This window comes from Pseudomonas sp. 6D_7.1_Bac1 (genome assembly GCF_025465945.1).
Taxonomy (GTDB): Bacteria; Pseudomonadota; Gammaproteobacteria; order Pseudomonadales; family Pseudomonadaceae; genus Aquipseudomonas.
This window is the reverse complement of sequence record NZ_JANLNW010000052.1, coordinates 1-114,070: the sequence shown is the minus strand read 5'-3', so window position 1 is coordinate 114,070 and position 114,070 is coordinate 1. Positions and strand designations below refer to the sequence as shown.

The window sequence follows — 114,070 nt, the reverse complement described above, 5'->3', positions numbered from 1 at the left end:
GCTGTGCACGACTGATCTTCAGTTCCAGGCTTTGCTCGCTGGGGACGATAGCGATCCGCGCCTCACGCCCCAGGCGCAACTCGCCAACGCTCAGTTCGGTCACATTGGAGGGGATCAGCAGCGTGCCATAGTCGGCGACTTCCAGGCGCTCCAGCTGCAAGGTGCTGGCGGTATTGGGCAAACGCAGCAATGAGTTGGTCTCGACGGTGACCACCTGAGCCATCGCCAAAGGGCTGATCAAGACCGCGAGCAGGCAGAGCTTACGCATGGCGGACCTCCGCAGCTGAAGGGGTCGCAATGGATTGCAAATGGAAGATACCGACGACGAGGATCTGCAAGCGATCACGCCACGGATGAGCCCGCTCGTTGAGGTTGCGGTTATAGAGCACCAGTTCCACAAAATGGGTCATCAGCAGCAGGCAACCGAGCAGATTGACCATCAGATGAAACGGACTGATCAACGGGCTGATCAGATTGACCAGCATTACCAGCCAGAACAACAGGGTCAAACACTTCCCCAAGCCCCAAAGCACCTTCATGTACGCCCCCGCAGATCATTGTTCTTTGCGCGCACAGTACCGACTTCTGCAAGGAATAAGCCAGAGGCCGGCGAAAATTCTTCTGAACTTCACGGAGGGATCCGGACCTCTGACGCAAAACGGCTCTAGGCCCTGACGCCGGGGCAGGCTAGTCTTCGCCTATCTGATTGAGGATCTTCGATGACCGCAGGTATTTCTTCGCGCACGCCCCAGCAAGCACTCGCTGCCTTGCTCGATCGTTATGCGCCACAACGTCTGTTGCTGATCGGCGCCAGCGACTTCCCGGCGCTGGAAACCTTCAAGCTCGCGCACCCGGACACCTCTGTCGCGCAAGTCGCACCCGGTCCGCTACCGGCCGAGTTCGCGGCCCAGCGCTTTGACCTGGCGCTGGCACTCGATTGCCTTGAGCATCTGCCCAAGCGCGATGGCCTGAACCTGCTCGGCGGGATTCGCAACCTCAACGCCAGCCGCATTGCCGTGCTTGCGGATCTGAAAGCCTGCGGCTGGCAGGAAACCGACTTCTTTTCCCTGGCACTGCAAGCCAGCGAACGCTTTCAGCGTGATGAACAGGTCCTGACACTGTTCACCTACGATCTGCTTGACTATAAACAAGTCCCTGACTGGCTCAATTCACGGTTCTGGGCCAATCCGGAAAACTTCGGAAAATACTGGTGGTAACACGATGAGTACGTCCATTTGCCCGTGCGGCAGTGGTACCCCGCTGGATGCCTGCTGCGGTCACTATCACGCCGGTCACCCCGTGCCTTGCGCCGAAGCCTTGATGCGTTCGCGCTACAGCGCCTATGTGCTGGGCCTGATCGACTATCTGGTGGCCACCACCCTGCCCGCCCAACAGGCGGGTCTGGATCGCCAGTCGATCAGCGACTGGAGCGCGCAAAGCACCTGGCTTGGCCTTGAGGTGGAAAGTTCCGAGGTATTCGGCGGCCAGCCCGAACATGCGTTCGTCACCTTCACCGCACGCTGGCACGACAGCACCGGCGAACACAGCCACCGCGAACGTTCGTCCTTTGTGCAGAACGCCGGTCGCTGGTACTTCATCGACCCGACTGTGCAGCTCAAGGCCGGCCGCAATGATGCATGCCCCTGTGCCAGCGGGCAGAAATTCAAGAAGTGCTGTTCGGGGTATTTCGGTTAGGAACTGCCGACACCTACGATCTTCCAGCGTGTAAAGGGGTCACACCATGCTCAGCGAGTGGCGCGCACTAAGGACATTCAGCCTGCTCATGGCCCTGGGGCTCAGTGGCTGCGCGTCCTGGTTCGCTGACAACACCCTCGACCCGCAAGTCCATCTGCTCAAAGTCGAAGTGGTGCGCGCCAGACTCCTTGAACAAAGATTCATGCTGTATTTTCGCGTCAACAACCCCAACGACTCCGACCTTACCGTTCGCGGCCTGGTGTACCGGATTCATTTAAGCGAGTTTCTGCTGGCCGAAGGCGAGTCCAGCAAATGGTTCACCGTCGACCCGAAAAGCAGCGGCTATTTCCAGGTGCCGATACGTACCAACCTCTGGCAACACCTGCGCGAGGTGGTGAAATTGTTGAAGAAACCCGACCAACCGATCCCCTATTACCTGGAAGGCACGCTTGAAACCGGGATATTCATCGGCAATGACGTGCACCTGGCCCATTATGGCGAGATAATTCCCGGCGATTTAATTCCGGAGTAACCTCGATGACCCAACAACCCCATGTCCATGGCCCTGACTGCAACCACGATCATGACCATCACGACCACCATGATCACGACCATGGCCATGTTCACGGTCCGAACTGCGGCCACGCTCACCAGGAACCGGTGCGCAACGCGTTGAAAGACGTCGGCCGCAACGACCCTTGCCCATGCGGCAATGGCAAGAAATTCAAGAAGTGCCACGGCGCTTGATGCGTTAGCCCAACGCATCCCCCTGTAGGCGCCCCGTGCGCCTACAGAATTTGTGCGGTGCGGATCACCGTTGCATATTCCCCGTGCAGATTACCCAGCGACATGGCATGCACCTCTTGCGCCGAATGCATCTTGCCGAAGAAGTCGACCTTGTCGAAGGTGTAGCAGGCGTCCTCCACGACCCAGGTTTCAAACCCCAGATTGCCCGCCGTACGCGCCGTGGACTCGACCGAGTTGTGGGTCGCCACGCCGACAATGATCAGTTGTTCGATCCCCGCCTCACGCAAATTTGCCGCAAGCGTCGTCCCACAGAATGCATCGGGGACCTGTTTCTGGATCACGCACTCACCCGATAACGGTTCGAACCGTTCCTGAAACTCGACTCCCGACTGCTGCGGCCAGAACACGGATTCCGGCGAGCGGGACAAGTGCTGCACATGAATCACTGGTCGCGCCATTCGCCTCCATTCGCTCAGCAGCTCAGCTATGCGCTCCTCGGCGCCTGGATTGTTGCGTGGTCCGAGTTTGGGGTGGTGAATGCCTTTTTGCTGATCGATAAGGATAAGCGCTGCGTTAGCCTGAAGTTCCATGGCGAGTTTTCTCTTGCACAGGTCATTGAATTTTCCACACTTGAGCATCAGTTCTTGCTCCAGGCAAGTCATCGTGAACGCCAATCCCCTGAAAACAGTGCAGTCCCCTGTGGCGAGGGAGCTTGCTCCCGCTGGACTGCGTAGCAGTCCCATTTTCAGGGCCGCTTCGCGCCCCAGCGGGAGCAAGCTCCCTCGCCACAGGTTCAGTATTTGGCTTAACTGATCCGCATTAGGGCAAGCCCCCTCGCCACAAGCGTCAATTTCTGTGATTTATCGGACATACCTTGAAATAAGATTGCCCCCCGCTTGCGCGGCCTTCTCCTGCTCTCTAACGTAGCGCCTTTATCGGTACGACCCCCGCAGGAGCTTTGCCATGGCCTCGCCAGCCCTTACATCTTTTCTTCCCCGGTTAGGCGTTGCCGCAGCAGTGGCCAGTGTGCTCAGCCTCACCGGTTGCCAGACCTGGAATGCCCAGGACAGCCTGCCACCGACCTCCGGCGTGCAGCCGCTCAAAGGGTTGGCGCAGAACGTTTCGGTGCGTCGCAATGCCATGGGCATGCCGTTGATCGAAAGCAGCACGTTCCACGATGCGCTGTTCGCCCTCGGCTACGTACACGCCAGTGATCGCATCAGCCAGATGGTCACTCTGCGCCTGCTGGCCCAGGGTCGCCTGTCGGAGATGTCCGGCGCAGAGATGCTGGATGCTGACCGCTACATGCGTGCGGTCAACCTGAAGAAAAGCGCCGACGAACTCTACAAAGCCTCCTCACCACGCCTGAAACGCTTCTTTGAAGTCTATGCACGCGGGGTCAACGCCTACCTGTTCCGCTATCGCGACAAGTTACCGTCAGACCTGGCCGCCACTGGCTACAACCCGGAATACTGGAAACCGGAAGACTCGGCGCTGATTTTCTGCCTGTTGAACTTCAGCCAGTCGGCCAACCTGCCGCAGGAAATATCCTCACTGGTGATGGCACAGACCGTCAGCACTGACAAACTCGCATGGTTGTCACCCGCCTATCCCGATGAAAAACTGCCACTGGCCGAAGCCGAAAAGCTTAAAGGCGTGAAGCTCAACGGTACGATCCCGGGCCTGACCGAACTCACCAAAGCCAGCGACCAGTTGTCTACGTTAAATTTGCTGGGCGCCACGGCCTCAAGCAACTGGGCGATTGCCCCGCAACGCAGCCGCAGCGGCAAAAGCCTGTTGGCCAGCGACAGCCAATTCCCGATTGGCGTGCCGTCGCTATGGAACTACGTGCAGATCCGTTCGCCGAAGTACCAGGCTGCCGGGGTTTCCATCGCGGGTATTCCGATGGTCCTTGCCGGTTTCAACGGCAAGGTGGCGTGGAGCATGACCGCCGTCATGGGCGACAACCAGGACCTGTTCCTTGAAAAGCTCAAGCGTCAAGACAATGGCCTTAGCTACGAAGTCGCTGGCAAATGGCAACCGGTGATAGTTCGCAACGAAACCTATTTCGTCAAAGGTCAGCGGCCGATTCGCGAAGCTGTGTACGAAACCCGCCACGGCCCGCTGCTCAACAGCGCCCAAGGCAATGCACTGGGCAATGGTTTCGGCCTGGCATTGCAGATGCCGAGCTTTACGGACGACAAGAGCCTGGACGCCTTCTTCGACCTGTCCCGTGCGCAGACCGTAGAGAAAGCCTCGGACGCCAGCCGTGAGATCCGCGCTATTGCGCTGAACATGGTGTTCGCCGATGCCAGCCACATCGGCTGGCAAGTCACCGGGCGCTTCCCGAACCGCCGTGAAGGCGAAGGTTTGCTGCCATCGCCGGGGTGGGAAGGCCGTTACGACTGGGACGGCTATGCCGACCCGATGCTCCACCCCTACGACCAAGACCCGGCCCAGGGCTGGCTCGGTACTGCCAACCAACGGGTCATCCCCCACGGTTACGGCATGCAGTTGTCCAATTCCTGGGCGGCACCTGAACGCAGCGAGCGCATCGCCGAACTGGCGGGCGCCGGCAAGCACGACAGCCGCAGCATGATTGCCATGCAGTATGACCAGACCACGCTATTCGCCGCCAAACTGAAAAAGATGTTTGAAGCGCCGGGCATGTCCCAGCCGCTCAAACAGGCGATCAACGCACTGCCCGCCGCTGACGCCAGCAAAGCGCGTGAAGCGTTCAGCCGCTTGATGGCGTTTGACGGCAAGCTCAGCCCGACCTCGACCGACGCGGCGATTTACGAGCTGTTCCTGCAAGAAAGCATGAAGCAGATTTTCCTCGACGAACTCGGCCCCGAGTCCGGCCCGACGTGGAAAGCCTTCGTCGCCAACGGCAAACTGTCCTACTCGGCCCAGGCTGACCATTTGCTCGGCCGCGAAGACAGTCCGTTCTGGGATGACATCCGCACGCCACAAAAAGAAGACAAACCGACCATTCTTGCCCGCAGCCTGGCCGCCGCCATCACTGCCGGCGAGCGTCAGATGGGCGCCGATCACACAGCCTGGCAGTGGGGCAAACTGCACCACTACGAATGGAAAAACACCCGCGGCCAGACCGTGCGCGGTGCCATGTCTGCCGGAGGTGACCACACCACGTTGAACGCTGCCGCCTACACCTGGGGTCAGGATTTCAACGTGACACTGGTGCCGGCGATGCGCTTCATCGTCGACTTTGGCCAGGCCGAACCGCTGATGGGCCAGAACGGCACCGGCCAATCCGGCAACCCGGCCAGCCCGAACTATATCGACAGCATCGATCCGTGGCTCAAAGGCCAATACATGAGCTTGCCGATGCAACCGCAGAACTTCGACAAGGTGTATGGCAAAACGCGGCTGACGCTGGTGCCGGGCAAGTAATGCGATAGGGATCTGTGGCAATGGAGCTTGCTTCCTTGCCATGGATCGCTCTACTTTGGTGCGGCAAATTGCTCACGCCCGTTTTCGGGCACGATTCCTCTCCAGACGTGTCTTGAATCATCTTTTAAAACGCTTGTTCGGGACTCTGGTTCGGAAATTGCTACTTTCATAAGGTCTTACGCTTTCCAGTAACAATAATTCCGCGCCACAAGCGCTCAAATTGGTTCTTAGGGATTGAATAATGAAAAAAGCATTGCTGACCCTTTCTGCACTGGCGTTGTGCATGGCCGCAGGTGTAGCCACGGCCAAGGAATACAAAGAACTGCGTTTTGGTGTTGACCCTTCCTACGCTCCGTTCGAGTCCAAAGCGGCCGACGGCAGCCTGGTGGGCTTCGATATCGATCTGGGCAACGCGATCTGCGCCGAGCTGAAGGTCAAGTGCAAATGGGTCGAAAGCGATTTCGACGGCATGATTCCGGGCCTCAAGGCCAATAAATTCGACGGTGTGATCTCTTCCATGACCGTCACCGAAGCCCGCGAAAAAGTCATCGACTTCTCCAGCGAGCTGTTCTCCGGCCCTACCGCACTGGTCTACAAGAAAGGCTCCGGCGTTTCTGATGTAGCCTCGCTCAAGGGTAAAAAGGTCGGCTACGAGCAAGGCACCATCCAGGAAGCCTACGCCAAGGCCGTGCTGGACAAGGCTGGCGTGACCACTCAGGCCTACGCCAACCAGGACCAGGTCTACGCCGACCTGACTTCCGGTCGTCTGGACGCCTCGATCCAGGACATGCTGCAAGCCGAACTGGGCTTTTTGAAGTCGCCACAAGGCGCTGCTTACGAAGTCAGCAAGCCGGTCAACGATCCTTTGCTGCCAGCCAAAACGGCTGTCGGTATCTCGAAAGGTAACAAAGAGCTCAAAGCCCTTCTCGATAAAGGTATCAAAGCGTTACACGATGATGGCACCTACGCGACCATTCAAAAGAAACACTTTGGTGATCTGAATCTGTACAGCGGCAAATAATGCCCGGCGCCCATCCTCGTGATGGGCGCTTTTTTCACGTTATCAGGTCGCCGATTTTATGTTCGAAGAGTTATTACAAAACCTGGGGCTTTCTGCCTTCAGCTTGAAGGGCTTTGGCCCGCTGCTGATGCAAGGCACCTGGATGACCATCAAATTATCGGTATTGTCGCTACTGGTGGCCGTGTTGCTCGGCCTGCTCGGCGCCACTGCCAAACTTTCCAGCATCAAACTGCTGCGGGTTCCTGCCCAGGTCTACACCACACTGATTCGCGGCGTGCCGGACCTGGTGTTAATGCTGCTGATTTTCTACAGCCTGCAAACCTGGCTGACCTCCCTGACCGACTTGATGGAATGGGAGTACATCGAAATCAACCCGTTCAGCGCCGGGGTCATCACCTTGGGCTTCATTTATGGCGCGTACTTCACTGAAACCTTCCGCGGCGCGATCCTCGCCGTCCCACGGGGTCAGGTCGAAGCCGCCACTGCCTATGGCCTCAAACGCGGCCAGCGCTTTCGCTTCGTGGTGTTCCCGCAAATGATGCGTTTCGCCCTGCCGGGCATCGGTAACAACTGGATGGTGATGCTCAAGGCCACCGCGCTGGTATCGATCATCGGCCTCGCCGATCTGGTAAAGGCCGCTCAAGACGCCGGTAAAAGCTCCTATCAACTGTTCTATTTCCTGGTGTTGGCAGCGCTGATCTACCTGCTGATCACCAGCGCTTCGAACTATGTCCTGCGCAGGCTTGAACGCCGTTATGCCGCCGGTGCCCGGGAGGCCATACGATGATCGAACTTCTACAGGACTACTGGAAACCGTTCCTTTACACCGACGGCTACCACATCACCGGCCTGGCCATGACCATGTGGCTGCTCAGCGCCTCGATCTTCATCGGTTTTCTGGTGTCGATTCCGCTGTCCATTGCCCGGGTTTCATCCAAGCTCTACGTGCGTTTGCCGGTGCAGTTCTACACCTACCTGTTCCGTGGCACGCCGCTGTATATCCAGTTGCTGATCTGCTACACCGGGATCTACAGCCTGGCCGCGGTCCGCGCGCAGCCGGTGCTCGATGCGTTCTTTCGCGATGCGATGAACTGCACCATCCTCGCCTTTGCCCTGAACACCTGCGCCTACACCACGGAGATTTTCGCCGGGGCGATTCGCAACATGGCCCACGGCGAAGTCGAAGCGGCCAAGGCCTACGGGCTGACAGGCTGGAAGCTTTATGCCTACGTGATCATGCCGTCGGCGCTGCGCCGCTCGTTGCCGTACTACAGCAACGAAGTGATCCTGATGCTGCACTCGACCACCGTGGCCTTCACCGCCACCGTCCCGGATATTTTGAAAGTCGCTCGCGACGCCAACTCGGCGACCTTTTTGACCTTTCAATCATTCGGCATTGCCGCGCTGATCTACCTGACCGTCACCTTTGCGCTGGTCGGCCTGTTCCGACTGGCGGAACGCCGATGGCTGGCGTTCCTTGGGCCGACTCACTAGCTCTCCTGCTTCAGGACACAAAAGCAAATGCGCCACCAGATCCATGACCTGCTTGCCCCGCTGCCGGGCACTGCACGGCAAATCCACAGCTTCCACTTCGGCCCGCCCCAGGCCAAAGGCAAGATCTACATACAGTCCTCGCTGCACGCCGACGAAATGCCCGGCATGCTGGTGGCCTGGCACCTCAAGCTGCGCCTGGCGGAGCTCGAAGCCGCCGGCCGCCTGCGCAGCGAGATCGTACTGGTACCCGTGGCCAACCCGATTGGCCTGGAACAAGTGCTGATGGACGTGCCACTGGGCCGCTACGAGCTGGAAAGCGGACAGAACTTCAACCGCTGGTTCGTGGACCTCGGTGAAGAGATCGGCAACGAGATCGAAGGACAACTGAACGACGATCCGCAACACAACCTTGAGCTGATCCGCAGCAGCCTGCGCAACGCGCTGGCCCGGCAGACCGCCCGCACTCAACTGCAATCCCAGCGCCTGACCCTGCAAACACTAGCCTGCGACGCCGATATGGTGCTGGACCTGCATTGTGATTTCGAAGCCGTCGCGCACCTTTACACCACGCCCGAGGCCTGGCCGCAGGTCGAGCCACTGGCACGCTATATCGGTGCAGAAGCCAGCCTGCTGGCCACCGACTCCGGCGGTCATTCGTTCGACGAGTGCTTCACCCTGGTCTGGTGGCAAATGCAGGAACGCTTCGGTGAGCAGTTCGACATTCCGCCGGGCAGCTTCTCGGTAACAGTCGAGTTGCGTGGTCAAGGTGACGTCAATCATCCGCTGGCCAGCCTCGACTGCCAGGCGTTGATCGACTATCTGATTCATTTCGGCGCCATCGAAGGTGAGGCCGCGCCCTTGCCCGAGCTGCCCTACCCTGCCACTCCGCTGGCCGGGGTAGAACCGGTCGCGACCCCGGTCGGCGGTTTGCTGGTGTACAGCGTGCTGCCCGGCGAGTATCTGGAAGCAGGACAACTGATCGCCGAAATCATCGACCCGATCGGCGACCGCGTGACCCCGGTTCATTGCACCAACGCCGGCCTGCTCTACGCCCGCTCGACCCGCCGGATGGCCACCGCTGGCATGGTGATCGCCCATGTTGCAGGCCTCGAGGCCTATCGCACCGGCTACCTACTTTCGCCTTGAGGATGCATGCCCCATGTACAAACTGACCATCGAAGGCCTGCATAAATGCTACGGCACCCATGAAGTGCTCAAAGGTGTTTCGCTCAAGGCCAAGACCGGCGACGTGATCAGCCTGATCGGCGCCAGCGGCTCGGGCAAAAGCACCTTTTTGCGCTGCATCAACTTTCTCGAACAACCCAACGACGGCGCCATGAGCCTGGACGGTCAAGCGGTCCGCATGATCAAGGACCACCACGGCATGCGGGTGGCCGATGAAGCCGAACTGCAACGGATCCGTACCCGACTGGCGATGGTGTTCCAGCACTTCAACCTGTGGAGCCACATGACCGTGCTGGAAAACATCACCATGGCCCCGCGCCGGGTGTTGGGCGTCAGCAAAAAGGACGCGGAAGACCGCGCCCGACGTTATCTGGATAAGGTCGGCCTGGCAGCCCGTGTGGCGGATCAATACCCGGCGTTCCTGTCGGGCGGCCAGCAACAGCGTGTCGCCATCGCCCGCGCACTGGCGATGGAACCGGAAGTCATGCTGTTCGACGAACCGACCTCGGCGCTGGACCCGGAACTGGTGGGCGAAGTGCTCAAGGTGATTCAGGGCCTGGCCGAAGAAGGCCGGACCATGATCATGGTGACCCACGAAATGAGCTTTGCCCGCAAAGTGTCGAATCAGGTGCTGTTCCTGCATCAGGGACTGGTGGAGGAGGAAGGCGCGCCTGAAGACGTGCTGGGCAATCCGAAGAGCGAACGGCTGAAGCAGTTCCTTAGCGGCAACCTCAAGTAACCCACCACGCTGTGGGAGCGTGGCTTGCCCGCGATGGGGGCAACGCGGTTTATTTGTAAACCGCGTGATCGCTCATCGTGGGAAAATCAGGCGACCGGCGCGGGAGGCGGCTTATCCGGCAAGGTGGGTTCGCCAGGCTCGCCAGGTTCGGTCGGTTGTTCGTTCGGGGTATCAGGGTCGGGCTGACCAGGGATTCCGCCGGCCAGCGTGACAGGCGGATGCGCCAGCAATGACCAGGCCAGCAGGCCCACTTGATTGGGCTCAAGCCTTGCCAGTTCGGCACTTATTCGCGGATCGATCTTCATGAAGCACTCCTGAGCGATGGCCCGACCCGCCTTGCGCGAATCGGAGCAGTACACTCCATAGAGTGTACGCCCGCTCAGGAATTCCAACGGTTTGTCAGACGGCTGACTCAGGCACGCGGCAGGGTCACACCGAGCTGGCCCTGGTACTTGCCACCACGGTCCTTGTACGACACTTCACACTCCTCGTCAGACTCGAAGAACAGCATCTGTGCCACACCTTCGTTGGCGTAGATCTTCGCCGGCAACGTGGTGGTGTTCGAGAATTCCAGGGTCACGTGGCCTTCCCACTCCGGTTCCAGCGGCGTGACGTTAACGATGATGCCGCAGCGAGCGTAGGTGCTCTTGCCCAGGCAAATCGTCAGCACGTTGCGCGGAATACGGAAGAATTCGACGGTACGAGCCAGCGCGAACGAGTTCGGTGGAATGATGCACACATCGCTTTTGACATCGACGAAGCTCTTCTCATCGAAGTTCTTCGGATCGACCGTCGCCGAATTGATGTTGGTGAACACCTTGAATTCATCGGCGCAGCGCACGTCGTAGCCGTAGCTCGACACACCGAAGGAAATCAGCCGGTCGGCGCCTTCGCCACGCATCTGGCGCTCTACGAAGGGCTCGATCATGCCGTGCTCTTGCGCCATGCGGCGAATCCACTTGTCCGATTTGATGCTCATGGCGGGTGTCCTGAATAGCGAGGTGGAAAAATTCTGTCCGGCATCTTACCGGGGCGCGCCGCCGGTTCAAAGTCCGGGGCACAATTCTCGCCGATCCCCCACGACTTCCGGGCCTTCGCGGCAATACAGCGCACCGTCAGTCATGAAAACAGAGAAACCTTCGTAAAGACCATTGGCACGTTCAGGAAAAAGGGTTAAGGTGGCGTCACTGTGCTGCTTGTGTCACTGAGAATCTCTACACGATATGTTGAATTTCGATCCAACCATCTACAAGAATTTTTCCTGCTCTTTGCACTCAGTCTCGGCCAGGGTTCTTCCTGAGTCGCAGTTATCTTTGTTCAAGGAGTTACACCATGTCTAATCGCCAAACCGGTACCGTTAAGTGGTTCAACGATGAAAAAGGCTTCGGCTTCATCACTCCACAATCCGGTGACGACCTGTTCGTTCACTTCAAAGCTATCCAATCCGACGGCTTCAAAAGCCTGAAAGAAGGCCAACAGGTTTCTTTCATCGCTACCCGCGGTCAGAAAGGCATGCAAGCTGAAGAAGTTCAAGTTATCTAACTTGTCCTGATTTAGTAAAAAGCCCCGCCCTCAAAAGCGGGGCTTTTTTGTGCCTGTCTGTTTTACCAGGCCACACCGAAACCTGCGGTGTAACGGGTCTTGCTGAGGTCACTTTTTTCAGTGCCACTGATCACGTCTCGCTCGGCCTTCAGATTGAGCGATGCCCACTCCGTCACCTTGTAGCGCAACCCGAGCTCCGCATCGAGGGCGTAATTCGCCACACCCGATAACGGCTTCCCAGCCTCCCCCGTGGCGAACAACTCAACCGTCTTGCCAATCAGGTAACGGTTGTAATCCCACTTCATTGCCAAGGAATAGAAGCTGTCCGCACCGCCTTCCTTGTACTCATAGTCAGTACGATTGAGCAGCGAGCCCAGAGAGAAAGCACCCAGCTCATCATCCCAGAATTGATAGCCCGGGCCCGTACCGACCGTGCGCTGTCGGGACAGCTCTTCAACCTTGTCCCGCTTATAGGCCAAACGTCCCTCCCAGAACCACTTTTCGGTGATAAAGCGATCAAGGGCGTATTCAGCGCGCCAATTGTCAGTGGTGACCACATCATTCTGAAATTCGCGGTTGTACTCACCTTCGGCGGTATGGCGCCACTGACCATGACGGGCGGAGGTTTTGAAATCAATGTCGTAAGCATCGGTGTTCTTTTCCGCTCGCTGGTAATCCAGCGCCATATCGACATTGCCTTTCCACACCATGTCTTCGATGACCGGCTTAGGCGTGACAATCTGCTGAATGCTCGACAATTCGACGATTTTCGGCGCCTCACCATTGGTCAGGGTCACCTTGCCCGCTTCGGCAGCCTGCAGTGATTTGGCTTTTTCGCCGGTATAGGCATCCTGCTTGACCAGCAACTCCTGATCGCTTTCCAGCGTTTTGACCTGCTTCCAGTCAATTGCTATCACCCCGGCGTATTCGGTCTGAATCAACAGCTTCCCGCCATCGAAGACCTTGATCTTGCCACTCAGACGGTCACCATTTTTCAACCACACCGTATCGGCCAGCACGGGCGTAGAGGCACTGATAACGGCGAGGCACAACAGGGTTCTGGACAACATAAACAAAGACCGGGCTCGGGTTTACGAGAAAGGGGCGGCATTATCCCGACCATAAAAGCCTTGGCAAGGACTGATCCGAGTATTTGTGTTGAGCTCATTTCTCATTCGCTCATCGAAGATTTATTCTAGAGCACGCATCAACCCCTCATCAGGAAACGGCAACGTGACTGACGCCAACAGCGAGACCGAAACCCCGGCGCAGATGCGCCGAACCACGCTCTATCTGACCCTGGCACAGGTTCCTGAAGGCAAAGTGGTGAGTTACGGCCAGCTCGCCGAACTGGCAGGCCTGGGGCGGGCCGCGCGCTGGGTGGGACGAACACTGAGTCAGTTGCCTGGCGACACCAAGCTGCCCTGGCACCGCGTCTTGGGTGCCGGCGGTCGCCTCAGTTTGCCTCTGGGCAGCCCTTCAGGCGATGAACAGCGGGCACGCTTGCGCATGGAAGGCGTCAGCATCCTGAACAATCGTGTTGATATTCAGCGTCATGGCTGGCGTCCGGTAGAGCACAGCGGTTAGAGTGCGCGCTTTGTTTTCGCAATTTTGAGGCAGACTCCAGCCCATGCCCCGTAAAACCTGGCGCGCCGCGCTCGCCGCTTATGCCAGCCCTTCGACACTTGTATTGTTGTTGCTGGGTTTCGCCGCCGGCCTACCCTACATGTTGGTGTTTTCGACGCTCTCCGTCTGGCTGCGTGAGGCCGGCGTCGCCCGCGAAACCATTGGCTATGCAAGCCTGATCGGGCTGGCCTACGCATTCAAATGGGTCTGGTCGCCACTTCTCGACCAATGGCGCCTGCCATTGCTCGGCAAACTCGGCCGACGACGCTCCTGGCTGGTCCTGGCGCAGATACTGCTGATCTTCGGCCTGATCGCCATGGGTTTCTGCGACCCGCAAAAACACCTGTCCTGGCTGATTGCGATTGCCGTTCTGGTCGCATTCGCCTCCGCGACACAAGATATTGCCGTCGACGCCTACCGCCTGGAAATTGTCGACGACACCCGTCAGGCGGCACTGGCTGCCAGCTATATGTCCGGCTATCGGGTCGCCGCGCTGCTGGCAACGGCCGGCGCACTGTTCATTGCCGAAGGCTTCGGCTCCACAGGCTTCAATTACAAGCACTCCGCCTGGACCGGCACCTACGCGCTGTTCGGCCTGTTGATGATCCCGGCGCTACTGACCACCCTGTTCATGCGTGAGCCTCCCGTGCCGCTGCGTACCCAGCTGTCCGCTGGCCGCTACAGTTTTGTGCACCAACTGGCGTCGGTATTTGTACTCATCGTTTTGCTGGTGTCCGTGCCCGCGATGTTTACTCAGCTCTACAACACCGACTTCGCCAGCGTGATCTCGGGCGCCATGAGCCCATTGGATCTGCTGCTGGAAGATCGAGCCTTTCTGCGGGCGCTCCTCTACATCATCCTGACCAGCCTGTGCCTCTCTACCATGGGCCGCCGCGGCCTGGCCCCGGTACTGACACCGGTGAACGACTTCGTTGTACGCTACCGCTGGCAGGCCTTTCTGCTGCTGGGCCTGATCGCCACCTATCGAATGTCCGACACCGTCATGGGCGTAATGGCCAACGTGTTTTACATCGACCTGGGCTTCACCAAGGATCAGATTGCCGGCGTGAGCAAGATCTTCGGCCTGATCATGACCCTGATAGGCGCCGGCATGGGCGGCCTGCTGATCGTGCGTTTCGGAATCCTGCCGATTCTGTTCATCGGCGGGTTCGCTTCAGCCGCCACCAACCTGCTGTTCATGATGCTCGCCGACATGGGCGCCAACCTGGAGATGCTGATCGTCACCATCTCCCTGGACAATTTCAGTTCAGGCATGGCCACCTCGGCCTTCGTCGCTTACCTGTCGAGCCTGACCAACCTGAAGTTCTCCGCGACCCAGTACGCCCTGCTCAGCTCGATCATGCTCCTGCTACCACGCCTGATTGGCGGTTACTCGGGAGTCATGGTGGAGAAATACGGTTATCACAATTTCTTCATCATCACGACGCTGCTCGGTGTGCCAACCCTGCTGTTGATCGCCCTGCACTGGTACCAGGAAAATCGCCGCGAAGGTCCGACACCGACGCCCGAGCCATCCCAGGCCGCCACCGCCGTCGAAGAATCGTAAGACCCCAGGGCGCGGGGGTGTCCCCGCGCTCGAGCCACGCCGCCGGCCGCAATCCTGTACGCCAGCAAATCTCGCCCGTACAATGCTCCGTCATTTCTAGTTTTCAGCAACCGACAACGGCCTACCATGCGTACCAGTCAATATTTGCTCGCCACACAGAAAGAAACGCCTTCCGATGCCGTCGTCATCAGCCATCAGCTGATGCTGCGCGCCGGCATGATCCGCAAACTCGCCTCTGGCCTGTACACCTGGCTGCCGATGGGCTTGCGAGTGATGCGCAAGGTTGAAGCCGTCGTTCGCGAAGAAATGAACGCCGCCGGCTCTCTCGAAGTGTTGATGCCGAGCACTCAGCCGGCTGAACTGTGGCAGGAATCTGGCCGCTGGGAAGAGTACGGCCCGGAACTGCTGCGCTTCAAGGATCGCCATGGTCGCGACTTCTGCGCCGGCCCGACCCACGAAGAAGTAATCACTGATCTGATGCGTAACGAGTTGAGCAGCTACAAACAGCTGCCAATCAACCTGTACCAAATCCAGACCAAATTCCGTGATGAAATCCGCCCACGCTTCGGTTTGATGCGCGGCCGCGAGTTCATCATGAAGGACGCCTACTCCTTCCACGCTGATCAGGCATCGCTGCAGGTCACTTACGACCGCATGCATCAGGCCTACTGCAACGTGTTTACCCGCCTGGGCCTGAAATTCCGCCCGGTTGAAGCCGACAACGGTTCCATCGGTGGCGCCGGCTCCCACGAGTTCCACGTACTGGCCGAATCCGGTGAAGACGACATCGTCTTCAGCAACGGTTCCGACTACGCCGCGAACATCGAGAAAGCCGAAGCCGTACCACGGGAAACCTCGCGCGCGCTACCTTCTGAAGCGCTGCGTCTGGTCGACACCCCGAACGCGAAAACCATCGCGCAACTGGTGGAAGGCTTCAATCTGCCCATCGAAAAAACCATCAAGACCCTGGTGGTTCACGCCGAAGAAGCCGGCAAGCTGATCGCGTTGATCATTCGTGGTGACCACGAGCTCAACGAAATCAAGGCCTCCAACCAGCCTGGCGTTGCCAGCCCACTGGTCATGGCCTCCGAAGCCGAGCTGCGTGACGCCATCGGCGCGGGTGCCGGCTCCCTCGGCCCGCTGAACCTGCCGCTGCCAATCATCATCGACCGCTCGGTCGAGCTGATGAGCGACTTCGGTATCGGCGCCAACATCGACGACAAGCACTACTTCGGCGTCAACTGGGAGCGCGACCTGCCGGTTCCGACCGTGGCCGACCTGCGTAACGTCGTCAGCGGCGACCCAAGCCCGGATGGCAAGGGCACCCTGGAAATCAAGCGCGGCATTGAAGTCGGGCACATCTTCCAACTGGGTAACAAGTACAGCAAAGCGATGAAGTGCGAAGTGCTGGGCGAGAACGGCAAGCCGGTCACCCTGGAAATGGGCTGCTACGGCATCGGCGTTTCCCGCGTGGTGGCTGCCGCCATCGAGCAGAACAACGACGACAAAGGCATCATCTGGAGCGACAGCCTCGCGCCGTTCCAGATCGCCCTGGTGCCGCTGCGCTACGAGATCGACCTGGTTCGCGAAGCCACCGACAAGCTCTACGCAGAACTGACTGCGGCCGGCTTCGAAGTGCTGCTGGATGATCGCGACAAGAAAACCAGCCCGGGCATCAAGTTCGCGGACATGGAGCTGATCGGCATTCCTCACCGGATCGTGGTCAGCGACCGCGGCCTTGCCGACGGCAACCTGGAATACAAGAGCCGTACCGAGGCCGAGCCACAAGCCCTGCCGGTCGCTGACGTAGTGTCTTTCCTCCAGGCTCGTATCCGCCGCTGACACCAGATAGAGAAGTCATGTTCAAGCGAAACACCTTAAGCCTCGGTGGTGCCGCCCTGTGCGGCACCCTGTTGCTCAGCGGCTGCGCCAATCAGATGTCACAACGCAGCGAGCACGAGGAACGCATCGAGCGCAAACTGCTCGATCACAGCCTGCAGATCGATGTCGGTGAGCCTAAGGTGCTTGAGCTGCCGCAACGCCGGGTACGGATTCACGAGCAGAAGACCTTCGAAGTCACCGAGTACGACGTCACCCGCCGCTACGATCGCTACACGCCTTACCAACCCTGGCGCAAGATCTACGAGATCCCGCTGGGCGCGCTGGCGATCGTGGCGGGCGCTGGCGCCAACATCGCCAACGTCTTCGCCCTCGGCAACTTGCCGGACAGCATGACCAAGGACTGGATCAACTACGGCGTCGACGGGCTGAACCCGTTCATGAACGTGCAGTCCCACGGTCGCGCACAACAGAACCTGGCCGGTATCGATGAAGTCCAGCGTGATAAACGCATGGAGTATTCGAGCCTGCCATGGAACGAGCGCCCGGTAGAGGTCAAGGCCGGCAAGCAGACCTTCGAGCTCACCACCGACCGCAACGGCGTGTTGCGCTTGAACCTGCTCGACAGCCCGTTCGCGGAGCAGGACCTGAGTCATATCGGCAAGCTGCAGATCACTGTCGAAGATGCTCAGGACGACGTGCACACCGATTCGTCCCTGACGATCAGCAGCACCCTGCGCAGCAAGCTGCTGGAAGCTCACGCACTGATTTACGACGACCTCGAAGACGACGAAGTGAGCCAGTGGGTGCATCGGGTCAAACGCCTGTCGGAGTTGGGCCTGGAAGAAGAAGCCAGCGAGCTGGAACAAAGCCTCATCGAACTGACCCGCAATGATCCTGAATTGCAAAGCGAGTTTCTCAAGTCGCTGACCAAGGATGCCGGGCGATTAGTGGCGGATCCAGGCGCCAATTGATAGCTTGAAAAGATCGCAGCCTGCGGCAGCTACGTACTTCGCTTGCGTAGAGCTGCCGCAGGCTGCGATCTTTTGCTTTTAACGATCAACGCTCAAACAGATCCAACTGCTCAAAGCCGCCACGCAGATCCTGCAAGCGCACGCCAATCCCCAATAAACGCACGGGCTTCCCACCTCGGTTGAAGGCCTGAGTCAGCAACAGCTGATAGCTACCAAGGTCCCGCCCTGCCCCGGCCTGCTCCAGCGTGGTCTGGGTAAAATCATGGAACTTCACTTTGACGAACGGCTTGCCGGGACGGTAGCTGCTGTCGATCCGCGCCATACGCCCGTTCAGGGTTTCCAGCAGCTCCGGCAACTTATCCAGGCAACTGACCAGATCCGGCAGATCCACATCGTAGGTATTTTCAACACTCACCGATTGCCGGCGACTGTCGTTCTGCACCTGCCGATCATCAATCCCACGCGCCAGACTCCACAGACGCTCGCCAAAACTGCCAAACTCGCGCACCAGCGCCAACTTGCTCCAGTCGCGCAACTGAAGGCAATCGACAATACCGAGCTTCGCCAGCTTGTCCGCGGTGACCTTGCCGACGCCGTGCAGCTTGCTCACCGGCAACTGCGAGACAAAGTCCTCGACCTGATCCGGCGTGATCACAAACAACCCGTTGGGCTTTTTCCAGTCACTGGCGATCTTCGCGAGAAACTTGTTCGGCGCCACACCCGCCGAGACCGTGATGTGCAGTTGATTGGAGACCCGGCGCCGGATGTCCTGGGCAATTCGTGTGGCACTGCCGGCGAAATGCGTGCTTTCAGAGACGTCGAGGTACGCCTCATCCAGCGACAGTGGCTCGATCAGGTCGGTGTAATCGCGAAAAATCGTCTGAATTTCCTTCGATGCTTCTCTATAGGCATCCATTCGCGGCTTGACGATGACCAGGTCCGGACACAGCTTCAAGGCATGCCGCGATGACATGGCCGAACGCACCCCATAAGCCCGCGCTTCATAGTTGCAGGTCGCAATAACACCACGATGATCCGCCGAGCCACCGACCGCCAGCGGTTTGCTCGCCAGAGTCGGGTCGTCACGCATCTCGATGGCGGCATAGAAGCAGTCACAATCGACGTGGATGATTTTGCGCTGCGTCATATAAGGCGGTGTTCGATGAAGGAAAAGGGGTTAGCTGAAAACGAATCGCCAGTATCTCACCGACAACTGTATATAGCACCAGTGCTTTAATTCTTCTCTACTAGCGGTAGGAAACGCCTACACGGGATTTATTTTCTCAATCGAAACCAACCCGCCAATAGAGCTGAAAGCCTTGTGCAGCAAGCCCTCAAGCCCTACCAGACCTCCTGCCAGACACGCTAAGCGATTGAACAAGAACAGATTTTTCTGAATTAGCAATTGACACCCCAGCGATCCTCTGTAGAATGCCGACACACAGACGCGGGATGGAGCAGTCTGGTAGCTCGTCGGGCTCATAACCCGAAGGTCGTCGGTTCAAATCCGGCTCCCGCAACCAAACATCAAAAAAGGCTACTCGAAAGAGTGGCCTTTTTTGTGCGTGTCTGTTTTTCATCTTTTCTCCTTCCCTCTCGTCGCCAGAGCCGAGAAAAAACCCGTTGCGCTTCTTATACTTAACTTAAGACCTGCGACCGTTCGAGGCTAATTAACGTTAATTTGACCAAGCGGAGCATTAACGGTTGACACTCAAGCGATCGCCTGTAGAATGCCGCCACACAGACGCGGGATGGAGCAGTCTGGTAGCTCGTCGGGCTCATAACCCGAAGGTCGTCGGTTCAAATCCGGCTCCCGCAACCAAACATCAAAAAAGGCTGCTCGAAAGAGCGGCCTTTTTTGTATCTGTTGAAAAGTCCTTTCGCAACAATGATCTGGCAAGGTGCTAGAACCTTTGGCCTTCTTCAGGGTCCACCAGATCAGGCTATGCTGAGTCGCGGGCAAGCCCCACTATAGTTGAGTGTGCGTAATCCCCGATGCTCGGTGATACGCGTTAATATTTGTGATTATTTTTTTCTACAGGGATTGGTAACTTGGCTGGATACCCGCATCCTGTCGCGCACAATCCAAGAGGTTATTGATGCGCGCCAACTCGTCTGATTCACAAGACACCGTCACAGCGACACAACCGATCACCGCCACTCGTCTGCATTGGCTGGATCTGGTCAGCAAGTACCGTCAGCCCATTGGCCTGGCGGTCACGTTGCTATTGTTCGCTATCGCGTTGATTGCCTGTCGCCATCTATTAAGCGAACTCGATCTCTACGCCCTGCACGACTCGATTCTGGAAGTGCCGAAACCGGCCCTGCTCGGCGCATTGGGCGCGACTATTGCCGGCTTCATCATATTGCTCGGCTACGAATGGTCGGCCACTCGTTACGCTGGCGTGAGTTTGCCGCCGCGCACCATGATTCTGGGTGGCTTCACCGCGTTTGCAATCGGCAATGCCATTGGCCTATCGCTGCTATCCGGCGGCTCGGTACGCTACCGCCTGTATGCACGTCACGGCCTTGGGGCTTCGGAAGTCGCCCACATGACGCTGTTCGCCAGCTTGTCATTGGGCTGCGCCCTGCCGCCGCTCGCTGCCCTGGCGACGCTCAGCGACCTGCCGTCCGCCTCCAGCGCGCTGAATTTGTCACAGCCATTGCTGGGCGGGATCGCGATCGCCGTACTGCTGCTCTGCTCGGTACTGACCTTCGGCATCTACCGCCGGCGCCTGCCAGATCAACCGTACCCGGACAACCTGCTGGTTCGCGTCGGTCGACGCACGCTACGCCTGCCTGGTCGTCGCCTGACTTTCCTGCAATTGGTGATTACCGCACTGGACGTGGCAGCCGCCGCGACCGTGCTTTATCTGCTGCTACCGGAAGCGCCACCGTTCGGCGCCTTCCTGCTGGTCTATCTGCTGGCCCTGGCCGCTGGCGTGCTCAGCCATGTACCCGGCGGTGTCGGGGTATTCGAAGCGATTCTGCTGGCGGCCTTTGCCGACAAACTCGGTGCTGCGCCACTGGCTGCCGCCCTGCTGCTGTACCGTCTGATCTATGTGGTTCTGCCGCTATTGGTGGCCTGCGTCCTGCTGTTGATCAATGAAGCGCAACGTCTGTTCAACACCCGTCAATCGCTGCGCGCCGCCTCGGGCATGGCCGCGCCGGTGCTGGCGATACTGGTGTTCCTGTCTGGCGTCGTATTGCTGTTCTCCGGCGCCACACCGGAAATCGACACTCGCCTGGAGCATATCGGCTTCTTGATTCCCCATCGCCTGGTCGATGCCTCGCACTTCGGTGCCAGCCTGATCGGCGTGCTCTGCCTGCTGCTGGCTCAAGGCCTGCGCCGTCGCCTCTCGGCCGCGTGGATGCTGACCACCATTCTGCTGATGATCGGTGCCGTGCTCTCGCTGCTCAAAGGGTTCGACTGGGAAGAATCTTGCCTGATGATCCTGACCGCCAGCCTGCTGGCGATCTTCCGCCGCTCGTTCTACCGCCCAAGCCGTTTGACCGAAGTGCCATTCTCGCCGCTGTACCTGGTGGCCAGCCTGTGCGTGTTGGGCGCCTCGATCTGGTTGCTGCTGTTCGCCTATCAGGATGTGCCGTACAGCCATCAACTGTGGTGGCAGTTCACCCTGGACTCTGATGCCCCACGCGGCCTGCGCTCGCTGCTCGGCGCGGCGGTCTTGCTGGTGGTGGTGTCACTGACCTGGTTGCTGCGCACCGCGCGCCCGGTCATTCACCAGCCCGACACCGAAGAACTGGATAAGGCGCTGAAAATCCTGATGGCCTCGTCGCAACCAGACGGAGGCCTGGCCCTGACCGGTGATAAGGCGCTGCTGTTCCACCCTAACGACGAAGCGTTCTTGATGTATGCGCGTCGTGGCCGCAGCCTGGTAGCCCTGTACGACCCGATCGGCCCGACCCAGCAACGCGCGGAGATGATCTGGCAGTTCCGTGACCTCTGTGACCTTCATCATGCCCGTCCGGTGTTTTATCAGGTACGCGCCGAAAACCTGCCGTACTACATGGACATCGGCCTGACCGCGATCAAGCTGGGCGAAGAAGCCCGGGTCGACCTGCATCGCTTTGATCTCGAAGCCAAGGGCAAAGAGATGAAGGACCTGCGCTACACCTGGAACCGTGGCACCCGCGATGGCCTGTCGCTGGAAATCTACGAGCCGGGTCACGCCCCCATGGAGGAGCTGCGGGTCATTTCCGATGCCTGGCTGACTGGCAAGAATGTTCGCGAGAAAGGCTTCTCCCTCGGCCGTTTCAGCGACGATTACCTCAAGCACTTCCGGATTGCGATCATTCACTTTGAAGGTCGCCCGGTGGCGTTCGCCAACCTGCTCGAGACCTATAGCCATGACCTGGCCAGCCTCGACCTGATGCGTGCACACCCGGACGCCCCCAAGCTGACCATGGAGTTCATGATGGTCGGCCTGATTCAACATTATAAAAATCATGGATACACACGCTTCAGTCTGGGCATGGTACCGCTGTCGGGTCTGCAACCCCGTCGTGGCGCACCACTGACCCAACGCCTCGGCTCGATGGTGTTTCGCCGTGGCGAGCAGCTCTATAACTTCCAGGGGCTGCGCCGCTTCAAAGACAAATTCCAGCCCGACTGGGAACCTCGTTACATGGCCGTGCCCGCCGGACTCGATCCGCTGGTGGCGCTGGCCGATACCGCCGCCCTGATTGCGGGCGGCTTGACTGGATTGGTGAAACGCTGATGATTCAACGCTCCTGGCGGTATGTATTGGCCACTCTGGTGGTGCTGGCTGTGATCCTCGGTGGTGGTTACTGGTACTGGAACCGCCCGGCACCAGAGCCCACCCTCGAACTGCTGACGCCGACGGATGGCCCGGCGATGACCCGTGTCATTCCCGGCACCACGCCGCGCGCCCAGGTGGTGGTCGCGGTGAACGAAGAGAAGAAGCTCAGCGACAAGCAACTGATGACCCTGAGCCAGGGCGGTGCCGCGCAAATCGTTCAAGTGATCCTGCCCGCCGATTGCACGCAGCAAAATAACGCCCTGCAGTCGGCCCTTCAACAGCTCAAAGGCCCTGCGACCCTGGTCAGCGGTATCGGCCCTGGCGCCGTCCTGGCCTGGCGCTGGCTGGCCGAGCAGAAAGACGACAAGTCCCAGGCCGTTTCAGTGGACCTGGCCCTGGAAAAACCCGGCTGCACCCAGCAGCTGCCAAAAAGTGCAGCTCACGGCCATTGGCTGGTTGCGTGGAACGACAACCCGGACGATACCAGCGCCGGTTTCGTACGCGACCAACCCAATGCCGAAACCAGCATCAGCGACTACGACATCAACCTGCCACAGGTCCTCAACAACGAACTGCGCAAGATCCTCGTCGGCTCCGACAAGGGCAACGGCGGCCTGAACATCCCGGTGGTCGAAGTGCCTGCTGGCCAAGCCAAGGACACCGTCACCCTGTTCCTCTCCGGTGATGGTGGCTGGCGCGACCTGGACCGTGACGTGGCCGGTGAAATGGCGAAGATCGGCTACCCGGTGGTCGGCATCGACACCCTGCGCTACTACTGGCAGCACAAGAGCCCTGAGCAAAGCGCTATCGACCTGACCGAACTGATGCAGCACTACCGCCAGAAGTGGGGCACCAAACGCTTCATCCTGACGGGTTACTCGTTCGGCGCTGACGTCTTGCCGGCAATCTACAACCGCATGCCGGAAAGCGAACAACAGCGGGTCGATGCAATCATCCTGCTGGCCTTCGCCCGCACTGGCAACTTCGAAATTCAGGTCGACGGCTGGCTCGGCAATGCCGGTAAAGAAGCCGCCACCGGCCCGGAAATGGCCAAACTGCCAGCCGACAAGGTGCTGTGCATCTACGGCGCAGAGGAAATCGCCGAGAGCGGCTGCACTGACAAGACAGCGGTGGGCGAAGCCATCAAGCTGCCGGGCGGCCACCACTTCGATGAGAACTACCCGGCCCTGGCCCAGCGCCTGGTCGACGCCATCAAGCAGCGCCAGAGCAAGGACAAGGTCGCGGAACAGTGACCTGAGCCAAGCTCAAAAAAGCCCCCGTTATCGCAAGGTAACGGGGGCTTTTTTCATGTCGCGCGCCGCTCGACCGGACGGCACAGTTCACCTGTGGGAGCGAGCCTGCTCGCGATAGCATCACCTCGGGTTGCCTGACACATCGAGGCGCCTGCATCGCGAGCAGGCTCGCTCCCACATTGGATATCCATTGCCTTGGGGTTATGCATTCGCCCAAAGAAGCCGCGTTTACTTTCGTTTACTTAAGGTGTCGCAATATCGGATGACGGCCGCAGACCTTGTAGGCACACTCCGAATCTCGCGTTTGGGCACTTTGATGCCTTGTTGCGCTTTTCTTCGACGGGATACTCTCCGGACGTCGCTGACCATTCAGCGATCGGGTGTGGTAACCCGGCGAAACCAACGCAACAGCGCCTTCATCACGAACACAGGCATTTTTTGTCTGCGATCTCGAGTTATGGCGGCTGTGCGTGGGACGCCCTCGGGCGTGCCGGTTTCCTTGGTTCCCGGTTTACCACCCTGCGTACAGCTGCCACCCTTTCGTGTGGTAACGAAAAAGGCAGCTCCTCGAACCTAGGAGCAAGACCATGACCAAAACAGATACGTCTTCACCTTCAGAACTAAAAACCATCGGTCTCACCCCCCTCATCTACTGCTCGGATCAAGCGTTGTTCAACGTCCGCGGTGGCGTCCCCATAACGGATGCATTGACCCAGGCCTCCGATCTGCTGTTCCTCGCCCGATCCTTCGCCGAGGATGCCGCCTTCTCAAAAGACACCGACCGCCACGCCTGGGCCGCGCATTATCTGACGGCAATGAGTAAGGCAGTGATTGATGATGTGGTGAAGGTCCTGACCCCGCGACCTGCCCGGACAAAGACCAAATCTGAAGACCAGCAGCCTGAAAGCAACTAAAGGGGGAGCGTGCAGAATTCGGAAAAAATCGTACGCTAAGGTTTTCTGACCTACCGTAGCTGTAGCGGCTTGCAATCGAAAACTGCCATGCTCGTAATCAATGGGTTGGGGGAGCAACGGAACAGAAAGTGCACTTAAGCTTGTTAATGCTAAATCACTTTGCATCCCCTTGTGTTCCCTTGTGTTCCCTTGTGTTCCCTTGCATTACGACCTTCATTACGCGATACTTCGCTCAACAACTAATCCTCATGACCGGCGTGGCTTGACCATCTGGTTGGAGGGGGAAAAAGCCGGCGCTAGCCGGTTTTTTCGTTTCTGGAGTACGATAAATGCAGGGAACGCCTGAGCTAGAGCCTCTGCGCACTCGCATCTACATCGACGGATACAACTTCTACTACGGCTGCTTGCGTGGCACTCCCCACAAGTGGCTGGATCTGCTGCCCCTCTTTGAAAAACACATCCTGCCATCCGCGCTAGTCAAGGATGGCGATGGCCATATCCGGCAATCGACCCTGCTTACCTCCCCCTCGATCAAGTTCTTCACCGCAAAGATCATCGAGTCCGTTGCCCGAGCTCCCGAGTCTGTATCGTCTCAGGCGCGCTATCACACCGCGTTGCGCAAGCTGCATGACGGTCGAATCGAGCTGATCGAAGGCTACTACGCTGTCAACAAAATGAAGGTAAAGATCGTCGACGCCGAGCATCCCGACAGGGCTCCCCGCGAATGCCAGGAAATCCAAGCCTGGAAGGTCGAGGAGAAACAAAGCGACGTGAACCTAGCCCTGCAGGCATACCACGACGCAATCACAGGGCAGATTGATCATGCGATCATCGTCACTAACGACACGGACATTGCGCCGGCACTGGAGATGATGAGAGCTCACACCAATGTGTTGATCGGCGTGGTTGTACCGACCACCGACCACACACGACCGCCAAACACCGACTTGGTGAAACTGTCTCACTGGACTCGCCGGCATATCAACTCCAACGAGCTCGCAGCCTGCCAATTGCCCCGAGTCATCCAGGGCAAGCGTCCGACAACCAAACCTGAGTCCTGGTATGGGCAACCGGAACTGCTGCAGGAGATCCTGGAACTGGCGATCCCGGTACGAGGCAACAAGGCGGCAGTGTTCAAATGGATGGAGCAGCCCAATCCCTATCTGGATGGCAAGCGACCTATTGAGCTCGCTGAGACTGTCGAGGGTGCGAATCGCGTACTGGAGTACGTTCGGAAATGGATTGCGCAACATGCACCTGCACCGGATGAGCAGAACGGAAGCTGATTATGACCGCTGTGCATGCGCTGCATCCGTCCAGTTGAAGTACACCCCCTGCCGGACGTCAGGCGGGCCACCGGCGCCGCGTCAGAGTAGGGCCGCCTTCTGCATTTCCTGACGCCTCGGCGTCAACCTCTATGGCCTCAACCTGACAGGCCGCACGCTTAGCGTACGATTTTGTCCGTTTTCTCTATCGTCCCCTAAAGGCACAGAGACGAAAAAGCCCCCGTTACCCAACGGGCAACGGGGGCTTTTTTGATCGGACCTACATCTCTACCTGAGTACCCAGCTCAATCACCCGGTTCACCGGCAACTTGAAGAACCGCAGGTTGCCGTTGGCGTTTTTCAGCATGAAGGCGAACAACACTTCGCGCCAGCGGGCCATGCCTACGAGCTTGGAGGTGATGACCGTCTCACGGCTGAGGAAATACGTCGTACGCATCGGACTGAAGTTCAGCTCATCGAGAGGACACAGCTTCAGCGCTTGTGGCACGTCCGGCTCATCCGTAAAGCCGAAGTGCAGGATCACCCGATAGAAGCCCTCACCGTAGGAATCGACCTCAAACCGCCGCTGCTTCGGCACCCGCGGAATGTCCTCGTAAACCACGGTCAGCAGCACCACCTGCTCATGCAGCACCTGGTTGTGCAACAAGTTGTGCAACAACGCATGGGGAACCGCATCCGGCCGCGCAGTGAGGAACACCGCCGTGCCCTGGACCCGATGAGGTGGCTGCACGCGAATACTGTTGATAAAAATCGGCAGCGGCAGTCCGCCCTCATCCAGTCGATCCACCAGCAGCTCTTTACCACGCTTCCAGGTGGTCATCAGGATAAACAGCACAATCCCCGCCAATACCGGAAAGGCACCGCCCTGCACGATCTTGGGCACGTTGGCGGCGAAGTACAGCCCGTCCACCAGCAGGAAGCCGATCAGGATCGGCACCGTCAGGATCGGCGACCATTTCCACAGCAACAGCATCACCGCCGCCACCAGAATACTGGTGATCAGCATGGTCCCAGTCACCGCCACACCGTAAGCCGAGGCCAGAGCGTTGGAGGACCCGAAACCGATCACCAGCAAAATCACCCCGATCATCAGCGCCCAGTTCACCGCACCGATATAGATCTGACCTTGCTCGGCGCTTGAGGTGTGCTGAACATGCACGCGTGGAATGTAACCGAGCTGAATCGCCTGACGGGTCAGCGAGAACGCACCGGAGATCACCGCCTGGGAAGCGATCACCGTCGCCAGCGTCGACAACACCACCAATGGAATCAACGCCCAGCCCGGCGCCAACAGGTAGAACGGGTTACGCGCCGCTTCCGGGTTTTCCAGCAGCAAGGCACCCTGGCCGAAGTAATTGAGTACCAGCGCCGGCAGCACCAAGGCGAACCAGGCACGAGCAATCGGCTTGCGACCGAAGTGGCCCATGTCCGCGTACAGCGCCTCGGCACCGGTCAGCGCCAGCACCACAGCGCCGAGAATGGCGATGCCCATGCCGGGATGATCCGTGAAGAAGCGCACGCCCCAGATCGGGTTCAGCGCTTGCAGCACTTCCGGATGCTGAGAGATGCCATGAGCACCCAGTACACCCAGCACCACGAACCACAACACCATCACCGGACCGAACAACTTGCCGATGCGGTCGGTGCCGTGTTTCTGGATCAGGAACAACCCCACCAGCACGATCAGCGACAACGGCACGACCCAGCGCTCGAGGCCGTCGAAGGCCAGTTCCAGACCTTCCACCGCCGACAATACGGAAATCGCCGGGGTGATCATGCTGTCGCCATAGAACAACGCAGCGCCGATCAGGCCGAGGATCACCAGCACCGACTGCAGTCGCGGATACGATGCCGACGCTCGCCGCGCCAGCGCGGTCAAGGCCATGATCCCGCCTTCGCCCTGGTTGTCGGCACGCAGAATGAACAGCACGTACTTGATCGAGACCACCCAGATCAGCGACCAGAAAATCAGCGCCAGAATCCCGAATACCCCGTCATGGTTGACTTGTACCCCATAGCCGCCGGTAAACACCTCTTTGAGGGTGTACAGCGGGCTGGTACCGATATCGCCATAAACCACCCCGACCGCCGCTACCAACATTCCCAAGGGCTTTGCCCCGGAATGCCCTGAGCCTACTGCCTGACTACTTGCCTGACCCATCAACCACTCCTGCCACCAAGACCGGGGCTTCATATAAAAAGCATGACACCAGGGTCTACGCTTTGAAAACCTGTGCAGACTGCCGTGCAGCATGCGCTGTTTTACTTATTGATACAGACGAATTATTAACGGAAAAAATACGTCTGGGTATAACGGCGCGAAGCATAGCGCAGCACTCGTCGTATTTCCCTGCATAAAGCTGGTCAAGTGCGCTGACCGTCGCTAGAATTGCGCACTTTTTGATCAGAGGCGCGTAAAGTGCCCGTCTGCTGCCCTGCCCTTTCTGGCCGGAGGCGCAACTTATACCGAGGTTAGACATGTCCACCACCACGCCGGCCAACCCTAAAGTTGGCTTCGTATCCCTGGGTTGCCCGAAAGCACTGGTCGACTCCGAGCGCATCCTTACCCAACTGCGCATGGAAGGCTATGACGTCGTGTCCACCTATCAGGACGCCGATGTCGTGGTGGTCAACACCTGTGGCTTCATCGACTCGGCCAAGGCCGAATCCCTGGAAGTGATTGGCGAAGCCATCAAGGAAAACGGCAAGGTCATCGTGACCGGCTGCATGGGTGTCGAAGAAGGCACCATCCGCAACGTGCACCCGAGCGTGCTGGCCGTGACCGGTCCGCAGCAGTACGAGCAAGTGGTCAACGCCGTGCACGACGTCGTGCCGCCGCGCAAGGATCACAACCCGCTGATCGACCTGGTGCCGCCGCAAGGCATCAAGCTGACGCCGCGTCACTACGCCTACCTGAAGATTTCCGAAGGCTGCAACCATAGCTGCAGCTTCTGCATCATCCCGTCGATGCGCGGCAAACTGGTCAGCCGTCCGGTTGGCGATGTGCTCGACGAAGCCCAGCGCCTGGTCAAATCCGGTGTCAAAGAGCTGCTGGTGATCTCCCAGGACACCAGCGCCTACGGCGTCGACATCAAGTACCGCACCGGCTTCTGGAACGGCGCGCCGGTGAAAACCCGCATGACCGAACTCTGCGAAGCACTCAGCACCCTCGGCGTCTGGGTTCGTCTGCACTACGTTTACCCGTACCCACACGTCGACGAGCTGATCCCGCTGATGGCCGCCGGGAAAATCCTGCCGTACCTGGACATCCCGTTCCAGCACGCCAGCCCGAAAGTCCTCAAGGCGATGAAACGCCCGGCGTTCGAAGACAAGACCCTGGCGCGCATCAAGAACTGGCGCGAGATCTGCCCGGACCTGATCATCCGTTCGACCTTCATCGTCGGCTTCCCGGGCGAAACCGAAGAAGACTTCCAGTACCTGCTGAACTGGCTGACCGAAGCCCAGCTCGACCGCGTCGGCTGCTTCCAGTACTCGCCGGTTGAAGGTGCACCGGCCAATGACCTGGATCTGGACATCGTGCCGGACGACGTCAAGCAGGACCGTTGGGACCGCTTCATGGCGCACCAGCAAGCCATCAGCTCGGCGCGCCTGCAAATGCGCATCGGCCGTGAAATCGAAGTATTGGTCGATGAAGTCGACGAGCAAGGCGCAGTCGGCCGTTGCTTCTTCGATGCCCCGGAAATCGACGGCAACGTGTTCATCGACAACGGCAGCAACCTCAAGCCGGGCGACAAAGTCTGGTGCAAGGTGACCGACGCCGACGAATACGACCTGTGGGCTGAACAGATCTAAACGCAAAAAATATGAAAAGCCCCGCACTCTTCACGAGATGCGGGGCTTTTTTACGTCTATCGTTTTGTTCAGCAAGAGGATTTCACCTCACGCACAGCACAAGGGGCAGGCGGGAATGCGCCATCACTCGGTCATCCATACACCGAAACACAGCGACTACGAAGAACTGACCCAAGTCTGGGAGGCGTCGGTACGCGCCACCCATGATTTTTTGCCGGACAGTTACATCGAGCGGCTGAAAAACCTGGTGCTCACCCGCTACCTGGATTCCGTCATGCTGATCTGCACCCGCGACCGACGCCAGCACATCACCGGGTTCGCCGGGGTTGCGGCGGGCAAGGTCGAAATGCTCTTTATCGCCCCCGAACATCGTGGCGAAGGCCTGGGCAAACAACTGCTGCGCTACGCCCTCGAACACCTGAATGCCGATGAACTGGACGTCAACGAACAAAACCCGCAAGCCTTGGGGTTTTATTTCAAACAGGGTTTCGAAGTCATCGGGCGCTCGGAGGTCGATGGCATGGGCCAGCCTTATCCGCTGCTGCACATGCGCTTGAAACAGGCCAATCAACAGGCACAGCGCGGCTAAAAGCCACACAAGGCAAATGGACCCGCGATTAACCGGCGCGAGGCAGGTACAATGCCTCCCCCCTTTTGTAACGGCCCCTGTCATGACTGACCCGATTCGTCTCTCCAAACGCCTCATCGAGCTCGTCGGCTGTTCCCGTCGGGAGGCTGAGCTGTTCATTGAGGGCGGCTGGGTTACCGTGGACGGCGAAGTCATCGATGAGCCGCAGTTCAAGGTCGACACCCAGAAAGTCGAACTCGACCCCGAGGCCAAGGCCACCGCGCCGGAGCCGGTGACCATCCTGCTAAACGTGCCTGCTGGCATGGACGCGGAAACAGCCATGGCAACCATCAGCGCCGAGACCCTGAGCGAAGAACACCGCTTCAGCAAACGCCCGCTCAAGGGCCACTTCCTGCGCCTGACCGCCAGTACCGACCTGCAGGCAAATGCCAGCGGTTTGTTGGTGTTTACCCAGGACTGGAAGATCCTGCGCAAGCTCACCGCCGACTCCGCCAAGATCGAGCAAGAGTATGTAGTCGAGGTTGAAGGCGAGATGGTGGCTCACGGCCTCAACCGCTTGAACCACGGCCTGACCTACAAGGGCAAGGAACTGCCGCCGGTCAAAGCCAGCTGGCAGAGCGAAAACCGCCTGCGTTTTGCGATGAAAAACCCACAACCGGGCGTGATTGCCCTGTTCTGCCAGGCCGTCGGCCTGAAGGTCGTCGCCATCCGTCGCATCCGCATCGGCGGTGTTTCCATTGGCAAAGTGCCGTTGGGGCAATGGCGCTATCTTTCCGGCAAAGAAAAGTTCTAAGACTTTTTACGCCGCCCTACATTTCGGCGCCGCTTTTTACGCGGCGCCCACTGTTGAATATCAGGATTGCACACCATGATTCATAACGACGTACTGCGCAGCGTGCGCTACATGCTCGACATCAGCGACAAGAAAGTCATTGAGATCATCAAGCTCGGCGGCATGGACGTGACCATGGAAGACTTGGTGACGTACCTTGATAAAAAAGAGGAAGACGAGGAAGGCTTCGTACGTTGCCCGGACGACGTCATGGCGCATTTCCTCGATGGCCTGGTGTTCTTCAAGCGTGGCAAGGACGAAAGCCGTCCGCCGCAGCCGATCGAGCTGCCGGTCACCAACAACATCATCCTGAAGAAACTGCGTGTGGCCTTCGAACTGAAAGAAGACGACATGCACGCCATCCTCAAGGCTGCCGAGTTCCCGGTCTCCAAGCCTGAGCTGAGCGCGCTGTTTCGCAAGTTCGGCCACACCAACTACCGCCCATGCGGCGACCAGTTGTTGCGCAATTTCCTCAAGGGCCTGACCTTGCGCGTTCGCAGCTGACCATGACCTACAGCGTTACCCCCATCGGCTTTGTGCGCTCCTGTTTCAAGGAGAAGTTCGCCATTCCGCGTCAGCCGCAACTGGCGCCAGCCGCTCGCGGCATTCTGGAATTGGTGGCGCCGTTCGATCAGGGCGACGCGGTACAAGGCCTGGAACAGGTCAGCCATGTCTGGCTGCTGTTCCTGTTCCATCAGGCACTGGAAGACAAGCCGCGACTCAAAGTCCGCCCGCCGCGCTTGGGCGGCAACAAGTCCATGGGCGTGTTCGCCACGCGTGCGACCCATCGACCCAATGGCATTGGGCAATCGGTGGTCAAGCTGGACAAGGTTGAGGCCAATCGCCTGTGGATCTCCGGCATCGACCTGCTGGACGGTACGCCGATTCTCGACATCAAACCCTACGTGCCCTACGCCGATATCATCACGGGAGCGTCCAACGAGATCGCCAGCGCCGCACCGCAGCTGATTCCGGTGCAGTGGACGGATGCCGCGCTGCAACAGGCTCATACGCATGCTCAGCGCCTTGAAGAGCCCTTGGTCGAGTTGATCGAGCAATGCCTGGCGCAGGACCCGCGCCCGGCGTACCAGACGCCTACCCCCGAACGCGAATACGGCGCGCAGTTCTGGGACCTGGACGTACGCTGGCATTACCCCGAAGCCGGACTGATCCGCGTCCTCGAAGTCATCCCTGTAAAGATCTGAACGCCAGAAACCACTGTGGGAGCGAGCCTGCTCGCGAAGGGGGCGTGTCAGTCGACATTGAAGTTGACTGTCACACCGCTTTCGCGAGCAGGCTCGCTCCCACAGGGAAAGCAGAGCAGTTGAGTACGGCTTACTTCTCGACGAACGCACGCTCGATCAGGTAGTCACCCGGTTCGCGCATACGCGGCGAAACTTTCAGACCGAAGCTGTTCAGCACTTCGCTGGTCTCGTCGAGCATGCTCGGGCTGCCACAGAGCATGGCGCGGTCGTCTTCAGGGTTGATCGGCGGCAGGCCGATGTCGCTGAACAGTTTGCCGCTGCGCATCAGGTCGGTCAGACGGCCTTCGTTTTCGAATGGCTCGCGAGTCACGGTCGGGTAGTAGATCAACTTGTCACGCAGGGCCTCACCGAAGAATTCGTTCTGCGGCAGGTGCTCGGTGATGAACTCGCGGTAAGCGACTTCGTTGACGTAACGTACGCCGTGGCACAGGATCACTTTTTCGAAACGCTCATAGGTTTCCGGATCCTGGATGACGCTCATGAACGGCGCCAGACCAGTACCGGTGCTGAGCAGGTACAGGTGCTTGCCAGGCTTCAAATCGTCCAGCACCAGGGTGCCGGTCGGTTTCTTGCTGATGATGATCTCGTCGCCTTCCTTCAGATGCTGCAGCTGGGAAGTCAGCGGACCATCGGGAACCTTGATGCTGAAGAACTCCAGATGCTCTTCCCAGTTCGGGCTGGCAATCGAGTAAGCGCGCATAAGCGGGCGGCCGTTGGGCTGTTGCAGGCCGATCATCACGAACTGGCCGTTCTCGAAGCGCAGGCCCGGATCACGGGTGCACTTGAAGCTGAACAGGGTGTCGTTCCAGTGATGAACACTGAGGACACGCTCGTGGTTCATGTTGCTCATGTACGGGGGACTCCTGGAAATTTGTCTGCGCATGCTCTGCGCCTGCCCTGCAAAGAATAAGCTGCTGAGCGCAATTGCATAGCATTCTAATGGCAGCGACAATATCTGTTAAATGGATTATTAAGATAAGGGTTATCGGTTATATAGATATGCGATTTACTCTACGTCAACTTCAAGTCTTCGTCGCCGTCGCTCAGCAAGAGAGTGTGTCCCGTGCTGCGGGCCTGCTCAACCTTTCGCAGTCGGCAGCCAGCACCTCTATCACCGAGCTTGAGCGCCAATCCAGCTGCCAATTGTTCGACCGCGCAGGCAAGCGGCTGAGCCTCAACGCCATGGGCAAACAACTGTTGCCGCAGGCGGTGGCTTTGTTGGACCAGGCCAAGGAAATCGAAGACCTGCTCAACGGCAAGTCCGGATTCGGCTCGTTGGCGGTCGGCGCCACGCTGACCATCGGCAATTACCTGGCGACCCTGCTGATCGGCGGCTTCATGCAGCGCCACCCGGAAAGCCAGGTGAAGCTGCACGTTCAGAACACTGCCAACATCGTGCAACAAGTCGCCCACTATGAAATTGACCTGGGTCTAATCGAAGGCGACTGCAGCCACCCGGACATCGAGGTGCAAAGCTGGGTCGAGGATGAACTCGTGGTGTTTTGCGCCCCGCAGCATCCGCTGGCCGCCCGTGGCCAGGCGACCATGGAGGAACTGACCCATGAGGCGTGGATCCTTCGCGAGCAGGGTTCCGGCACGCGCCTGACCTTTGACCAGGCCATGCGTCATCACCGTAGCGCATTGAATATCCGACTTGAGCTGGAACACACCGAAGCGATCAAACGCGCAGTGGAGTCTGGCTTGGGGATTGGCTGTATTTCGCGCCTGGCGCTACGTGACGCGTTCCGTCGCGGCAGTCTGGTGGCGGTGGAAACGCCGGATCTGGATCTGGCGCGGCAGTTCTATTTCATCTGGCATAAACAGAAATATCAGACGTCGGCCATGCGGGAGTTTCTCGAGCTGTGCCGCGCTTTCACCGCCGGGGTTCAGCGCAGCGACGAGATCGTTCTGCCAACGATTGCTTAAAGCAGAATCACCGCCCACACCAGCGCGATCATGCTCAGGGCCACCAGCTGAGCAGCGCTGCCCATGTCCTTGGCATTTTTCGACAGCGGGTGCTGCTCGAGGGAAATCCGGTCAATTGCCGCTTCCACGGCCGAATTGAGCAACTCAACAATCAGCGCCAGCATACAAACGGCAATCAGCAAGGCACGCTCGACGTGGCTGACGTTCAGCAGAAACGCTAGCGGAATCAGGATGACATTCAGCAGGACCAGTTGACGGAAAGCGGCTTCGCCGGTGAAGGCTGCACGCAGACCGTCGAGGGAATAACCACCGGCATTGAGAATGCGCTTGAGACCGGTTTGACCTTTGAAAGGCGACATAGGGTAGGCAACTGAACCAAAAGGAATAGAAAAGCTAGATCAACAGAAGTTAAAAAAGCGTGAATGAAAGAGCCTTTAATGGCTCGAAATTGACTCTAGTTGTTGCAAGAGCAACGCCGCTTGAGTCCGGGTACGCACACCCAACTTGCGGAAAATCGCCGTCACGTGCGCCTTGATCGTCGCCTCCGAAACACTCAGTTCGTAGGCAATCTGCTTGTTCAGCAAACCTTCGCAGACCATGGTCAATACACGAAACTGCTGTGGCGTCAGGCTCGCCAGGCCTTCGCTGGCAGCCTTGGCCTCATCCGAAACGCTGACCGCTTCGAATGCCTGCGGCGGCCAGAAGACGTCGCCATCGAGCACAGAGCGCACGGCTTGCTGAATCACTTCCAGTGAGCTGGATTTGGGAATGAAACCGCTGGCCCCGAATTCACGGGAACGCACCATGATCGAGGCTTCTTCCTGAGCCGAAACCATCACCACCGGGATCTGCGGGTATTGGCCGCGCAACAGCACCAGCCCGGAAAAACCGTACGCGCCCGGCATGTTCAAGTCCAGCAGCACCAGGTCCCAGTCAGCCTTTTCGGTCAGGCGGGTTTCCAGTTCGGCAATGCTCGCCACTTCCACCAGACGAACCTCGGGGCCCAGGCCCAGGGTCACGGCCTGGTGCAGCGCGCTGCGAAAGAGAGGGTGGTCATCGGCAATCAGGATTTCGTATGTGGCCATCTTTCAAATGATCCTGTTTTTATGGCAGACCTGATGCATTCAGGCCCCGCCAAGGCAACTCGAGGTACCGCCAGACAGCGGCACCAACAGGGCACGTTCAACGCCAAGAACCCATCAACCGGCGTTTCAATCTTTGGCCGCACCCCAATCGGCGCCAAGGATGCCCAGCGACGCCTGGGTGGTCAAGCCGCAAACCCTTATGAGCGACTCTCAGTACCTGTCAGGCACTGCGTGCTCAAGGAAGGGCAGCAGTTCTGCATGGGCGGTCGTGGAAACATTCAAATCCAGCTGATGTTTCGCATCAAGGTAATGCTGGCTGAATACCTCGAAGTAAGCGTCCAGCGCCGATGCGGCGTCCAGGTCTCCTGCCAGTTCCAGGCAGAGTGCAGCGACCTCTGCGGTGCACAGGTGCTCGCTACGGGTGGACCGTCGCAAACGGTACCGTGAGAGTTTCTCCGGCAGCAGGCTCAGTATCGGAAAAGCATCGAAATAAGGGCTTTTCCGGAAAATCTTTCTCGCTTCAGTCCAGGTTGCGTCCAGCAGAATGAACAACGGACGCTTTGCACTGGCAACATCAACCGTGTGGGTCACCCGCTCCTGCGCCACGTACTCCCCGGGAAACACCAGGTAAGGCTGCCATTGCGGGTCAGATAACAGCTTGATCAGTTCGGGGTCGACTTCGGTACGCGACCAGATGAATGCGAAGTTATCCGTCACCACGTCAGCGATCAGCCAGCCGGTATTGCTCGGTTTGAACACCTCCTTCCTGGTCATGATCAGGCACACACCCGCCCGCGATTTGACCTGAGGACGCCAGCTGCACAGGCAGTGACTCTCGATCACCCGGCATGTGTGGCAGCGAGGCGCCCTTGAACCACGGGCCAGAAAAGGCTTGGTACTCTCCTCTTCGCGCTCATCGCGCAAGCGGGCTACAGCGTTCATGGCGAAACGCGAAACGGCATGACTCATCGCTGGCAACGCCGGCGGAGAAGGAAAATCGACACGAAACACACTCGGCAGGGCAGAAAGTCGTGGCAGTTTACCAGAGCAGCCCGCCCAAACCTGTACCCGCCTACCTTGCTCCCCTATAATCTGCCGCCACTGAACGCACCGCCATGTGGCTGGTCGAAGCACCAGTCACTGAACCAGGAGAGTTTCATGCTGCGCCTTATCCCTCCCACCGCTGCCCTTCTGCTGGCCCTGCCCTTCAGCGCGCACGCCGCTTCTCTGAATGATTTGAATCTGGGCAAGATGCTGGAGAGGGTTGCTGCGGAAAGTAACGTCGGCTTGCCTCGGGAAATCAATGAGAATCTTCTCGACCAAGGCTATACGGTTGAAGGCAAACAGCTGATCGACCACATCAGCGTGCAATCAGGTTATGCCGACGAAATGCGTGCCAATCCGAAAGCGGTTTATCTGCAACTGGGCGCCAGCGTTTGCCGCAACGCGAACTACCGCAAGCTGATGGCCAAGGGCGCGATCATGCGTTACGACTTCTCGGAAAACAAAACCAATCGGCCCGTAGGCTCGGCCAGTTACCAGGAATCGGATTGCCCTGCGCAGACTGCACAAAAGAAAAAGTAATCTCTGCGAACCTGCGCGTCGTTGCTCATCAACGGCGCGCAGCTCTACCCCCAGCACCTGCCAATAAGCCGAGGGCTGTTCTTAGCCTTTGCGCAATGACTCCCCACACCTCCTGAAGCCTTGCGCCTTGCCCTGGACGCAATGTTGTCTTGTTGTGCCTGTAACTTAGTAAATCAGAGCGCTGGCCATCCGGCCCAGGTTCTGACGGGCGGTGAAAGCCGGCTGCAAACCCGCAATAAATTATTGCCAGCGAAGACTTTCGAAGACCATGATCAAGTCAGCGCAACTCACTGCGAGCGTCTAGATTCAGTGTATTGGTGTTCAATGTTGAAGGCAGAAAAGGGGCTGCCCATTCAGAGTCTTGTAGTGCGAACGTTTCTTTCATCCAAGGGATAAACAGAACCCATCTGGATGACTCGACCGCCACTCCAATGCGTCACGGTCATGTCGAGTCGGGTGTAGTACCCAGCCCTCATTGCGGGCTGACAGCGACACAAGCAGTGTCGCGGCTCAGGCGAATTTCTCGTTCGGGCCGAAGGTTCTGTGTAGAAGGAGAAGTTTAATGCCTTACCAACCGAATGACCTTCTGGTGCGTCATTTTCAAAGCAGCGGCATCGATCTCACCAGCAAGATCGAAGAACAACTCAACCTGGTTTCACCCAACAGCCCGAATATTCCGATTTATCGCGACATGATGTTGACTGTCTTGCGCATGGCGCAAGAAGACCACAATCGCTGGAACGCCAAGATCACCCTGCAAGCCCTGCGCGAACTGGAGCACGCCTTCCGTGTGCTGGAGCAGTTCAAGGGACGACGTAAAGTGACCGTTTTCGGCTCGGCACGTACGCCGGTGGAGCATCCGCTGTACGCCCTGGCCCGGGAACTGGGCGAAAAACTCGCTCAATCGAACCTGATGGTCATCACCGGTGCCGGTGGTGGCATCATGGCCGCAGCCCACGAAGGTGCAGGCCGGGATCACAGCCTTGGATTCAATATCACACTGCCCTTCGAGCAGCATGCGAATCCGACCGTCAACGGCACCGACAACCTGCTGCCCTTCCACTTTTTCTTTACCCGCAAACTGTTTTTCGTCAAAGAGGCCGACGCGCTGGTGCTCTGCCCAGGTGGCTTCGGCACCCTGGACGAAGCCCTGGAAGTGCTGACCCTGATCCAGACCGGCAAAAGCCCGCTGGTTCCCGTGGTGTTGCTGGATGCTCCTGGCGGCAGTTTCTGGGAAAGTGCGCTGGACTTTATCCGCAATCAACTGGAGGCCAACCGTTACATCCTGTCGAGCGACCTGAAGCTGATTCGTCTGGTGTACACCGTCGATGAAGCTGTCGCGGAGATCAATCAGTTCTACAGCAACTACCACTCCAGCCGCTGGCTGAAGCGTCAATTCGTGATCCGCATGAATCACACACTCAACGACCATGCGCTCGAGCATATGCAGGAGGCTTTCGCCGACCTGTGCCTGAGCGATCATTTCCATCAACACACCTACAGTGGCGAGGAGCACGACGAGGCTCAGTTCAGTCACCTGGCGCGACTTTCCTTCGCCTTCAACGCCCGTGATCACGGACGCCTGCGTGAGTTGGTCGACTACATCAACCTGCCGGAAAACTGGGCTACGACTCAGCCCCCGACATCACAGCGCAAACGAGAACAGATCAAGGTGACTTGATCAAAAAAAAAGGCCCGACTATCGAGATAGTCGGGCCTTTTCAGTCAGTCCTCCATTCCTCGGCCGCTAAATAGCCGGCCAATCATTTCCATGGAATATCCCCGATAGGCGAGGAATCGTCCTTGCTTGGCGCGCTCGCGGGCGTCTATCGGCAAATGACCGGCAAACTTGCGCCGCCAGGTGTCTTCCAACTGTTCTTGCCAGCTGATTCCGCTTTCACGCAGGGCGAGTTCGATATCGGCACGTTGCAAGCCACGCTGGCTCAACTCTTCGCGAATACGCAAAGGGCCATAGCCGGAACGGGCACGATAGGAAACAAAGCTTTCGAGGTATCGGGATTCGGACAGCAAGCCCTCTTCCGTGAGTCGGTCGAGTGCTGTGTCGATCATTTCATCGGGAGCGCCGCGCTGACGCAATTTACGCGTCAGCTCGACTCGACCATGCTCGCGTCGCGCGAGCAGGTCCATTGCGGTTCGCCGCACCGCGACGAGGGTATCGAGTACGGCGGTCATCGGATCAATCAGATATCAGCGTCAGCCAGATCATCAGCGGTCTCTTTGACCGGTGAAGCTTTGACATCTGGAGTCGGTGTCAGCAGCTTGTCGCGAATCTGCTTTTCAAGGGTGGCAGCGATGTCCGGGTTGTCCTGCAGGAACTTGGCCGAGTTGGCTTTGCCCTGACCGATCTTGCTGCCGTTGTAGGCATACCAGGCACCGGATTTCTCAACGAAGCCGTGCAGTACGCCGAGGTCGATCATCTCACCGTTGAGGTAGATGCCCTTGCCGTAAAGAATCTGGAACTCGGCCTGACGGAACGGCGAAGCCACCTTGTTCTTGACGACTTTGACGCGGGTTTCGCTGCCAACCACTTCGTCGCCTTCTTTCACCGCGCCGGTACGGCGGATGTCCAGACGAACCGAAGCGTAGAACTTCAGCGCGTTACCACCGGTGGTGGTTTCCGGGCTGCCGAACATCACGCCGATTTTCATCCGGATCTGGTTGATGAAGATCACCAGGCAGTTGGCGTTCTTGATGTTACCGGTGATTTTACGCAGCGCCTGGGACATCAGACGGGCTTGCAGGCCCACGTGCATGTCACCCATTTCGCCTTCGATTTCAGCCTTCGGCACCAGCGCCGCCACGGAGTCGACGATGATCACGTCAACCGCGTTGGAACGCACCAACATGTCGGTGATTTCAAGGGCTTGCTCGCCGGTGTCCGGCTGGGAGACCAGCAGGTCGTCGACGTTGACGCCCAGTTTGCCGGCGTATTCCGGGTCCAGTGCGTGCTCGGCGTCGACGAATGCGCAGGTCGCGCCGGCTTTTTGAGCCTGGGCGATCACGGACAGCGTCAGTGTGGTTTTACCGGAGGATTCAGGACCGTAGATTTCAACGATACGGCCTTTTGGCAGACCGCCAATGCCGAGTGCGATGTCCAGACCCAGAGAGCCAGTGGAAATAGCCGGGATCGCCTGACGGTCCTGATCGCCCATACGCATTACGGCACCCTTGCCGAATTGACGTTCGATCTGACCCAGGGCCGCAGCCAAGGCTTTCTTCTTGTTGTCGTCCATTAAAGTCCTCACGTAATCAATAAGGCCTGACGGCCAACACCTGTATAAGTAGCCAGTATTATTCCACAGCGTTTCGGGATCGCCTACCCCTGATTTGAGATTTCTCCGGCGGCATACTGCAGCAACCCCTCTAGCGCGGCCTTCACCGTTTGTCGGCGGACCTCATCGCGGTTGCCGGGGAAGTGTCGGCGCTCGGAATACACGGCATCTCCGACCCCCCAGGCCAGCCACACGGTGCCCACCGGTTTGTTTGGCGTACCGCCGTCCGGCCCCGCTATACCGCTGACCGCCACGGCAAAACGCGCGCGACTCTTGTGCTGGGCGCCACGCACCATGGCCTCGACCACTTCACGGCTGACCGCCCCGACCTCAGTGAACAACTCGGCCGGCACATTCAGCTGCTGGGTCTTCTGGCGATTGGAATAGGTGACATAGCCGGCCTCGAACCACGCCGAGCTGCCGGCAATCCGGGTGATTGCCTCGGCGATCCCGCCGCCCGTGCAGGATTCGGCCGTGCTGACGTGGGCATTGAGAACCTGTAAACGCCGGCCTAATTGCGCGGCAAGCTGGGTGATTTCGTTCACGACTCTCTCCTAAATCAGGCGGGCATGCGCTCTACCGTACACGAGCAAATCACGCTTGCAAGACACAGGCTAGATCAAAATGTTAGTGAGCAAGCGCTCTGACATAGGTCTGACAGGCCTGCAAGGCAATCAGTCCGCTGTCGCCTGCGTCGGTGATGCCGATAATTCGTTGAGCATGCGCCGGGTCAAGTCGGGCTCGTGTGGTTCCATGAACCACGCCGCTGGCGCCGGTGGCGGTTGGCACTGCACAGTCACTGGCAACATCACTGGCGTCGAGGACGACTGACAGGCGCAGATCAGCAGTGGCAAGACGGTCGCGCAGGCGACCTTGATCACGTTGCGCATCGCTCAAAGCCTTTGAGTAAGTTTTATCGCTGGCCTGGAGCCGTTGCTCCAGGGCCAGGCGTTTGTCCTGCTCGGCGCGCTGTTGATTCGCGGCCGCCAGGGTCAGTTGGTTCAGCGTCTCGCTCTGCAACCGGGCTTGTTCCGCCAGTTGCCGAGCGTAACGCCAGTCCTGAATCTTCCAGGCCAGCGCTCCCGCACCGCCAGCCGCAATGGCCAGCAGTACAACGACACCAATGAACCGGAAAGAAACCGGCATCAGACCGAAGGCAGGCATAACACCGCCCTCGCCCGAGCCCAGAGCTGCAAACGATCCTCCAGCCCATTCAAACCACCGTTGATCCGGCGGGTAATGCTGTTGAACTGGTCACGATCGGCCAACTCGTTCAAACCATTCTGCTCCCAGAACCAGGCTGCCGATTCGGCGGCCCATTGCGGTTGTTCCAGCAACTCGGGTTGATCCAGCAAACGCTCATCACCAAACAATCCGAGGCTGCACTGGCGATAGTTGTTGCGCCCGGTGATCTGAATCAACCCACGCCCCCGGTAACGCTGACCGTCACCGTCAGCTTCAGGCGTGTTGCCCAAGCGGATGGCCAGCGCGCCGGTGTCGTATTTGCTTAGGTATTGGTCGCAGCCCAGTTCACGCACGTAACGCAACTGCCCCGACTCATGACCGACTTGCGCGAGGAACGCGGCGATGCGTTTGGGGGTGTTGATCTGGTGGTTAACCATGGCGCCGTTGAGGGCGGAAACGAAAACGCCGGCTTGAGGGCGGGCGTTGGGCATGATCTTGAGCAGTTGCCCTTCTGTTACAGGCATGAGGATGTCCTTGAGTTACTTTTGTTTAGTGCGAAAGAGCGAGAGCAGCGAATTCGCCGGTTCCTTGGGTTCGGAAAACGTCAATATCGGCCACTCGACTTCAAGGGGATAACCTGCCTGTTGTTCGATGCGGTTCAAGGCAACGCAGTAGCGTTTCCAGTCCAGCAGGGCTGACTGCTCCTGTTGCGTGGCGTCCCCCAGTTCAACGGCATATTGAAGCGGCGCGATACGCATGGCGGCTTCGCGCAGGCGGTTGTCTCTAGCCTCCTGAACACTTGCCAGTTCAGCCGCGCCTTTCGCCGACTGATCAAGTTGCCAGTCGCCATCGAGCCAAACGTAATACTGGCCGGGCCAGGGTTTATCGGTGAAACCATCGGGTAGCTCGCCCAACTGTTCCCAGTTGGTCGATGTACCTGTTTGCGTTTGAAACACTACGCCACGACGGTCACGCAATGCCTGGGGAGCGCCATTAACCCAAGCCCATACAAAACCGTTTTCAGGTTCGGTAAGTTCGTCAGGTAACTCGACGGCATTACTCGGCAGTTGCACACCAAGACCCGGCGTCACAAACAGTGTGACCGGACCGCTCAGAACACCGGCGTCGTCAAATAAATAATGAAACATGGACACCTCAGATAATCTTGATTCGACCTGGATAGGCAATATTTCGCGGCCGGGACTTGAAGGAGTAGAGCAAGGTATTCGCGGTATCCATCTGATAGACAGTGCCCGCTGGATAAGTAGGCCCACCATTGGCGACTGCAGAGTTGCGCGCTTCTTCCTGAGTATCCGCACCCATCGATATGAGGCTGTCGGACCATCGAGATCCAACGGCACCCGCGTTCTGAGCGCCAAACGCATAGGAATGGTAAGTACCGGATTGAGCCGACCCCGGTACACGTCCGGTATCGACAGTTCTTCCTTCAGACAGTATTCGCAAAAACTCTCCTCGCCCCTCAGGTCCGCGAAATGTCAGCGCACCATCTCCCGTGGTCCATCCGCCTTCATTACCGAGCCGATTCGCCTCCGTTTTCAGCATCCCGGACTGCTGGGCGTGATCCCACAGCCATGGCCATTCAGCTCGACTCAAGACAGAACCGTTTAGCGCACCGTATCCGCCAGGGCTCAGGAGAGTCGTCGTTTCAAAAAAGGGTCGCCCCAGGGGAACACCATCGAACCGCCCAACGGGCCACCAGCTACCGGCACCATCGCTGCGCAGATGCCACCAGTCTCCCGCCCCCATCAACACCAGAAATGGATAGCCGGCAGGACGAAGGTGGGTATGAAACTTGATCGTGTCCGTCCCCATGCACTGGACTGTCAGTCGGTTGCCGCTGTTATCCAGCCGCCTCACGATGACGTCACGCACACCCAACGCTACATCGGCGGCAGGCAGCAGCACGGTGGTTGAATCCGACCCTGCATTGACCAGCACGAGCCCCAACTCCTCGGGCAGCAATGCTTTGGAGCCAGAGACACTGGTCACCAACGAAAGCATCGGACTCGCCTTCGCCATGGTTACCTTCAATGCCTTGAGCAACTGACCGTTGTCTGCTTCAGCCGGTGTCAGTCCCGCACTAGCAATAACCGTCAGCAGTTCCTGGGTAACGCTGTTACCCCAGGCAGCCGGAATCAAAGATCCCGGCGTACCGGCAACCGGGTTTTCATCAACAAACTTGCCATTCACCAACCCTATGCCGGATACACTTTTTGGATAATCCACGGCTTAACTCCTGATCTGGTTTCTGTGAGCCACCCCATAAGTTGGCGCGGCTTGCAGCGCACGCCACACATGCAACTGGACTTGACGCCACTCAACGCAGGAATGAAAACGCCCGTTTCAGGACGGGCGTTGAGGAAGATTGACCAGCGCTTGTGGCGCCGCCCATTTTTCTTTTGAATTCCGTGTACCGCTCATCATCTATCGAAACTGCGCCTTGGTTTTCCCAAAAGCTCACATCTTGCGGGGCCGAAAACTCCGCAATAATCGTCTTACGCTGTTCACTGTCAAACTGAACGTTGACCACATCCACGACTCACCCCCTATCAATGAAACGAATAGCTACTGATATACACTTCAAACTGTGAAAACCCGGCAACACCCTGACAATACAGATAGACAGTTTGATTGCCGATTACGGGCATTGAGTAGTTACCTGCGATACCGGCCCCCGCACCAAGAGTACCGGCAATAATTTGCTGTCCCACTCCACTATTACTAGCGTTCAACACCAGATTGATATAGGACGTAGTGGTGGAACCATTGGCGATAGTCAACTCACCGCCAATCTCAAATGCGCTCGGCGGAATAATACCTGCAAGGGATAACGGCGAAGCATTTAAAGTCGCTGTACCAGAATAAGCCTGCACCAATGGTATATAAACTTTGCGCCCCCGCTGCACCCCGATCTTAAACATACCGAGCGTATCCGTTGCCCAGACACTTATCAGCGCCGAAGCATTATATCCAGCCGGCATCCTGCCGCCGTCATACACTCCCGGCGCGACGATCAACGTACTGTTTACCGCCAAAATCCCACTATCGCCAGTAGCGGAGTTATAGATTGCATACAACGCAACAAATCCATTTATCGGGGCTGAGCCTGTATCCATTCCTCCGACGCCCGTAGTGGTCAGGTTGATCGTTTTATTAAAATTCCCCAGCCGATAACCCGCCCCTCCCATTGCCGGTTGAACCGTCAACTCATCCGCTTTAAACGTCCCGCTTAAAGAAGCTACCGGTATCGAAAAACTCGCATTCCTCAGCAATCCAGAAATAGTACCAACCCGTTGCGAGGATGCATCCACCAGCTTATTAATCGCTTCCAGCAACTGTTTATTGTTTGACTCGGAAGACGTCAGCCCAGCGGCACCAATAACCCCCAGTATTTCTTCAGTTACTCCATTCCCCCAACTCGCGGGAATCAAAGACCCCGGCGTCCCGGCTACCGGATTTTCATCGACAAACTTGCCATTTACCAGACCTACGCCGGGTGCACTTTTTGGATAATCCAATGTTCCACTCCTTACAATTTTTCTATTGAGTGATGGAAGCTTCTACCGGTTTCACAGATTTTCTGACCCGTGCTTTTCTAACGGGAGCGGCCATAACGCTGACGGGGGCAAGCAGTACCGGCCGCGCTGTCAATTCGGGGAATGCTTCGGCAGCCGGCCAATTCCGCAAGTTGCGGCGATACGTTTGCAGGTTTTCGTACTCTGCGGCGGATAACGTCGTTGCAATCCCCGCCTCCAACTCGTCGCGATGCCTTGCAATTACACCGTCGGTTAGAAACAGTTCGGAGTCACGCCAGGCACGTTCAGCCCCTTCCTGCCCAGGATTAGAGCTCATAGGGAGTGATTCACCGCCGTGACTCAGCCACTCCTGATAGGTAATCCAGTCACGATTGGCTGGATCTTCGGGAATAAAAACCGAGTCAGCGAGACGGCAAACTCCGCTCGTTATTAATTTATAGTGCATCTTGCGTCACTCCTAAAGTTCAGCATCCGCCGTAGCGTGGATGTAATAAGACTGGGGGACGAGTGCAACATCGAAGTTATCCACCCACACACCTCGCGTAGACACGGTATAGGGCCGAGCATTAGCGGAAGAAATCTCGTCGCTCCCTGATCGCCATTGACCCAGTGTTCCGTTCGGTATGGGCCTGTATAGGCTAATACTTGGAGTTGCTCTTTTTTCAACCTTGAAGGACCACTGCGCTAACGGCTGGGAGGAAAAGCTGGACTGGCCCACTTTGACTGTCGAGATAAGGGATCCGGCAATCGAACCTGTGGAGTCGCCCGGCGGAACATCCTGATTGAATGTTTTCTCAAAGTAGCGCTGACAAAGAATCAACTCGTCTGCCGGAGTACGAAACTCAAAGGGTGTGGACACTGGCCCTTCTTCGAGTTGAACGTGCGCCAGATCAATGGTCTGCATGACATTCAACGGAAGTTCAAATGTCAACCTTAGATAGTCGCCTCCTGCGGTGCCCACTGACTTGCCGGCCACAGAGGGAACTTGAAAGGTCGCACTGTACTTGGCCCACGAACTCTTGAATTGAAATGTACCGATGGTGCCCGAGGCATAGGCTGATCCACCCACTCCAAAATATTGCCCAAAAGAGACTGTCACCTGCCGCGTCGTGTCAGCTTTTGCCCAGAACGTCACAGTGGCCGCTTTGTCCGCCAAGGTCCTCACCGACTCAATGGCCTGGGAAATCGTATGAGTGGTGGAGCCTGCTCCAGCGGTCACTTGCTGCCAGCGCAGGAAAAACTGAGGTTCGTCAGGAACCTCGGTTTGTCCTAGCGCAAAATTTTGACGGGAAATGTTAATACCCGCACCGTCCCAGTCACAACGAAATCGGTCCGCGATGTAACCACCGATAGTCGGGCCACGATTAGAAGGGCCTCGCTGCCAGACATCAAAGTTGCCGTTGATCAGCAGGTTCTTGCGATAAACCTGCACCGGGAAACGCTGCAGCGGATCAAGTTTCGCCAACTGCTTGATCGCCAGGGTGAGCTGGTTAGTTTGATCTTCTGCCGGCGCCATCCCGGCCGCACTGATCGCACCCACAATCTCCTGCGTCACCGCATTGCCCCAACTCGCCGGAATCAATGACCCAGGTGTCCCGGCGACCGGGTTTTCATCGACAAACTTGCCATTCACCAGCCCTACGCCGGGTGTGTTTTTTGGATAATCCATTTCCTATCCCCTAGTCATAATTGATGTGCACCAACGTATGGGCCGGTGCGCTGCGGTGGATCAGGCATTCCAGCGCTGAGCCCGGGTTCATGCCGAAGCGTTCGCCCCAGTAACTGGCACCGAAACGCCGCCCCAGCAGCAGGCGGCCGCCAGTGTTGAGGGTCCACATGAACTGCGCCTGCCAGGTGCCGAAGTGCGCCGCACCGAAACGCGAGCGGCCCATACGCGGCGCTTCGAGTTCGGTGATGGTGGCGTTCGGGTAGCCTTGGGTTCGGGCGATTTCGACGTAGTAGCTGACCGCTTGGCTGCCGACCGCGAGCAGTCGTCGGCGTACGGCGAGACGGCGATCGTCGAACAGCGGGGTCAGCCCCAGACACGGATCGGGCAGGTTCATCACCCGCTCCCAGTCCGGCACCAGTTCGCTGACGCCGGCCGGGTCCATTTCATTGAGCAGGTCGGCGGCGCGAGCATCCAGTCGCGCCAGCTCCTGGGAGATGTCTTCCAGGACTTGCTCCAGTTCCGGAACCCGCTCCGGGTCCCAGGCCGGGCCGCTGGGCAGCAGGCTGCGCAGTTGCGCGTGGTACTGCGCGGCGGTTCTTATTCCAGCCATACGCAACCTCCGAACGTCAGCAGCTGATTGCTCGCGGCAGCAACGTCGGCGGCTGGCGCAACCAGTTTGTGATCGTTCTCGCCGGTGGCGCTGCTGATGGCTTCGGCGATATGGGTCAACAGCAAGGTCTCACCGAGCCCGGCCTCGCGGTTGTGCAAATCGCGCAACTGCGCTTCGACGGCGGCGCGCACGGCGCTGGTGTCGGGGGTCAGGCGCAGACTGTAGGTCACCGGCAACTGCACCGGCGCCAGCACATGCACCTCGGCGGTGACCGGGCGCAAAGGCTCGATATGCGCCTGGACCAAAGCCAGTTGCGTTGCGTCCGGAACCGGTTGCGGGTCATCGTCACGCATGACGAACAAACCAACCGTACCCGGCCCCAAGTAGCTGCCGCGACACCAGGCGCGGGTAATCCCCGGGCACTCCAGCGCCCAGGTTTCATAGTCCTGTGCCGAGCCGCCGTGAGGGATGATGCGGTACGAGCGAATCACCCGCGAGCGCAGCGATTCGACGCTCTCGCGGGCAATGCCACCGGTCAGTCCCGGCGCCAGCACCGTGAAGACTCCGCCGATCCCCTGGATCGGTTGCACCGGGATTAGCGTCATGCCCGCATCGGCATTGCCGAGGGAACCGGCGTCCAGCGCGGCGATGGTGGTGCTGTTGAAACCGTTGCCGGTGGTGCGGGCGGCGGTCACTTTGTAGGTGCGACCGTCACTCGATTGCAGCAAGGTGTCGACATCCAGCACCGCGCCAGCCGTAGCGGTGAAACTGACGGCTCCGCGAGCTGATTGCGCCGCGTTACGCGGCTGGTTGAGGCGTAGCGCGGCGATGCGTTCCAACGTGGGTTCATCGGCCTTGTCCGGCAGAATCTGCTCGGCGATCCAGTCCAGATAGCCATACAGGCCAAAGGCTGCACCGCCGAGGGTTCGGGCCAGAACTTGCGCATCGGACTGGCGCAGCGAATCGCTGGCCAGGTCGCTTTGGGTGCGCTTGATCAGCACCGGCAGCGAAGGCGTTTCAAACGGCATAGGTCACCTGCCAACTGTGTTCAGGGTTGATGTCCAGTCGCTCACCGTCGGCCAGTGTCAGCACCGTGCGCAGGTTCAAGCGCTGGTCGTCGAGGCGTTCGCTGAGGATCTCGATGGCGCTGCAATGGCCGTCGTCGATCAGCCATTGCAGGGCTTCGCGGGCATAAAATTCGGCGTCGAGCTGGGTCTGCCGGGTCAACTTGACCCGACGCAGCAACCACAGCCGCGAGCCGATACGGTCGTCGGCCACCGTGGGAAAACTGTCGCCCCACCAGCCGAAGCGTTCGTCGTCATCAAGGAAGTCATCGTCGGCGGCGCGGCGCCAGGTGAAGAGACTGATCAGCACCGAACGGGTCAGTGCGGCTTTGAGGTCATGACTGATAAACATCACTGGCCTCCTGCGGGTGCGGCGGTCTGGCCATTGCCCGGCTGGACGCCTGGGTGCACGTGTTTGATCTGGCTGATACCGCCGGCGATTTGGTCACCCTGGGAGACGATCTTGCCGGTCTGGGTCAGGGTCGGCGTATCGATGTTCACAGCGGTGCTGGCGCGGATGTTCAGCGTGGTGGTTTCGATGTCGATGATCCGTCCGCGCTTGAAGTGGACTTTGTCACCTTCATCGGTGTAGATCGCCACTTCGCCGGGGGCGAGTGCCTTGAGGCGATAGCGGCGGTCGGCGACCACCAGCACCACGGCGTGAGAGCGATCGCCACCGAGAAAGGTCGCGATCCCTTCGGCGCCGGCCAGCGGATTGCTGGTGAAACCGTAGGGCTCGAAGTGCTCCATGTCATCGTTCACTTCGCCAGCGGTCAGGCGCATTTGCAGCGATTGCAGCTTGGTAGCCGAATTGGCGAGCACGACAGTGCCGCGCGCCAAGAGGCGTGTCAGTAGGCTCATTGGGTTTTCCTTGGATATCGGTGAGGCCCGGCACGGCGATGCACTCTGTAGCAGCTGCCGAAGGCTGCGTTCGGCTGCGTAGCAGTCGTGAAGTCAGGCGCTGCGGTACTTCAGGTTAATCGTCGATACAGGTTTCACGGCCGCTACGCGCCCGAACGCAGCCTTCGGCAGCTGCTACGCATTAACGTGAACTCAGGATTTGGGGGGCACCGGGTTGGCGTCGAAGGTATGCGGTGGCGCCACTTGCAGGGTGGTAATGGAGCCCTGTTCAGAGAGCGAGTAAGTCACCTTCGAGATCAACAGGTCCTGGTCAAAGCCCAGCACTTTGTCGATCACTCGTACCAGCGTGTTGTGCCGCCACAAGTCGCCGTTGGTTTGCCGCCAGCCTTGCACGCGGTAGGTCGTCGTCAGGGCTTTTCCGGTGCGGGTGGCGCTTTCCCAGTCGGCGCGTTGCTGCGCCAGTTCTGACGTCAGTTGAGCGCTTTCGCTGATCACCGTGACCCGTTTGCGTTGGGTCGTGGCATCGGTTGCCACACCTGACACTTCGCTCACCGCGCTGCCGCTTTGGGTGTCGCTGCCCTTGTGCTGACCGATCACCCGGTATTCGGAAAACACCTGGCTGAAATCCATCGGCGCGTTGGCCGAGAGGATGTTCTTGCCCAGTTCCAGCACATCGCTGGCCCGTCCACCGCTGCCCGGTTTCGCCAGCAGCACTCGGCCTTCGGCGTCATCCGTGGAGAACACCCGGTACAAGGTCAGCAAGCGGTCGATGGACTGAAACACCGTTTCTCCAGGGACGATGCTGTGTTTGTTCAGCTTGGCGGTTTGTGGGATCTCGCTGACCACGCCCACGCCATAAGGCGACGCCAGGGCCTGGACGATACTCAGCACGCTTTGTTCCTGCCATTGGCTCGGACGGTTGATCGCCGCGCAATCCACCAGGTCCTGGGTCAGCGAACTGCCCTCGATGCTCAGGCTGATCTGCTTGCCGTCGTAACTGATCGGCGCCTTGTAGACGTGGCCAGTGAGTACCAGATCGCAACCAATTCGCACCTGACAACGCGAACCCGGCTTGATCGGCACTGCCAGGGTTTGCCCCGGCCATTGCCAGGTGATGTTGAGTTTGAAAGTGCGGAACTGACGCTCCAGGTCCGCACTGATTTCAACGCTTTTCCAGCCGCCATAATCCAGACCGTCAACGGTCAGGCTGACGGCATTTGCAAGTTCGGTCATGGCTTACTCCTGGGCGATTTTCAGGTCGCCCACAGGCAGGAATCCAAAGTGAATCACACCGTTGCGTTGCGTCACTTCGCCCACCCGCGTGGCATCCCCCAGGTACTGATAGGTGAGCACCAATGCCGGCATGCTCTGATTGGGAGACAGGGTAATCAGCCGCACACCGGACGACGCCACGGCCGTCAGGTGCCCGAACAATTGCTGGCGCAATGCATTGAGCGCTTGATAGTGCACAGCGTCCGCCTTGAGGGCGGCTTGCCAGATCGCTTCGTTGAGCGCCTCACGCAAGGCCAGCACATCGTCGGCCACCGGCACGTCCACTCGCCGCACCGGCTGTACGGCTTGCTGTGCCAGGGAGGGCGTGGAGTTCAATTTGACCACGGGAGTGGCCACCGGCATCAACGCCACCTGATAGCCGAGTTTCACCAACAACGCGTCCTGCACCAGATTGGCCATGGCCTGAGCCGCCGCCACGGTGTCCTTGCCGGTGGTGAGCTTCGGTGCATCGATCTTTTTCACCGCCTCTACCTGCTGCGAGACGTTGGCGAGCACACCACGGTAACCCTCACGCGCAAAGTCCCCGAGTTCCTTGATGTCGCCAAGCAAACCCTTGAACTCCGCGCTCACTTCACGGGGCAGTTCCTTGATGGCCTTGACCAGCAGACTGAGCTCCTTGTAAGTCTCGATCAGCGGCTTGAACTCGTGCTCGATAACCTCGTAGACCTCTTTGAGGCTATCGCGCAGTTCTTTGATGCCGATCCGCGCCGCCTTGATAAGGCTCATGGCCTCTTCGAAGCGGCGCACCATCGATCCCAACAGGCTGTCAGCCGACACCAGCAATTGCATGCGAGTGTTGACCTGAGCGGTGGGAAACTGCAGTGGCTGGTCGGGGTAGAACTTCAGGGCAAACGTCACCAGCCCGCCGTCCTGGCGGGTCTGGGTCATTTCGCACTCACCGACCTTGACCTGCATCCGCCCCAGCCACGGATGAACCAGTTCACCCGCGCCCTCCTCCAGCGCCTTGAGCAGTTTGTCACGCTGCTCCAGGCAATCGGGCCCGACGATAAAGGCCGTCAGGTCGTGGATCTTCGCCTGTTGGCCAAGGCCTTCGAAGAACGGTTGGTCACGCTGGGGATACTCATGCAACTGGCCTTTCTGACCGACCGGGGTTTTCGCCTGATCGACCCAGAATCCGACGCCGCGAAACGACGCCGGCAACAAACGATCACGCCAACTCATTGGAACCTCCTAGAGAAAGTGAGCGATAGCCGATTTGTGACGTCAGGGCCAGACCCGGTTGGTTGGTTTGCGGCGGGTCGGTGCGCATCCCGGCCGGTGCGTTTTCAAAGCGCACGGTCAGGCCGCCCTCCAGTTGCGCGCGGTTGTTGGCGGCGCTTTGTTGCACCAGGGCGTTGGAGCCTTTAGGCAAGTCGCTCGGCAGCGACGGCTGCTCGCTACTGGCACCGAAGAACGCTGGCGCCAGCTCACCCTTGCCTTCGGCGTTGGTTTTCTGTTGTGCCTCGGTCAAGCCTTCGACCTTGCCGGTAACTTTCGCAATGACGCCATCTAAACCGCCGCTGAACATTTCCTTGATCGGCGCGATAATCGCCTTGAGCTTTTCCCATAGCCCACTGAACCACTCCGTGATCGGCGCCCAGTGCGTGGTGATCATCTCCATCGGTGACCAGTCGAACAGCGTTTTGAACAGTTCCCCGACCGGTGCCGTGACGCTGGTCAGTGAGTCCCACAAGCCAGAGAAAAACCCACTCAGTGGCTCCCAGGCCGCATTGACTACAGCCATCGGCGACCAGTCGAACAGACCTTTGAAAAGGTCCGCCACCGGCTGTGCCATGACCTCCAGGGTTTGCCACAACCCCGAGAAGTAATTGCTCAGTGGGTCCCAGACCGCGCTGACCAGCGTCATCGGCGACCAGTCGAACAGACCTTTGAAAAAGTCCGCCACCGGCTGTGCCATGACCTCCAGGGTTTGCCACAACCCCGAGAAGTAATTGCTCAGCGGGTCCCAGACCGCGCTGACCAGCGCCATCGGCGACCAGTCGAACAGACCTTTGAAAAAGTCCGCCACCGGCTGTGCCATGACCTCCAGGGTTTGCCACAACCCCGAGAAGTAATTGCTCAGCGGGTCCCAGGCCACGCTGACCAGCGCCATCGGCGACCAGTCGAACAGACCTTTGAAAAAGTCGACCACCGGTGCCGCCAGTGCCCGCAGCACATCCCAGGTTGCAGAGAAGAAACCCACCAACGGCTTCCAGTTGTTGATCACCATACCCAGCGGCGACCAGTCGAAAAGCTTCTTGAAAAAGCTCATCACGGGCGCGGCCAACGCCCGCAACACATCCCAGGTCGCCGAGAAGAAACCAACCAACGGCTTCCAGTTGCTGACCACCATTCCCAGCGGCGACCAGTCGAAGAGCTTCTTGAAAAAGCTCATCACGGGTACAGCCAGAGCGCGCAGCAAATCCCAGATCGCTGAAAACAGGCCCACCAGCGGCTGCCAGTGACTGGCAACAATGACCAGAGGGTGCCAGGAAAACAGCGTCTTGAAGAAGTCCATGACGGGTGCCGCGACCGCCTTGATGCCATCCCAGAGCGAACCGAAGAATTCGCTGAGCGGCGCCCAGGCCCCCTCGATCACTGTCATGGGCGACCAGTCGAAGACCGACTTGATGGTGTCCCAGGTCTGCGCCGTCGACTCACCGATCGGTCCCCAGAGTTCAGACACAAACCCGGTGATCGCCCCCCAACTCTTGGCCAGCGCCTCAACCGGTTTCCAGTTGAACAGGCCCCTGAATACCGAAAACGTCGATTCGGCGGCACCTTGCATGGTTTTCCAGATACCGCTGAAGAATCCCGAAATCGGCTTCCAGTAAGCCACGATCAAACCCGCCGCCACAGCAACCACGGCGGCAATGATCCCAATCGGCGAAGCCAGCAGCCCGAGCACCGCAGCCGCCCCCATGGCACCCGTGGTGACCACCGTGAATGCCACGGCTGCCGCTGCAAGCCCCTCGACCAGCGAAGGGTTGTTCGCCACGAATTCACCCACCGCGCTGATCATCGGCGTAAGCGCAGTGACCACACTGTTGACCGCCGGTAACAGCGCCTGCCCTATCTTCAGGGAAACGTCGTCCATCGCGTCGTTGAATTGCTTGAGGTTGGTCGCCGTTTTACCCAGCTTGATATCGGGCGGTTTCAACGCCTGGAGTTTTTCGCTCTTTTGCTCGAGTTCGTTTTCCGCTGCAACAGCCTTCTTGATGCCGTTTATAAACGGCTGCACCAAACCGCCGCCCTTGATGAACCCGGATACATCGAGCTGGCCGAGGCCACTTTCCTCCATGCTTTTTCTGAATTTACCGATTTTTGCGCGAATACCCGTCAGCTCGGCCTCCAGCTTCTGGGCACCGAGCATGGCCACGGACATGTTCACCGTGGCCTGGACGTTCGTTATGCTCATGCTTGTTTGTGTATTCGCCATCACTGCACCTGCTGCATCGCATTGATCCGTTGCGCGTGCTCCAGTGATTCGCGGAGCACGTCCAGTGGCCTGGCCATCATCTGTTCGGGGTCAACCTTCCAGAACCAGGCCAGGTCATAGGCGACAGCGATCAGATCGGTGATGGCGCCGATGCCGCACTCATGAAAAAACTCGCAACGGCCCAGCTCAAGGCGTTGAGGTCAGCCAGGTCCAACTGGTTGACCGACGACGGCGGAATGCCGGCGCACACCGCGATGTATTTGGCCGCGACGTCCATGTCCAGGCTCACTTCTTCGCTCTTGTCGATCTTGTACGGCAGCGCCTTGATCGCCCGTACCTCCTGCACCGTCGGACGGCGCAGGGTCAGTTCGGTCAGTGGCTCGCCATGGGCCTCGATGGCCACTTGCAGCTTCACGAGCTGAGTCATAGCCAGGTCCCCTTCACGCCTTCGAAGACCAGCGCGATGGACGCGTCATCGCCCTTGGAAATCGGTGCATCAATCAGATAGGCACCGGCCAGCACGAAGACTTTGCCGTTATTGAATTCGCAGGTAACGGTCATGTCGGTACCGGCGATCAGCTGCTTGAGCGGGAAGTCCGGGGTGTGCAGCGCCGTGACTTTGAACGACGGAGTGATGTCGGTTTCCTTGTAGAAACCCGGCACCAGTGTTTCGCGCTTGGTAGACATCAGCGGCGCTTCGCAGCCACCGTTGATGGTCAGTTGAGCGCCGTCCACTTTGACGTAGCAGGTGCCCGCAATCAGTTGACCCATGGTGTTTCTCCCTTCAATAAAAAGCCCACGCGAAGTGGGCACAAGTCACACAGTGAAACGCGGCACTCAGGCCGCGTTTTCGTACTGCAAACGGAATTGGTTCAGCAGTGCGAACACCCGCAGACCGTTGATGTAATCCGGCGGGAACAGCACATTGACGCGGCTCGGGTCCTGGCTGTCGCGTTCGACGATCAGGTGCTGGGCGAACAGCTCGGCGTTCTCCACGTGGCCTTCCAGTTCGAGCTTGGCGTACTGGGCGATCAGCTCACCGCGAATGCTGCTCGGGGTAACGATCGGCTGGCCGGCGCCGAAGCGGGTGCCGTCGGCGGCCAGTTTGTGGCGGCCGTACTTGCTGGTGATCACGCTTTGCAGGCGACGCACGATGAACGCCGACTGGTGCATGGTTTCGCTGTCCAGGTAGGAGTTATCCGCCTGGCCGTAAGCGTTCTTCTGATAGGTGGTGATTGCCCGCTGAATGCGCACGTAACCGCCTTCGTAGTACGCCGTCGCGATGCCGTAGTTGAGCAGCGACTGGCGTTCAGTCAGGGTGAAACGCTCGCTGGCCGGAGCCGGCTCGACACCCGGCAGGCTGCCGCTTTGGGTCGGACGGCTGGCGTCGGCGGAAATGAATACCGAGGTGCGCGCAGCCAGCGCAGCAGCCTGAACCCAGAACGGTTGCGGTACACCCAACTCCAGCGCCTGAATGGTCATGTGCTGGTCGTTACGGGTTTGGCCGGCGGCCACCAGGGTGCCAACGGTGCCGCGTTTGGCGGTGTAGACGTGACCGAACAATTGCTTGGCCCACGACCAACGACCGACGCTGTCATCCATGACGGCTTGCCAGGTATTGAGGGTCGCAGTGTCTGTCCACGGCATGCAGATGAATTCGAACGGTTCATCGCCGAGTGCAGCGACTGCGGCAACCTGATCCGGCACGCCAGCGCCACCGGTCATTGGGGTAATGGCGGTGGTCAGGCCCGCCGGCGTGGCTTCGCCGTTGCTCTTGCCCAGGCGATTGAACTGCAGGCTGATGTCGTTGGCGCTGTCACCGGTCCATTTGGCACTCAGGGTAATCACGCCCTCAGCCGCGATGGCGGTGACCGGCAGATCGGCACTGGCGTTGATTTTCAAGGCCAGTGCAGTCGCTGCCTGAGCCGCCGTTGCAGCGTTGACCACGGCCGCTTGAACTCGCACGCCGCCGACGTACAGGTTGAGCACGCCGCTTTCTGTTGCGGTGCCGGTCAGGGTCAGCACGCCTTTGGCGATGCTGCCCACGGTGTTGTGCAGCGGCAGGCACCAGATTTCGCCAACCGGGTCGGTCTTGCGCCAGGTGTCGTACATCGAGGCCAGCATCGAGCCTTGGCCACCGATACTTTTGGCCAGTGCCACACTAGACACCAGCACCAGTTTGCCGACATCGGCGCTGGCGACGTTGTCGTTGACCTGAGCGACGATCAAGCGGCGCATGGCCGACGACGCGCTATTGGCTGCCGAATTGTCCATCTCGGCGTAGAACAGCGGAACACGAATGTCCGCGGGGATGTTGCTGAATCCGATCGCCATTATTTGGCTCCCTGTGGTGTTGCCGCTTCCACGGCGTTAAGAGTGATGTCGCCATCGGCCAAACGTCGACGCCACCAGGCGTTGTCCGGCACTTCACGGCCCTCGAGAGGCAACAGATCGCCCGCTTCCGGGTCGGGCACGGCACGGCCTTCGGCCGGCAGCACAGTGATGCGTTTGCTCATTGCTTTACGTCTCCAGAGAAAGTCAGTTCCAGGCGCCCGTCAGGCCCCGGACGTTTCAGGTTAGGGTCCGCCGGGTCGATCGCATCGACCCGCACGGTCACCCCGGTAAAGGACGGCAAGCCGTCCAGTTCACGCTCGTGCCAGGTTTCCGCCGGCTCACCGGACCTGTTACGGCCCAGCTGGAATTCGGCGAAAAAGCGCAGGCGGTAAAGCACGCGGCTGGTGTTGATCGAAACCAACTCGCCGCCGTCGTATTCAATGGCGTCGTAATCGCCACCCGGCTTGAACCCCACCAACGCCCGCCACAGCTCGGCACGCAGCCCCTGCAACTGATCCAGCGCCAGCGCGGCATCCGTGGCATCGAGCAACAACGTCACCTCGAAGCGATCGCGAATGGTTTGCCGAAACGCGTTTTGCGCGGTGTTCTTGCTCGCCAGATCGGCGATCACCGCGACATAGGCGGCCGGGGTGGGTTGCGGTGGGGTGGTGGGCAGGGTTTGTGGATCGATGCCGACGACCACGCGATTGGCGAGCGACGGGCATTGATCGCGGAGCTGCTTGAGGATCGGGGTGATGTGCATGGTTTCACCGGGCAATAAAAAACCCGCTCGGGGGCGGGTTTGAGTAAAGGGAATTTGCCGTCGATAACCCGCATCCTTGCGGGTCGAGGTCGTTGTCTACGCCCCCGTCAGCCATTCCATTGGACTTGTTCAGATATGATCCTTTTGCTGCCATTAGTGGTCCTGGCTGGAATCACGCGGTGGTACATCACTCACACCAATCCGCTTGGCCGCCCAGCGTTCGTACAAGCCGATGGCGACATCGGCGCCCGCCATCGCGGTCAGGCAACCGAAGGCGCCAGCGGTCCAGATCGACACGCCAGCGGCATACAGCAGTATGATGGTCGAGACCCCGCAGACCATGCAGGCCCCGGAGCGCAGCGCCAGGCGCCGCAACAGTGGCCAGCCGCGAGCGCCCTCCTTGTCGGCGCGCCACATTTCGCCGGACACCCCGCCGACCACCGCCAGGGCAATGACCAGCCAGATCGGCATGTCCAGCAACGCTTGCTGCTCGTTTGTCATGTCACGCCTCCTGCGTTGATAAAAAGGTGATGGGGTTGTGTGTTCTTCAAGCGTTGTCTCTTGGTGTGCCTGACGGTAGGTAGGCATTCCAAAAAGCCCGGATTTTTGGCCGGGCTTTTCAGTAATGCGGTCCTGCGTCTTCCTTCTGCCGATGGCGAGAAGCGAAGTTGATCTTTCGGCGCTACTGGCGCGGTACGGATCGATTCAAATTGTTCTTCCGACCGCGGTCCCTGCCCGCCGGATAACTGCTTCTGGTGCTTTACGCTGCACACCCGGGTCAGTTGCCAACCCTCTGAACCGTTGAGGCCGGTTCATCGCTGCCTTTGTGGTGGAACTAAAGAGCTTTGTTGCCAGCCGCTTTGTCGAGCGGCTTGGGACACAGAATATGCATCAATGCATATGCAGTCAATGCACAAATGCATTTATTTATGCGCTTAAAATGCACAGGCGCATGAAAGCCCCGCAAACAAAGGCTGGGAGGGGTTTCTTCAGGCGAAAAAAAACCCGCCTTATGACGGGTTTTGCCTGACAGCTAAGGGTTAGCGGGCGTACATGCCCCACCAGAAGACGTGGCCTAGGATGACGATCTGCTCTTCCTGGATTTCCTGGAAGCTGTAGTCCTCGTCCGGATGTTCATCGCGATTGAAGCTGCGCAGACGAATCCCGGTAGGCAGACGATAGAGCTGCTTCACCCGCAGTTGGCCGTTATGGTTGATGGCGTAGAGGTCGCCATCCACGATGTCGCCAATCCCGGATTTTCCGGCGTTGACCCCAACGGTGGCGCCATCGCGCAGCACTGGCAACATGCTATTGCCGCGCACGGTCACGCATTTGGCCTGGTCGAACTGCACGCCGTTATGCCGCAAGCTGCGCTTACCGAAGCGCAAGCTTGCGCGCTCGCTCTCTTCAATGACGAATCTTCCTGATCCTGCAGCCAATTCAACCTCGCGAAGAAAGGGGACCGAGACCTCGTCGTCATCGACGGGGGTATCGTCATCCCACAGGCTTATATCCTTGAGTTCCGAATGCGACTCGTCGCGTGCAGGCGCGGTGGCCGGCGCAACGTCGGCGCGGCCACGCAACTGGTCAGTGCTCACGCGGAAGTACTCGGCGATCTTCGAGATGTGTTTATCCGAAGGATCGACGATCTTCCCGCTGAGAATCCGCGAGAGGGTGGATTGAGGCACGCCGGTGCGACGGTGAAGCTCCGTGGGGGAGATCCCGTGCTGATCGAGCAGCGCTCTTAAGACGGTAGAAACATTGCGTTTTTGCATAACGCGCATAGTGCTTGTTCTTTTCGAAGATGACAAATGCTGATTTGCATAAATCATGCATAAACAACAAAAACGTATCGCGGAACCTTCATGTCCGCGCCGGGCATATCAAGCACCAGGGTTCAAGCGACTGCAGATGCCTTGGGTAACCCACTGCGCTTGTTACTGTTAGCATAGGGAACAGCCTCAGAATTACACAGGCAACGGCACTGATTCCAAAATAGGCAGTGCGCTTGCCCGCGAACGGATTTCAATGTGAAGAAAATTGCCATCCTGCAGTCCAACTATATCCCTTGGAAGGGTTACTTCGACCTCATCGCTGCGGTGGATGAATTCATCCTTTACGATGATATGCAATTCACTAAAAACGACTGGCGCAACCGTAACCAGATCAAGACGCCACAGGGCGTACAGTGGCTTACAGTGCCCGTCGGCCAAGATATTCGTCGGCGTATCCGTGATGTACCTCTGGTCGACGGCTGGCAGATCAAACACTGGAAGACCCTGGAGAGTAACTACCGGCGGGCAGCACATTTCGATGCTATCGCTACCTGGCTTCGTCCCCTGTACCTAGAAACGTCCTACAGCCACCTAACCCAATTGAACAGCAACCTGATAAAGGCCATCTGCGTCTACCTGGGCATCAATACGCGGATTTCTTGTTCCTGGGATTACCAGATGGGCGAAGGCAAGACCGAGCGTCTGGTCGACTTGTGCCGGCAGGCGGGCGCCAGTGACTATATTTCCGGGCCGTCCGCCAAGGATTACTTGCAGCCCGAACTATTCCAGGCGCAAGGCATCGATCTGCACTGGTTCGACTACAGTGACTACCGCGAATACCCGCAACTGTGGGGCCCGTTCGTCCACGGGGTCAGCATTCTTGACCTGCTCTTCAACTGCGGCACTGGATCTAAAACTTACATGAAGCATGTCACCTTATGAGACTGTCCATCGTCGCCACCCTGTATCAATCAGCCCTCCACCTCCAAGAGTTTCATGCACGCTGCAGCAGCGTCGCGCAAGCACTTGCAGGCGATGACTATGAAATCGTCCTGGTCAACGACGGCTCGCCCGATGACAGTCTGGCTCGAGCCATTCGCCTGACAGAAACTGATCGCCATGTGGTGTTGGTCGATCTTTCAAGGAACTTCGGTCATCACAAGGCCATGATGACAGGGCTTGCCCACGCCAAGGGCGACGAGGTGTTCTTGATTGACAGCGACCTGGAGGAGCCTCCGGAGTGTCTGCTGACCTTTTCCGAGCAGATGCGCGGCGAGGACTGTGACGTGGTCTATGGGGTGCAGGAGCAGCGCAAAGGCAGCTGGTTCGAACGCTTGAGCGGAGGTCTCTTCTGGACGTTGATCAACCGACTGTCGGGTTTGTCGCTTCCCGCCAACGTGGTCACCGCTCGCTTGATGAGTCGGCGCTATGTCGATGCGCTGCTGTGCCATGAAGAACGAGAGGTGTTCATGGCCGGGTTGTTTCACATCACCGGCTTCGTACAAAAGGCTGTCACCATACAAAAACTCAGCAGTAGCCAGTCGACCTACACCTTCAGGCGCAAGTTGTCACTGGTGGTGAATTCCGTCACCTCTTTCAGCGTCCTGCCGCTGGTCGCCATTTTCTACATTGGCCTGATTATTTTCTCATTTGCCTGCTGCTATACCGTCTACCTGACGATCAACTCGCTGTTCTTCTCCTATACCATGGCGGGCTGGACCTCGGTGATGGTCTCGATATGGTTGCTTGGCGGCCTGGTCCTCTCATGCATGGGCATCATTGGCATCTATCTTTCCAAAATATTCTCCGAAAGCAAGCGCCGTCCCTACACCATTGTCAGGAACATTTATGGTCGCTCATGACGGCAAACGGCTGGTTTTCCTCTGCCCTGGCTGTGCAGGTAAACCGGCTTTCGGCCAAGCGCTGGACGTAGCAACTCAATGAACAGCCTGACCGCTCGACTGACAAAACGGATACCTGCTGTGCAACTGCTCAAGTATGCCTTTGTCGGCTTACTCAGCAATGCCTGCGGCTATGCCCTTTATCTGTTGCTGACTGAACTGGGGAGCACTCCGAAACTGACCATGACCGCACTTTATATGGCTGGCGCGCTGGTCGGCTTCTTCGGAAACCGCCGCCTGACCTTCTCCTACCAAGGTGGGATCCTGGGTTCAGGTATACGCTACATCCTGGCCCACACTGTTGGTTATGGCATCAACTTCTGTCTGCTCGCCGTGTTCGTCGATCACTTCGGTTATGCGCACCAGTGGGTACAAGCGGTGGCTATCTTTGTGGTCGCCGGCTATCTGTTCGTGACCCTCAAACTCTTCGTCTTCAAGGCAACCCAATGACCTCCCCCGATCGTTCGCCTTTTCCGTCCTCGTCCTATGGTCAACTTGCTCAGGCAGAGTCGGGTCATTGGTGGTTCAGAGTGCGCAATCAGGTAGTGCTCTGGGCCTTGACCAAAAAAGTAAGGCCCTTTAACAGCCTGCTAGAGATTGGCTGCGGCACCGGTTATGTACTAGAAGGAATCAGTCGTGCCTGGCCGCAGATTGAGCTGCACGGTTCGGAATACTTCGAGGAAGGACTTGAGTACGCCCGCAAGCGTATTCCAACCGCGCAGCTCAGACAGCTGGACGCGACCCAGTTGGATGAAGTCGATCGATATGACGTAGTCGGCGCATTCGACGTCATCGAACACATAGAGCAGGACGAAACAGTATTGCGTAACCTTGCCCGGGCCATCCGTCCTGGAGGCTCCCTGGTGCTGACGGTGCCGCAACATCGCTGGCTTTGGTCGCAGGTCGACGAATATGCCTGCCATATGCGTCGCTATAGCCGAGCTGAACTGGTGGAAAAGGTTCAGCAGGCCGGCCTGCAAGTGAGCTATGTCAGCTCGTTCGTCAGTCTACTGGTCCCCTTGATGTGGCTCTCCAGAAAACGCGCGAGCAAACAGCATGATCCCATGAACGAATTCAACATCCCTCGCTGGCTTAACCGCTCCCTGGAAACGGTGATGCAAATCGAACTGCTGCTGATCAAAACAGGCGTGCGCTTTCCCGTCGGCGGCTCACTGTTGATGATCGCCACTAAACCCTGATCGGAATACTGCGATGACTAGCGAAAAAATTCAGTTTAACCGCCCTCACATGACCGGCAAGGAACTGTATTACATCGCCGAAGCCAAGTTCGGCAATATGCTGGCAGGCGATGGGCCGTTCACCAAACGCTGTCACCAGTGGCTGGAGAACACCAGCGGTTGCAACAAGGCACTGCTGACTCACTCTTGCACCGCAGCGCTGGAAATGGCGGCCCTGCTGCTGGATATCCAGCCCGGTGATGAGATCATCATGCCGTCCTACACCTTCGTCTCCACCGCCAACGCGTTCGTACTGCGTGGCGGTGTACCGGTGTTTGTGGATATTCGCGAAGACACGCTTAACCTCGATGAGCGCTTGATCGAGGCCGCTATCACCCCGCGCACCCGGGCTATCGTTCCCGTGCACTATGCGGGCGTAGCCTGCGAGATGGACAGCATTCTGGCGATCGCACAACGACACGACTTGCACGTTGTCGAAGATGCCGCACAAGGCATCATGGCCTGCTACAAAGGGCGCCCACTGGGCAGCCTTGGCAGTCTTGGTGCATTGAGCTTCCATGAAACCAAGAACGTCATCTCCGGCGAAGGCGGCGCGCTGCTGGTCAACGATCCGGCCTTGGTTCGACGCGCTGAGATCATTCGCGAAAAAGGCACAGACCGCAGCAGCTTCTTCCGTGGTGAAGTGGACAAGTACACCTGGCAAGAGGTCGGATCGTCATTCCTGCCTGGCGAATTGATCGCCGCATTTCTCTGGGCACAACTGGAGGAAGCCACAGGCATCACCGAGCAGCGGTTGGCCTGCTGGCAGCACTACCATGATGCCTTGGCGCCTCTGGAGCAGAAGGGGTTGCTCAGACGCCCGATCGTACCCGCCGACTGCACCCACAACGCTCACATGTACTACGTACTGCTGGACTCGCAGATTGACCGCCAGATGGTGCTCAATGCACTAAAAAGCGCGGGTGTTCACTCAGTGTTCCACTACGTGCCACTACACTCGTCGCCAGCTGGCAAGCGCTATGGCAGGGTCCATGGCTCAATGGCCGTGACCGACCGGCAATCGGAACGGCTGATCCGCTTGCCCCTGTGGGTAGGATTGACGCCTGAACAGCAGGATCGCGTCATTGCCGTGCTCGTTGCAGCACTTGCCTGAGCCCCTCAGTCGTCCCGCTCACTACGCGCCTGCGCGGTAAGGAGCGGGCCGGCGCCCTTCCTACCTGACACCAAAGTCGACGCAGCAATAACCACGGTCATTCTGCCGCTGGACATCGCGGAACTCATTGGGTACCCACTCACAGCGCGTGATCAGGCCCGGGCTGTTCCTTTCCTTGAGAAATGGCAGCAACTTGCCATTGAGCAGATCCCCACCGTAGCCAAACGCCGAAACATACAGGACGTGTACAGGGCTACGATCTTTCAGATAGGCGAAGTAGGTCATGTGATCGACCACCACGTGCTCAGCGTGGTCCGCCGGAATATGACAGGACTCGCCCAGTTCCCGGATCGAATCCAGATGTGCCTGGGCGCCCAATACCGGAACGGACAGCGGCTGGCCAGGAATACTGGCGTTTGCGTAATCGGCATTGCGCAGCAGATTCGGCGTTACCAGGTAGAACAGCGCGAACAATGACACTAGCGACAGACCGGCCACAAACGCCAGTGTCAGGTGCCCGGCTACCCTGGCCGCAAACCATGGCCGGACAACCGGCAGGCACTGGAACAGCAAGGCGACGATAACAATAGACAGCGGGACATACTGGATGCCGGCATAAAAGTTCTGGAGGTTATACAACGCGACATTGAGCAGATCGCCCGCAGCCAGCAGCGACGCCAATAGAAGTGCAGCCGACATCCGCCGACGTGCCAGGGAGATCACTGCCAGCCCCACCGCCAGCAAATGGCTGCCCGCCACTAACACCAGAAGAGTGTAGTGAATGAGTGGATTCAACCAGAGCAACGGGGCGGGATTTTCCGTCAAGGGCGGAAGCCAACCCGATTGAAAGGTCGGGCTGAAGGTCAGGTGAACGAGCATGCGCTGGGGAAACAGGCTGATGTTCTGCCAAACCGCTCCAAAGAACGCAACAGGGTCGCTCAATAGCAGACCGGGCATCAGGCTGTTGGCAGCCAGCATCGCCTGGACGGCCGGTGCATCTTGGCATCCGCCCAACAAACTGGCATCGCGCAACACTTGCACACTCAACGCAAGGGCATAGAGCACCAGGCCTGCGCGAATCAGCAGGTTGAAGCCTCGGGTGGCAATCCACACGGCAGCAAGAAAGAATGGTGTGAAAAAAAGGCTCTTGGGATGAGCATAGAAAAACACCGACAGCAGCAGCCCCAGCCCGCCCATTACAACCAATTGCCGTCCTCTGCTGCTCTGCGCGGGGGTGAACAGAGCCAAAATGCAAAAGAGCAGAACCGGCAGCAACATGAACTGCTCCGGGCGCGACAGCACCCAGAGATAGGGCATTACCCCCAGGGACGCGAAAGCGACCAGGAAGGTAAAGCGCTTGGCGCCCTCCTCAGCCGTCTGTCTATGGCACCAGTAAGCCAACAGCCCGAACCAAGCCAACGCGAGCACAACGCCGCTCACACGTAAGCCTAAAGGTTGCAGGTAAGCATAAACTGAAGAAACCAGTATTGCCGCCGGATAAAAGACCCACGCTACCCCATGACCAACAGTGGTGGTGCATTGTGGAAAAAACGAGAGCATCTGCCCGCTTTCCATGAAAAAGCGCGCGTTGTTGAACTTGGTCACAACCTCATCAGAGTAGACCGGAAGAAACACGCCACTGAGCAGCGCACAGATCAACACCATCGGCATCAACAGTAGAATTTTTTTATATACAGCGTTACGCATGGTTAAACGCCAGGCCGATAGACGAAGGAGGTGCGCAAACTAACATCAGCAGGCCAGTGGGTGAAGCACGTCATTGCAACGAACCTCTTCGGGCTAGCACTCAAACCCTCTGATAATGGGTAAGGCCGGCTACAGCGCTGAGCACCTTCTTGGCATCTGCTCGGCTTGGTACTGTCAGCTAAATCCACGCGGAGGCGTCATTGTGTGTTGCCTTGATGCGCTCTGGATATTTAGTTGCTCGCCCGTTTCTGGACAAAGACCGATCCTGCCTTTATGAAGGAACCACTCGGCACAGTCGTATGGTCGACCACCACCGCACCAGCGCCGATGAAGGTATCGATTCCGACTCGGGAATGCCCGCAGAGAGTGGCGTTCGGGGAAATGAACGTGTTTCCATCTACTACACAGTCGTGATTGATCACAGCCCCAGGCCATACGACAGCCAGATCCCCGACATGCGTCCTGATGTCCAGAACGGCACGTGCCATGACCATGGCGCCAGCGCCAATTGTGGTGCTGTCACTCACATAGGCCTGTGGGTGAATGAAAGACGGCAGGCTGTAGCCGTGAGCAAGCAGCTCCTCGAACTTGCGCCGACGTGCCTCAAGGTGCTTGTACCCGATGGCAATGGCAAAGTCATATTCATCAGGCGGGCATTTATGGATAACGTCTTCCAGCGTTCCGACAATGCCCTCTCCGGCATGCCAGTCATCGACAAAACCGGCGAAATACGCCCCGCTGTGCCGTACCAGCTCGCGCACGACGGCTCCAAACTCTGTCGACCCATAAACCAGAATTTTCTTCATTGATCGCTGCCACTTCCTCAAAGTCGACTACATGCCAGGAAGACTAGCTCTTCATGTCCGCGCTCTAAGGTATCAGAGTCACTGAAGCAAAAAACAAATCCGTGCCTGGGAACTCTCGCATGAACAGGGTCTAATCAGACGCTTTGCCATGCAGGTTCTGCGACCTTCACATCAACTCCCTGAAACGCATTATTCCTCTCTCCAGCACGACGTGTTCTTGCCGTCGTCCAGACGGTGGCGGATCGTCCACGTCCAGACCACAGCGCGCGATCTGGCCGGCCAAACATTCGCCTCAGGCCGCAGAACACGTCATGATCCTTCCCGGACGCAGTCTTACCTTTTCCATGCAAAAAAATACCCGCTCAATGGAGGGAATGGTTTGTAGTACTGGTACGATGCTCGGCGCCTAAGCATGGGGCATTAATCAGACGGATCCGCGAACAACAATGACCTCGTTATCCGAACCGGCACAGTCCGCGATCGACCAGCATCTCAGCCACCCGAAGTACCGACCTGATATAGACGGGCTGCGCGCTATTGCAGTTATATCTGTAGTTGCGTTCCATGCCTTTCCATCATTCATTCGGGGAGGTTTTGTCGGCGTTGACGTTTTCTTTGTAATCTCTGGCTTTTTGATATCAAGCATCATTTTCGAGGGATTTGAGAAAAACAGCTTCAGCTTCGCAACTTTTTATAGCCGCCGCGTAAATCGAATCTTTCCGGCTCTCTTGATCGTATTGGCGTCAACTTGGGCACTCGGCTGGATCAGCCTGCTTGCCGATGAATACATGCAACTTGGAAAGCATATTGCCGGCGGCGCTGCGTTTACCTCTAACTTCGTACTGCTAGGTGAGGCCGGATACTTTGACAACAGCGCAGAGACAAAACTTCTTTTGCACTTGTGGTCGCTTGGGATTGAAGAACAGTTCTACTTGATTTGGCCTTTGATGGTCTGGGCCGCTTGGAAAGCTCGACTGAACTCCCTGATCTTGATCATCCTAATCGCCGGCGTATCGTTCACTCTGAACATTTCGAGCGTGCAATCTGACCCGGTGGCCACTTTCTATTCACCACAGACACGATTTTGGGAACTTCTGGTCGGCTCATTTCTGGCCTATGTGACAACACGCCGCAATTTTTTCCAAAATGGAGAGGCGCCAGCGGTCCGGCTGATTCGAAATACCCAAGCACTGATCGGTCTTGCATTCCTGGTAGCTGCATTTTCCCTAACGACAAAGAGCAACCAATTCCCCGGCTGGTGGGCACTGCTGCCAACCGTTGGGGCTGCACTTATCATCGCTGCAGGCCCATTCGCTTGGATCAACAGGGTGGTGCTATCCAATCGAATCTTTGTCTGGGTGGGGTTGATCAGCTTCCCTCTATATCTTTGGCATTGGCCGCTACTCTCATTCGCCAGAATCATGAGTAGCGAGACGCCCACCGTACCCATCAGATTGGCGGCAGTCGTTGCCAGCCTAATACTTGCGTGGCTCACCTTTCGCTTCGTAGAAAAGCCAATCCGCCTTCAGGCAAACCCTCGGATTGCCGTTGCGCTGTTGTCGGCCCTTTTGATTGGTGTCGGAATTATTGGCTATGCAACGTTCAGGTTCGATGGTTTTCCGTCTCGCTTCCCGGTGGAGATACAAGGGATTGCCGACTTCAAATACGAATTTGCTACAGACGCCCGTTACCCAGAGTGCTGGCTCGGAGTAAGTGACCCATACGATGGGTTCGCCAAAAAATGCCTAACCTCAGCCGGGAATAAACCTGGTGAAGGCGTATTGATTTGGGGGGATTCCCACGCGGCGAGACTGTACCCAGGCGTGGCTGCAGTGATTGGCGACAAAACTACGGTTCTTCAAGCAACTCGAAGTTCGTGCCCGCCAATCTTAGACTTTGCTGGCACCGTATGCATAGTAAGTAACAGCTTCATACTGTCGTCCATTAAGGAAATTCAACCACATACCGTTATTCTGTTCGGAGCATGGGGCAGATACGGAGCAGACTGGAGTAGCGGATCTCAGGATCAGGCTAAGCTGCTGCACACAATCGATGAAATAATCGCATCTGGAATTAAGAACGTTATTGTTCTAGGCCCCTCCCCTGAATGGCTTGATCCACTTCCTAAGCTTGTATATAAGGGATGGAAAAGCGACTACCCACTTCATAGAATACCCAGCCGATTGATCGAGGGATTGAATCCAGAAATCAAAACAATAGATTCTAATTTCAAGGACTACATTCAAAAATCAAAAGTAACTTTCGTGTCAATTTATGATCTCCTCTGCAATGCAGATGGTTGCATGACGCATATCAGCGGGGAGCCATCAAAATTAACCAGCTGGGACTATGGACACCTAACAACTGACGGATCTAAATATATCGCGAAGAAGATCCTGGATCTCGGCGTCATTAAATAAGAACAACTTCCCACTCTGCGGGCAATCAAATGGGTTGCCCGCGTGCTCATCACTTACAACCTATACCCATTGGGTACCGGAGCCGCATAAAAAGCCTTCCTCTTGTCGGTAATCTCCTGGATTATTGAAGAGTCGAATGCCCCCGTCGCCGTCCCGATTGCGGTGAATACGACTACACCGAGAAGAGTCGAATCACCTTCCCTACCTAGCAACACTACCAATTTACAAGAATTGCCCCATCCGCCCTACTACCTGCGCCTGCGGGAAAGTCATATTGCACAGCCTCCGGCAACACCAAAAAAATCCCTGTACTATTAGACGTTTGACCATTGTCATATCGACAGACAGAGCAAAGCCCCTTGAATATGGACCTCTCCAGCCACACCCCGATGATGCAGCAGTACTGGCGTCTGAAGAACCAGCACCCTGACCAGTTGATGTTCTACCGCATGGGTGACTTCTACGAGATCTTCTATGAGGACGCGAAGAAGGCCGCCAAGTTGCTGGACATTACCCTCACCGCCCGTGGGCAGTCGGCCGGGCAGGCGATTCCGATGTGCGGGATTCCTTACCACGCTGCGGAAGGTTACCTGGCGAAACTGGTCAAGCTCGGTGAGTCGGTGGTGATCTGTGAGCAGGTCGGCGACCCGGCGACCAGCAAAGGCCCGGTGGATCGTCAGGTCGTAAGGATCATCACCCCTGGCACCGTCAGCGATGAAGCGCTGCTGGATGAGCGTCGCGACAACCTGATCGCCGCCGTGCTGGGTGATGAGCGTCTGTTCGGCCTGGCCGTGCTGGACATCACCAGCGGCAACTTCAGCGTGCTGGAAATCAAGGGCTGGGAAAACCTGCTGGCGGAGCTGGAGCGGGTCAATCCGGTCGAGCTGATGATTCCGGATGACTGGCCAAAAGACTTGCCCGCCGAGAAACGTCGTGGCGTTCGTCGTCGCGCACCGTGGGATTTCGAGCGTGATTCGGCGCTGAAAAGTCTTTGCCAACAATTTTCCACTCAGGATCTCAAAGGTTTCGGCTGCGAGAACCTGACCCTGGCCATCGGCGCCGCCGGCTGCCTGTTGAGCTACGCCAAGGAAACCCAGCGCACTGCCCTGCCGCATTTGCGCAGCCTGCGTCATGAGCGCCTGGACGATACCGTGGTGCTGGACGGCGCGAGTCGTCGCAACCTGGAACTGGACACCAACCTCGCCGGTGGCCGCGAAAATACCCTGCAATCGGTCGTCGACCGTTGCCAGACCGCCATGGGCAGCCGTTTGCTGACCCGTTGGCTGAACCGCCCGCTGCGCGACTTGCAGGTCTTGCAAGCGCGGCAAAGCTCGATCACTTGCCTGCTGGACGGTTACCGCTTCGAGAAACTGCAACCGCAGTTGAAGGAAATCGGTGACATCGAGCGGATTCTGGCGCGTATCGGCCTGCGTAACGCCCGCCCTCGTGACCTGGCTCGCCTGCGTGACGCACTCGGTGCCCTGCCCGAGCTGCAGGTGGCAATGACCGAGCTTGAAGCGCCGCATCTCAATCAACTGGCAACGACCACCAGCACCTACCCGGAACTGGCAGCGCTGCTGGAAAAAGCCATCATCGACAACCCGCCTGCGGTGATCCGTGACGGTGGCGTGTTGAAAACCGGTTACGACGCCGAGCTCGACGAGCTGCAATCGCTGAGCGAAAACGCCGGACAGTTCCTGATCGACCTCGAAGCCCGCGAGAAGGCCCGCACCGGCCTGGCTAACCTGAAAGTCGGCTACAACCGGATTCACGGTTACTTCATCGAGCTGCCAAGCAAGCAGGCGGAACAGGCGCCAGCCGATTACATCCGTCGCCAGACGCTCAAGGGTGCCGAGCGTTTCATCACGCCAGAACTCAAAGCCTTCGAAGACAAGGCGCTGTCGGCCAAGAGCCGTGCATTGGCCCGCGAGAAAATGCTTTACGAAGCTCTGCTCGAGGACCTGATCGGCCAACTGCCACCGCTGCAGGATACCGCCGCGGCACTGGCCGAGCTGGACGTCTTGAGCAACCTGGCCGAGCGCGCGCTGAACCTGGACCTGAACTGCCCACGGTTCGTCAGCGAACCGTGCATGCGTATCAGCCAGGGTCGTCACCCGGTGGTCGAACAAGTATTGACCACGCCGTTCGTGGCCAATGACCTGAGCCTGGACGACAGCACGCGGATGCTGGTGATTACCGGCCCGAACATGGGTGGTAAATCCACTTACATGCGGCAAACTGCACTGATTGTGCTGCTGGCGCATATCGGTAGCTTCGTGCCGGCAGCCAGTTGCGAATTGTCGCTGGTGGACCGGATTTTCACCCGGATCGGTTCCAGCGATGACCTGGCCGGTGGCCGTTCGACCTTCATGGTCGAGATGAGCGAAACCGCGAACATCCTGCACAACGCCACCGAGCGCAGCCTGGTGCTGATGGACGAAGTCGGCCGCGGCACCAGCACCTTCGACGGCCTGTCGCTGGCGTGGGCGGCGGCCGAGCGCCTGGCTCAACTGCGCGCCTACACGCTGTTTGCCACCCACTACTTCGAGCTGACGGTGCTGCCGGAAAGCCAGCCGCTGGTGGCCAACGTCCACCTCAACGCCACCGAGCATAACGAGCGCATTGTGTTCCTCCACCACGTACTGCCAGGCCCGGCCAGCCAGAGTTACGGGCTGGCGGTTGCGCAACTGGCCGGCGTGCCAACCGAGGTCATCGTGCGTGCTCGCGAGCACCTCGGTCGACTGGAAGCCACCGCGCTGCCTCACGAAACTGCGAAGCCAATCAAAGGCAAGCCGGCCGCGCCGCAACAGAGCGATATGTTCGCCAGCCTGCCGCATCCAGTGCTGGATGAACTGACCAAGCTCGACCTGGATGACATGACCCCGCGTAGGGCGCTTGAAATGCTCTATACATTAAAGACACGGATCTAACGCACTTGCCTGCAAGCTGTTAGAATCTCGCGCGGTTTGGGATGCTGCAGGCTTAGCCTGCTTGCAGACTATCGCTCCCAAACCTGGCGACCCCTCCGTGAAGGGGCGCAGCAAGCCGCCGCCTGAGGAGAGAATTAGAAATGACCTTCGTCGTCACCGACAACTGCATCAAGTGCAAGTACACCGACTGCGTAGAAGTGTGTCCGGTGGACTGCTTTTACGAAGGCCCGAACTTCCTGGTGATTCACCCGGATGAGTGCATCGACTGCGCCCTGTGCGAGCCAGAATGCCCTGCCGTGGCCATCTTCTCCGAAGACGAAGTCCCGGATGAGATGAAAGAATTCATTCAGTTGAACGTTGATCTGGCCGAGATCTGGCCCAACATCACTGAGAAGAAAGATCCGCTGCCAGATGCAGCGGAGTTTGATGGTGTTAAAGGCAAGATCAAAGACCTCGCTCGCTGATCATTGCTGCGCTCTCGAAAAGGCCCTTTGTGGGCCTTTTTGCATTTCAGAGATTGCGATCCTTTTCTGCAGACAAAAAAAGGGGCGGTATGACCCGCCCACATTTTTTCCCTATTCCCTGTGTTCCTTTTCATCGTCCTGATGAATCACGTCCCTGCGATGTTCCTTGACCATCATCCTTGATGGCTGTGTCTATCCGTCGACACAGGGCTGATACTAAAGAGTTCCCCGACAAGAGCAATCACCCGTCACGGGGAAATCCTGGTGTAACGACGTGTTTAATCGTAAAAAATATCCTTAAAAATCAACAATTTAAAAAATAACCCAAGCAAAAATAGACGACCACTACCCGGTGGAAAAACCGAACACTTACGAGAGAGTAAGCCATGGCTTACGCTAACCTGCGAAAGAGTCCAATTAGCACTTACAAAGGTTAGACACCGCATTAATCTGCGAACAACAAAAAGCCCCGAAACAGACGGGGCTTATTGTTGTTCGGGCGAACGCGTTCCTGTTACTGGAACAGCGACTCGCTCGACAGGCCATTCTTCTCAAGGATTTCACGCAGGCGTTTCAGACCTTCAACCTGAATCTGTCTGACCCGTTCACGGGTCAGGCCAATCTCCAGGCCTACGTCTTCCAGCGTACTGCTCTCGTGGCCGCGCAGACCGAAGCGGCGGATCACCACCTCGCGCTGTTTGTCCGTCAGCTCCGAGAGCCACTGATCGATGCTCTGCGACAGGTCATCGTCCTGAAGCAGCTCACAAGGATCGGTAGGGCGGTCATCGGTGAGGGTGTCCAGCAGGGTTTTATCCGAATCCGGACCCAGCGAGACGTCGACCGAAGAAACCCGCTCGTTCAGGCCCAGCATGCGCTTGACCTCTCCCACCGGTTTTTCCAGCAGGTTGGCGATTTCTTCGGGTGAGGGTTCATGATCGAGCTTTTGCGTCAGCTCTCGTGCTGCCCGAAGGTAGACGTTGAGCTCTTTGACCACATGAATCGGCAACCGGATGGTCCGGGTCTGATTCATGATCGCACGCTCGATAGTCTGGCGGATCCACCAGGTAGCGTAGGTCGAAAAGCGGAAGCCGCGCTCTGGATCGAACTTTTCCACTGCCCGGATCAGCCCGAGGTTGCCCTCTTCGATCAGGTCGAGCAGTGACAGCCCACGATTGACATAGCGCCGGGCGATTTTCACCACCAGTCGCAGGTTACTTTCAATCATGCGCTTGCGCCCAGCCGGATCGCCACTTTGCGACAGGCGCGCAAAATGAACTTCTTCTTCCGGTGACAACAAGGGGGAAAAGCCGATTTCATTGAGGTACAGCTGAGTTGCATCGAGCGCCCGGGTGTAGTCGATGTACTTGTGCTGCTTAAGTGTTGCGGAGTGCTTGGATTTGGCACGAACCGAAGGCGTAGCTAACCCTTCATTCGACATCTCATCCGATGCGACGCCGGCCTCCATCAGGAGAACCTCATCGTCGATGTCAAACTCCGGCACTTCTTTACTGAGAGCCATTGTTATAGTCCTTTGGTGAGTTCGACCTCAAGCTCAAGCGGCGCCTTTATCCTTGGCAACGCTGGAGCCTGTTCCCTCTACGTGACGGAACAGGCTGGTAACAGTTCAACGACGTGGCAGGAATTGCAGCGGATCTACAGGTTTACCTTGTCGGCGAATCTCAAAATGCAGTTTCACCCGGTCTGTACCCGTTGACCCCATTTCGGCAATTGTCTGTCCGACTTTGACCTGCTGTCCCTCCCGAACCAACAACCTGCGGTTATGACCGTAGGCACTGACGTAGGTATCGCTGTGTTTGATGATGACGAGCTCACCGTAGCCCCGCAAGCCACTCCCGGCGTAAACCACCGTCCCATCAGACGCAGCTAAAACAGGCTGTCCCAAATCCCCGGCGATATCAATTCCTTTATTCAAACTACCGTTTGAAGAGAATTTTCCAATCAGAATGCCACTAGATGGCCATCCCCAGCCTGTCGGCGCGGGCCCTGCAGGAGGCAGTGGCGCAGGGGCTGGTTTGTTTGCGACGGACGGTGCAGCCGTCTCCTTGGAGGGGCTCGCACCCGATGCCGGACGCCGGGTTACGGTGAATTTGCTCGAAGACGAAGCGGTTGTTCCGGACTCGGAAGCCACGGCGGTCGGTGTTGAACCGGTACGCCCGTCGAAGCGAATCGTCTGACCTGGATGGATGGTGTAAGGCGTAGGAATGTTGTTGCGCGCCGCCAGGGCCTTGTAGTCCCAGCCGTAGCGAAAGGCGATCGAGAACAGGGTATCGCCGCGACGGACTACGTATTGGCCAGTGGTTACTGCGGGCCGCTGGGCTGCTGCATTATTACGATCGACCACTCGCACATCGCTCGAACGCGTGCTGGAGCAACCGACCAACAAGGAACTCAAGACAAGGCCAGTCACCAGGCGCTGAAAGCTTGTTGTACCGATACGCTGCGCAATGACTGTGAGACTCACCCGCCGCTCCCTTTGTGGTGGTTGAAGATAAAAATCGCCGTGTTCAGGCATGAAATGTCGCAAGTATAACTGGCCGTTCGGGCTTTACCGTCGGCAAAGCGAAGTCGACACACGCACACGTTTGCTAACCGCTGTTCAACCGCGTTTAACTGATCGATGCCGCTGTAAGACCAAGGCAATCGAACAGAATTCAGCGTCTTTGAATAAATGCTTAAGCCAGTGGCCCATGGAGCAATGGCACGAAGCGTACCCCCCCCAAAACGCGCCTGGAAAAGCCCTGTTCTTCACGGATGATCAACATTAATTGCTGAACCTCCCCTGAACCAACCGGAATCACCAGGCGCCCACCCGGCGCCAACTGATCAAGCAGCGCCTGAGGTACATCAGTTGCCGCCGCGGTGACGATAATGCCGTTATACGGTGCCAGCGCCGGCCACCCTTCCCAGCCATCGCCCCAGCGAAACACCACGTTGCGCAGGTTCAACTCGACCAGGCGCTCCTTGGCCCGATCCTGCAGGACCTTGATGCGCTCGACGGAAAACACCCGCTCGACCAATTGCGACAACACCGCTGTCTGGTAACCGGACCCGGTGCCAATCTCCAGCACTTTATCCAGAGGGCCGGCCTCCAGCAGCAACTCGCTCATGCGAGCCACCATATAAGGCTGGGAAATGGTCTGGTTATGGCCAATCGGCAATGCCGTGTCTTCGTAGGCTCGGTGCGCCAAGGCTTCATCAACAAACAGATGGCGTGGTGTACGACGAATCACCTCCAGCACTTTGGCGTTGGACAGGCCTTCCTCATACAGACGCTGGATCAGCCGTTCGCGCGTGCGCTGGGAGGTCATCCCGATACCACGATGCAGAATATCGTCTTGTTCACGAGCCATCAGCGCAGCCCCTCCAGCCAGCCATCGAGACGTCCAAAGGCATCATTGAAGGTGCGATCGAGTTGCAGCGGGGTGATCGAGACATACCCCTGCATCACCGCGTGGAAATCCGTGCCCGGTCCGCCATCTTCCGCATCGCCGGCCGCGGCAATCCAGTAGCCGGACTTTCCGCGCGGGTCGACCACTTTCATCGGTGCCGCTGCACGGGCGCGGTGGCCGAGACGGGTCAGCTGGATGCCTCGAATGTGATCCAGAGGCAGATTAGGAATGTTCACGTTCAGCACCGTGCGCGGTGGCAAATCAAGCTCGGCATGAGCTTCTACCAGTTTGCGCGCAAAGTAGGCCGCCGTCGGCAAGTTTTCCACTTGCCGCGATACCAGCGAAAAGGCAAAGGATGGCAGCGCGAGGAAACGCCCTTCGAGCGCCGCCGCGACCGTGCCGGAATACAGCACGTCGTCACCCAGGTTGGCCCCCAGGTTGATCCCCGAAACCACCATATCCGGCTCATGTTCCAGCAAACCGTTGAGGCCCAGGTGCACGCAGTCGGTCGGTGTGCCATTGAGGCTGATAAAGCCATTGGCCAACGTTTGTGGGTGTAACGGACGGTCGAGCGTCAGCGAACTGCTGGCGCCGCTTTTGTCCTGGTCCGGGGCGATAACCACGCACTCGGTGTAATCCGCCAGCGCAGCATAAAGCGCGGCGAGACCGGGTGCTGTTACCCCATCGTCGTTAGAAATCAGAATACGCATGGGCTGTCCGTCTGCCCCACCGGCACCAGATCGACGAGTTCACGCACCAATACGGTGGCGAAGCATCCGGCCGGAAGGACGAATTCCAGTTGCAGAATGTCAGGTTCGGGATAATGCCACGTCAACCCGCCAATGGGCAGCCGCAGGATGCGACGTTCATGGCTCATTCCAGCGTTTATCAACCAATCGCGCAGATCCGCTTCGCGCGCCGCGATCTGTTGCTCCAGCTCATGAGTCGCACCGGTGGCGGGTGACTCGCCCTCGCCCCACTGTGGCCCGGTCGGGTGCAGGTCGAGAATCGCCAGACGCGGGTCACTGCACTCGGCAACACCGGCCGGGAAGAAGCTGCGGCTGTCGGTGAATGCCAGCAAGTCGCCCACCTGGGCGCGCTGCCAACTGCCATCGGCGACTCGCGCCGCCAGCACCTGATTAAACAAAAAGCTGCGCGCGGTAGAGAGCAAACGCGAACGTACGTTGCGTTGCTCTGGCAAGGCTTTGCGGGCCGCCCAGTCACGGGCATCCACCACGTTGCCGCCGTTATGGCCGAAACGCTGGGCGCCGAAATAATTGGGAACGCCTTGTTTGGCGATCAGTTGCAGACGCGCTTCGATGGCGTCCTTGTCGCCAGCGAACTGAGTCAGACGCAAGGTAAAGCCGTTGGCCGAATGCGCACCGCGCTGCAGCTTGCGTTTGTGCCGTGCAGTCTTGAGGATTTTCAGCGTGTCGTTTTCCGCCGCTGACAAGTCAGGATCGGCCTTGCCGGGCAATTGCACGCTGAACCACTGGCGAGTCAGTGCCTGGCGATCTTTCAGTCCGGCATAACTGACGGTGCGCAGTGGCACGCCTGCAGCCTTGGCAATCCGACGGGCCGCCTCTTCAGTGTTCAGACCGCGCTTTTCCACCCAGATCCACAGGTGTTCGCCTTCGCCGGTCAGCGGAATGTCGAGGACTTCATCGACCTGGAAATCTTCAGCGATGGCTTTCAGTACGGCGGTGCCAAGGGCATCGCCGTAGGCGCGCGGGCCGAGCAGTTGCAGTTCATTCATGCGCGCAGCAACAAGGCAACGGAGTGCACGGCAATGCCTTCTTCGCGACCGACAAAGCCAAGCTTTTCGGTGGTGGTAGCTTTCACGTTCACTTGATCCAACTCAACTTGAAGATCCGCGGCAATCAGTGCGCGCATCGATTCGATATGCGGGGCCATTTTCGGTGCCTGGGCAACGATGGTGTTATCGACATTGCCGACCTTCCAGCCCTTGGCGTGGATCAGTGCGACAACGTGACGCAACAGTACGCGACTGTCAGCGCCTTTGAATTGCGGGTCGGTGTCCGGAAAGTGTTTACCGATATCACCCAGCGCAGCTGCGCCGAGCAAGGCATCGCTCAACGCATGCAGCAAGACGTCGCCGTCGGAATGGGCAAGCAGCCCGAAGCTGTGTGCAATCGGCACACCGCCCAGAGTGATGAAGTCGCCTTCAGCGAAACGGTGCACATCATAGCCGTGGCCAATACGCATAAAAAAACGCCCCGATTTAGTCAGGGCGTGATTCTACCTGCTTTAGGCGCCTAGAGCGTGTGCGTGATGTCGCAAGTGATCATCAATGAAGCTGGCGATAAAGAAATAGCTGTGGTCGTAGCCAGGTTGCAGGCGCAAGGTCAGTGGATGGCCGGCAAGTTTCGCCGCTTGTTGCAGTGCTTCCGGCTTGAGCTGGGTGGCCAGGAAGTCATCCCGATCACCCTGATCCACCAGCAACGGCAGCTTTTCGCTGACGTCCGCGATCAGCACGCTGGCATCCCATTCGCGCCATTTCGAACGCTCTTCGCCCAAATAGCGCGAAAACGCTTTCTGACCCCACGGGCAATCCATTGGATTGTTGATGGGTGCGAAAGCCGAAACCGACTGATACCGCCCAGGGTTGCGCAAGGCACAGACCAGTGCGCCGTGACCACCCATGGAGTGGCCGCTGACCCCACGTTTGTCCGATGCCGGAAAATGCGCCTCGACCAGCGCGGGCAATTCCTGCACCACGTAGTCATGCATCCGATAGTGCTTGGCCCAAGGCTCCTGCGTGGCATTCAGATAGAACCCGGCCCCCAGACCGAAATCCCACGCGCCATCCGGGTCGCCCGGAACATCGGCGCCCCGGGGGCTGGTATCTGGCGCGACGATGATCAACCCCAGCTCGGCCGCCATGCGCATCGCACCGGCCTTGTGCATGAAGTTCTCGTCGGTGCAGGTCAATCCCGACAACCAGTACAACACCGGCAGCTTGCCGCCCTGCTCCGCTTGCGGCGGCAGGTACACGGCAAACACCATGTCGCAGCCCAGCACGTCGGAATGATGCTTGTAGCGTTTATGCCAGCCACCGAAGCTTTTCTGGCATGAGAGATTTTCCAGACTCATGGCCGACCTCAGAAATGGATGACAGAGCGAATGCTTTTGCCTTCATGCATCAGGTCGAATGCCTTGTTGATGTCCTCCAGACCCATGGTGTGGGTGATGAACGTATCCAACGGAATTTCGCCGGTCTGGGCCATTTCCACGTAGCTTGGCAACTCCGTGCGACCGCGCACGCCGCCGAATGCCGAACCGCGCCAGACACGGCCGGTGACCAGTTGGAACGGACGGGTGGAGATCTCTTGGCCTGCACCGGCAACACCGATGATTACCGATTCGCCCCAACCTTTGTGACAGCACTCCAGCGCCGCACGCATCAGCTGCACATTGCCGATGCACTCGAAGGAGAAGTCGACGCCGCCGTCGGTCATGTCGACGATCACGTCCTGGATTGGACGGTCGAAGTCTTTCGGGTTCACACAATCGGTGGCGCCCAACTGCTTGGCGATTTCGAACTTGGCCGGATTGATGTCGATGGCGATGATTCGCCCGGCGCGGGCTTTGACCGCGCCAATGACCGCTGACAGACCAATGCCGCCCAGCCCGAAGATGGCCACGGTGTCGCCCGGTTTGACCTTGGCAGTATTGATGACCGCACCGATACCGGTGGTGACGCCACAGCCCAGCAGGCAGACTTTTTCCAGTGGCGCCTCTTTAGGGATCTTCGCGACGGAGATTTCCGGCAACACGGTGTATTCGGAGAAGGTCGACGTGCCCATGTAATGGAAAATCGGCTGGCCTTTGTAGGAGAAGCGCGTGGTGCCGTCTGGCATCAGGCCTTTGCCCTGGGTAGCACGAATAGCCTGGCAGAGGTTGGTCTTGCCCGACTTGCAGAACTTGCACTGGCCGCATTCCGGGGTGTACAGCGGAATCACGTGATCGCCCACCGCTACCGAGGTCACACCTTCGCCGATGGCTTCGACAATCGCGCCACCTTCGTGGCCGAGGATCGACGGGAAGATGCCTTCAGGGTCAGAGCCCGACAAGGTGTAGGCGTCGGTATGGCAAACGCCGGACGCGACCACCCGCAACAGGACTTCACCCGCCTTGGGCATGGCGACGTCGACTTCAACGATCTCAAGGGGTTTCTTGGCCTCGAAGGCAACGGCAGCGCGCGACTTGATCATCCTGACTCTCCAGCGAATAAAAACGAGACCGGGAGTGTAAAACACCGTCAGACGATGAATAATCCAGCCGAAAGCAAAACATTATTGCTGTGCAGGGATAATCCTCATGTCCGAGAACCGCTGGGAAGGCATCGATGAGTTCGTGGCCGTCGCCGAATGCAGCCAATTCACGGCGGCCGCTGAACGCCTTGGGGTTTCGTCTTCGCATATCAGTCGACAAATCGTACGGCTCGAAGAGCGCCTGCAAACCCGCCTGCTTTACCGCAGTACCCGCCGGGTGACGCTGACCGAAGCCGGGCAAACCTTCCTGCAACACTGCCAACGCCTGCAGGATGGACGCGAAGAAGCCTTGCGTGCCGTCGGCGACCTGACCAGCGAACCCAAAGGCATGCTGCGCATGACCTGTGCGGTGGCGTATGGCGAGCGCTTCATCGTGCCGCTGGTGACCAGCTTCATGGGGCTTTATCCGCAATTGCGTGTCGATATCGAGCTAAGCAACCGCCCGCTTGATCTGGTGCACGAGGGCCTGGACCTGGCGATTCGGCTCGGCCGCCTGCAAGACTCGCGACTGGTGGCTACGCGCCTGGCACCGCGGCGCATGTACTTGTGTGCCTCGCCGTCCTACCTGGAACGTTATGGCCGACCGCACAGCTTGTCCGAATTGAGCCGGCACAACTGTTTGATCGGCAGTTCGGATATCTGGCAATTGGAGCAGGATGGGAGAGAGTTTTCCCAAAGGGTGCAAGGCAATTGGCGCTGTAACAGTGGGCAAGCGGTGCTGGATGCGGCGTTACAAGGTGTGGGTTTGTGTCAGTTGCCGGATTATTACGTGCTGGAACATTTGAACAGCGGCGCGTTGGTGCCTCTGCTGGAGGCGCATCAACCCCCGAATACGGCGGTGTGGGCGCTGTATCCGCAGCAGCGGCATTTGTCGCCGAAGGTGCGCAAGTTGGTGGACTATCTAAAAGAAGAACTCGCCAATATGGCGGAATATCAACAATCTATAACTTAAAAATCACCAGCACATAAAAAACAAAAATACAACTGTCAACTCTGACAGTTGCGAGTTGATAAATTTTCGTGCTTTCCTTACTACGCCTTCATCATTCCGATATTGGCAACTGTAAGTAATTTGCAATCAATCCAGAATACTTATTGAGGTGAGCATAATGAATGATATTTCGAAAGAGCATAAAGAAGTAGCCAAAGAGCTTTTGAAAAATCGTCAAGGCCAAGGCGAAGCAAAGCTGGGCTTTCAGACTGACGCTGTTGCCGCAAGATCTGCGAATAATGGCTTTTCGGTAGTGATGTCGGCTCCGAACGTTTTTATTTTGGTAAATAGCCTGGAGTCCAAAACGTACAACCTGGAGAACTCTCTTGAGGCAATATTGATAGGCGACTACGACTACACAAATCCTGAACCAGAATCCGAAACACATTACAATAAAGGAACACTAAAAACACATGTTATAAAACAAGAACACCACTACGACATCACTATTGATATTGACGGCAAATATCAAGGCCTTTACCACTCCGAACTGAAAGGAACTGTTAAAGTAAAACTCCCCAAGTGATAAATTAAATCAAACATGCAGCACGTAACTTGATTACATTCTTTCTGGCGAAAAATGGGCTATCGGCCATCTGCAATCAACAGCGATTAGCCCATCGTTGCCGCAACCAATCGAGATCTTCAGGCCGAGTCACTTTGATATTGTCCGAACGCCCCTCAATCAAGCGTGGTGCCTGCCCGGACCATTCCATGGCAGAAGCCTCATCGGTGATTACCACATCCGCCACCAGGCTGTCCGCCAATGCCCGATGCAAGGCACCAAGGCGAAACATCTGTGGCGTGTACGCCTGCCAGATCAAACTGCGGTCAACGGTTTCAAGTACCCGACCATGCTTGTCCACACGCTTGAGCGTGTCACGCGCAGGCACTGCGAGTAACCCGCCGACAGGATCGTCAGCCAATTCCGACAGCAACTTGTCGAGATCACCACGGCTCAGATTCGGTCGTGCTGCATCGTGAACCAGTACCCAGTCTTCATCGGCAGCGCCTTGAGCGTGCAAATGCAACAACGCGTTCAGCACCGAACCCGAGCGCTCTTCGCCACCGTCCACCCGCTGAATACGCGGATCGGCAGCACAGGCCAGAATCGGCCAATAAGGGTCATCAATCGCAAGACTAACCACCAGGCCTTTCAAGGCAGGATGATCGAGGAAACAGCCAAGGCTGTGTTCGAGAATAGTGCGCCCGCCCAGTTGCAGATACTGCTTGGGACGGTCCGCGGCCATACGGGCACCGACGCCCGCGGCAGGAATCACGGCCCAGAAGGCCGGTAACGTGTGCATCATTGAGCCAACTGGTAAAGGGTTTCACCGTCCTTGACCATGCCCAGCTCATGGCGAGCCCGCTCTTCAACGGTCTCCATGCCTTTTTTCAATTCACTGACTTCGGCGTCCATGACCCGATTGCGCTCCAGCAACGCCTCGTTCTCAGCGTGCTGATCGGCGATCTGCTGAGTCAGCTCGGCCACTTGCGCCAGACTGCCATTACCTACCCACAGGCGGTATTGCAGGCCAGCCAGCAGCAAGAGCAAGACAAGAAACAACCAATAGGGACTGCGCATCGAATATCAGGTATCCAGTGAAAAAAGACAGCCGTGCCAACTTTGAAGCGTCTGATCGCACGAAGCCTGGAAGAACCAGGCTCGTACTTATAAGGCATCAGATTAGTGGCAAAAATCCCGCTGCTGCGATTTTTTCGACACAATCCGGTGTCTTTTTACCATTTACCAATCAGCCGCGGAACTCGCTGCGACCGTTGTACTTGGCTTTGCCGCCCAATTGCTCTTCGATGCGCAGCAGTTGGTTGTACTTGGAAACGCGATCGGAACGGCACAGCGAACCGGTTTTGATCTGGCCAGCCGAGGTGCCCACGGCCAGGTCGGCAATGGTCGAATCTTCGGTTTCGCCGGAGCGGTGCGAGATCACGGCAGTGTAACCGGCGGCCTTGGCCATCTGGATGGCTTCCAGGGTTTCGGTCAGGGTGCCGATCTGGTTGAACTTGATCAGGATCGAGTTGGCGATTTTCTTGTCGATGCCTTCTTTCAGGATCTTGGTGTTGGTCACGAACAGGTCGTCGCCCACCAACTGGGTTTTTTCGCCGATCTTGTCGGTGAGGATTTTCCAGCCAGCCCAGTCGGACTCGTCCAGGCCATCTTCAATGGAGATGATCGGGTAACGCTCGGTCAGACCTTTGAGGTAGTCGGCAAAACCTTCGGCGGTGAACACCTGGCCTTCACCGGACAGGTTGTACTTGCCATCTTCGTAGAATTCGCTGGCCGCGCAGTCCAGAGCCAGGGTCACGTCGGTGCCCAGCTTGTAGCCAGCATTGGCCACGGCTTCGGAGATCACTTTCAGTGCATCTTCGTTGGACGCCAGGTTCGGTGCGAAACCACCTTCGTCACCCACGGCAGTGCTCAGGCCACGAGCCTTCAGCACCGCTTTGAGGTGATGGAAAATCTCGGTGCCCATGCGCAGACCTTCCGAGAAAGTCTTGGCGCCAACCGGCTGAACCATGAACTCCTGGATGTCGACGTTGTTATCGGCGTGCTCGCCACCGTTGATGATGTTCATCATCGGAACCGGCATCGAGTAAACACCCGGGGTACCGTTCAGGTTGGCGATGTGTGCGTACAGCGGCAGGTCCTGGTCGTGGGCGGCAGCTTTGGCAGCAGCCAGCGACACGGCGAGGATTGCGTTGGCGCCCAGGCTGCCCTTGTTCTCGGTACCGTCCAGCTCGATCATGATGCGGTCGAGGGCTTTCTGGTCAACCGGATCTTTACCCAGCAGCGCGGTGCGGATCGGACCGTTGATGTTGGCCACGGCCTTCAATACACCTTTGCCCAGGTAACGGCTCTTGTCGCCATCACGCAGCTCGAGCGCTTCGCGCGAACCGGTGGAAGCACCGGACGGCGCGCAGGCGCTGCCGATGATGCCGTTATCGAGAAGCACGTCCGCTTCGACGGTGGGATTGCCACGGGAGTCGAGAACTTCACGACCTTTGATGTCGACGATTTTTGCCATTGTTGTAAACACTCCAAAGTTGACGAAAACGACGCAGCTGTAGGAAATCTTTTACCGTCGGCAAGTGATAAGCAGCGGGCAGACTTGCGGACGATAAGGCTCAGGCCCGAGGGCCTGAGCGTTAAATCGTGCGGTACTTTACCGGAGAATTGAAGATTACGCGGTTTCTACCGTCGGAAAACTCTTCACCAGTTCGTCCAGAGCCTTGAGCTGAGCCAGGAATGGTTCCAGCTTGTCCAGACGCAAGGCACAAGGGCCGTCGCATTTGGCGTTATCCGGATCCGGATGAGCCTCCAGGAACAGGCCAGCCAGCGACTGGCTCATGCCAGCCTTGGCCAGGTCAGTGACCTGGGCGCGGCGGCCGCCGGCAGAATCGGAGCGACCACCCGGCATTTGCAGCGCGTGGGTCACGTCGAAGAACACCGGGTACTCGAACTGCTTCATGATGCCGAAGCCGAGCATGTCCACCACCAGGTTGTTGTAGCCGAAGCTCGAACCACGCTCGCAGAGAATCAACTGATCGTTACCGGCCTCTTCGCATTTGCTCAGGATGTGTTTCATTTCCTGAGGCGCGAGGAACTGGGCTTTCTTGATGTTGATCACCGCGCCGGTCCTGGCCATCGCGACGACCAGATCGGTCTGGCGCGACAGGAAGGCCGGCAACTGGATGATGTCGCAGACTTCAGCAACCACCGCAGCCTGCTCAGGCTCATGGACATCGGTGATGATCGGCACGCCAAAGGCTTGCTTGATGTCCTGGAAAATCCGCATGCCTTCCTCGAGGCCGGGGCCTCGATAGGAAGTTACCGACGAGCGGTTGGCCTTGTCGAAGCTGGCCTTGAACACATAAGGGATACCGAGTTTCTCGGTGACCTTTACGTACTCTTCACAGACCTGCATCGCCATGTCACGGTTTTCCAGCACGTTCATGCCACCGAACAGCACCATCGGTTTGTCGTTGGCGATTTCGATGTTGCCTACACGGATGATCTTTTGAGCCATCAGGTTCAAGCCTTCTTCTGGTGTTGAGCCAAAGCTGCTTTGACGAAGCCGCTGAACAACGGGTGACCGTCGCGCGGAGTCGAGGTGAACTCCGGGTGGAACTGGCAAGCGACAAACCATGGGTGGTTCGGCGCTTCAACCACTTCAACCAGCGCGCCATCACCGGAACGACCGGAGATTTTCAGACCGGCTTCGATCAGTTGTGGCAGCAGCTTGTTGTTCACTTCGTAGCGGTGACGATGACGCTCGACGATCACGTCCTTGGCATAGCAATCGTGGACCAGGGAGCCGGCTTCAAGCAGGCAGTCCTGAGCACCCAGACGCATGGTGCCGCCCAGATCGGACGATTCGGTACGGGTTTCAACGGCGCCGGTGGCATCTTCCCACTCGGTGATCAGCCCCACGACCGGGTGGCCGCTGGCGCGATCGAACTCGGTGGAGTTGGCGTCTTTCCAGCCCAGCACGTTACGAGCGAACTCGATCACGGCCACTTGCATGCCCAGGCAGATACCCAGGTACGGAACCTTGTTTTCGCGAGCGTATTGAACGGCAGTGATCTTGCCTTCCACGCCACGCAGACCGAAGCCGCCTGGAACCAGAATCGCATCGACGCCTTCAAGCAGCGCGGTGCCCTGGTTCTCGATGTCTTCGGAATCGATGTAGCGCAGATTGACCTTGGTGCGGTTGCTGATGCCGGCGTGACTCATCGCTTCGATCAGCGACTTGTAGGCGTCCAGCAGTTCCATGTACTTGCCGACCATGGCGATGGTGACTTCGTGCTCCGGGTTGAGCTTGGCATCGACCACGGCTTCCCACTCGGACAGATCGGCACCGCCACATTGCAGGCCGAAACGCTCGACGACAAAATCATCCAGGCCCTGGGAGTGCAGAATGCCCGGGATCTTGTAGATGGTGTCGGCGTCTTCCAACGCAATGACCGCACGCTCTTCAACGTTGGTGAACTGCGCGATCTTGCGACGCGAAGAGATATCGATCGGGTGATCGGAACGGCATACCAGCACGTCTGGCTGCAGGCCGATGGAACGCAGTTCCTTGACCGAGTGCTGGGTAGGCTTGGTTTTGGTTTCGCCTGCAGTGGCGATGTATGGCACCAGTGTCAGGTGCATCAGCATCGCGCGCTTGGCGCCGACTTCGAAACGCAATTGGCGGATGGCTTCGAGGAACGGTTGGGATTCGATGTCACCCACGGTGCCACCGATCTCGACCATCGCCACGTCGGCATCGCCTGCGCCCTTGATGATGCGGCGCTTGATTTCGTCGGTGATGTGCGGAATCACCTGGATGGTTGCACCCAGGTAGTCACCACGGCGCTCTTTGCGCAGGACGTGCTCGTAGACACGGCCAGTGGTGAAGTTGTTGTTCTGGGTCATGGTCGTGCGGATGAACCGCTCGTAGTGGCCCAGGTCCAGGTCGGTCTCGGCGCCGTCGTGAGTGACGAACACTTCACCATGCTGGAACGGGCTCATGGTGCCCGGGTCAACGTTGATGTACGGGTCCAGCTTGAGCATGGTGACCTTAAGTCCCCGCGCCTCCAGGATGGCCGCCAATGAAGCCGATGCAATGCCTTTCCCCAATGAAGAAACAACACCGCCCGTGACGAATATGTAGCGCGTCATGAAAAACCCTAGAAGTCTGCGTTAAAGCGGTCCGAGCCGCCGGGGAAAGCGAAGGAAGGCCGAAGCCCCCGATCACCTGCATTAATTACAGTGCATCTTTCAAAAAAACCGCCGCGTTGGGACAGACCGGAAGAAGAATCACCGGTACGTTGCTCGCTACACATTTTTTGGAATCGCCCAGCAAAGACTGCTTGGTAATCGGCAACTCCTGCAATTCAGATGAATCCACAGAAGTTGTATCAAGAAGGGAGCGTAGTCTACCGGAAAGCCCCTTTCAGCTCAAACCTTGATCGTTGATCACTGGCTGCCACTGCAAATGACCGCTGCCGTCGAGCCCACGCAGGTTTGCTACCGCGAGCAATTGCTCATTGCAGTAGAGCAGCGGCAATCTGCCACGGGCGAAGAGCGGCACGCCGCTTTCATTGAGCAAACGTTTGAGGTCCCGATGCCCGCGCCCGGGCAACTGCATGACCTCACCGCCCTGCCGGTAGCGCACGCTCAACACACCTTCAGGAATGACTCCACTGAAGGCGAGCTGGCCGTTATCGGGCAGCAACAACACTGTCGACGGATCAGTCCAAAGCGGTGCTGGCCCGGGAACGTTCAGCCAATGGCCGGACAGCCACCAGATTCGCCCGCTGGCACGATGCAATTGACCATCAGCCAGACGCCAGATCGGCCGTGCATCCAGCGTCGCATCGCGCAAGTCCTCCCAACCCGACCAATGGTCACTGTCCGGCAAGCGCGTCAACGGCGTCAGCCAATGACTGAGCGCGTTGCGTTGGCGAGCGGCGGAGAGCTTTTCAAGCGCAGCCATTTCCAGCGACGGCACGCCCAGCCAGTCGAATTCGCTGACGGTTGCGGCATGAGCCAGATCCATCTCGGCCAGGTCATCGAGCAAACCCTGTGCCTCACTCAAATGCGCGGCGCTGCGGGCCATCGTCGCCAGGGCCTGCGGCCAGCGCTGAGTGAGCACCGGAAAAATCTGATGGCGCAGGTAATTGCGAGAGAACTGCTGGTCATCGTTCGAAGGGTCTTCAATCCAGCTCAATTGATGCTCAGCAGCATAAGCTTCGAGTTCGGCCCTTGAGACGTCCAGCAACGGCCGCACCAAATGCCCACGACCCAGCGGACGCTGCGGCGGGATCGCCGACAATCCTCTCACCCCTGCCCCACGCAATAGACGAAACAAAAGGGTTTCGGCCTGATCATCGCGGTGCTGGGCCGTCAGTAGCAGCTCGTTGCTTTGAGTGGCCTCGACAAAGGCGCGATACCGCGCATCACGGGCCGCGCGCTCCAGACTCGCACCGGGCAAGACTCGAACATGAACCACCTCCAACGGCACCCCCAGCGCATCACACACCGACTGACAATGCCCCGGCCACGCATCAGCCGCAGACTGAAGGCCGTGATGGATGTGAATCGCCTTGAGTCTGGGCAGGGAGTGGCTTTTGGCGAGTTGCGCAAGAAGGTACAGCAGAACGGTGGAGTCGAGACCACCGGAGAAGGCGATGCGCCAGGTGGTGGCGCTGCACCAAGCATCCAGCTTCAAGAGAAGCTTGGCGGGCAGATCAATCGCAGGCGGATTCATATCGATCACTTCGCAGAAATCAAATGTGGGAGCGAGCCTGCTCGCGATGAGGGCTTAACATTCAACGAATCCGTTGATGTTATACCGCTATCGCGAGCCTGCTCGCTCCCACATGGGTATCACGCGGTCAGATCAGAGACCGTAGCTCATCAGACGCTCGTAACGGCGTGCCAGCAGCGCGTCGTTGTCGAACTTCTTCAGCATCGCCAGTTGCGAGCTCAGCTCGGCACGGATCGAAGCCGCAGCAGCCGCTGGATCACGGTGCGCGCCGCCCAATGGTTCGCCGATCACTTTATCAACGATACCCAGGCCCTTCAGGCGCTCGGCGGTGATGCCCATGGCTTCAGCGGCGTCCGGTGCTTTCTCGGCGGTTTTCCACAGGATCGAGGCGCAACCTTCCGGCGAGATCACCGCATAGGTCGAGTACTGCAGCATGTTCAGCTGATCGCAAACGCCGATCGCCAGCGCACCACCAGAACCACCTTCACCGATCACGGTGGCGATGATTGGGGTTTTCAGGCGCGCCATGACACGCAGGTTCCAGGCGATGGCTTCGCTCTGGTTACGCTCTTCGGCGTCGATACCAGGGTAAGCCCCCGGCGTGTCGATGAAGGTCAGGATCGGCATTTTGAAACGCTCGGCCATTTCCATCAGGCGGCAGGCTTTGCGGTAGCCCTCTGGGCGCGGCATACCGAAATTGCGGCGAACCTTCTCGCGCACTTCACGGCCTTTCTGGTGACCGATGATCATCACCGGCTGGTCGTCCAGACGGGCAACACCGCCGACAATCGCGGCGTCGTCGGAGAAGTGGCGGTCACCGTGCAACTCATCGAACTCGGTGAAGATGTGTTCGATGTAATCCAGGGTGTAAGGGCGACGCGGATGACGCGCCAGACGCGCGATCTGCCAGCTGGTCAACTTGCCGAAGATGTCTTCGGTGAGCGTGCTGCTCTTGTCTTGCAGGCGGGAGATTTCATCGCCGATATTCAGCGAATTGTCATTACCGACCAAGCGCAACTCTTCGATCTTGGCTTGCAGGTCGGCGATCGGCTGTTCGAAATCAAGAAAATTCGGGTTCATAGGCGTCCGTCTTGGGTCGACGTCCAAGAGAGCTTGGGCCGGCCGGTTGTCTATTCGCGCCCTACCTTAAGGGACAGGCGCGTTCAGGTCGAGATTAAAAATTTGGGTCAAGGTCAGGGCGCGCTCAATAATGACAAAGAACAGCACCTAACCGTCAACGGTATTGGAGGAAGACGTTGTCTCGCCCGAACTGGTCACGCAGGGCTTGAATCAAGGCGTCCGCCGGATCGATTCGCCAGCCTTCGCCAAACTGCAACAGGGCCTTGGCGTCAGGACTGGTGTATTCCATGGTAATCGGGCACGCACCGCGATGGCGCTTGAACAACTCACCCAGCCAGCGCAACTGATCACCTTTCAAATCCTGTGTCTGAACCTTCAAGCGCAGGCTTTCGGCCAGGTTGGTTCGTGCATCTTCCATGCTCATCACCCGTTTGACCCGCAAGCGCAGACCACCGGAGAAGTCGTCATTGCTGACTTCGCCTTCAACCACCACCATTGCGTCGGTCTGCAACAGTGACTGCGCGGAATGGAACGCCTCGGCAAACAGCGACGCCTCGATCCGTCCCGAGCGGTCGTCGAGGGTGATGAAACCCATCTTGTCGCCCTTTTTGTTCTTCATCACCCGCAGGGCGATGATCATGCCCGCAACCGTCTGGGTATCACGCGCAGGTTTCAAATCGATGATGCGTTGACGGGCAAAGCGGCGGATTTCACCTTCGTATTCGTCAATCGGGTGACCGGTCAGGTACAGGCCCAGGGTATCTTTCTCCCCTTTCAGGCGTTCCTTGAGGGTCAGCTCCTTGGCCTTGCGGTGATTGGCGTAGACATCAGCGTCTTCCTCCACGAACAGGCCACCGAACAGATCGGCATGACCACTGTCGTGGGTACGAGCGGTTTGTTCAGCAGCCTTGATCGCTTCTTCCATGGCCGTCAGCAATACCGCCCGGTTGCGGTCGATATTGGCCTGATAGGCTTTCGGCTCATCATGGAAATACGGGCCAAGACGGTCCAGGGCACCACTGCGGATCAAGCCGTCGAGGGTCCGTTTGTTGATGCGCTTGAGGTCGACCCGGGCACAGAAATCGAACAGATCCTTGAACGGCCCGTCCTGACGCGCCTCGGTAATCGCTTCGACCGGGCCTTCTCCGACCCCCTTGATTGCGCCCAACCCGTAAATGATCCGGCCTTCGTCGTTCACCGTGAACTTGAACTCCGACGTGTTCACGTCTGGCGCGTCGAGGCGCAGCTTCATGGTCCGCACTTCTTCGATCAAGGTCACGACCTTGTCGGTGTTGTGCATATCCGCTGACAGCACGGCAGCCATGAACGGCGCCGGGTAGTGAGCCTTCAGCCACGCAGTCTGGTACGACACCAGGCCGTAGGCAGCGGAGTGGGATTTGTTGAAGCCGTAACCGGCGAACTTTTCTACCAGGTCGAAGATGTTACCGGCCAGGTCCGCGTCGATATTGTTAGTGGCGCAACCCTCAATGAAACCGCCGCGCTGCTTGGCCATTTCTTCGGGTTTCTTCTTACCCATGGCTCGGCGCAGCATGTCCGCACCGCCGAGGGTGTAACCGGCCATGACCTGGGCAATCTGCATCACCTGTTCCTGATACAGGATGATGCCGTAAGTCGGTGCCAGTACCGGCTTGAGGCCCTCGTACTGGTAGTCCGAATGCGGGTACGCCAGTTCGGCGCGACCGTGCTTACGGTTGATGAAGTCGTCCACCATGCCCGATTGCAGCGGGCCCGGACGGAACAGGGCCACCAGTGCGATCAAGTCTTCCAGACAGTCGGGCTTGAGCTTTTTGATCAGCTCTTTCATGCCGCGTGACTCGAGCTGGAACACCGCGGTGGTTTCGGCTTTTTGCAGCAACTGGTACGTCGGCTTGTCATCCAGCGGGATGAATGCGATGTCCAGCGGTGGCTGGTCGACCTTGGCGCGGTCGCGGTTGATGGTTTTCAGTGCCCAATCGATGATGGTCAGGGTTCGAAGACCCAGGAAGTCGAACTTCACCAGACCGGCAGCCTCGACGTCGTCCTTGTCGAACTGGGTGACCAGACCGCCGCCCTCTTCATCGCAATAGATCGGCGAGAAGTCAGTCAGTTTGGTCGGCGCGATAACCACACCACCGGCGTGCTTGCCGACGTTACGCACAATGCCTTCAAGCTTGCGGGCCATTTCCCAGATTTCTGCGGCTTCTTCATCGACCTTGATGAAGTCACGGAGGATCTCTTCCTGCTCGTAGGCCTTTTCCAGGGTCATGCCAACTTCGAAGGGGATCATCTTCGACAGACGATCCGCCAGACCGTAGGACTTGCCCTGCACCCGCGCCACGTCACGGACCACGGCCTTGGCGGCCATGGAACCGAACGTGATAATCTGGCTTACCGCGTTGCGACCGTACTTCTCGGCCACGTAGTCGATCACCCGGTCGCGACCGTCCATGCAGAAGTCGACGTCGAAGTCGGGCATGGAAACCCGTTCCGGGTTAAGGAAACGTTCGAACAGCAGGTCATATTCCAGCGGGTCGAGGTCGGTGATCTTCTGCACATAGGCCACCAGCGACCCGGCACCCGACCCACGGCCAGGACCTACCGGTACGCCGTTGCTCTTGGCCCACTGGATAAAGTCCATAACGATCAGGAAGTAACCGGGGAACCCCATCTGGATGATGATATCCAGCTCGAAATTCAACCGGTCAACGTAGACCTGACGCTTGGCGTCGTAATCTTCGGTGGTGTCCTTGGGCAGCAGAACGCTCAAGCGCTCTTCCAGGCCATCGAAGGAGACCTTGCGAAAATACTCATCGATGGTCATGCCATCGGGAATCGGGAAGTTGGGCAGGAAGTGCTTGCCGAGCTTCACATCGATATTGCAGCGCTTGGCGATTTCGACGGTATTTTCCAGCGCCTCAGGCAAGTCGCTGAATAACTCGGCCATTTCCTCGGCGCTTTTGAGGTACTGCTGATCGCTGTAGTTCTTCGAGCGGCGTGGATCGTCGAGCGCTCGGCCCTCACCGATGCACACGCGGGTTTCGTGAGCTTCGAAGTCTTCACGCTTGATGAACCGCACATCGTTGGTGGCCACCAGCGGCGCGCCGATCTTGTCGGCCAGGGCCACGGCGGCGTGCAGTTGCTCTTCGTCGTTTGGACGGTTGGTACGCTGGATTTCCAGATAGAAACGATCCGGGAACACCGTCATCCATTCACGGGCCAGGGTTTCGGCTTCGTCCGGATTGCCACTGAGCAAGGCGATACCAATCTCGCCCTCTTTTGCAGCCGAGAGCATGATCAAGCCTTCGTTGGCCTCAGCCACCCACTCACGCTCAATGATGATCTGGCCATTGCGCTGGCCGTCAATGAAGCCGCGCGAAATCAACTCGGTGAGGTTGCGGTAGCCGACGGCGTTCATCGCCAGGAAGCTGATCCGGCTCAGCGAGTTTTCAGGATCCTTGTTCGACAGCCACAGGTCGGCGCCACAGATCGGCTTGATCCCGGCGCCCATGGCGTTTTTGTAGAACTTGACCAGGGAACACATGTTGTTCTGGTCGGTGACCGCCACGGCAGGCATGTTCATGCCGACCAGGGTCTTGACCAGCGGTTTGATCCGCACCAGACCGTCGACCAGGGAATATTCAGTGTGCAGGCGTAGGTGAACGAATGAAGCCGGCATAGTGATCCTGTGGAAAGCTTGAAAACGACAAAGCCCGGATTGTACCGGGCCTTGAGCAAAACATCAGCCTGTCGGCTAAACCTCAGTCAGACCTTCACGCGCTTCATAAGCGAGGCGCACCGGAGCGAACGAGCGCCGGTGAATCGGCGTTGGCCCCAGTCGGGCCAAGGCTTCCAGATGAACGGGGGTCGGGTAGCCTTTGTGGCCGCCGATGCCGTAACCCGGGTAAATCAATTCGAACGCCGCCATTTCACGATCACGGCTGACTTTCGCCAGAATCGATGCCGCGGCGATGGCCGGGACCTTGCTATCGCCCTTGACCACGGCTTCGGCAGCCATTGCCAGTTTCGGGCAACGGTTACCATCGATCATCGCCAGTTTCGGCGTGATGTGCAGGCCTTCGACCGCGCGCTGCATGGCCAGCATGGTGGCGTGCAGAATATTCAGCTCATCGATTTCTTCGACTTCGGCACGTGCGATGCACCAGCTCAGGGCTTTCTCGCAGATTTCGTCGTAGAGCTTTTCACGGCGCGCTTCAGTGAGCTTCTTCGAGTCATTGAGCCCGAGGATCGGCCGGTTCGGATCGAGGATCACCGCCGCCGTCACTACCGCACCGCAGAGCGGGCCGCGACCGACTTCATCGACTCCGGCGACCAGGTCTTCGGCATCTGCGACGAGGGTAAAGTCCAGGCCCATTTGCATCTTTACGTTACTCATTGAGGTTTGCCGATCAGATTGAGGACGGCTTCGGCGGCCTGGTTCGAGGCATCGCGGCGCAAGGTTCGGTGGATCTGGTCAAAACCGGTGGTTTGCTCTTCACCGCCATCAATCAACGGCGACAGTGTCAGCGCCAACGCCTCGGGAGTCGCATCGTCTTGCAGCAACTCAGGCACCAACAGTCGCTGGGCCAACAAGTTCGGCAAGGAAATGTAAGGGCTTTTCACCATGCGTTTGAGAATCCAGAACGTCAGCGGCGCCAAGCGGTAGGCCACGACCATCGGCCGCTTGTACAGCAAGGCCTCCAGCGTCGCGGTCCCCGATGCAATCAACACCGCGTCGCAGGCAGCCAGTGCCTGATGGGAGCGGCCATCAAGCAAAGTCACCGGCAAATCGCGACTGGCCAGCAGTTCTTCGAGCTGCACACGGCGTTCAGGGCTGGCGCACGGCATGACGAACCGTACGCCGGGGCGCATCGCCCGCAAACGCTGCGCGGTGTCGAGGAACAAGGCCCCCAGGCGCCCGACTTCACCACCGCGGCTGCCCGGCATCAGGGCGACCAACGGGCCTTCAGGCAATCCCAGTTCGGCGCGTGCTGCTGAGCGGTCAGCCTCAAGGGGAATCGCATCAGCCAGGGAGTGACCGACAAACCGCACCGGCACGCCCTTCTCTTCGTAGAACTTTGCTTCAAACGGGAACAGCGTGAGCATCAGATCGCAGCCTTCGCGAATCTTCAGCACGCGCTTTTGACGCCAGGCCCAAACCGATGGACTGACGTAATGCACGGTCTTGATCCCGGCCTGACGCAGTTTGAGTTCGATATTGAGGGTAAAATCCGGTGCGTCGATGCCGATGAAAACATCCGGCTTTTCGTCGATCAGTGTCTTGATCAGTTTTTTGCGCCGGGCCAGCAGCTCGCGCAATCGACCCAACACCTCGACCAGCCCCATAACCGCCAGGCGCTCCATCGGGAAGTAAGAGACCAGGCCTTCAGCCTGCATCAGCGGACCGCCGACACCCATGAACTCAACCGCAGGATGCTGTGCCTTGAGCGCACGCATCAGACCCGCGCCCAGAATATCGCCGGAGGCTTCGCCCGCCACCAGCGCAATACGCAGATTGGCCATGATTAACGAGTAATGCCGCGAGTCGAAGACTGGATGGAGTCACGGAACAACGCGACTTCCGGGTACTGTTCCGAGGGCTCGGCCAACTCGGCAAGCGCCTGTTCGACCGTCAGCCCCTGGCGATAAACCACTTTGTAGGCTCGGCGTAATGCGTGAATCGCATCTTCGCTGAAGCCACGGCGACGCATGCCTTCGAAGTTCATGCTGCGGGCTTCGGCAGGGTTGCCGAACACCGTGACATACGCTGGAACGTCCTTGCCAATGGCCGTGCCCATGCCGGAAAAGCTATGCGCGCCTATATGGCAGTACTGATGAACCAGGGTAAAACCGGACAGAATCGCCCAATCTTCGACGTGCACGTGACCGGCCAACGCTGTGTTGTTGACCAGGATGCAGTGATTGCCGATAACGCTGTCATGGCCGATGTGGGCATAGGCCATGATCAGGTTGTGATCGCCCAGGGTCGTTTCGGCACGATCCTGAACGGTGCCACGGTGAATCGTCACGCCTTCACGGATGACATTGTGGTCTCCGATCACCAGGCGGGTTTCTTCACCCTTGTACTTCAAATCGGGCGTGTCCTCACCTACCGAGGAAAACTGGTAAATGCGGTTGTGCTTACCGATACGTGTCGGGCCTTTGAGAATCACATGCGGCCCAATCACTGTCCCCTCGCCGATTTCCACACCAGCGCCGACGATCGACCAAGGGCCGACCTCGACGTCGTCGGCCAGAATGGCCGTCGGATCGATGATTGCGCGAGGGTCAATCAAACTCATAGTTTGCGTTCCGCACAGATGATTTCAGCAGAGCAGACTGGCTTGCCATCGACCGAAGCCTGGCATTCGAACTTCCAGATCTGACGCTTGCAGCTGAGGAACTTGGCTTCAAGAATCAACTGATCACCCGGCAGAACCGGTTGGCGGAAACGCAGCTTGTCGGAGCCGACGAAGTAGTAAAGCGTGCCATCGGCTGGCTTCACGTCGAGCATTTTGAAACCAAGGATCCCGGCAGCCTGAGCCATCGCTTCAATGATCAGTACGCCCGGCATGATTGGATGCGCCGGGAAGTGACCGTTGAAGAACGGTTCGTTGATGCTGACATTCTTGTAGGCGCGAATGCGCTTGCCCTCAACATCCAGCTCCACTACCCGGTCCACCAACAGGAACGGGTAACGGTGAGGCAGGTATTCGCGAATCTCGTTGATGTCCATCATTTCGGGGGGAAGCCTATGTAAAGATTGGGAGCGCGCGACTGACGCACGCTCCTCTAGCAAATCAAGGAGGCAGTCTAACGGCTGTGCACACTTGATATGGAAATGGTATCAGCCATCTGATGAAGCATTGCTGTCAGGGGTCACGTCCCCAACACGCTTTTCCAGCTGTCGCAGACGTCGCGCGATGTCATCGAGCTGACGGATACGTGCCGCGCTTTTGCGCCACTCGGCAGCCGGTTGCATGGCCGTTCCGGACGAATAGGAACCCGGCTCGGTAATCGAGTGAGTCACCATGGTCATTCCGGTCAGGAATACGTTGTCGCAAATGTCAATGTGCCCGACCAGCCCTACACCACCCGCCAGCATGCAGTGCTTGCCGATTTTGGTGCTGCCGGAAATTCCCACGCACGCGGCCATGGCGGTGTGATCACCGACTTGCACGTTATGGGCGATCTGAATCTGGTTATCGAGCTTCACGCCATTGCCGATGATGGTGTCGGCCAACGCACCGCGGTCGATAGCGGTATTCACGCCAATCTCCACATCGTCACCGATCAATACCCCACCCACCTGGGCGATTTTCTGCCAGATGCCTTTCTCGTTGGCAAAACCAAAGCCTTCACCACCGAGCACGGCACCCGACTGAATCACTACACGCTTGCCGACGCGCACGTCGTGGTACAGCGTCACACGCGGGGCCAACCAGCCGCCCTCACCGATCTCGCTGCGCGCACCAACGAAGCAGTGCGCACCGACCGTCACGCCTGCGGCAATTCGCGCAGCGCTTTCGATCACGGCAAACGCACCGATGCTCGCTGCTGGATCAACCACTGCATCCGCTGCCACAACCGCCGTCGGATGGATACCGGCAGCAGCCTTGGGTTTAGGATCGAACAGGTGGGAAACTCGCGCATACGCCGCATACGGATCAGGCACAACCAGCGCATCACCGGCAAAACCTTCTGCGTCAGCGGCCTTCAGCAACACGGCTGCAGCCTGGCTGTCGGCCAGATATTTACGGTATTGGGGATTTGCCAGAAAGCTCAACTGAGCTGGGCCAGCCTCCTGCAAAGTGGCTAGCCCAGTAATCTCTTTCTCCGGGTCGCCACGTAGGGTGGCGCCGAGGAACTCGGCCAATCGGCCGAGCTTTATAGTCGCTGTCATGGATTACTTCAGCTGATTCATGCGCTCGATAACCTGGCGAGTGATGTCGTACTGAGGTTTGACATCAATCACTGCGCCACGCTCGAAGACCAGGTCATAAGCACCTTTCTTGATGACTTCTTCCACAGCGCTGTCCAGTTTCGGCTTGAGCTGTTTCAGCATTTCACGGTCAGCAACGGCTTTGGCTTCGTTCAACTCCTTGGACTGGAACTGGAAGTCACGGGCCTTTTGCTTGAACTCGAGCTCAAGACGCTCACGCTCGCCCTGGGCCATTTTGTCGCCACCACTCACCAGACGATCCTGGATGCCTTTGGCACTGCTTTCCAGGGTTTTGAGCTTAGTCAGCTGCGGGCCGAACTTCTTCTCGGCATCCACGGCGTACTTCTTCGCCGCGTCAGACTCCAGCAGAGCCATCTGGTAGTTCAGTACCGCGATTTTCATTTCGGCAAATGCCGGGGTCGCTACCAGGACAGTTGCCAGGAGAACCAATTGAGTCAACTTACGCACGATGCACTCCTACAAAATCCATTGTCGTTATCTTGGGTCCGACTATCAGAAAGTCTGACCGAGGGAGAATTGGAACACCTGGGTCTCAGCATTGCTGTCCGGTTTCTTGACCGGCATTGCCAGGGCGAAACTCAACGGACCAAGGGCGGTAACCCATGTCACACCAACACCCACCGAACTGGCCATATTGCTCAGGCTGATGTTGTTGCACTGGGTATTGGACTTCGAACCATCAGCGTTAGTGCTCTGCGTGCAAGTCGAGTCGAAGACGTTACCCACGTCCCAGAATACCGAAGTGCGCAAGGAACGCTGATCTTTCACGAACGGCAGCGGGAACAGAATTTCTGCGCCACCTTGAATCAGGACGTTACCACCAAACGGCAGTGCATTCTGGTCCGGGTCGACGGAAGTTCCCGGGTTCACGCCACGGCTCGGCGTACTGCGAGGACCCAGTGTGCTGTCCTTGAAGCCACGAACCGAGTTGAAACCACCCGCGTAGTAGTTCTCGTAGAACGGCAGGCCAGAGGTCGAACCGTAACCATCACCATAGCCCAGCTCTGTATGCAGACGCATGGTGTAGTTGTCGCTCAACGGCTGGAACAGCTGACCACGGTAATCGAGCTTGAAGAAAGACAGGTCGCTTCCTGGTGTAGTCGCTTCCAGCGTCAAGCTCTGGGAATGACCACGGGTCGCCAGCACGCCTTTGTTCAGTGTCGACTCGGACCAACCGGCCGAAGCCTTGAAGTTCAGGTACTGGTCGCCTTCACGGTTAACGAAATCAAAAATTTCGTCAACGGTGTACTGACCGGTCTTGATCTTGTCTTGCTGCGCAGTCAGACCGAAGGTCAGACGCGAAGTCTCGCTGATCGGATAACCGACGCTGACGCCTGCACCCAGGCTGTCCACCGCATAGCTGGCTACGCTGACGTCAAGGTTCTTGTAGTCAGTGGTGCGATAGAAAGCGTTGTAACCCAGGCTCACACCATCGGCAGTCCAGTACGGGTCAACATAACCGAAGTTGTAACGGCTCTGGTATTGGCTACGGGTCAAGCCGATGCTGACCTTGTTACCGGTACCCAGGAAGTTGTTCTGGGTAATCGAACCACCCAGGATCAAACCGGCGCTCTGAGCGAAACCAACGCTGGCGGTAATCGAACCGGACGCTTGCTCTTCAACGGCGTAGTTCACGTCAACCTGGTCATCGACACCCGGTACAGCCGGAGTCTCGACGTTGACTTCCTTGAAGAAGCCCAGACGCTCCAGACGGGTCTTGGACTGGTCGATCAGGTAGGTCGAAGCCCAGCCACCTTCCATCTGACGCATTTCACGACGCAGCACTTCGTCTTCCGACTTGGTGTTGCCGCGGAAGTTGATACGGTTTACATAAGCACGCTTGCCCGGATCGACCACAAAGGTGATATCGACCGTGTGATCATCGTCATGTGGAGTGGGTACACCGTTGACGTTGGCAAAGGTATAACCCTCGTTACCCAGACGACGGGTGATCAATTCAGAGGTCGTGGTCATCAGCTTGCGCGAGAACACCTGACCTTTTTGCACCAGCAGCAGCGCCTTGATCTGGTCTTCAGGGACTTTCAGGTCACCGCTGAGCTTCACGTCACGAACGTTGTACTTCTGACCTTCGTTGACGTTGACGGTGATATAGACGTGTTTTTTGTCCGGTGTAATCGAAACCTGGGTCGAAGCGATATCCATGTTGATATAGCCACGGTCCAGGTAATAGGAACGCAGACGCTCCAGGTCACCGGAGAGTTTTTCACGAGCGTACTTGTCATCGTTCTTGAAGAACGACAACCAGTTGGTGGTCTTGAGTTCGAACAGGTCGATCAGGTCTTCATCAGGGAAAACCGTGTTACCCACCACGTTGATGTGCTGGATAGCGGCAACGGTGCCTTCATTGATATTGACCTTCAGGCCAACGCGGTTACGCGGCTGAGGAACAACTTCAGTGTCGACGGTGGCCGAGTAGCGGCCTTGAGCGACGTACTGGCGTTGCAGCTCGTTACGCACACCTTCAAGCGTTGCACGCTGGAAGATCTCGCCTTCGGCCAGACCGGATTGTTTGAGGCCTTTCATCAGGTCTTCAGTGGAGATCGCCTTGTTACCTTCGATCTCGATACTGGCGACCGACGGACGCTCGACTACAGTAATGACCAGGACATTGCCATCGCGGCCCAGCTGGATATCTTGAAAGAAACCGGTTTTGAACAGCGCACGAGTGGATTCCACCAGGCGACGATCATCCGCCTGTTCACCAACGTTCAACGGCAAGGCACCAAAGACGCTACCGGCGGATACCCGCTGGAGGCCATTGACGCGAATATCGGAGATAGTGAAGGACTCGGCGTGAACTTCGGCGATCATCAATACGGTGAGAACCGCAGTTAGCAGCAGACGTTTCATGAAGTCCTTTCTTATTCCAACTGGCAATAAACAAACTGCCGCAAAATGCGGCAGATTCGCAATTCAGCGAAGCGTTACAGTCGACTCAGATCGTTGACCAGAGCAAGCAACATCACCCCGACCACCAAACTGATACCGATCTGTATCCCCCAACCTTGCACCCGATCCGACAAGGGACGACCACGCGCCCACTCGATCAGATAAAACAATAAATGCCCCCCATCCAGTACAGGAATGGGCAGCAAATTCAAAACTCCCAGGCTAATACTCAGATAAGCCAGGAAATTCAGGAAATCAGCGGCGCCCGACTGGGCAGAAGCGCCCGCCACTTTAGCAATGGTTATCGGTCCACTCAAGTTTTTTACCGAGAGCTCGCCGAACAACATTTTCTTTAGTGAATCAAGGGTCAACACACTCATGGTCCAGGTGCGTCGAGCACCCTCGCCAATTGCAGCCACAGGACCGAAGCTGACCTCGCGAATCATCGCTGGTGGCCAATCGACAGCCTTCACCCCGGCTCCCAGATAACCACCGGCCGCTTTCGCTTTACCGCGAGTCGCCAAGGTGACGGGGACGTCGATTTGAGCACCGTCTCGTTCGATATGCAGCACAATTTTGGTATCAGGACGTACACGGACCCAATCAACCACTTGCTGCCAATCGGTCAGCGCCTGGCCATCGAGTGCCAGCAGACGGTCGCCGGTCTTCAGGCCAGCAGCCTGCGCCGGGCCTTTGGGGTCGAGCTCAGCCAACACAGGTGGCAATGCCGGACGCCACGGGCGAATACCCAGTGCGCGAATCGGATCCGGTTCATCGGCGCCCTTGAGCCAATGATCCAGAATCAACTCACGAGGTGAATCTGCGGTAGACCCCTCTTCACGCACCAGCAACTGCAGGGAACCGCTCTCACCAAGACGCCGGACCAGTTGCAGATTCACTGCCGCCCAACCCGAAGTTGGCTCACCATCGATGGCGACGATTTCCTGCCCCGGACTCAAACCGGCCCTGGCGGCGAGACTGCCGATTTCAACGGCACCGATGACGGGGCGCACCTGTTCAGTGCCCAGTATTGCCAGCGCCCAGAAGAACACCAACGCCAACAGGAAGTTGGCGATAGGCCCGGCAGCGACGATGGCAATGCGCTGACGAACGGATTTGCGGTTAAAGGCCTGATCAAGCTGATCGGCCGGCACTTCGCCTTCACGCTCATCGAGCATCTTCACGTAACCACCCAGCGGGATGGCGGCGATCACAAACTCGGTGCCGCGCCGGTCATGCCAGCGCAGCAACGGCAGGCCGAAGCCCACAGAGAAACGCAGAACCTTGACGCCACAGCGACGCGCAACCCAGAAATGGCCAAATTCATGGAAGGTGACCAGCACGCCCAAAGCCACCAGGGTGCCGACAATCATATAGAGCGCGCTCATCAACTTTCTCCGCAATCCTATTCAGTGCTGCCGCGGGTAAACCCGCCGCAACACCTATCGCCCGTGACGATTCAACCAACGCTCGGCCAGGACACGCGCTTTCGCGTCCGCAGTGAAAACCGCATCGAGATCATTGACCGCAACCACAGGCTCGAGGTTTAACACCTCTTCGATGATACTCGCGATCTCCAGGTAGCGGACACGTCCTTCGAGAAAGGCCGCAACAGCCACCTCATTGGCGGCGTTCAGCATCGCCGGAGCACTGTTCCCGGCCTCGGCCGCCTGACGCGCCAGACGCAAGCACGGGAAACGCTCTTCATCAGGCGCCTGGAAGTCCAGGCGCGCGATCGCAAACAGATCAAGCGGCGCAACCCCCGAATCGATCCGCTCAGGCCATGCCAGCGCATTGGCGATCGGTGTCCGCATATCCGGATTGCCCAACTGCGCCAATACCGAGCCATCAACGTAGTCGACCAGCGAATGAATCACGCTTTGCGGATGAATCACCACTTCGACCTGCGACGGCTTGGCATCAAACAGCCAACAGGCTTCGATCAGCTCCAGTCCCTTGTTCATCATGCTGGCCGAGTCGACCGAAATCTTGCGCCCCATCGACCAGTTAGGATGGGCGCACGCCTGGTCTGGCGTAACATGCGCCAGCTCAGCCATGGACGTCTGCCGGAACGGACCGCCAGAGGCTGTCAGCAAAATCCGTCGAACACCAACTGCGCCAAGCCCACGGGAAAAATCTGCGGGCATGCACTGAAAGATTGCGTTGTGCTCGCTGTCGATGGGCAGCAGCACTGACCCGCTCTTGTGCACGGCCTGCATGAACAGAGCGCCGGACATCACCAGCGCTTCCTTGTTGGCCAGCAGAATTTTCTTGCCCGCCTCAACTGCTGCCAGCGTCGGACGCAAACCCGCTGCACCGACAATGGCCGCCATCACCGCGTCGACTTCAGCGTCGGAGGCGACCTGACACAAGCCCTCCTCCCCCACCAGCACGCGTGTCGACAGGCCCGCAGCCCGAAGATCATCTTGCAGGCGTCGGGCAGCGGCTGGCTCTGGCACAACAGCAAAACGCGGCACATGGCGAACGCACAAGGCCAGCAGCTCACTCAGGCGAGAGAAGCCACTCAAGGCGAAGACTTGATAGCGCTCAGGATGACGAGCGATGACATCGAGGGTGCTCAGACCAATGGAGCCGGTCGCACCCAGGACAGTAATCTGTTGTGGGCGGCTCACGGTGCCGCCATCCACAGCAATACGGCAAACACGGGAATCGCCGCGGTGAGACTGTCAATACGATCCAGAACGCCGCCGTGACCGGGCAGCAGATTGCTGCTGTCCTTGATCCCCGACTGGCGCTTGAACATGCTTTCGGTCAAATCGCCGACCACCGAAATAAACACGATAATCGCCGCGCCGATCAGTCCCTTCAGCATTTCGCCGGTTGTCCAGTCACGCGCCAAACCAACGATGGCGGTGAGCACCAGGCTCAGCAGCAAGCCGCCGTACACGCCCTCCCAGCTCTTGCCTGGACTGACGTGCGGAGCAAGCTTGCGCTTGCCGAATGCCCGACCAGAAAAGTAAGCGCCAATGTCTGCACCCCAGACCAACACCATCACCGCCATGATCAGCCAGTTACCCAGCGGCTCTTGCTTGATCAGGATCAAGCCCTGCCAGGCCGGCAACAGGATCAGCAGACCGATCACCAGCTTGCAGAGCGCGCTGGCCCAATGCTCACTGGTCCTGGGATAAGTCAGCACCAGGTAAGTCGCCACCGCCCACCAGAGCACGGAAGCCCCCAGCACCCAAGGCGAAAGCCCTGGCAACACGTGCATGACAAACAGCATCGCGGCTACCACCGCCGCATAAGCGACGCGAATCGGTTGCGCGGTGAAACCTGCCAGACGCGCCCATTCCCAGGCACCGAGCGTCACGACCAATCCGATAAACAGTGCAAAACCGGAACCTTCGAGCAGAAAAAATCCACATAAGGCGATCGGTAGCAGGATCAACGCCGTGATGATTCGTTGTTTAAGCATTAAACCCGGGCTCCAGCCTCGACCTGCTCACTCGTTTTACCGAAGCGACGCTGGCGAGAAGCGAAATCGGCCAGCGCATTACGCATGGCTTCGTGTTTGAAGTCCGGCCAGAACAGGTCGGAAAAATACAGCTCGGAGTACGCCAACTGCCACAACAGGAAGTTGCTGATGCGATGCTCGCCACCGGTACGAATGCACAAGTCAGGCAGTGGCAGATCACCGGTAGCCAGGCAGGTTTGCAGCAACTCTGGAGTGATGTCATCCGGACGCAAATGCCCGGCCTGAACTTCTCGCGCCAGACGCTGCGCTGCCTGCGCGATATCCCACTGGCCGCCATAGTTGGCAGCGATCTGCAAAACAAAACGATTGGTGCCGGCTGTCATTGCCTCCGCCTCACGCATGGCTGCCTGAAGCTCGGGATGAAAGCGCGAACGGTCACCGATAATACGTAACGTGATGTTGTTGTCGTTGAGGCGCTTGGCCTCACGACGCAACGCCTTGAAAAACAAATCCATCAAGGCGCTGACTTCATCGGCCGGACGCTGCCAGTTTTCACTGGAGAAGGCGAACAGAGTCAGCACTTCAACCCCGGCCTCAGCGCACACCTCAATGACGGCACGAACAGCATCGACGCCGGCCTTGTGCCCGGCAACACCGGGCAAGAAACGTTTTTTTGCCCAGCGATTATTACCGTCCATGATGATCGCGACATGGCGCGGCACCACGGAGGGCGCAGTCTGCTTGGTCTTTTCCATGAAGGCGTCCTGACCCCTTATACGGCCATCAGGTCCTTTTCTTTGTCTTCAGTGAGCTTATTGATCTGAGCCTCGAAGTCTTTGATCAACTTGTCGATATCGGCACTCGCGCGACGCTCTTCGTCTTCGCTGATTTCCTTATCCTTGACCAACTTCTTCAGGTCGCCCAGTGCATCACGGCGAATATTACGCACCGCGACACGAGCATCTTCGGCTGCGCTGCGCGCTTGCTTGGTGAAGCCCTTGCGGGTCTCCTCGGTCAAGGCCGGCATAGATATCAGCAGTAACTCACCCAGGTTCGTTGGGTTGAGGTTCAGACCAGCACTCTGGATCGCCTTGTCGACCGCTGCGAGCATGTTTCGCTCGAAAGCCACGACTTGCAGGGTCCGGGAGTCCTTCACGGTGACGTTGGCCACGCTGCTCAAAGGAGTATCCGAACCGTAGTAAGGCACCATCACGCTGCCCAGGATACTTGGGTGCGCCTTGCCTGTACGAATCTGACCAAAAGCGTGCGCCAGCGATTCCAGGGATTTGGTCATGCGCTCTTGAGCGTCTTTCTTGATTTCGTTGATCATTGTTCGCCTTCCTCGATCAGGGTTCCTTCAGCGCCGCCATGCACGATGTTCAGCAGTGCGCCGGGCTTGTTCATGTTAAATACGCGCAGCGGCATTTTGTGGTCGCGGCACAGGCAAATAGCGGTCAGGTCCATGACACCCAGCTTGCGATCCAGCACTTCATCGTAGGTCAGATGATCGAACTTCTCGGCATGCGGGTCTTTGAATGGGTCAGCGGTGTATACACCATCAACCTTGGTCGCTTTCAACACCACGTCAGCATCGATCTCGATCGCTCGCAGGCAGGCTGCCGAGTCCGTGGTGAAGAACGGATTGCCAGTGCCGGCAGCGAAAATGACCACTTCCTTGGCGTTCAGGTGACGCATGGCCTTGCGGCGATCGTAGTGATCGGTCACGCCCACCATGGAAATAGCCGACATCACGATGGCCGAGATATTCGCACGTTCCAGCGCATCACGCATGGCCAGGGCGTTCATCACAGTGGCCAGCATGCCCATGTGGTCGCCAGTCACCCGATCCATGCCGGCCGCACTCAGCGCCGCACCACGGAACAGGTTACCACCACCGATCACCAGACCGACCTGAACACCGATACCGACCAACTGGCCGACTTCCAGCGCCATGCGATCCAGAACCTTGGGGTCGATCCCGAACTCTTCGGAGCCCATCAGGGCCTCGCCGCTAAGCTTGAGTAGAATGCGTTTATAGCGAGCCTGATAACCACTGCCCTGCTGAGCCATTGCGAATCTCTCCTGCGGCGTATTTTAAAAAATTCTTTGCGGGCTGTTTGCAGCCTGCGTTCACTCTAACGTGACGCTTTCACAGCGCCATCGGAACACGGCTTTGTAAGCCAGTTCCGACGGAAAACCAAATAAATTGGCTTCCCCATCTGAAAAGAGGCTGCGCGCGTAAGCGGGCAGCCTCTTCAGGGCGACAGTTAAAAAACCGTCTTACGACTTGGCAGCAGCCAGTTGGGCAGCAACTTCTTCAGCAAAGTTGTCGACTGGCTTCTCGATGCCTTCGCCTACTTTGAAGTAGGTGAAGGAAACGATTTCAGCACCGGCTTTCTTGGCCAGCTCGCCGACCTTGATTTCAGGGTTCTTGACGAACGCCTGCTCAACCAGGCTGGCTTCGGCCAGGAACTTGCTGATACGGCCTTTGACCATGTTTTCAACGATGTTTTCCGGCTTGCCGGCGATCTTGTCAGCGTTCAGCGTCAGGAACACGCCTTTCTCACGCTCGACCGCTTCAGCGGAAACTTCCGATGGCAGCAGGAATTCAGGGTTGGTGGCCGCTACGTGCATAGCGATGTCCTTGGCCAGCTCAACGTTGCCGCCTTTCAGGACAACTGCAACACCGATCTTGTTGCCGTGCAGGTAACCACCGACAACGTCACCTTCAACGCGTGCCAGACGACGGATGTTGACGTTTTCGCCAACCTTGCCGACCAGTACCAGGCGATCAGCTTCTTGAGCTTCGATCAGCGGAGCAACGTCTACCAGCTTGTCGGCGAACGCTTTTTCAACGCTTGCAGCAACAAATGCCTTGAAGTCGTCCTGCAGGGCCAGGAAGTCGGTCTGCGAGTTCACTTCCAGCAGAACGGCGGATTTACCGTCTTCCTTCAGAGCGATAGCGCCTTCAGCAGCAACGTTGCCTGCTTTTTTGGCTGCCTTGATGGCGCCCGAAGCACGCATGTCATCAATGGCTTTTTCGATGTCGCCGCCAGCCTTGGTCAAGGCTTTCTTGCAGTCCATCATGCCTTCGCCAGTACGCTCGCGCAGTTCTTTGACCAACGCTGCAGTAATCTCTGCCATTTCAAAATTCCTCTTGGATAGGTTATCAACCATTCCACCCGATCGAACGGGCGTTCAATTCTTCCCGAACCACCCTTGTTAGCCGCTGCACATTACAAATGCAGTAGCGGCACCCTGAAAACAGGCGCCAACACATGGTTTTCGAGGTGGCAAAAAGGGGGCCAAGCCCCCTTTTTGCTTACTGAGTCAACGCCAGGGCGTCAATTACTCAGCTGCTGCTACCGGAGCTTCTTCAACGAACTGCTCGGTGCCGCCAGCAACGTGGTTGCGACCACGGATTACAGCGTCAGCCATCGAACCCATGTACAGCTGGATAGCGCGGATTGCGTCATCGTTGCCTGGGATGATGTAGTCAACGCCTTCCGGGCTGCTGTTGGTATCGACTATGCCGATAACCGGGATGCCCAGCTTGTTGGCTTCGGTGATCGCGATGCGCTCGTGATCAACGTCGATTACGAACAGTGCGTCAGGCAGACCGCCCATGTCCTTGATACCACCCAGGGAACGATCCAGCTTTTCCAGGTCACGAGTGCGCATCAGCGCCTCTTTCTTGGTCAGCTTGGCGAAAGTACCGTCTTCGGCTTGCACTTCAAGGTCACGCAGACGCTTGATGGAAGCACGGATGGTTTTGAAGTTGGTCAGCATGCCGCCCAACCAGCGGTGATCGACGTACGGCGAACCGCAACGTGCTGCTTCTTCAGCAACGATCTTGCCAGCGGAACGCTTGGTGCCGACGAACAGAATCTTGTTTTTGCCCTGGGCCAGACGCTCTACGAAAGTCAGAGCTTCGTTGAACATTGGCAGGGTTTTTTCAAGGTTGATGATGTGGATCTTGTTACGCGCGCCGAAAATGTATTTACCCATTTTCGGGTTCCAGTAACGGGTTTGGTGACCGAAGTGCACACCGGCCTTCAGCATATCGCGCATGTTGACTTGGGACATGATAGTTCCTTAATAAGTCGGGTTTGGCCTCCACGTATCCCAATGACCAACCAGCAGCATCAGCTGAAGGCACCCAGGTCATCGTGTCGACACGTGTGTGGATTTAGGCTTTTCAGGGTATCCCCGGAAAGCGGCGCATTTTATATCACAAGGAGGGCGAAAACGAAACCCGGATTCTTGAAACCGGATAAGCGCTTTTGTCCCGGCCCTTGGAATCCCCCCAGAATGCGCCATTCTATAGAGAGATGCGATGCACAGAGGCGCAGATTTGCCGTGATCGTCTGTTAGAATCGCGTTTTTCAGGGCTGCGAGCAGCATCACGCAGAGCCCATTCCGTATAGAAAGCGCCACTGAGCGTAGAGAGAGCCTGTATGACCGTCACCCTCAAAACCCCAGAGGACATCGCAAAAATGCGCATCGCCGGCAAACTCGCCGCCGATGTGCTGGAAATGATTGCCGAGTACGTCAAGCCGGGCGTCACGACCGAAGAGCTGGACCGCATCTGCCACGACTACATCGTCAACGAGCAGAAAGCCATCCCTGCCCCGCTCAACTACAAGGGCTTTCCGAAGTCGATCTGCACCTCGATCAATCACGTGGTCTGCCACGGCATCCCGAACGAGAAGCCGCTTAAAGATGGCGACACGCTGAACATCGACGTCACCGTGATCAAAGATGGCTATCACGGTGACACCAGCCGCATGTTCCACGTCGGCAACGTGCCGGTCTGGGCTGAGCGCCTGTCGCAAGTCACCCAGGAATGCATGTACAAGGCCATCGAGCTGGTCAAGCCTGGCTGCCGCCTCGGCGATATCGGCGAAGTCATCCAGAAGCACGCTGAAAAGAACGGCTTCTCGGTGGTTCGCGAGTTCTGCGGCCACGGCATCGGCAAAGTGTTTCACGAAGAACCGCAAATCCTGCATTACGGCCGCGCCGGCACCGGCATGGAACTCAAGGAAGGCATGACCTTCACCATCGAGCCGATGATCAACCAGGGTCGCGCCGACACCAAAGTGCTGGGCGACGGCTGGACCGCGATCACCAAGGACCGCAAGTTGTCCGCCCAATGGGAACACACCCTGCTGGTGACCGCCACCGGTTACGAGATCTTCACCCTACGCAGCGATGACACCATCCCTCGCGTTTCGGCCTGATCTGACGAGCTCCGCACCCAGCCTATAGAAAGGAAAGCCAATCGATGCCGCAGGTGGATCCCGAACTCTTCGACCGCGGCCAGTTCCAGGCTGAACTGGCCCTGAAGGCAAGCCCGATTGCAGCCTTCAAGAAGGCGATCCGCCAGGCGCGTGAGGTGCTCGACGAGCGCTTTCGCAGTGGGCGCGATATTCGCCGGCTGATCGAGGATCGCGCCTGGTTCGTCGATAACATCCTGCAAAAAGCCTGGGAGCAGTTCGACTGGAGCGAGGACGCCGACATCGCGCTGGTCGCGGTCGGCGGCTACGGTCGCGGCGAGTTGCACCCCTACTCCGACATCGATTTGCTGATCCTGCTGGACAACGCCGATCACGAAGTTTTCCGTGATTCCATTGAGCGTTTTCTGACGCTGCTGTGGGACATCGGCCTGGAAGTCGGCCAGAGCGTGCGCTCGGTGGACGAATGTGCCGAACAAGCCCGCGCCGACCTGACGGTCATCACCAACCTGATGGAAAGCCGCACCATTGCGGGCCCCGAGCATCTGCGCCAGCGCATGCTCGATGTCACCAGCACCGAGCACATGTGGCCGGCCAAGGAATTCTTCCTGGCCAAGCACGCTGAACAAAAAGCGCGTCACCACAAATACAACGACACCGAATACAACCTGGAACCCAACGTCAAAGGTTCGCCTGGCGGCCTACGGGATATTCAGACGATTCTGTGGGTGGCTCGCCGCCAATACGGCACGCTGAACCTTCGCGCCCTGGCGGGCGAAGGCTTCCTGGTCGAAAGCGAAAATGCCCTGCTGGCCTCGTCCCAGGAGTTTCTGTGGAAGGTGCGCTACGCCTTGCACATGCTGGCCGGTCGCGCTGAGGACCGCTTGCTGTTCGATCACCAGCGCTCCATCGCCGGGCTACTGGGTTTTGAAGGCGAAGACGCCAAACACGCCATCGAAAACTTCATGCAACAGTACTACCGGGTGGTGATGAGCATTGCCCAGCTCAGCGACCTGATCATCCAGCACTTCGAGGAGGTCATCCTCGCGCCGGAAGACGAAGCGCCGCCGCAGCCGATCAACTCGCGCTTCCAGTTGCATGACGGCTACATCGAGGCGATCAACACCAACGTGTTCAGGCGCACGCCGTTTGCCATGCTGGAAATCTTTGTACTGATGGCCCAACAGCCGGAAATCAAAGGCGTGCGGGCTGACACCATTCGTCTGCTGCGGGAAAACCGGCACCTGATCGATGACGATTTCCGCCACGACATTCGCAACACCAGCCTGTTCATCGAACTGTTCAAGTGCAAGATCGGCATCCACCGCAACCTGCGACGGATGAACCGTTACGGCATTCTCGGACGCTACCTGCCAGAGTTCGGTTTTATCGTCGGACAAATGCAGCACGACCTGTTTCATATCTATACGGTCGACGCCCACACCCTGAACCTGATCAAACACCTGCGTAAGTTGCAGTACACCCAGGTGTCCGAGAAATTCCCGCTGGCCAGCAAGCTCATGGGCAAGCTGCCCAAGCCCGAGCTGATCTACCTCGCCGGGCTGTACCACGATATCGGCAAAGGCCGGCATGGCGATCACTCGGACATCGGCGCGGTCGACGCCGAAGCCTTCTGCCAGCGGCATCAACTGCCCGTGTGGGACAGCCGGCTGATTGTCTGGCTGGTGCAGAACCACCTGGTGATGTCGACCACCGCCCAGCGCAAGGACCTGTCCGACCCACAGGTGATCCACGACTTCGCACAGATCGTCGGTGACGAAACCCGCCTCGATTACCTGTACGTGCTGACTGTTTCCGACATCAATGCCACCAACCCGACGCTGTGGAATTCCTGGCGCGCCAGCCTGTTGCGTCAGCTCTACACCGAGACCAAGCGTGCCTTGCGCCGTGGCCTGGAGAACCCGGTGGATCGCGAAGAGCAGATCCGCCAGACCCAGAGCGCAGCCCTGGATATCCTGGTGCGCGGCGGCACCGATCCGGACGACGTCGAGCAACTCTGGTCGCAATTGGGCGATGACTACTTCCTGCGCCACACCGCGGGCGACGTGGCCTGGCACAGCGATGCAATCCTCCAGCAGCCTGCAGGCGGCGGACCACTGGTACTGATCAAGGAAACCACCCAGCGCGAGTTCGAAGGTGGCACGCAGATCTTCATCTATGCGCCGGACCAGCACGACTTCTTCGCCGTGACCGTGGCGGCGATGGACCAGCTCAACCTGAACATTCACGACGCCCGGGTTATCACCTCCAGCAGCCAGTTCACCCTCGACACCTACATCGTGCTCGACACCGATGGCGACTCGATTGGCGACAACCCGGCGCGGGTCAAGCAAATCCGCGACGGCCTGACCGAAGCCCTGCGCAACCCGGACGACTACCCGACCATCATCCAGCGCCGGGTACCGCGCCAGCTCAAGCATTTCGCCTTCGCGCCGCAAGTGACGATCCACAATGACGCCCAGCGCCAGGTGACGGTGCTTGAACTCAGCGCGCCGGACCGTCCGGGCCTGCTGGCACGGATTGGAACGATCTTTCTTGAATTCGACCTGTCGCTGCAGAATGCCAAGATTGCCACTCTCGGCGAGCGGGTCGAAGACGTGTTCTTCATCACCGACGCAAACAACCACCCGCTCTCCGACCCGCAGTTGTGCAGCCGCTTGCAGGATGCGATCGTCGAGCAACTGAGCGTCAGCCCCGAACCCTCTTTCGAACTGTCGCGCCTAAGTATTTGAATTAACCTACTCCCCCCCTGTGGGAGCGAGCCTGCTCGCGATGGCGTCAGTCCATTCAGCATCGCCAGTGACTGATCTATTGCTATCGCGAGCAGGCTCGCTCCCACATTGAACGAGACCCCGTGCCGATGAACAACGCTCTGAACCAGCTCCAGCCTTACCCGTTCGAGAAACTGCGCGCCCTGCTCGGTGCGGTGACGCCAAACCCTGACAAGCGCCCGATTGCACTGTCCATCGGCGAGCCGAAGCACCGTTCGCCAAGCTTTGTGGCAGAAGCGCTGGCAAGCAATCTGGATCAGATGGCGGTGTACCCGACCACCCTTGGCATTCCGGCCCTGCGTGAAGCCATTGCCGGCTGGTGCGAGCGCCGTTTTGGCGTACCGAGTGGCTGGATCGACCCGGCGCGCAACGTGCTGCCCGTCAACGGCACTCGCGAAGCGCTGTTCGCCTTCACTCAGACCGTAGTCAATCGCGGCGACGACGCATTGATCGTCAGCCCGAACCCGTTCTACCAGATCTATGAAGGCGCAGCGTTCCTCGCAGGCGCCAAGCCGCACTACCTGCCATGCCTGGATGAAAACGGCTTCAACCCGGACTTTGACGCGGTATCGGACGACATCTGGAAACGCTGCCAGATCCTGTTCCTCTGCTCGCCAGGCAACCCGACTGGCGCATTGATCCCGGTCGAAACCCTGAAAAAACTGATCGCCCTGGCCGACAAACACGACTTCGTGATCGCCGCGGACGAGTGCTACAGCGAACTCTACTTCGACGAGCAGACGCCACCGCCCGGCCTGCTCAGCGCCTGCGTGGAACTGGGCCGCAAGGACTTCAAACGCTGCGTGGTCTTCCACAGCCTGTCCAAGCGTTCCAACCTGCCAGGCCTGCGTTCGGGCTTCGTCGCAGGCGATGCCGAGATCCTCAAGGGTTTCCTGCTCTATCGCACTTACCACGGCTGCGCGATGCCGGTTCAAACCCAACTGGCCAGCGTCGCCGCCTGGAACGACGAAGTTCACGTACGCGCCAACCGTGCGTTGTATCGCGAAAAATTCGACGCCGTGCTGGAAATTCTCAGCCCGGTACTCGATGTACAACGCCCGGACGGCAGCTTCTACCTATGGCCGAATGTCGAAGGCGATGATGCCGCGTTCTGCCGCGACCTGTTTGTTGAAGAACATGTGACCGTGGTGCCGGGCTCCTACCTGTCCCGTGATGTCGATGGGGTCAATCCCGGGGCCGGGCGTGTACGGATGGCGCTGGTTGCACCGCTGGCGGAGTGTGTTGAGGCAGCCGAGCGGATTCGCGCGTTCATCCAGCGCCGCAAGTAAGCATCGACGGATTTGCGGCCAGCACATGGCCTTCTTCTGCTCGCAGGAACCGGCCTGTTTGGGGCGCTACTTCACGGGCCCCGGATTTGCCTCGCTCAAATCCAGCTCACCTGAACTCCCGCAAACGTCATCACCCATCGGGTGATGACGGCTCAAGTACATCAGGCAGCAGGCTGCCGTCGAAGTGCCACATTAGACGTTTAGGCTACCGGCTGGCCGTTGCACAAAGGTCGCACCCGGCCGGGTAACCTATTGCACAATATGGCAAAGCCCGATCGTGGCCGACGCCGAACCCGCTCGGTCATGGCATAATCCGTCACCTCTTATTTCCAGCACCTCCAAAGGGGGGCAATTCCTTGACCGCTTCAAGCAAAACGTTGCACCTTTTCGGCATCAAAGCCTGCGACACCATGAAAAAGGCGCGCACCTGGCTCGATGAACACGCTGTCAGCTTTGATTTTCATGATTACAAAACGGCCGGAATCGACCGTGAACACCTGACCCAATGGTGCAACGAGCACGGCTGGCAAGTGGTGCTCAACCGTGCAGGCACGACCTTTCGCAAACTCGACGACGAACGCAAAGCCGATCTCGACCAGACGAAAGCGATCGAACTGATGCTCGCACAACCGTCGATGATCAAGCGCCCGGTGCTCGATCTCGGTGACCGAACCCTGATTGGCTTCAAGCCAGATATCTACGCGGCAGCGCTCAAGTAAGCCAGCCCGTTCAATTTTGTAGAGGTAATCGCATGTCTACTACCCTGTTCAGCCTGGCCTTTGGTGTTGGTACCCAGAATCGTCAAGGCGCATGGCTGGAAGTGTTTTACGCAGCCCCAGTCCTCAAGCCGTCGGCCGAACTGGTCGCCGCTGTTGCCCCGATTCTGAGCTATACCGAAGGCAATCAGGCCATCGCCTTCAGCACAGCTCAGGCCTCGCAACTGGCTGAAGCCCTCAAAGGCGTCGACGCGACTCAAGCTGCATTGCTGACCCGTCTGGCCGAAAGCCACAAGCCTCTGGTCGCCACCCTGCTGGCCGAAGACGCACCGCTGAGCTCCACCCCTGAGGCTTACCTGAAGCTGCACCTGCTGTCCCATCGCCTGGTCAAGCCGCACGGCCTGAACCTGACCGGGGTCTTCCCGCTGCTGCCGAACGTGGCCTGGACCAGCCAGGGCGCTATCGACCTGAACGAACTGGCCGAGCACCAACTCGAAGCCCGTCTGCGCGGCGAGCTGCTGGAAGTGTTCTCGGTCGACAAGTTCCCGAAAATGACCGACTACGTCGTGCCGACCGGCGTGCGTATCGCTGACAGCGCGCGGATCCGTCTAGGAGCCTACATCGGCGAAGGCACCACCGTGATGCACGAAGGTTTCGTCAACTTCAACGCTGGCACCGAAGGCCCGGGCATGATCGAAGGCCGTGTCTCTGCTGGTGTGTTCGTCGGCAAGGGTTCGGACCTGGGCGGCGGTTGCTCGACCATGGGCACCCTGTCCGGTGGCGGCAACATCGTGATCAAGGTCGGCGAAGGCTGCCTGATCGGCGCCAACGCCGGCATCGGTATTCCGTTGGGCGACCGCAACACCGTTGAGTCCGGCCTGTACGTGACCGCTGGCACCAAAGTGGCACTGCTGGACGAGAACAACAAGCTGGTCAAAGTGGTGAAGGCCCGTGAACTGGCCGGTCAGCCTGACCTGCTGTTCCGCCGCAATTCGGAGACCGGTGCCGTGGAATGCAAAACCCACAAATCGGCCATCGAACTGAACGAAGCGCTGCACGCTCACAACTAAGCAGCCTCAAATGATC

Annotated in this window: 113 protein-coding genes and 2 tRNA genes (1 of these 115 cut by a window edge); 45 read left to right on the top strand and 70 right to left on the bottom strand. The window is 58.1% G+C overall.

The features are described from left to right. On the bottom strand, positions 1 to 268 hold the 5' end (the start) of the coding sequence (locus tag NTD87_RS13580) for a collagen-like protein (protein WP_262114453.1). It extends 491 nt beyond the left edge of the window; 268 of the gene's 759 nt are visible here — the first part of the coding sequence; it begins with the start codon at positions 266 to 268; the stop codon falls past the left edge of the window. Further along, entirely contained in the window at positions 261 to 539 is a 279-nt protein-coding gene (locus tag NTD87_RS13575) for a DUF1145 domain-containing protein (RefSeq protein WP_262114452.1), read from the bottom strand. The genes NTD87_RS13580 and NTD87_RS13575 overlap by 8 nt, the downstream gene beginning before the upstream one ends. A gap of 180 nt (positions 540 to 719) precedes the next feature. On the opposite strand from NTD87_RS13575, the gene NTD87_RS13570 reads away from it, so the two are divergent. Genes NTD87_RS13570 through NTD87_RS13555 form a run of 4 tightly spaced genes read left to right on the top strand, consistent with a single transcriptional unit; the run spans position 720 to position 2,442 of the window. Beyond that, positions 720 to 1,217: a DUF6231 family protein gene (locus tag NTD87_RS13570; RefSeq protein ID WP_262114451.1), complete on the top strand. Its 498-nt coding sequence runs from the start codon at positions 720 to 722 to the stop codon at positions 1,215 to 1,217. A gap of 4 nt (positions 1,218 to 1,221) precedes the next feature. Beyond that, on the top strand, positions 1,222 to 1,695 hold the full coding sequence (locus tag NTD87_RS13565; protein ID WP_262114450.1) for a YchJ family protein: 474 nt from the start codon (positions 1,222 to 1,224) through the stop codon (positions 1,693 to 1,695). Between the two features lie 46 nt (positions 1,696 to 1,741). Further along, entirely contained in the window at positions 1,742 to 2,227 is a 486-nt protein-coding gene (locus tag NTD87_RS13560; protein ID WP_262114448.1) for an LEA type 2 family protein, read from the top strand. 5 nt (positions 2,228 to 2,232) lie between these two features. Beyond that, positions 2,233 to 2,442, top strand: a complete 210-nt coding sequence (locus NTD87_RS13555; RefSeq protein WP_007906737.1) for an SEC-C metal-binding domain-containing protein — start codon at positions 2,233 to 2,235, stop codon at positions 2,440 to 2,442. A gap of 41 nt (positions 2,443 to 2,483) precedes the next feature. Here NTD87_RS13555 and NTD87_RS13550 read toward each other — a convergent pair whose 3' ends face one another. Next, complete coding sequence (locus NTD87_RS13550; protein ID WP_262114686.1) at positions 2,484 to 2,981, bottom strand: cysteine hydrolase family protein; 498 nt, start codon at positions 2,979 to 2,981, stop codon at positions 2,484 to 2,486. Here NTD87_RS13550 and NTD87_RS13545 point away from each other — a divergent pair. The 7 genes from NTD87_RS13545 to NTD87_RS13515 all read left to right on the top strand — a co-directional run bounded on the left by NTD87_RS13545 (position 2,880) and on the right by NTD87_RS13515 (position 10,295). Further along, the gene (locus NTD87_RS13545) at positions 2,880 to 3,176 is read left to right on the top strand and encodes a hypothetical protein (RefSeq protein WP_262114694.1); all 297 of its coding nucleotides are present in this window, start codon (positions 2,880 to 2,882) and stop codon (positions 3,174 to 3,176) included. The genes NTD87_RS13550 and NTD87_RS13545 overlap by 102 nt on opposite strands. Positions 3,177 to 3,405: 229 nt before the next feature. Beyond that, complete coding sequence (locus NTD87_RS13540; protein ID WP_262114447.1) at positions 3,406 to 5,856, top strand: penicillin acylase family protein; 2,451 nt, start codon at positions 3,406 to 3,408, stop codon at positions 5,854 to 5,856. A gap of 241 nt (positions 5,857 to 6,097) precedes the next feature. Further along, positions 6,098 to 6,877, top strand: a complete 780-nt coding sequence (locus NTD87_RS13535; protein ID WP_262114446.1) for a transporter substrate-binding domain-containing protein — start codon at positions 6,098 to 6,100, stop codon at positions 6,875 to 6,877. A gap of 58 nt (positions 6,878 to 6,935) precedes the next feature. Then, positions 6,936 to 7,664: an ABC transporter permease gene (locus NTD87_RS13530; protein ID WP_262114445.1), complete on the top strand. Its 729-nt coding sequence runs from the start codon at positions 6,936 to 6,938 to the stop codon at positions 7,662 to 7,664. Beyond that, on the top strand, positions 7,661 to 8,371 hold the full coding sequence (locus tag NTD87_RS13525; protein ID WP_262114444.1) for an ABC transporter permease: 711 nt from the start codon (positions 7,661 to 7,663) through the stop codon (positions 8,369 to 8,371). Before NTD87_RS13530 ends, NTD87_RS13525 begins: the two co-directional genes overlap by 4 nt. A gap of 27 nt (positions 8,372 to 8,398) precedes the next feature. Beyond that, positions 8,399 to 9,517, top strand: coding sequence for a succinylglutamate desuccinylase/aspartoacylase family protein (locus tag NTD87_RS13520; RefSeq protein ID WP_262114443.1), 1,119 nt, complete (start codon positions 8,399 to 8,401; stop codon positions 9,515 to 9,517). A gap of 13 nt (positions 9,518 to 9,530) precedes the next feature. After that, complete coding sequence (locus NTD87_RS13515) at positions 9,531 to 10,295, top strand: ABC transporter ATP-binding protein (protein WP_216740977.1); 765 nt, start codon at positions 9,531 to 9,533, stop codon at positions 10,293 to 10,295. Positions 10,296 to 10,381: 86 nt separating this feature from the next. Here the strand turns inward: NTD87_RS13515 and NTD87_RS13510 are convergent, their stop codons facing one another. Then, positions 10,382 to 10,600, bottom strand: coding sequence for a hypothetical protein (locus NTD87_RS13510; protein ID WP_071551564.1), 219 nt, complete (start codon positions 10,598 to 10,600; stop codon positions 10,382 to 10,384). A gap of 107 nt (positions 10,601 to 10,707) precedes the next feature. Continuing rightward, positions 10,708 to 11,274, bottom strand: a complete 567-nt coding sequence (gene dcd / locus NTD87_RS13505) for a dCTP deaminase (RefSeq protein ID WP_262114441.1) — start codon at positions 11,272 to 11,274, stop codon at positions 10,708 to 10,710. 353 nt (positions 11,275 to 11,627) lie between these two features. Between dcd and NTD87_RS13500 the strand changes: the two genes are divergently transcribed. Then, entirely contained in the window at positions 11,628 to 11,837 is a 210-nt protein-coding gene (locus tag NTD87_RS13500) for a cold-shock protein (RefSeq protein WP_002554837.1), read from the top strand. Positions 11,838 to 11,899: 62 nt separating this feature from the next. Here the strand turns inward: NTD87_RS13500 and NTD87_RS13495 are convergent, their stop codons facing one another. Then, positions 11,900 to 12,907 carry a DUF481 domain-containing protein gene (locus NTD87_RS13495; protein WP_262114440.1) on the bottom strand — a complete coding sequence of 336 codons (1,008 nt, stop codon included), beginning with the start codon at positions 12,905 to 12,907 and terminating at the stop codon, positions 11,900 to 11,902. 202 nt (positions 12,908 to 13,109) lie between these two features. Between NTD87_RS13495 and NTD87_RS13490 the strand changes: the two genes are divergently transcribed. From NTD87_RS13490 to NTD87_RS13475, 4 genes are all read left to right on the top strand, one after another. Then, complete coding sequence (locus NTD87_RS13490) at positions 13,110 to 13,424, top strand: MGMT family protein (RefSeq protein WP_262114684.1); 315 nt, start codon at positions 13,110 to 13,112, stop codon at positions 13,422 to 13,424. A gap of 43 nt (positions 13,425 to 13,467) precedes the next feature. Further along, entirely contained in the window at positions 13,468 to 15,030 is a 1,563-nt protein-coding gene (locus NTD87_RS13485; RefSeq protein WP_262114439.1) for an AmpG family muropeptide MFS transporter, read from the top strand. 126 nt (positions 15,031 to 15,156) lie between these two features. Further along, positions 15,157 to 16,872 carry a proline--tRNA ligase gene (locus tag NTD87_RS13480; protein ID WP_262114438.1) on the top strand — a complete coding sequence of 572 codons (1,716 nt, stop codon included), beginning with the start codon at positions 15,157 to 15,159 and terminating at the stop codon, positions 16,870 to 16,872. 17 nt (positions 16,873 to 16,889) lie between these two features. After that, positions 16,890 to 17,843 (top strand): hypothetical protein, encoded by a 954-nt coding sequence (locus NTD87_RS13475; protein WP_262114437.1) that lies wholly within the window; start codon positions 16,890 to 16,892, stop codon positions 17,841 to 17,843. 85 nt (positions 17,844 to 17,928) lie between these two features. On the opposite strand, the gene dinB is transcribed toward NTD87_RS13475, so the two are convergent. Further along, on the bottom strand, positions 17,929 to 18,990 hold the full coding sequence (gene dinB / locus NTD87_RS13470; protein ID WP_262114436.1) for a DNA polymerase IV: 1,062 nt from the start codon (positions 18,988 to 18,990) through the stop codon (positions 17,929 to 17,931). Between the two features lie 299 nt (positions 18,991 to 19,289). Between dinB and NTD87_RS13465 the strand changes: the two genes are divergently transcribed. The 6 genes from NTD87_RS13465 to NTD87_RS13440 all read left to right on the top strand — a co-directional run bounded on the left by NTD87_RS13465 (position 19,290) and on the right by NTD87_RS13440 (position 26,080). Next, positions 19,290 to 19,366: transfer RNA gene (locus NTD87_RS13465), tRNA-Met, on the top strand. 222 nt (positions 19,367 to 19,588) lie between these two features. Then, positions 19,589 to 19,665, top strand: a tRNA-Met gene (locus NTD87_RS13460). 277 nt (positions 19,666 to 19,942) lie between these two features. Next, positions 19,943 to 22,585: a bifunctional lysylphosphatidylglycerol flippase/synthetase MprF gene (mprF, locus tag NTD87_RS13455; protein WP_262114435.1), complete on the top strand. Its 2,643-nt coding sequence runs from the start codon at positions 19,943 to 19,945 to the stop codon at positions 22,583 to 22,585. Further along, positions 22,585 to 23,880 (top strand): virulence factor family protein, encoded by a 1,296-nt coding sequence (locus NTD87_RS13450; RefSeq protein WP_262114434.1) that lies wholly within the window; start codon positions 22,585 to 22,587, stop codon positions 23,878 to 23,880. The genes mprF and NTD87_RS13450 overlap by 1 nt, the downstream gene beginning before the upstream one ends. Before the next feature lie 587 nt (positions 23,881 to 24,467). Next, positions 24,468 to 24,794 (top strand): DUF3077 domain-containing protein, encoded by a 327-nt coding sequence (locus NTD87_RS13445; RefSeq protein WP_262114433.1) that lies wholly within the window; start codon positions 24,468 to 24,470, stop codon positions 24,792 to 24,794. A 329-nt stretch (positions 24,795 to 25,123) separates the two neighbouring features. Continuing rightward, positions 25,124 to 26,080: an antitoxin Xre/MbcA/ParS toxin-binding domain-containing protein gene (locus tag NTD87_RS13440; RefSeq protein WP_262114432.1), complete on the top strand. Its 957-nt coding sequence runs from the start codon at positions 25,124 to 25,126 to the stop codon at positions 26,078 to 26,080. A 259-nt stretch (positions 26,081 to 26,339) separates the two neighbouring features. Here NTD87_RS13440 and NTD87_RS13435 read toward each other — a convergent pair whose 3' ends face one another. Beyond that, positions 26,340 to 28,241 carry a potassium transporter Kup gene (locus NTD87_RS13435; RefSeq protein WP_262114431.1) on the bottom strand — a complete coding sequence of 634 codons (1,902 nt, stop codon included), beginning with the start codon at positions 28,239 to 28,241 and terminating at the stop codon, positions 26,340 to 26,342. Between the two features lie 317 nt (positions 28,242 to 28,558). On the opposite strand from NTD87_RS13435, the gene rimO reads away from it, so the two are divergent. From rimO to tsaA, 5 genes are all read left to right on the top strand, one after another. Next, positions 28,559 to 29,893, top strand: a complete 1,335-nt coding sequence (gene rimO / locus NTD87_RS13430) for a 30S ribosomal protein S12 methylthiotransferase RimO (protein WP_262114430.1) — start codon at positions 28,559 to 28,561, stop codon at positions 29,891 to 29,893. 115 nt (positions 29,894 to 30,008) lie between these two features. Continuing rightward, positions 30,009 to 30,482: a GNAT family N-acetyltransferase gene (locus tag NTD87_RS13425; RefSeq protein ID WP_262114429.1), complete on the top strand. Its 474-nt coding sequence runs from the start codon at positions 30,009 to 30,011 to the stop codon at positions 30,480 to 30,482. Positions 30,483 to 30,564: 82 nt separating this feature from the next. Beyond that, entirely contained in the window at positions 30,565 to 31,275 is a 711-nt protein-coding gene (locus tag NTD87_RS13420; RefSeq protein WP_262114428.1) for an rRNA pseudouridine synthase, read from the top strand. 75 nt (positions 31,276 to 31,350) lie between these two features. Beyond that, on the top strand, positions 31,351 to 31,818 hold the full coding sequence (locus tag NTD87_RS13415) for a DUF1456 family protein (protein ID WP_262114427.1): 468 nt from the start codon (positions 31,351 to 31,353) through the stop codon (positions 31,816 to 31,818). A 2-nt stretch (positions 31,819 to 31,820) separates the two neighbouring features. Next, complete coding sequence (gene tsaA, locus NTD87_RS13410) at positions 31,821 to 32,519, top strand: tRNA (N6-threonylcarbamoyladenosine(37)-N6)-methyltransferase TrmO (RefSeq protein WP_262114426.1); 699 nt, start codon at positions 31,821 to 31,823, stop codon at positions 32,517 to 32,519. Between the two features lie 130 nt (positions 32,520 to 32,649). On the opposite strand, the gene fpr is transcribed toward tsaA, so the two are convergent. Continuing rightward, positions 32,650 to 33,429 (bottom strand): ferredoxin-NADP reductase, encoded by a 780-nt coding sequence (gene fpr, locus NTD87_RS13405; RefSeq protein ID WP_003189055.1) that lies wholly within the window; start codon positions 33,427 to 33,429, stop codon positions 32,650 to 32,652. Positions 33,430 to 33,578: 149 nt separating this feature from the next. Here fpr and NTD87_RS13400 point away from each other — a divergent pair, with 149 nt between their 5' ends. Further along, entirely contained in the window at positions 33,579 to 34,505 is a 927-nt protein-coding gene (locus NTD87_RS13400; RefSeq protein WP_262114425.1) for a LysR family transcriptional regulator, read from the top strand. Here the strand turns inward: NTD87_RS13400 and NTD87_RS13395 are convergent. The 3 genes from NTD87_RS13395 to NTD87_RS13385 form a co-directional block, all read right to left on the bottom strand. Then, a complete protein-coding gene (locus NTD87_RS13395) occupies positions 34,502 to 34,864 on the bottom strand; it encodes a diacylglycerol kinase (protein WP_262114424.1) in 363 nt (120 codons plus the stop codon). The two genes, NTD87_RS13400 and NTD87_RS13395, sit on opposite strands and share 4 nt — an antisense overlap. 75 nt (positions 34,865 to 34,939) lie before the next feature. Next, entirely contained in the window at positions 34,940 to 35,590 is a 651-nt protein-coding gene (gene erdR, locus NTD87_RS13390; protein ID WP_262114422.1) for a response regulator transcription factor ErdR, read from the bottom strand. 210 nt (positions 35,591 to 35,800) lie between these two features. After that, on the bottom strand, positions 35,801 to 36,559 hold the full coding sequence (locus NTD87_RS13385) for a tRNA-uridine aminocarboxypropyltransferase (protein WP_262114421.1): 759 nt from the start codon (positions 36,557 to 36,559) through the stop codon (positions 35,801 to 35,803). A 189-nt stretch (positions 36,560 to 36,748) separates the two neighbouring features. Between NTD87_RS13385 and NTD87_RS13380 the strand changes: the two genes are divergently transcribed. Both NTD87_RS13380 and NTD87_RS13375 read left to right on the top strand, forming a co-directional pair. Further along, the gene (locus NTD87_RS13380) at positions 36,749 to 37,174 is read left to right on the top strand and encodes a quorum-sensing-regulated virulence factor family protein (protein WP_262114682.1); all 426 of its coding nucleotides are present in this window, start codon (positions 36,749 to 36,751) and stop codon (positions 37,172 to 37,174) included. Between the two features lie 562 nt (positions 37,175 to 37,736). Next, positions 37,737 to 38,855 (top strand): TIGR00730 family Rossman fold protein, encoded by a 1,119-nt coding sequence (locus NTD87_RS13375; protein WP_262114419.1) that lies wholly within the window; start codon positions 37,737 to 37,739, stop codon positions 38,853 to 38,855. A gap of 44 nt (positions 38,856 to 38,899) precedes the next feature. Here NTD87_RS13375 and recX read toward each other — a convergent pair whose 3' ends face one another. The 25 genes from recX to NTD87_RS13250 form a co-directional block, all read right to left on the bottom strand. Further along, entirely contained in the window at positions 38,900 to 39,367 is a 468-nt protein-coding gene (gene recX / locus NTD87_RS13370; RefSeq protein ID WP_262114418.1) for a recombination regulator RecX, read from the bottom strand. Between the two features lie 8 nt (positions 39,368 to 39,375). After that, entirely contained in the window at positions 39,376 to 40,428 is a 1,053-nt protein-coding gene (gene recA / locus NTD87_RS13365) for a recombinase RecA (protein WP_054595966.1), read from the bottom strand. Between the two features lie 83 nt (positions 40,429 to 40,511). Then, on the bottom strand, positions 40,512 to 41,012 hold the full coding sequence (locus tag NTD87_RS13360) for a CinA family protein (RefSeq protein ID WP_262114416.1): 501 nt from the start codon (positions 41,010 to 41,012) through the stop codon (positions 40,512 to 40,514). Positions 41,013 to 41,094: 82 nt separating this feature from the next. Continuing rightward, positions 41,095 to 41,631, bottom strand: coding sequence for a lysis protein (locus NTD87_RS13355; protein WP_262114415.1), 537 nt, complete (start codon positions 41,629 to 41,631; stop codon positions 41,095 to 41,097). After that, the gene (locus NTD87_RS13350) at positions 41,613 to 42,176 is read right to left on the bottom strand and encodes a glycoside hydrolase family 19 protein (protein ID WP_262114414.1); all 564 of its coding nucleotides are present in this window, start codon (positions 42,174 to 42,176) and stop codon (positions 41,613 to 41,615) included. The genes NTD87_RS13355 and NTD87_RS13350 overlap by 19 nt, the downstream gene beginning before the upstream one ends. Positions 42,177 to 42,191: 15 nt before the next feature. After that, positions 42,192 to 42,800: a tail fiber assembly protein gene (locus NTD87_RS13345; RefSeq protein WP_262114413.1), complete on the bottom strand. Its 609-nt coding sequence runs from the start codon at positions 42,798 to 42,800 to the stop codon at positions 42,192 to 42,194. 7 nt (positions 42,801 to 42,807) lie between these two features. Beyond that, a complete protein-coding gene (locus tag NTD87_RS13340) occupies positions 42,808 to 43,899 on the bottom strand; it encodes a phage tail protein (protein ID WP_262114412.1) in 1,092 nt (363 codons plus the stop codon). 91 nt (positions 43,900 to 43,990) lie between these two features. After that, positions 43,991 to 44,209, bottom strand: a complete 219-nt coding sequence (locus NTD87_RS13335; protein ID WP_262114411.1) for a hypothetical protein — start codon at positions 44,207 to 44,209, stop codon at positions 43,991 to 43,993. A 13-nt stretch (positions 44,210 to 44,222) separates the two neighbouring features. Continuing rightward, positions 44,223 to 45,191, bottom strand: a complete 969-nt coding sequence (locus NTD87_RS13330; RefSeq protein WP_262114410.1) for a hypothetical protein — start codon at positions 45,189 to 45,191, stop codon at positions 44,223 to 44,225. A gap of 22 nt (positions 45,192 to 45,213) precedes the next feature. After that, positions 45,214 to 45,654: a phage tail assembly chaperone gene (locus tag NTD87_RS13325; protein WP_262114409.1), complete on the bottom strand. Its 441-nt coding sequence runs from the start codon at positions 45,652 to 45,654 to the stop codon at positions 45,214 to 45,216. Between the two features lie 12 nt (positions 45,655 to 45,666). Then, positions 45,667 to 46,878, bottom strand: coding sequence for a carbohydrate-binding protein CenC (locus NTD87_RS13320; protein WP_262114408.1), 1,212 nt, complete (start codon positions 46,876 to 46,878; stop codon positions 45,667 to 45,669). A gap of 10 nt (positions 46,879 to 46,888) precedes the next feature. Further along, positions 46,889 to 47,488, bottom strand: a complete 600-nt coding sequence (locus NTD87_RS13315) for a YmfQ family protein (RefSeq protein WP_262114407.1) — start codon at positions 47,486 to 47,488, stop codon at positions 46,889 to 46,891. After that, on the bottom strand, positions 47,476 to 48,516 hold the full coding sequence (locus NTD87_RS13310) for a baseplate J/gp47 family protein (protein WP_262114406.1): 1,041 nt from the start codon (positions 48,514 to 48,516) through the stop codon (positions 47,476 to 47,478). The genes NTD87_RS13315 and NTD87_RS13310 overlap by 13 nt, the downstream gene beginning before the upstream one ends. Next, on the bottom strand, positions 48,506 to 48,904 hold the full coding sequence (locus NTD87_RS13305; RefSeq protein WP_262114405.1) for a phage GP46 family protein: 399 nt from the start codon (positions 48,902 to 48,904) through the stop codon (positions 48,506 to 48,508). The genes NTD87_RS13310 and NTD87_RS13305 overlap by 11 nt, the downstream gene beginning before the upstream one ends. After that, positions 48,904 to 49,413, bottom strand: coding sequence for a phage baseplate assembly protein V (locus tag NTD87_RS13300; protein WP_262114403.1), 510 nt, complete (start codon positions 49,411 to 49,413; stop codon positions 48,904 to 48,906). The genes NTD87_RS13305 and NTD87_RS13300 overlap by 1 nt, the downstream gene beginning before the upstream one ends. A gap of 192 nt (positions 49,414 to 49,605) precedes the next feature. Continuing rightward, entirely contained in the window at positions 49,606 to 50,646 is a 1,041-nt protein-coding gene (locus NTD87_RS13295; protein WP_262114402.1) for a phage baseplate assembly protein, read from the bottom strand. A 3-nt stretch (positions 50,647 to 50,649) separates the two neighbouring features. Next, a complete protein-coding gene (locus NTD87_RS13290; RefSeq protein WP_262114401.1) occupies positions 50,650 to 51,888 on the bottom strand; it encodes a DNA circularization protein in 1,239 nt (412 codons plus the stop codon). Beyond that, positions 51,875 to 54,124, bottom strand: coding sequence for a phage tail protein (locus NTD87_RS13285; RefSeq protein WP_262114400.1), 2,250 nt, complete (start codon positions 54,122 to 54,124; stop codon positions 51,875 to 51,877). The genes NTD87_RS13290 and NTD87_RS13285 overlap by 14 nt, the downstream gene beginning before the upstream one ends. 151 nt (positions 54,125 to 54,275) lie before the next feature. After that, positions 54,276 to 54,572: a phage tail assembly protein gene (locus NTD87_RS13280; protein ID WP_262114399.1), complete on the bottom strand. Its 297-nt coding sequence runs from the start codon at positions 54,570 to 54,572 to the stop codon at positions 54,276 to 54,278. Then, positions 54,569 to 54,916 (bottom strand): phage tail tube protein, encoded by a 348-nt coding sequence (locus NTD87_RS13275; protein ID WP_262114398.1) that lies wholly within the window; start codon positions 54,914 to 54,916, stop codon positions 54,569 to 54,571. Before NTD87_RS13275 ends, NTD87_RS13280 begins: the two co-directional genes overlap by 4 nt. 66 nt (positions 54,917 to 54,982) lie before the next feature. Next, complete coding sequence (locus tag NTD87_RS13270) at positions 54,983 to 56,479, bottom strand: phage tail sheath subtilisin-like domain-containing protein (RefSeq protein ID WP_262114397.1); 1,497 nt, start codon at positions 56,477 to 56,479, stop codon at positions 54,983 to 54,985. Continuing rightward, positions 56,479 to 56,661, bottom strand: a complete 183-nt coding sequence (locus tag NTD87_RS13265; protein WP_262114396.1) for a DUF2635 domain-containing protein — start codon at positions 56,659 to 56,661, stop codon at positions 56,479 to 56,481. The genes NTD87_RS13270 and NTD87_RS13265 overlap by 1 nt, the downstream gene beginning before the upstream one ends. Continuing rightward, positions 56,658 to 57,242 carry a hypothetical protein gene (locus NTD87_RS13260; RefSeq protein ID WP_262114395.1) on the bottom strand — a complete coding sequence of 195 codons (585 nt, stop codon included), beginning with the start codon at positions 57,240 to 57,242 and terminating at the stop codon, positions 56,658 to 56,660. The genes NTD87_RS13265 and NTD87_RS13260 overlap by 4 nt, the downstream gene beginning before the upstream one ends. Positions 57,243 to 57,395: 153 nt before the next feature. After that, positions 57,396 to 57,743 (bottom strand): phage holin family protein, encoded by a 348-nt coding sequence (locus NTD87_RS13255; protein WP_262114394.1) that lies wholly within the window; start codon positions 57,741 to 57,743, stop codon positions 57,396 to 57,398. A gap of 539 nt (positions 57,744 to 58,282) precedes the next feature. Next, complete coding sequence (locus NTD87_RS13250; protein ID WP_262114681.1) at positions 58,283 to 59,017, bottom strand: XRE family transcriptional regulator; 735 nt, start codon at positions 59,015 to 59,017, stop codon at positions 58,283 to 58,285. A 255-nt stretch (positions 59,018 to 59,272) separates the two neighbouring features. On the opposite strand from NTD87_RS13250, the gene NTD87_RS13245 reads away from it, so the two are divergent. The 5 genes from NTD87_RS13245 (at position 59,273) to rffA (ending at position 63,270) form a co-directional block, all read left to right on the top strand. Continuing rightward, complete coding sequence (locus NTD87_RS13245; protein WP_262114393.1) at positions 59,273 to 59,959, top strand: WbqC family protein; 687 nt, start codon at positions 59,273 to 59,275, stop codon at positions 59,957 to 59,959. Then, on the top strand, positions 59,956 to 60,879 hold the full coding sequence (locus NTD87_RS13240; protein ID WP_262114392.1) for a glycosyltransferase family 2 protein: 924 nt from the start codon (positions 59,956 to 59,958) through the stop codon (positions 60,877 to 60,879). The genes NTD87_RS13245 and NTD87_RS13240 overlap by 4 nt, the downstream gene beginning before the upstream one ends. Before the next feature lie 78 nt (positions 60,880 to 60,957). Then, positions 60,958 to 61,368 carry a GtrA family protein gene (locus NTD87_RS13235; RefSeq protein ID WP_262114391.1) on the top strand — a complete coding sequence of 137 codons (411 nt, stop codon included), beginning with the start codon at positions 60,958 to 60,960 and terminating at the stop codon, positions 61,366 to 61,368. Further along, entirely contained in the window at positions 61,365 to 62,117 is a 753-nt protein-coding gene (locus NTD87_RS13230) for a class I SAM-dependent methyltransferase (protein WP_262114390.1), read from the top strand. Before NTD87_RS13235 ends, NTD87_RS13230 begins: the two co-directional genes overlap by 4 nt. Positions 62,118 to 62,130: 13 nt before the next feature. Further along, a complete protein-coding gene (gene rffA / locus NTD87_RS13225) occupies positions 62,131 to 63,270 on the top strand; it encodes a dTDP-4-amino-4,6-dideoxygalactose transaminase (RefSeq protein WP_262114389.1) in 1,140 nt (379 codons plus the stop codon). Between the two features lie 60 nt (positions 63,271 to 63,330). Here the strand turns inward: rffA and NTD87_RS13220 are convergent, their stop codons facing one another. Together NTD87_RS13220 and NTD87_RS13215 are read right to left on the bottom strand one after the other, a co-directional pair. Beyond that, positions 63,331 to 64,977, bottom strand: a complete 1,647-nt coding sequence (locus NTD87_RS13220) for a hypothetical protein (protein ID WP_262114388.1) — start codon at positions 64,975 to 64,977, stop codon at positions 63,331 to 63,333. A gap of 230 nt (positions 64,978 to 65,207) precedes the next feature. Continuing rightward, entirely contained in the window at positions 65,208 to 65,783 is a 576-nt protein-coding gene (locus tag NTD87_RS13215) for a hypothetical protein (RefSeq protein ID WP_262114387.1), read from the bottom strand. 446 nt (positions 65,784 to 66,229) lie between these two features. Between NTD87_RS13215 and NTD87_RS13210 the strand changes: the two genes are divergently transcribed. From NTD87_RS13210 to fdxA, 3 genes are all read left to right on the top strand, one after another. Further along, the gene (locus tag NTD87_RS13210; protein ID WP_262114386.1) at positions 66,230 to 68,203 is read left to right on the top strand and encodes an acyltransferase family protein; all 1,974 of its coding nucleotides are present in this window, start codon (positions 66,230 to 66,232) and stop codon (positions 68,201 to 68,203) included. 365 nt (positions 68,204 to 68,568) lie between these two features. After that, a complete protein-coding gene (gene mutS, locus NTD87_RS13205) occupies positions 68,569 to 71,133 on the top strand; it encodes a DNA mismatch repair protein MutS (RefSeq protein WP_262114680.1) in 2,565 nt (854 codons plus the stop codon). A 140-nt stretch (positions 71,134 to 71,273) separates the two neighbouring features. Continuing rightward, positions 71,274 to 71,597, top strand: a complete 324-nt coding sequence (fdxA, locus tag NTD87_RS13200) for a ferredoxin FdxA (protein ID WP_123428456.1) — start codon at positions 71,274 to 71,276, stop codon at positions 71,595 to 71,597. Between the two features lie 514 nt (positions 71,598 to 72,111). On the opposite strand, the gene rpoS is transcribed toward fdxA, so the two are convergent. The 8 genes from rpoS to NTD87_RS13160 form a co-directional block, all read right to left on the bottom strand. After that, entirely contained in the window at positions 72,112 to 73,116 is a 1,005-nt protein-coding gene (gene rpoS, locus NTD87_RS13195; RefSeq protein WP_262114385.1) for an RNA polymerase sigma factor RpoS, read from the bottom strand. Between the two features lie 105 nt (positions 73,117 to 73,221). Continuing rightward, complete coding sequence (locus NTD87_RS13190) at positions 73,222 to 74,079, bottom strand: peptidoglycan DD-metalloendopeptidase family protein (protein ID WP_262114678.1); 858 nt, start codon at positions 74,077 to 74,079, stop codon at positions 73,222 to 73,224. Positions 74,080 to 74,290: 211 nt separating this feature from the next. Continuing rightward, positions 74,291 to 74,926, bottom strand: coding sequence for a protein-L-isoaspartate(D-aspartate) O-methyltransferase (locus tag NTD87_RS13185; RefSeq protein ID WP_262114677.1), 636 nt, complete (start codon positions 74,924 to 74,926; stop codon positions 74,291 to 74,293). 41 nt (positions 74,927 to 74,967) lie between these two features. Continuing rightward, positions 74,968 to 75,717: a 5'/3'-nucleotidase SurE gene (gene surE / locus NTD87_RS13180; protein ID WP_262114384.1), complete on the bottom strand. Its 750-nt coding sequence runs from the start codon at positions 75,715 to 75,717 to the stop codon at positions 74,968 to 74,970. Further along, a complete protein-coding gene (gene truD / locus NTD87_RS13175; protein WP_262114383.1) occupies positions 75,705 to 76,763 on the bottom strand; it encodes a tRNA pseudouridine(13) synthase TruD in 1,059 nt (352 codons plus the stop codon). Before truD ends, surE begins: the two co-directional genes overlap by 13 nt. Further along, the gene (gene ispF / locus NTD87_RS13170) at positions 76,760 to 77,233 is read right to left on the bottom strand and encodes a 2-C-methyl-D-erythritol 2,4-cyclodiphosphate synthase (protein ID WP_262114382.1); all 474 of its coding nucleotides are present in this window, start codon (positions 77,231 to 77,233) and stop codon (positions 76,760 to 76,762) included. The genes truD and ispF overlap by 4 nt, the downstream gene beginning before the upstream one ends. 42 nt (positions 77,234 to 77,275) lie before the next feature. Then, positions 77,276 to 78,121 (bottom strand): S-formylglutathione hydrolase, encoded by an 846-nt coding sequence (fghA, locus tag NTD87_RS13165; RefSeq protein ID WP_262114381.1) that lies wholly within the window; start codon positions 78,119 to 78,121, stop codon positions 77,276 to 77,278. Positions 78,122 to 78,129: 8 nt separating this feature from the next. Next, positions 78,130 to 79,242 carry an S-(hydroxymethyl)glutathione dehydrogenase/class III alcohol dehydrogenase gene (locus NTD87_RS13160; RefSeq protein ID WP_262114380.1) on the bottom strand — a complete coding sequence of 371 codons (1,113 nt, stop codon included), beginning with the start codon at positions 79,240 to 79,242 and terminating at the stop codon, positions 78,130 to 78,132. A 106-nt stretch (positions 79,243 to 79,348) separates the two neighbouring features. Here NTD87_RS13160 and NTD87_RS13155 point away from each other — a divergent pair, with 106 nt between their 5' ends. Next, entirely contained in the window at positions 79,349 to 80,254 is a 906-nt protein-coding gene (locus NTD87_RS13155; protein ID WP_262114379.1) for a LysR substrate-binding domain-containing protein, read from the top strand. A gap of 157 nt (positions 80,255 to 80,411) precedes the next feature. Next, entirely contained in the window at positions 80,412 to 80,819 is a 408-nt protein-coding gene (locus NTD87_RS13150) for a hypothetical protein (RefSeq protein WP_262114378.1), read from the top strand. 76 nt (positions 80,820 to 80,895) lie between these two features. Here NTD87_RS13150 and ispD read toward each other — a convergent pair whose 3' ends face one another. The 23 genes from ispD to rpsB form a co-directional block, all read right to left on the bottom strand. Next, complete coding sequence (ispD, locus tag NTD87_RS13145; RefSeq protein WP_262114377.1) at positions 80,896 to 81,603, bottom strand: 2-C-methyl-D-erythritol 4-phosphate cytidylyltransferase; 708 nt, start codon at positions 81,601 to 81,603, stop codon at positions 80,896 to 80,898. Further along, complete coding sequence (ftsB, locus tag NTD87_RS13140) at positions 81,600 to 81,878, bottom strand: cell division protein FtsB (RefSeq protein WP_262114376.1); 279 nt, start codon at positions 81,876 to 81,878, stop codon at positions 81,600 to 81,602. Before ftsB ends, ispD begins: the two co-directional genes overlap by 4 nt. A 169-nt stretch (positions 81,879 to 82,047) precedes the next feature. Next, positions 82,048 to 83,337, bottom strand: a complete 1,290-nt coding sequence (gene eno / locus NTD87_RS13135) for a phosphopyruvate hydratase (RefSeq protein WP_123428478.1) — start codon at positions 83,335 to 83,337, stop codon at positions 82,048 to 82,050. Between the two features lie 156 nt (positions 83,338 to 83,493). Then, on the bottom strand, positions 83,494 to 84,339 hold the full coding sequence (kdsA, locus tag NTD87_RS13130) for a 3-deoxy-8-phosphooctulonate synthase (RefSeq protein ID WP_262114375.1): 846 nt from the start codon (positions 84,337 to 84,339) through the stop codon (positions 83,494 to 83,496). Positions 84,340 to 84,344: 5 nt separating this feature from the next. Beyond that, positions 84,345 to 85,976 carry a CTP synthase gene (locus tag NTD87_RS13125; protein ID WP_123428482.1) on the bottom strand — a complete coding sequence of 544 codons (1,632 nt, stop codon included), beginning with the start codon at positions 85,974 to 85,976 and terminating at the stop codon, positions 84,345 to 84,347. 274 nt (positions 85,977 to 86,250) lie between these two features. After that, entirely contained in the window at positions 86,251 to 87,567 is a 1,317-nt protein-coding gene (gene tilS / locus NTD87_RS13120) for a tRNA lysidine(34) synthetase TilS (RefSeq protein ID WP_262114374.1), read from the bottom strand. Between the two features lie 132 nt (positions 87,568 to 87,699). Beyond that, positions 87,700 to 88,647: an acetyl-CoA carboxylase carboxyltransferase subunit alpha gene (locus NTD87_RS13115; RefSeq protein ID WP_123428486.1), complete on the bottom strand. Its 948-nt coding sequence runs from the start codon at positions 88,645 to 88,647 to the stop codon at positions 87,700 to 87,702. Positions 88,648 to 88,801: 154 nt separating this feature from the next. Continuing rightward, positions 88,802 to 92,323 (bottom strand): DNA polymerase III subunit alpha, encoded by a 3,522-nt coding sequence (gene dnaE, locus NTD87_RS13110; RefSeq protein WP_262114373.1) that lies wholly within the window; start codon positions 92,321 to 92,323, stop codon positions 88,802 to 88,804. Between the two features lie 75 nt (positions 92,324 to 92,398). After that, complete coding sequence (gene rnhB, locus NTD87_RS13105) at positions 92,399 to 93,025, bottom strand: ribonuclease HII (RefSeq protein WP_262114676.1); 627 nt, start codon at positions 93,023 to 93,025, stop codon at positions 92,399 to 92,401. A gap of 11 nt (positions 93,026 to 93,036) precedes the next feature. Next, complete coding sequence (gene lpxB / locus NTD87_RS13100) at positions 93,037 to 94,167, bottom strand: lipid-A-disaccharide synthase (RefSeq protein WP_262114372.1); 1,131 nt, start codon at positions 94,165 to 94,167, stop codon at positions 93,037 to 93,039. 2 nt (positions 94,168 to 94,169) lie between these two features. After that, complete coding sequence (gene lpxA / locus NTD87_RS13095; protein WP_262114371.1) at positions 94,170 to 94,946, bottom strand: acyl-ACP--UDP-N-acetylglucosamine O-acyltransferase; 777 nt, start codon at positions 94,944 to 94,946, stop codon at positions 94,170 to 94,172. Next, on the bottom strand, positions 94,943 to 95,383 hold the full coding sequence (fabZ, locus tag NTD87_RS13090) for a 3-hydroxyacyl-ACP dehydratase FabZ (RefSeq protein WP_128607522.1): 441 nt from the start codon (positions 95,381 to 95,383) through the stop codon (positions 94,943 to 94,945). Before fabZ ends, lpxA begins: the two co-directional genes overlap by 4 nt. Before the next feature lie 108 nt (positions 95,384 to 95,491). Then, positions 95,492 to 96,547, bottom strand: coding sequence for a UDP-3-O-(3-hydroxymyristoyl)glucosamine N-acyltransferase (gene lpxD, locus NTD87_RS13085; protein ID WP_262114370.1), 1,056 nt, complete (start codon positions 96,545 to 96,547; stop codon positions 95,492 to 95,494). A 3-nt stretch (positions 96,548 to 96,550) separates the two neighbouring features. Continuing rightward, complete coding sequence (locus NTD87_RS13080) at positions 96,551 to 97,054, bottom strand: OmpH family outer membrane protein (RefSeq protein WP_071551636.1); 504 nt, start codon at positions 97,052 to 97,054, stop codon at positions 96,551 to 96,553. A gap of 45 nt (positions 97,055 to 97,099) precedes the next feature. Beyond that, a complete protein-coding gene (gene bamA / locus NTD87_RS13075; protein ID WP_262114369.1) occupies positions 97,100 to 99,478 on the bottom strand; it encodes an outer membrane protein assembly factor BamA in 2,379 nt (792 codons plus the stop codon). A gap of 74 nt (positions 99,479 to 99,552) precedes the next feature. Beyond that, a complete protein-coding gene (gene rseP / locus NTD87_RS13070) occupies positions 99,553 to 100,905 on the bottom strand; it encodes a sigma E protease regulator RseP (RefSeq protein WP_262114368.1) in 1,353 nt (450 codons plus the stop codon). A gap of 54 nt (positions 100,906 to 100,959) precedes the next feature. Further along, the gene (ispC, locus tag NTD87_RS13065) at positions 100,960 to 102,150 is read right to left on the bottom strand and encodes a 1-deoxy-D-xylulose-5-phosphate reductoisomerase (RefSeq protein WP_262114367.1); all 1,191 of its coding nucleotides are present in this window, start codon (positions 102,148 to 102,150) and stop codon (positions 100,960 to 100,962) included. Continuing rightward, positions 102,147 to 102,953, bottom strand: coding sequence for a phosphatidate cytidylyltransferase (locus tag NTD87_RS13060; RefSeq protein WP_262114366.1), 807 nt, complete (start codon positions 102,951 to 102,953; stop codon positions 102,147 to 102,149). The genes ispC and NTD87_RS13060 overlap by 4 nt, the downstream gene beginning before the upstream one ends. After that, positions 102,953 to 103,708, bottom strand: coding sequence for a polyprenyl diphosphate synthase (uppS, locus tag NTD87_RS13055; protein WP_262114365.1), 756 nt, complete (start codon positions 103,706 to 103,708; stop codon positions 102,953 to 102,955). Before uppS ends, NTD87_RS13060 begins: the two co-directional genes overlap by 1 nt. A gap of 17 nt (positions 103,709 to 103,725) precedes the next feature. Next, positions 103,726 to 104,283, bottom strand: a complete 558-nt coding sequence (frr, locus tag NTD87_RS13050) for a ribosome recycling factor (protein WP_019692087.1) — start codon at positions 104,281 to 104,283, stop codon at positions 103,726 to 103,728. Continuing rightward, on the bottom strand, positions 104,280 to 105,023 hold the full coding sequence (gene pyrH / locus NTD87_RS13045; protein ID WP_019692086.1) for a UMP kinase: 744 nt from the start codon (positions 105,021 to 105,023) through the stop codon (positions 104,280 to 104,282). The genes frr and pyrH overlap by 4 nt, the downstream gene beginning before the upstream one ends. Positions 105,024 to 105,233: 210 nt before the next feature. Beyond that, positions 105,234 to 106,097 (bottom strand): translation elongation factor Ts, encoded by an 864-nt coding sequence (gene tsf, locus NTD87_RS13040; RefSeq protein WP_123582393.1) that lies wholly within the window; start codon positions 106,095 to 106,097, stop codon positions 105,234 to 105,236. A gap of 204 nt (positions 106,098 to 106,301) precedes the next feature. After that, on the bottom strand, positions 106,302 to 107,039 hold the full coding sequence (rpsB, locus tag NTD87_RS13035) for a 30S ribosomal protein S2 (protein WP_262114364.1): 738 nt from the start codon (positions 107,037 to 107,039) through the stop codon (positions 106,302 to 106,304). Between the two features lie 371 nt (positions 107,040 to 107,410). On the opposite strand from rpsB, the gene map reads away from it, so the two are divergent. The 5 genes from map (at position 107,411) to dapD (ending at position 114,054) form a co-directional block, all read left to right on the top strand. Continuing rightward, a complete protein-coding gene (gene map / locus NTD87_RS13030; RefSeq protein ID WP_262114363.1) occupies positions 107,411 to 108,193 on the top strand; it encodes a type I methionyl aminopeptidase in 783 nt (260 codons plus the stop codon). Positions 108,194 to 108,237: 44 nt separating this feature from the next. After that, positions 108,238 to 110,940, top strand: a complete 2,703-nt coding sequence (locus NTD87_RS13025) for a [protein-PII] uridylyltransferase (protein ID WP_262114362.1) — start codon at positions 108,238 to 108,240, stop codon at positions 110,938 to 110,940. Positions 110,941 to 111,068: 128 nt separating this feature from the next. Next, positions 111,069 to 112,268 carry a succinyldiaminopimelate transaminase gene (gene dapC, locus NTD87_RS13020; protein WP_262114361.1) on the top strand — a complete coding sequence of 400 codons (1,200 nt, stop codon included), beginning with the start codon at positions 111,069 to 111,071 and terminating at the stop codon, positions 112,266 to 112,268. A 410-nt stretch (positions 112,269 to 112,678) separates the two neighbouring features. Continuing rightward, on the top strand, positions 112,679 to 112,987 hold the full coding sequence (locus NTD87_RS13015; protein WP_410017491.1) for an arsenate reductase: 309 nt from the start codon (positions 112,679 to 112,681) through the stop codon (positions 112,985 to 112,987). Between the two features lie 32 nt (positions 112,988 to 113,019). Next, positions 113,020 to 114,054: a 2,3,4,5-tetrahydropyridine-2,6-dicarboxylate N-succinyltransferase gene (gene dapD / locus NTD87_RS13010; protein WP_262114359.1), complete on the top strand. Its 1,035-nt coding sequence runs from the start codon at positions 113,020 to 113,022 to the stop codon at positions 114,052 to 114,054. The last annotated feature ends 16 nt before the right edge of the window (positions 114,055 to 114,070 follow it).

Bases quoted from the DNA above. Each gene is read 5' to 3' on its own strand.
- NTD87_RS13295 (WP_262114402.1), bottom strand. From the start codon at position 50,646: ATGACCGAACTTGCAAATGCCGTCAGCCTGACCGTTGACGGTCTGGAT.
- NTD87_RS13385 (WP_262114421.1), bottom strand. From the start codon at position 36,559: ATGAGTCATGCCGTTTCGCGTTTCGCCATGAACGCTGTAGCCCGCTTG.
- rseP (WP_262114368.1), bottom strand. From the start codon at position 100,905: ATGAGCGCGCTCTATATGATTGTCGGCACCCTGGTGGCTTTGGGCGTG.
- recX (WP_262114418.1), bottom strand. From the start codon at position 39,367: ATGACCGCCGTACTCGATACCCTCGTCGCGGTGCGGCGAACCGCAATG.
- mutS (WP_262114680.1), top strand. From the start codon at position 68,569: ATGGACCTCTCCAGCCACACCCCGATGATGCAGCAGTACTGGCGTCTG.
- NTD87_RS13415 (WP_262114427.1), top strand. From the start codon at position 31,351: ATGATTCATAACGACGTACTGCGCAGCGTGCGCTACATGCTCGACATC.
- dapC (WP_262114361.1), top strand. From the start codon at position 111,069: ATGAACAACGCTCTGAACCAGCTCCAGCCTTACCCGTTCGAGAAACTG.
- NTD87_RS13420 (WP_262114428.1), top strand. From the start codon at position 30,565: ATGACTGACCCGATTCGTCTCTCCAAACGCCTCATCGAGCTCGTCGGC.
- NTD87_RS13125 (WP_123428482.1), bottom strand. From the start codon at position 85,976: ATGACGCGCTACATATTCGTCACGGGCGGTGTTGTTTCTTCATTGGGG.
- NTD87_RS13300 (WP_262114403.1), bottom strand. From the start codon at position 49,413: ATGAGCCTACTGACACGCCTCTTGGCGCGCGGCACTGTCGTGCTCGCC.
- NTD87_RS13320 (WP_262114408.1), bottom strand. From the start codon at position 46,878: ATGGATTATCCAAAAAACACACCCGGCGTAGGGCTGGTGAATGGCAAG.
- NTD87_RS13270 (WP_262114397.1), bottom strand. From the start codon at position 56,479: ATGGCGATCGGATTCAGCAACATCCCCGCGGACATTCGTGTTCCGCTG.
- NTD87_RS13510 (WP_071551564.1), bottom strand. From the start codon at position 10,600: ATGAAGATCGATCCGCGAATAAGTGCCGAACTGGCAAGGCTTGAGCCC.
- NTD87_RS13220 (WP_262114388.1), bottom strand. From the start codon at position 64,977: ATGCGTAACGCTGTATATAAAAAAATTCTACTGTTGATGCCGATGGTG.
- rnhB (WP_262114676.1), bottom strand. From the start codon at position 93,025: ATGCAAATGGGCCTGGACTTTACCCTCGTCGCAGATGCCGAAGACCTG.
- NTD87_RS13395 (WP_262114424.1), bottom strand. From the start codon at position 34,864: ATGTCGCCTTTCAAAGGTCAAACCGGTCTCAAGCGCATTCTCAATGCC.
- ispD (WP_262114377.1), bottom strand. From the start codon at position 81,603: ATGATGCACACGTTACCGGCCTTCTGGGCCGTGATTCCTGCCGCGGGC.
- fdxA (WP_123428456.1), top strand. From the start codon at position 71,274: ATGACCTTCGTCGTCACCGACAACTGCATCAAGTGCAAGTACACCGAC.
- mprF (WP_262114435.1), top strand. From the start codon at position 19,943: ATGCGCGCCAACTCGTCTGATTCACAAGACACCGTCACAGCGACACAA.
- NTD87_RS13015 (WP_410017491.1), top strand. From the start codon at position 112,679: ATGAAAAAGGCGCGCACCTGGCTCGATGAACACGCTGTCAGCTTTGAT.
- fpr (WP_003189055.1), bottom strand. From the start codon at position 33,429: ATGAGCAACATGAACCACGAGCGTGTCCTCAGTGTTCATCACTGGAAC.
- erdR (WP_262114422.1), bottom strand. From the start codon at position 35,590: ATGGCCACATACGAAATCCTGATTGCCGATGACCACCCTCTCTTTCGC.
- uppS (WP_262114365.1), bottom strand. From the start codon at position 103,708: ATGGAAAAGACCAAGCAGACTGCGCCCTCCGTGGTGCCGCGCCATGTC.
- kdsA (WP_262114375.1), bottom strand. From the start codon at position 84,339: ATGGCTCAAAAGATCATCCGTGTAGGCAACATCGAAATCGCCAACGAC.
- NTD87_RS13355 (WP_262114415.1), bottom strand. From the start codon at position 41,631: ATGCCTGCCTTCGGTCTGATGCCGGTTTCTTTCCGGTTCATTGGTGTC.
- NTD87_RS13440 (WP_262114432.1), top strand. From the start codon at position 25,124: ATGCAGGGAACGCCTGAGCTAGAGCCTCTGCGCACTCGCATCTACATC.
- NTD87_RS13515 (WP_216740977.1), top strand. From the start codon at position 9,531: ATGTACAAACTGACCATCGAAGGCCTGCATAAATGCTACGGCACCCAT.
- NTD87_RS13315 (WP_262114407.1), bottom strand. From the start codon at position 47,488: ATGGCTGGAATAAGAACCGCCGCGCAGTACCACGCGCAACTGCGCAGC.
- NTD87_RS13380 (WP_262114682.1), top strand. From the start codon at position 36,749: ATGCTGCGCCTTATCCCTCCCACCGCTGCCCTTCTGCTGGCCCTGCCC.
- NTD87_RS13565 (WP_262114450.1), top strand. From the start codon at position 1,222: ATGAGTACGTCCATTTGCCCGTGCGGCAGTGGTACCCCGCTGGATGCC.
- lpxA (WP_262114371.1), bottom strand. From the start codon at position 94,946: ATGAGTTTGATTGACCCTCGCGCAATCATCGATCCGACGGCCATTCTG.
- rpsB (WP_262114364.1), bottom strand. From the start codon at position 107,039: ATGTCCCAAGTCAACATGCGCGATATGCTGAAGGCCGGTGTGCACTTC.
- NTD87_RS13485 (WP_262114439.1), top strand. From the start codon at position 13,468: ATGCCCCGTAAAACCTGGCGCGCCGCGCTCGCCGCTTATGCCAGCCCT.
- NTD87_RS13525 (WP_262114444.1), top strand. From the start codon at position 7,661: ATGATCGAACTTCTACAGGACTACTGGAAACCGTTCCTTTACACCGAC.
- NTD87_RS13275 (WP_262114398.1), bottom strand. From the start codon at position 54,916: ATGGGTCAACTGATTGCGGGCACCTGCTACGTCAAAGTGGACGGCGCT.
- dcd (WP_262114441.1), bottom strand. From the start codon at position 11,274: ATGAGCATCAAATCGGACAAGTGGATTCGCCGCATGGCGCAAGAGCAC.
- NTD87_RS13255 (WP_262114394.1), bottom strand. From the start codon at position 57,743: ATGACAAACGAGCAGCAAGCGTTGCTGGACATGCCGATCTGGCTGGTC.
- NTD87_RS13025 (WP_262114362.1), top strand. From the start codon at position 108,238: ATGCCGCAGGTGGATCCCGAACTCTTCGACCGCGGCCAGTTCCAGGCT.
- NTD87_RS13535 (WP_262114446.1), top strand. From the start codon at position 6,098: ATGAAAAAAGCATTGCTGACCCTTTCTGCACTGGCGTTGTGCATGGCC.
- dinB (WP_262114436.1), bottom strand. From the start codon at position 18,990: ATGACGCAGCGCAAAATCATCCACGTCGATTGTGACTGCTTCTATGCC.
- tilS (WP_262114374.1), bottom strand. From the start codon at position 87,567: ATGAATCCGCCTGCGATTGATCTGCCCGCCAAGCTTCTCTTGAAGCTG.
- NTD87_RS13500 (WP_002554837.1), top strand. From the start codon at position 11,628: ATGTCTAATCGCCAAACCGGTACCGTTAAGTGGTTCAACGATGAAAAA.
- NTD87_RS13570 (WP_262114451.1), top strand. From the start codon at position 720: ATGACCGCAGGTATTTCTTCGCGCACGCCCCAGCAAGCACTCGCTGCC.
- NTD87_RS13265 (WP_262114396.1), bottom strand. From the start codon at position 56,661: ATGAGCAAACGCATCACTGTGCTGCCGGCCGAAGGCCGTGCCGTGCCC.
- NTD87_RS13375 (WP_262114419.1), top strand. From the start codon at position 37,737: ATGCCTTACCAACCGAATGACCTTCTGGTGCGTCATTTTCAAAGCAGC.
- dapD (WP_262114359.1), top strand. From the start codon at position 113,020: ATGTCTACTACCCTGTTCAGCCTGGCCTTTGGTGTTGGTACCCAGAAT.
- pyrH (WP_019692086.1), bottom strand. From the start codon at position 105,023: ATGGCTCAGCAGGGCAGTGGTTATCAGGCTCGCTATAAACGCATTCTA.
- NTD87_RS13290 (WP_262114401.1), bottom strand. From the start codon at position 51,888: ATGAGTTGGCGTGATCGTTTGTTGCCGGCGTCGTTTCGCGGCGTCGGA.
- fghA (WP_262114381.1), bottom strand. From the start codon at position 78,121: ATGAGTCTGGAAAATCTCTCATGCCAGAAAAGCTTCGGTGGCTGGCAT.
- lpxB (WP_262114372.1), bottom strand. From the start codon at position 94,167: ATGGCCAATCTGCGTATTGCGCTGGTGGCGGGCGAAGCCTCCGGCGAT.
- NTD87_RS13480 (WP_262114438.1), top strand. From the start codon at position 15,157: ATGCGTACCAGTCAATATTTGCTCGCCACACAGAAAGAAACGCCTTCC.
- NTD87_RS13495 (WP_262114440.1), bottom strand. From the start codon at position 12,907: ATGTTGTCCAGAACCCTGTTGTGCCTCGCCGTTATCAGTGCCTCTACG.
- NTD87_RS13490 (WP_262114684.1), top strand. From the start codon at position 13,110: ATGCGCCGAACCACGCTCTATCTGACCCTGGCACAGGTTCCTGAAGGC.
- rffA (WP_262114389.1), top strand. From the start codon at position 62,131: ATGACTAGCGAAAAAATTCAGTTTAACCGCCCTCACATGACCGGCAAG.
- NTD87_RS13210 (WP_262114386.1), top strand. From the start codon at position 66,230: ATGACCTCGTTATCCGAACCGGCACAGTCCGCGATCGACCAGCATCTC.
- NTD87_RS13060 (WP_262114366.1), bottom strand. From the start codon at position 102,953: ATGCTTAAACAACGAATCATCACGGCGTTGATCCTGCTACCGATCGCC.
- NTD87_RS13325 (WP_262114409.1), bottom strand. From the start codon at position 45,654: ATGCACTATAAATTAATAACGAGCGGAGTTTGCCGTCTCGCTGACTCG.
- NTD87_RS13400 (WP_262114425.1), top strand. From the start codon at position 33,579: ATGCGATTTACTCTACGTCAACTTCAAGTCTTCGTCGCCGTCGCTCAG.
- bamA (WP_262114369.1), bottom strand. From the start codon at position 99,478: ATGAAACGTCTGCTGCTAACTGCGGTTCTCACCGTATTGATGATCGCC.
- NTD87_RS13450 (WP_262114434.1), top strand. From the start codon at position 22,585: ATGATTCAACGCTCCTGGCGGTATGTATTGGCCACTCTGGTGGTGCTG.
- dnaE (WP_262114373.1), bottom strand. From the start codon at position 92,323: ATGCCGGCTTCATTCGTTCACCTACGCCTGCACACTGAATATTCCCTG.
- lpxD (WP_262114370.1), bottom strand. From the start codon at position 96,547: ATGACAGCGACTATAAAGCTCGGCCGATTGGCCGAGTTCCTCGGCGCC.
- rimO (WP_262114430.1), top strand. From the start codon at position 28,559: ATGTCCACCACCACGCCGGCCAACCCTAAAGTTGGCTTCGTATCCCTG.
- NTD87_RS13235 (WP_262114391.1), top strand. From the start codon at position 60,958: ATGAACAGCCTGACCGCTCGACTGACAAAACGGATACCTGCTGTGCAA.
- NTD87_RS13250 (WP_262114681.1), bottom strand. From the start codon at position 59,017: ATGCAAAAACGCAATGTTTCTACCGTCTTAAGAGCGCTGCTCGATCAG.
- NTD87_RS13240 (WP_262114392.1), top strand. From the start codon at position 59,956: ATGAGACTGTCCATCGTCGCCACCCTGTATCAATCAGCCCTCCACCTC.
- NTD87_RS13475 (WP_262114437.1), top strand. From the start codon at position 16,890: ATGTTCAAGCGAAACACCTTAAGCCTCGGTGGTGCCGCCCTGTGCGGC.
- NTD87_RS13115 (WP_123428486.1), bottom strand. From the start codon at position 88,647: ATGAACCCGAATTTTCTTGATTTCGAACAGCCGATCGCCGACCTGCAA.
- recA (WP_054595966.1), bottom strand. From the start codon at position 40,428: ATGGACGACAACAAGAAGAAAGCCTTGGCTGCGGCCCTGGGTCAGATC.
- fabZ (WP_128607522.1), bottom strand. From the start codon at position 95,383: ATGATGGACATCAACGAGATTCGCGAATACCTGCCTCACCGTTACCCG.
- NTD87_RS13350 (WP_262114414.1), bottom strand. From the start codon at position 42,176: ATGCCTGTAACAGAAGGGCAACTGCTCAAGATCATGCCCAACGCCCGC.
- NTD87_RS13445 (WP_262114433.1), top strand. From the start codon at position 24,468: ATGACCAAAACAGATACGTCTTCACCTTCAGAACTAAAAACCATCGGT.
- NTD87_RS13425 (WP_262114429.1), top strand. From the start codon at position 30,009: ATGCGCCATCACTCGGTCATCCATACACCGAAACACAGCGACTACGAA.
- NTD87_RS13160 (WP_262114380.1), bottom strand. From the start codon at position 79,242: ATGATCAAGTCGCGCGCTGCCGTTGCCTTCGAGGCCAAGAAACCCCTT.
- tsaA (WP_262114426.1), top strand. From the start codon at position 31,821: ATGACCTACAGCGTTACCCCCATCGGCTTTGTGCGCTCCTGTTTCAAG.
- NTD87_RS13155 (WP_262114379.1), top strand. From the start codon at position 79,349: ATGTCCGAGAACCGCTGGGAAGGCATCGATGAGTTCGTGGCCGTCGCC.
- NTD87_RS13575 (WP_262114452.1), bottom strand. From the start codon at position 539: ATGAAGGTGCTTTGGGGCTTGGGGAAGTGTTTGACCCTGTTGTTCTGG.
- ftsB (WP_262114376.1), bottom strand. From the start codon at position 81,878: ATGCGCAGTCCCTATTGGTTGTTTCTTGTCTTGCTCTTGCTGCTGGCT.
- truD (WP_262114383.1), bottom strand. From the start codon at position 76,763: ATGAATGAACTGCAACTGCTCGGCCCGCGCGCCTACGGCGATGCCCTT.
- NTD87_RS13530 (WP_262114445.1), top strand. From the start codon at position 6,936: ATGTTCGAAGAGTTATTACAAAACCTGGGGCTTTCTGCCTTCAGCTTG.
- NTD87_RS13185 (WP_262114677.1), bottom strand. From the start codon at position 74,926: ATGACCTCCCAGCGCACGCGCGAACGGCTGATCCAGCGTCTGTATGAG.
- rpoS (WP_262114385.1), bottom strand. From the start codon at position 73,116: ATGGCTCTCAGTAAAGAAGTGCCGGAGTTTGACATCGACGATGAGGTT.
- NTD87_RS13285 (WP_262114400.1), bottom strand. From the start codon at position 54,124: ATGAGCATAACGAACGTCCAGGCCACGGTGAACATGTCCGTGGCCATG.
- frr (WP_019692087.1), bottom strand. From the start codon at position 104,283: ATGATCAACGAAATCAAGAAAGACGCTCAAGAGCGCATGACCAAATCC.
- NTD87_RS13435 (WP_262114431.1), bottom strand. From the start codon at position 28,241: ATGGGTCAGGCAAGTAGTCAGGCAGTAGGCTCAGGGCATTCCGGGGCA.
- NTD87_RS13260 (WP_262114395.1), bottom strand. From the start codon at position 57,242: ATGCACATCACCCCGATCCTCAAGCAGCTCCGCGATCAATGCCCGTCG.
- NTD87_RS13150 (WP_262114378.1), top strand. From the start codon at position 80,412: ATGAATGATATTTCGAAAGAGCATAAAGAAGTAGCCAAAGAGCTTTTG.
- surE (WP_262114384.1), bottom strand. From the start codon at position 75,717: ATGCGTATTCTGATTTCTAACGACGATGGGGTAACAGCACCCGGTCTC.
- map (WP_262114363.1), top strand. From the start codon at position 107,411: ATGACCGTCACCCTCAAAACCCCAGAGGACATCGCAAAAATGCGCATC.
- NTD87_RS13280 (WP_262114399.1), bottom strand. From the start codon at position 54,572: ATGACTCAGCTCGTGAAGCTGCAAGTGGCCATCGAGGCCCATGGCGAG.
- NTD87_RS13230 (WP_262114390.1), top strand. From the start codon at position 61,365: ATGACCTCCCCCGATCGTTCGCCTTTTCCGTCCTCGTCCTATGGTCAA.
- tsf (WP_123582393.1), bottom strand. From the start codon at position 106,097: ATGGCAGAGATTACTGCAGCGTTGGTCAAAGAACTGCGCGAGCGTACT.
- NTD87_RS13305 (WP_262114405.1), bottom strand. From the start codon at position 48,904: ATGTTTATCAGTCATGACCTCAAAGCCGCACTGACCCGTTCGGTGCTG.
- NTD87_RS13215 (WP_262114387.1), bottom strand. From the start codon at position 65,783: ATGAAGAAAATTCTGGTTTATGGGTCGACAGAGTTTGGAGCCGTCGTG.
- eno (WP_123428478.1), bottom strand. From the start codon at position 83,337: ATGGCAAAAATCGTCGACATCAAAGGTCGTGAAGTTCTCGACTCCCGT.
- NTD87_RS13555 (WP_007906737.1), top strand. From the start codon at position 2,233: ATGACCCAACAACCCCATGTCCATGGCCCTGACTGCAACCACGATCAT.
- NTD87_RS13310 (WP_262114406.1), bottom strand. From the start codon at position 48,516: ATGCCGTTTGAAACGCCTTCGCTGCCGGTGCTGATCAAGCGCACCCAA.
- NTD87_RS13540 (WP_262114447.1), top strand. From the start codon at position 3,406: ATGGCCTCGCCAGCCCTTACATCTTTTCTTCCCCGGTTAGGCGTTGCC.
- ispF (WP_262114382.1), bottom strand. From the start codon at position 77,233: ATGCGTATTGGCCACGGCTATGATGTGCACCGTTTCGCTGAAGGCGAC.
- NTD87_RS13560 (WP_262114448.1), top strand. From the start codon at position 1,742: ATGCTCAGCGAGTGGCGCGCACTAAGGACATTCAGCCTGCTCATGGCC.
- NTD87_RS13345 (WP_262114413.1), bottom strand. From the start codon at position 42,800: ATGTTTCATTATTTATTTGACGACGCCGGTGTTCTGAGCGGTCCGGTC.
- NTD87_RS13545 (WP_262114694.1), top strand. From the start codon at position 2,880: ATGAATCACTGGTCGCGCCATTCGCCTCCATTCGCTCAGCAGCTCAGC.
- NTD87_RS13520 (WP_262114443.1), top strand. From the start codon at position 8,399: ATGCGCCACCAGATCCATGACCTGCTTGCCCCGCTGCCGGGCACTGCA.